The sequence below is a fragment of the Sorangiineae bacterium MSr12523 genome, from assembly GCA_037157775.1.
Lineage (GTDB): Bacteria > Myxococcota_A > Polyangia > Polyangiales > Polyangiaceae > Pendulispora > Pendulispora brunnea.
Map to the genome: position 1 here is coordinate 4,554,657 of CP089982.1, position 115,343 is coordinate 4,669,999.

102 protein-coding genes (2 of these 102 cut by a window edge) are annotated in these 115,343 nt (G+C 64.5%); 56 read left to right on the forward strand and 46 right to left on the reverse strand.

Features of this window, described 5'->3' with window-relative positions; all coding sequences use genetic code 11:
• From LZC95_17930 to LZC95_17960, 7 genes are all read left to right on the forward strand, one after another.
• Positions 1 to 62, forward strand: the 3' end of a protein-coding gene (locus LZC95_17930) for a hypothetical protein (GenBank protein WXA98699.1). It extends 208 nt beyond the left edge of the window; the window shows 62 of its 270 coding nt (coding positions 209-270); the start codon falls outside the window, past its left edge; it ends in the stop codon at positions 60 to 62.
• Positions 63 to 70: 8 nt separating this feature from the next.
• Positions 71 to 655, forward strand: coding sequence for a hypothetical protein (locus tag LZC95_17935; protein ID WXA98700.1), 585 nt, complete (start codon positions 71 to 73; stop codon positions 653 to 655).
• 106 nt (positions 656 to 761) lie between these two features.
• A complete protein-coding gene (locus tag LZC95_17940) occupies positions 762 to 2,186 on the forward strand; it encodes an AgmX/PglI C-terminal domain-containing protein (GenBank protein ID WXA98701.1) in 1,425 nt (474 codons plus the stop codon).
• 514 nt (positions 2,187 to 2,700) lie between these two features.
• Entirely contained in the window at positions 2,701 to 3,357 is a 657-nt protein-coding gene (locus LZC95_17945) for a hypothetical protein (GenBank protein ID WXA98702.1), read from the forward strand.
• 206 nt (positions 3,358 to 3,563) lie between these two features.
• Positions 3,564 to 4,964 carry a hypothetical protein gene (locus tag LZC95_17950; protein ID WXA98703.1) on the forward strand — a complete coding sequence of 467 codons (1,401 nt, stop codon included), beginning with the start codon at positions 3,564 to 3,566 and terminating at the stop codon, positions 4,962 to 4,964.
• Between the two features lie 77 nt (positions 4,965 to 5,041).
• A complete protein-coding gene (locus LZC95_17955) occupies positions 5,042 to 5,623 on the forward strand; it encodes a polysaccharide biosynthesis/export family protein (protein ID WXA98704.1) in 582 nt (193 codons plus the stop codon).
• A 48-nt stretch (positions 5,624 to 5,671) separates the two neighbouring features.
• Positions 5,672 to 6,703, forward strand: coding sequence for an asparaginase (locus LZC95_17960; GenBank protein WXA98705.1), 1,032 nt, complete (start codon positions 5,672 to 5,674; stop codon positions 6,701 to 6,703).
• Here LZC95_17960 and LZC95_17965 read toward each other — a convergent pair.
• Together LZC95_17965 and LZC95_17970 are read right to left on the reverse strand one after the other, a co-directional pair.
• Positions 6,657 to 7,439 (reverse strand): enoyl-CoA hydratase-related protein, encoded by a 783-nt coding sequence (locus LZC95_17965; GenBank protein WXA98706.1) that lies wholly within the window; start codon positions 7,437 to 7,439, stop codon positions 6,657 to 6,659. The genes LZC95_17960 and LZC95_17965 overlap by 47 nt on opposite strands.
• Before the next feature lie 60 nt (positions 7,440 to 7,499).
• The gene (locus tag LZC95_17970; GenBank protein ID WXA98707.1) at positions 7,500 to 8,573 is read right to left on the reverse strand and encodes an AI-2E family transporter; all 1,074 of its coding nucleotides are present in this window, start codon (positions 8,571 to 8,573) and stop codon (positions 7,500 to 7,502) included.
• Positions 8,574 to 8,717: 144 nt separating this feature from the next.
• Between LZC95_17970 and mazG the strand changes: the two genes are divergently transcribed.
• From mazG to LZC95_17985, 3 genes are read left to right on the forward strand one after another with little or no spacing between them, the layout of a single operon-like run.
• Positions 8,718 to 9,494, forward strand: coding sequence for a nucleoside triphosphate pyrophosphohydrolase (gene mazG, locus LZC95_17975; protein ID WXA98708.1), 777 nt, complete (start codon positions 8,718 to 8,720; stop codon positions 9,492 to 9,494).
• Positions 9,491 to 10,672, forward strand: coding sequence for a 23S rRNA (adenine(2503)-C(2))-methyltransferase RlmN (rlmN, locus tag LZC95_17980; GenBank protein ID WXA98709.1), 1,182 nt, complete (start codon positions 9,491 to 9,493; stop codon positions 10,670 to 10,672). The genes mazG and rlmN overlap by 4 nt, the downstream gene beginning before the upstream one ends.
• A gap of 22 nt (positions 10,673 to 10,694) precedes the next feature.
• Positions 10,695 to 11,693: a prolipoprotein diacylglyceryl transferase gene (locus LZC95_17985; GenBank protein WXA98710.1), complete on the forward strand. Its 999-nt coding sequence runs from the start codon at positions 10,695 to 10,697 to the stop codon at positions 11,691 to 11,693.
• Positions 11,694 to 11,836: 143 nt separating this feature from the next.
• On the opposite strand, the gene LZC95_17990 is transcribed toward LZC95_17985, so the two are convergent.
• Positions 11,837 to 12,145 carry a hypothetical protein gene (locus tag LZC95_17990; GenBank protein ID WXA98711.1) on the reverse strand — a complete coding sequence of 103 codons (309 nt, stop codon included), beginning with the start codon at positions 12,143 to 12,145 and terminating at the stop codon, positions 11,837 to 11,839.
• A gap of 4 nt (positions 12,146 to 12,149) precedes the next feature.
• Between LZC95_17990 and LZC95_17995 the strand changes: the two genes are divergently transcribed.
• A complete protein-coding gene (locus LZC95_17995) occupies positions 12,150 to 12,794 on the forward strand; it encodes a hypothetical protein (protein WXA98712.1) in 645 nt (214 codons plus the stop codon).
• Positions 12,795 to 12,799: 5 nt separating this feature from the next.
• Here the strand turns inward: LZC95_17995 and LZC95_18000 are convergent, their stop codons facing one another.
• The 9 genes from LZC95_18000 to LZC95_18040 form a co-directional block, all read right to left on the reverse strand.
• On the reverse strand, positions 12,800 to 13,219 hold the full coding sequence (locus tag LZC95_18000; protein ID WXA98713.1) for an acyl-CoA thioesterase: 420 nt from the start codon (positions 13,217 to 13,219) through the stop codon (positions 12,800 to 12,802).
• A complete protein-coding gene (locus LZC95_18005; GenBank protein ID WXA98714.1) occupies positions 13,206 to 13,793 on the reverse strand; it encodes a DUF3501 family protein in 588 nt (195 codons plus the stop codon). Before LZC95_18005 ends, LZC95_18000 begins: the two co-directional genes overlap by 14 nt.
• Positions 13,790 to 15,151: a hypothetical protein gene (locus tag LZC95_18010; GenBank protein ID WXA98715.1), complete on the reverse strand. Its 1,362-nt coding sequence runs from the start codon at positions 15,149 to 15,151 to the stop codon at positions 13,790 to 13,792. The genes LZC95_18005 and LZC95_18010 overlap by 4 nt, the downstream gene beginning before the upstream one ends.
• A 153-nt stretch (positions 15,152 to 15,304) precedes the next feature.
• A complete protein-coding gene (locus LZC95_18015) occupies positions 15,305 to 15,727 on the reverse strand; it encodes a rubrerythrin family protein (protein WXA98716.1) in 423 nt (140 codons plus the stop codon).
• 30 nt (positions 15,728 to 15,757) lie between these two features.
• Positions 15,758 to 16,255: a transcriptional repressor gene (locus tag LZC95_18020; protein ID WXA98717.1), complete on the reverse strand. Its 498-nt coding sequence runs from the start codon at positions 16,253 to 16,255 to the stop codon at positions 15,758 to 15,760.
• A 519-nt stretch (positions 16,256 to 16,774) separates the two neighbouring features.
• A complete protein-coding gene (locus tag LZC95_18025) occupies positions 16,775 to 17,824 on the reverse strand; it encodes a hypothetical protein (GenBank protein ID WXB00373.1) in 1,050 nt (349 codons plus the stop codon).
• A 31-nt stretch (positions 17,825 to 17,855) separates the two neighbouring features.
• Positions 17,856 to 19,085, reverse strand: coding sequence for a hypothetical protein (locus LZC95_18030; GenBank protein WXB00374.1), 1,230 nt, complete (start codon positions 19,083 to 19,085; stop codon positions 17,856 to 17,858).
• Positions 19,086 to 19,194: 109 nt separating this feature from the next.
• Complete coding sequence (locus LZC95_18035) at positions 19,195 to 20,193, reverse strand: hypothetical protein (GenBank protein ID WXA98718.1); 999 nt, start codon at positions 20,191 to 20,193, stop codon at positions 19,195 to 19,197.
• A 177-nt stretch (positions 20,194 to 20,370) separates the two neighbouring features.
• On the reverse strand, positions 20,371 to 22,242 hold the full coding sequence (locus LZC95_18040; GenBank protein WXA98719.1) for a fatty acyl-AMP ligase: 1,872 nt from the start codon (positions 22,240 to 22,242) through the stop codon (positions 20,371 to 20,373).
• An 86-nt stretch (positions 22,243 to 22,328) separates the two neighbouring features.
• Between LZC95_18040 and LZC95_18045 the strand changes: the two genes are divergently transcribed.
• The gene (locus LZC95_18045; GenBank protein ID WXA98720.1) at positions 22,329 to 22,592 is read left to right on the forward strand and encodes a hypothetical protein; all 264 of its coding nucleotides are present in this window, start codon (positions 22,329 to 22,331) and stop codon (positions 22,590 to 22,592) included.
• A gap of 47 nt (positions 22,593 to 22,639) precedes the next feature.
• Positions 22,640 to 23,560: an RluA family pseudouridine synthase gene (locus tag LZC95_18050; GenBank protein ID WXA98721.1), complete on the forward strand. Its 921-nt coding sequence runs from the start codon at positions 22,640 to 22,642 to the stop codon at positions 23,558 to 23,560.
• Between the two features lie 15 nt (positions 23,561 to 23,575).
• On the opposite strand, the gene LZC95_18055 is transcribed toward LZC95_18050, so the two are convergent.
• Entirely contained in the window at positions 23,576 to 23,962 is a 387-nt protein-coding gene (locus LZC95_18055) for a YciI family protein (protein WXA98722.1), read from the reverse strand.
• 89 nt (positions 23,963 to 24,051) lie between these two features.
• Here LZC95_18055 and LZC95_18060 point away from each other — a divergent pair, with 89 nt between their 5' ends.
• Positions 24,052 to 25,008 (forward strand): hypothetical protein, encoded by a 957-nt coding sequence (locus LZC95_18060; protein WXA98723.1) that lies wholly within the window; start codon positions 24,052 to 24,054, stop codon positions 25,006 to 25,008.
• On the opposite strand, the gene LZC95_18065 is transcribed toward LZC95_18060, so the two are convergent.
• Positions 25,005 to 25,997: a flippase-like domain-containing protein gene (locus tag LZC95_18065; protein WXB00350.1), complete on the reverse strand. Its 993-nt coding sequence runs from the start codon at positions 25,995 to 25,997 to the stop codon at positions 25,005 to 25,007. The two genes, LZC95_18060 and LZC95_18065, sit on opposite strands and share 4 nt — an antisense overlap.
• The gene (locus LZC95_18070; protein ID WXA98724.1) at positions 25,997 to 26,284 is read right to left on the reverse strand and encodes a hypothetical protein; all 288 of its coding nucleotides are present in this window, start codon (positions 26,282 to 26,284) and stop codon (positions 25,997 to 25,999) included. Before LZC95_18070 ends, LZC95_18065 begins: the two co-directional genes overlap by 1 nt.
• Before the next feature lie 196 nt (positions 26,285 to 26,480).
• Between LZC95_18070 and LZC95_18075 the strand changes: the two genes are divergently transcribed.
• From LZC95_18075 to LZC95_18085, 3 genes are all read left to right on the forward strand, one after another.
• Positions 26,481 to 27,452, forward strand: a complete 972-nt coding sequence (locus LZC95_18075) for an AAA family ATPase (protein WXA98725.1) — start codon at positions 26,481 to 26,483, stop codon at positions 27,450 to 27,452.
• Complete coding sequence (locus LZC95_18080) at positions 27,427 to 28,824, forward strand: flavohemoglobin expression-modulating QEGLA motif protein (GenBank protein WXA98726.1); 1,398 nt, start codon at positions 27,427 to 27,429, stop codon at positions 28,822 to 28,824. The genes LZC95_18075 and LZC95_18080 overlap by 26 nt, the downstream gene beginning before the upstream one ends.
• Positions 28,825 to 28,891: 67 nt before the next feature.
• Positions 28,892 to 29,470, forward strand: a complete 579-nt coding sequence (locus LZC95_18085) for a Uma2 family endonuclease (GenBank protein WXA98727.1) — start codon at positions 28,892 to 28,894, stop codon at positions 29,468 to 29,470.
• On the opposite strand, the gene LZC95_18090 is transcribed toward LZC95_18085, so the two are convergent.
• From LZC95_18090 to LZC95_18100, 3 genes are all read right to left on the reverse strand, one after another.
• Complete coding sequence (locus LZC95_18090) at positions 29,467 to 31,005, reverse strand: hypothetical protein (GenBank protein WXA98728.1); 1,539 nt, start codon at positions 31,003 to 31,005, stop codon at positions 29,467 to 29,469. The genes LZC95_18085 and LZC95_18090 overlap by 4 nt on opposite strands.
• Positions 31,006 to 31,128: 123 nt before the next feature.
• Positions 31,129 to 32,988 (reverse strand): DEAD/DEAH box helicase, encoded by a 1,860-nt coding sequence (locus LZC95_18095; protein ID WXA98729.1) that lies wholly within the window; start codon positions 32,986 to 32,988, stop codon positions 31,129 to 31,131.
• A 28-nt stretch (positions 32,989 to 33,016) separates the two neighbouring features.
• Positions 33,017 to 33,517, reverse strand: a complete 501-nt coding sequence (locus LZC95_18100; protein WXA98730.1) for a hypothetical protein — start codon at positions 33,515 to 33,517, stop codon at positions 33,017 to 33,019.
• A gap of 51 nt (positions 33,518 to 33,568) precedes the next feature.
• On the opposite strand from LZC95_18100, the gene LZC95_18105 reads away from it, so the two are divergent.
• The 4 genes from LZC95_18105 to LZC95_18120 all read left to right on the forward strand — a co-directional run bounded on the left by LZC95_18105 (position 33,569) and on the right by LZC95_18120 (position 37,135).
• A complete protein-coding gene (locus LZC95_18105; GenBank protein WXA98731.1) occupies positions 33,569 to 34,012 on the forward strand; it encodes an SDR family NAD(P)-dependent oxidoreductase in 444 nt (147 codons plus the stop codon).
• 50 nt (positions 34,013 to 34,062) lie between these two features.
• The gene (locus LZC95_18110; GenBank protein ID WXA98732.1) at positions 34,063 to 35,106 is read left to right on the forward strand and encodes a polyprenyl synthetase family protein; all 1,044 of its coding nucleotides are present in this window, start codon (positions 34,063 to 34,065) and stop codon (positions 35,104 to 35,106) included.
• Between the two features lie 14 nt (positions 35,107 to 35,120).
• Positions 35,121 to 35,705: an ArsR family transcriptional regulator gene (locus tag LZC95_18115; protein ID WXA98733.1), complete on the forward strand. Its 585-nt coding sequence runs from the start codon at positions 35,121 to 35,123 to the stop codon at positions 35,703 to 35,705.
• 116 nt (positions 35,706 to 35,821) lie between these two features.
• Positions 35,822 to 37,135 carry a hypothetical protein gene (locus LZC95_18120; GenBank protein WXA98734.1) on the forward strand — a complete coding sequence of 438 codons (1,314 nt, stop codon included), beginning with the start codon at positions 35,822 to 35,824 and terminating at the stop codon, positions 37,133 to 37,135.
• Between the two features lie 18 nt (positions 37,136 to 37,153).
• Here LZC95_18120 and LZC95_18125 read toward each other — a convergent pair whose 3' ends face one another.
• The 3 genes from LZC95_18125 to LZC95_18135 all read right to left on the reverse strand — a co-directional run bounded on the left by LZC95_18125 (position 37,154) and on the right by LZC95_18135 (position 41,067).
• Positions 37,154 to 38,026: a formylglycine-generating enzyme family protein gene (locus tag LZC95_18125; protein WXA98735.1), complete on the reverse strand. Its 873-nt coding sequence runs from the start codon at positions 38,024 to 38,026 to the stop codon at positions 37,154 to 37,156.
• Positions 38,027 to 38,036: 10 nt separating this feature from the next.
• A complete protein-coding gene (locus tag LZC95_18130) occupies positions 38,037 to 39,056 on the reverse strand; it encodes a tetratricopeptide repeat protein (protein WXA98736.1) in 1,020 nt (339 codons plus the stop codon).
• A gap of 178 nt (positions 39,057 to 39,234) precedes the next feature.
• Positions 39,235 to 41,067, reverse strand: coding sequence for a L,D-transpeptidase (locus LZC95_18135; GenBank protein ID WXA98737.1), 1,833 nt, complete (start codon positions 41,065 to 41,067; stop codon positions 39,235 to 39,237).
• Between LZC95_18135 and LZC95_18140 the strand changes: the two genes are divergently transcribed.
• Both LZC95_18140 and LZC95_18145 read left to right on the forward strand, forming a co-directional pair.
• Positions 41,066 to 41,251 carry a hypothetical protein gene (locus LZC95_18140; GenBank protein ID WXA98738.1) on the forward strand — a complete coding sequence of 62 codons (186 nt, stop codon included), beginning with the start codon at positions 41,066 to 41,068 and terminating at the stop codon, positions 41,249 to 41,251. The two genes, LZC95_18135 and LZC95_18140, sit on opposite strands and share 2 nt — an antisense overlap.
• A 48-nt stretch (positions 41,252 to 41,299) precedes the next feature.
• Complete coding sequence (locus LZC95_18145; protein WXA98739.1) at positions 41,300 to 42,790, forward strand: hypothetical protein; 1,491 nt, start codon at positions 41,300 to 41,302, stop codon at positions 42,788 to 42,790.
• Positions 42,791 to 42,914: 124 nt separating this feature from the next.
• On the opposite strand, the gene LZC95_18150 is transcribed toward LZC95_18145, so the two are convergent.
• Both LZC95_18150 and LZC95_18155 read right to left on the reverse strand, forming a co-directional pair.
• Positions 42,915 to 43,577 (reverse strand): response regulator, encoded by a 663-nt coding sequence (locus tag LZC95_18150; protein ID WXA98740.1) that lies wholly within the window; start codon positions 43,575 to 43,577, stop codon positions 42,915 to 42,917.
• A complete protein-coding gene (locus tag LZC95_18155) occupies positions 43,574 to 44,878 on the reverse strand; it encodes an ATP-binding protein (GenBank protein ID WXA98741.1) in 1,305 nt (434 codons plus the stop codon). The genes LZC95_18150 and LZC95_18155 overlap by 4 nt, the downstream gene beginning before the upstream one ends.
• Positions 44,879 to 45,046: 168 nt before the next feature.
• Between LZC95_18155 and LZC95_18160 the strand changes: the two genes are divergently transcribed.
• The 6 genes from LZC95_18160 (at position 45,047) to LZC95_18185 (ending at position 49,936) form a co-directional block, all read left to right on the forward strand.
• Entirely contained in the window at positions 45,047 to 45,862 is an 816-nt protein-coding gene (locus LZC95_18160; GenBank protein ID WXA98742.1) for an ABC transporter ATP-binding protein, read from the forward strand.
• A gap of 10 nt (positions 45,863 to 45,872) precedes the next feature.
• Complete coding sequence (locus tag LZC95_18165) at positions 45,873 to 46,655, forward strand: ABC transporter permease (protein WXA98743.1); 783 nt, start codon at positions 45,873 to 45,875, stop codon at positions 46,653 to 46,655.
• A gap of 24 nt (positions 46,656 to 46,679) precedes the next feature.
• Positions 46,680 to 47,681, forward strand: a complete 1,002-nt coding sequence (locus LZC95_18170) for an ABC transporter substrate-binding protein (protein ID WXA98744.1) — start codon at positions 46,680 to 46,682, stop codon at positions 47,679 to 47,681.
• Positions 47,678 to 49,039 (forward strand): hypothetical protein, encoded by a 1,362-nt coding sequence (locus tag LZC95_18175; GenBank protein WXA98745.1) that lies wholly within the window; start codon positions 47,678 to 47,680, stop codon positions 49,037 to 49,039. Before LZC95_18170 ends, LZC95_18175 begins: the two co-directional genes overlap by 4 nt.
• 159 nt (positions 49,040 to 49,198) lie before the next feature.
• Entirely contained in the window at positions 49,199 to 49,444 is a 246-nt protein-coding gene (locus LZC95_18180) for a hypothetical protein (GenBank protein WXA98746.1), read from the forward strand.
• A gap of 174 nt (positions 49,445 to 49,618) precedes the next feature.
• Entirely contained in the window at positions 49,619 to 49,936 is a 318-nt protein-coding gene (locus tag LZC95_18185) for an FKBP-type peptidyl-prolyl cis-trans isomerase (protein WXB00351.1), read from the forward strand.
• Here the strand turns inward: LZC95_18185 and LZC95_18190 are convergent.
• Positions 49,920 to 51,695: a PrsW family intramembrane metalloprotease gene (locus LZC95_18190; protein ID WXA98747.1), complete on the reverse strand. Its 1,776-nt coding sequence runs from the start codon at positions 51,693 to 51,695 to the stop codon at positions 49,920 to 49,922. The two genes, LZC95_18185 and LZC95_18190, sit on opposite strands and share 17 nt — an antisense overlap.
• On the opposite strand from LZC95_18190, the gene LZC95_18195 reads away from it, so the two are divergent.
• Positions 51,694 to 51,861, forward strand: coding sequence for a hypothetical protein (locus LZC95_18195; GenBank protein ID WXA98748.1), 168 nt, complete (start codon positions 51,694 to 51,696; stop codon positions 51,859 to 51,861). The two genes, LZC95_18190 and LZC95_18195, sit on opposite strands and share 2 nt — an antisense overlap.
• 114 nt (positions 51,862 to 51,975) lie before the next feature.
• Here the strand turns inward: LZC95_18195 and LZC95_18200 are convergent, their stop codons facing one another.
• From LZC95_18200 to LZC95_18210, 3 genes are all read right to left on the reverse strand, one after another.
• On the reverse strand, positions 51,976 to 53,508 hold the full coding sequence (locus LZC95_18200) for a mechanosensitive ion channel family protein (GenBank protein ID WXA98749.1): 1,533 nt from the start codon (positions 53,506 to 53,508) through the stop codon (positions 51,976 to 51,978).
• A 14-nt stretch (positions 53,509 to 53,522) separates the two neighbouring features.
• Positions 53,523 to 56,441, reverse strand: a complete 2,919-nt coding sequence (locus LZC95_18205; protein ID WXA98750.1) for a 2-oxoglutarate dehydrogenase E1 component — start codon at positions 56,439 to 56,441, stop codon at positions 53,523 to 53,525.
• Positions 56,442 to 56,502: 61 nt separating this feature from the next.
• Entirely contained in the window at positions 56,503 to 58,203 is a 1,701-nt protein-coding gene (locus LZC95_18210; protein ID WXA98751.1) for a hypothetical protein, read from the reverse strand.
• Positions 58,204 to 58,266: 63 nt separating this feature from the next.
• Between LZC95_18210 and thiS the strand changes: the two genes are divergently transcribed.
• Entirely contained in the window at positions 58,267 to 58,467 is a 201-nt protein-coding gene (gene thiS / locus LZC95_18215) for a sulfur carrier protein ThiS (GenBank protein ID WXA98752.1), read from the forward strand.
• 31 nt (positions 58,468 to 58,498) lie between these two features.
• Here the strand turns inward: thiS and LZC95_18220 are convergent, their stop codons facing one another.
• The 3 genes from LZC95_18220 to LZC95_18230 are packed head-to-tail and all read right to left on the reverse strand — an operon-like array spanning position 58,499 to position 62,867.
• Entirely contained in the window at positions 58,499 to 59,260 is a 762-nt protein-coding gene (locus tag LZC95_18220; GenBank protein WXA98753.1) for a 1-acyl-sn-glycerol-3-phosphate acyltransferase, read from the reverse strand.
• Positions 59,261 to 59,262: 2 nt separating this feature from the next.
• Positions 59,263 to 60,456: a phospholipase D-like domain-containing protein gene (locus LZC95_18225; protein WXA98754.1), complete on the reverse strand. Its 1,194-nt coding sequence runs from the start codon at positions 60,454 to 60,456 to the stop codon at positions 59,263 to 59,265.
• Positions 60,453 to 62,867 (reverse strand): hypothetical protein, encoded by a 2,415-nt coding sequence (locus LZC95_18230; protein WXA98755.1) that lies wholly within the window; start codon positions 62,865 to 62,867, stop codon positions 60,453 to 60,455. The genes LZC95_18225 and LZC95_18230 overlap by 4 nt, the downstream gene beginning before the upstream one ends.
• A gap of 352 nt (positions 62,868 to 63,219) precedes the next feature.
• On the opposite strand from LZC95_18230, the gene LZC95_18235 reads away from it, so the two are divergent.
• Together LZC95_18235 and LZC95_18240 are read left to right on the forward strand one after the other, a co-directional pair.
• Positions 63,220 to 63,819, forward strand: coding sequence for a sigma-70 family RNA polymerase sigma factor (locus tag LZC95_18235; GenBank protein ID WXA98756.1), 600 nt, complete (start codon positions 63,220 to 63,222; stop codon positions 63,817 to 63,819).
• Between the two features lie 102 nt (positions 63,820 to 63,921).
• A complete protein-coding gene (locus LZC95_18240) occupies positions 63,922 to 64,647 on the forward strand; it encodes a hypothetical protein (protein ID WXA98757.1) in 726 nt (241 codons plus the stop codon).
• On the opposite strand, the gene LZC95_18245 is transcribed toward LZC95_18240, so the two are convergent.
• Positions 64,598 to 65,152, reverse strand: coding sequence for a hypothetical protein (locus LZC95_18245; protein ID WXA98758.1), 555 nt, complete (start codon positions 65,150 to 65,152; stop codon positions 64,598 to 64,600). The genes LZC95_18240 and LZC95_18245 overlap by 50 nt on opposite strands.
• 111 nt (positions 65,153 to 65,263) lie before the next feature.
• On the opposite strand from LZC95_18245, the gene LZC95_18250 reads away from it, so the two are divergent.
• A complete protein-coding gene (locus LZC95_18250) occupies positions 65,264 to 65,755 on the forward strand; it encodes a septal ring lytic transglycosylase RlpA family protein (protein ID WXA98759.1) in 492 nt (163 codons plus the stop codon).
• Between the two features lie 3 nt (positions 65,756 to 65,758).
• Here LZC95_18250 and LZC95_18255 read toward each other — a convergent pair whose 3' ends face one another.
• Positions 65,759 to 66,289 carry a gamma carbonic anhydrase family protein gene (locus tag LZC95_18255; protein WXA98760.1) on the reverse strand — a complete coding sequence of 177 codons (531 nt, stop codon included), beginning with the start codon at positions 66,287 to 66,289 and terminating at the stop codon, positions 65,759 to 65,761.
• 204 nt (positions 66,290 to 66,493) lie between these two features.
• On the reverse strand, positions 66,494 to 67,966 hold the full coding sequence (miaB, locus tag LZC95_18260) for a tRNA (N6-isopentenyl adenosine(37)-C2)-methylthiotransferase MiaB (GenBank protein ID WXA98761.1): 1,473 nt from the start codon (positions 67,964 to 67,966) through the stop codon (positions 66,494 to 66,496).
• Between the two features lie 38 nt (positions 67,967 to 68,004).
• Between miaB and LZC95_18265 the strand changes: the two genes are divergently transcribed.
• From LZC95_18265 to LZC95_18280, 4 genes are all read left to right on the forward strand, one after another.
• Positions 68,005 to 69,840, forward strand: a complete 1,836-nt coding sequence (locus LZC95_18265) for a long-chain fatty acid--CoA ligase (protein WXA98762.1) — start codon at positions 68,005 to 68,007, stop codon at positions 69,838 to 69,840.
• Between the two features lie 58 nt (positions 69,841 to 69,898).
• Positions 69,899 to 71,047: a histidine kinase gene (locus tag LZC95_18270; protein WXA98763.1), complete on the forward strand. Its 1,149-nt coding sequence runs from the start codon at positions 69,899 to 69,901 to the stop codon at positions 71,045 to 71,047.
• A gap of 9 nt (positions 71,048 to 71,056) precedes the next feature.
• Positions 71,057 to 71,887: a response regulator gene (locus tag LZC95_18275; protein WXA98764.1), complete on the forward strand. Its 831-nt coding sequence runs from the start codon at positions 71,057 to 71,059 to the stop codon at positions 71,885 to 71,887.
• Between the two features lie 97 nt (positions 71,888 to 71,984).
• Positions 71,985 to 72,323, forward strand: coding sequence for a hypothetical protein (locus tag LZC95_18280; GenBank protein ID WXA98765.1), 339 nt, complete (start codon positions 71,985 to 71,987; stop codon positions 72,321 to 72,323).
• Between the two features lie 4 nt (positions 72,324 to 72,327).
• Here the strand turns inward: LZC95_18280 and LZC95_18285 are convergent, their stop codons facing one another.
• On the reverse strand, positions 72,328 to 72,933 hold the full coding sequence (locus LZC95_18285) for a hypothetical protein (GenBank protein ID WXA98766.1): 606 nt from the start codon (positions 72,931 to 72,933) through the stop codon (positions 72,328 to 72,330).
• Positions 72,934 to 73,115: 182 nt separating this feature from the next.
• Here LZC95_18285 and LZC95_18290 point away from each other — a divergent pair, with 182 nt between their 5' ends.
• From LZC95_18290 to LZC95_18300, 3 genes are read left to right on the forward strand one after another with little or no spacing between them, the layout of a single operon-like run.
• Positions 73,116 to 73,934 carry a carbon-nitrogen hydrolase family protein gene (locus LZC95_18290; protein ID WXA98767.1) on the forward strand — a complete coding sequence of 273 codons (819 nt, stop codon included), beginning with the start codon at positions 73,116 to 73,118 and terminating at the stop codon, positions 73,932 to 73,934.
• Positions 73,934 to 75,055, forward strand: coding sequence for a DegT/DnrJ/EryC1/StrS family aminotransferase (locus LZC95_18295; protein WXA98768.1), 1,122 nt, complete (start codon positions 73,934 to 73,936; stop codon positions 75,053 to 75,055). The genes LZC95_18290 and LZC95_18295 overlap by 1 nt, the downstream gene beginning before the upstream one ends.
• Before the next feature lie 28 nt (positions 75,056 to 75,083).
• The gene (locus LZC95_18300) at positions 75,084 to 75,608 is read left to right on the forward strand and encodes a hypothetical protein (protein ID WXA98769.1); all 525 of its coding nucleotides are present in this window, start codon (positions 75,084 to 75,086) and stop codon (positions 75,606 to 75,608) included.
• 1 nt (position 75,609) lies between these two features.
• Here the strand turns inward: LZC95_18300 and LZC95_18305 are convergent, their stop codons facing one another.
• The 4 genes from LZC95_18305 to LZC95_18320 form a co-directional block, all read right to left on the reverse strand.
• A complete protein-coding gene (locus LZC95_18305) occupies positions 75,610 to 76,713 on the reverse strand; it encodes a tetratricopeptide repeat protein (GenBank protein ID WXA98770.1) in 1,104 nt (367 codons plus the stop codon).
• Positions 76,710 to 77,054 (reverse strand): hypothetical protein, encoded by a 345-nt coding sequence (locus LZC95_18310; protein WXA98771.1) that lies wholly within the window; start codon positions 77,052 to 77,054, stop codon positions 76,710 to 76,712. The genes LZC95_18305 and LZC95_18310 overlap by 4 nt, the downstream gene beginning before the upstream one ends.
• Positions 77,055 to 77,177: 123 nt before the next feature.
• Positions 77,178 to 77,858, reverse strand: a complete 681-nt coding sequence (locus LZC95_18315) for a metallophosphatase family protein (protein ID WXA98772.1) — start codon at positions 77,856 to 77,858, stop codon at positions 77,178 to 77,180.
• A gap of 225 nt (positions 77,859 to 78,083) precedes the next feature.
• Positions 78,084 to 78,323, reverse strand: a complete 240-nt coding sequence (locus tag LZC95_18320) for a hypothetical protein (GenBank protein ID WXA98773.1) — start codon at positions 78,321 to 78,323, stop codon at positions 78,084 to 78,086.
• 274 nt (positions 78,324 to 78,597) lie between these two features.
• Between LZC95_18320 and LZC95_18325 the strand changes: the two genes are divergently transcribed.
• Genes LZC95_18325 through LZC95_18340 form a run of 4 tightly spaced genes read left to right on the forward strand, consistent with a single transcriptional unit; the run spans position 78,598 to position 84,949 of the window.
• Entirely contained in the window at positions 78,598 to 80,238 is a 1,641-nt protein-coding gene (locus LZC95_18325; GenBank protein WXA98774.1) for a protein kinase, read from the forward strand.
• A gap of 2 nt (positions 80,239 to 80,240) precedes the next feature.
• The gene (locus LZC95_18330) at positions 80,241 to 82,997 is read left to right on the forward strand and encodes a VCBS repeat-containing protein (protein ID WXA98775.1); all 2,757 of its coding nucleotides are present in this window, start codon (positions 80,241 to 80,243) and stop codon (positions 82,995 to 82,997) included.
• A complete protein-coding gene (locus LZC95_18335; protein WXA98776.1) occupies positions 82,994 to 84,265 on the forward strand; it encodes a PEGA domain-containing protein in 1,272 nt (423 codons plus the stop codon). Before LZC95_18330 ends, LZC95_18335 begins: the two co-directional genes overlap by 4 nt.
• A 6-nt stretch (positions 84,266 to 84,271) precedes the next feature.
• The gene (locus LZC95_18340) at positions 84,272 to 84,949 is read left to right on the forward strand and encodes a 4'-phosphopantetheinyl transferase superfamily protein (protein ID WXA98777.1); all 678 of its coding nucleotides are present in this window, start codon (positions 84,272 to 84,274) and stop codon (positions 84,947 to 84,949) included.
• On the opposite strand, the gene LZC95_18345 is transcribed toward LZC95_18340, so the two are convergent.
• Entirely contained in the window at positions 84,946 to 85,713 is a 768-nt protein-coding gene (locus LZC95_18345; GenBank protein WXA98778.1) for an enoyl-CoA hydratase/isomerase family protein, read from the reverse strand. The genes LZC95_18340 and LZC95_18345 overlap by 4 nt on opposite strands.
• A gap of 13 nt (positions 85,714 to 85,726) precedes the next feature.
• Positions 85,727 to 86,698 carry a RimK family alpha-L-glutamate ligase gene (locus LZC95_18350; GenBank protein ID WXA98779.1) on the reverse strand — a complete coding sequence of 324 codons (972 nt, stop codon included), beginning with the start codon at positions 86,696 to 86,698 and terminating at the stop codon, positions 85,727 to 85,729.
• A 629-nt stretch (positions 86,699 to 87,327) separates the two neighbouring features.
• Here LZC95_18350 and LZC95_18355 point away from each other — a divergent pair.
• From LZC95_18355 to LZC95_18365, 3 genes are read left to right on the forward strand one after another with little or no spacing between them, the layout of a single operon-like run.
• On the forward strand, positions 87,328 to 88,254 hold the full coding sequence (locus tag LZC95_18355) for a hypothetical protein (protein WXA98780.1): 927 nt from the start codon (positions 87,328 to 87,330) through the stop codon (positions 88,252 to 88,254).
• Between the two features lie 23 nt (positions 88,255 to 88,277).
• Positions 88,278 to 89,483, forward strand: a complete 1,206-nt coding sequence (locus LZC95_18360) for an aspartate kinase (protein ID WXA98781.1) — start codon at positions 88,278 to 88,280, stop codon at positions 89,481 to 89,483.
• Between the two features lie 6 nt (positions 89,484 to 89,489).
• A complete protein-coding gene (locus LZC95_18365; GenBank protein ID WXA98782.1) occupies positions 89,490 to 90,191 on the forward strand; it encodes a glutathione S-transferase N-terminal domain-containing protein in 702 nt (233 codons plus the stop codon).
• Between the two features lie 3 nt (positions 90,192 to 90,194).
• Here LZC95_18365 and LZC95_18370 read toward each other — a convergent pair whose 3' ends face one another.
• Positions 90,195 to 90,866 (reverse strand): tetratricopeptide repeat protein, encoded by a 672-nt coding sequence (locus tag LZC95_18370; GenBank protein ID WXA98783.1) that lies wholly within the window; start codon positions 90,864 to 90,866, stop codon positions 90,195 to 90,197.
• 155 nt (positions 90,867 to 91,021) lie between these two features.
• Here LZC95_18370 and LZC95_18375 point away from each other — a divergent pair, with 155 nt between their 5' ends.
• From LZC95_18375 to LZC95_18395, 5 genes are all read left to right on the forward strand, one after another.
• Positions 91,022 to 94,051 (forward strand): TonB-dependent receptor, encoded by a 3,030-nt coding sequence (locus LZC95_18375; GenBank protein WXA98784.1) that lies wholly within the window; start codon positions 91,022 to 91,024, stop codon positions 94,049 to 94,051.
• 447 nt (positions 94,052 to 94,498) lie between these two features.
• Positions 94,499 to 97,690 (forward strand): TonB-dependent receptor, encoded by a 3,192-nt coding sequence (locus LZC95_18380; GenBank protein WXA98785.1) that lies wholly within the window; start codon positions 94,499 to 94,501, stop codon positions 97,688 to 97,690.
• Positions 97,691 to 97,793: 103 nt separating this feature from the next.
• Positions 97,794 to 100,958: a TonB-dependent receptor gene (locus tag LZC95_18385; protein ID WXA98786.1), complete on the forward strand. Its 3,165-nt coding sequence runs from the start codon at positions 97,794 to 97,796 to the stop codon at positions 100,956 to 100,958.
• Between the two features lie 356 nt (positions 100,959 to 101,314).
• Entirely contained in the window at positions 101,315 to 101,572 is a 258-nt protein-coding gene (locus LZC95_18390) for a hypothetical protein (protein WXA98787.1), read from the forward strand.
• Between the two features lie 957 nt (positions 101,573 to 102,529).
• Positions 102,530 to 102,697, forward strand: coding sequence for a hypothetical protein (locus LZC95_18395; protein WXA98788.1), 168 nt, complete (start codon positions 102,530 to 102,532; stop codon positions 102,695 to 102,697).
• Between the two features lie 438 nt (positions 102,698 to 103,135).
• Here LZC95_18395 and LZC95_18400 read toward each other — a convergent pair whose 3' ends face one another.
• The 5 genes from LZC95_18400 to LZC95_18420 all read right to left on the reverse strand — a co-directional run bounded on the left by LZC95_18400 (position 103,136) and on the right by LZC95_18420 (position 111,926).
• A complete protein-coding gene (locus LZC95_18400) occupies positions 103,136 to 103,390 on the reverse strand; it encodes a hypothetical protein (GenBank protein ID WXA98789.1) in 255 nt (84 codons plus the stop codon).
• 802 nt (positions 103,391 to 104,192) lie between these two features.
• Positions 104,193 to 105,827 (reverse strand): TauD/TfdA family dioxygenase, encoded by a 1,635-nt coding sequence (locus tag LZC95_18405; protein WXA98790.1) that lies wholly within the window; start codon positions 105,825 to 105,827, stop codon positions 104,193 to 104,195.
• An 845-nt stretch (positions 105,828 to 106,672) separates the two neighbouring features.
• Positions 106,673 to 109,555: a penicillin acylase family protein gene (locus tag LZC95_18410; GenBank protein WXA98791.1), complete on the reverse strand. Its 2,883-nt coding sequence runs from the start codon at positions 109,553 to 109,555 to the stop codon at positions 106,673 to 106,675.
• A 58-nt stretch (positions 109,556 to 109,613) separates the two neighbouring features.
• Positions 109,614 to 110,894, reverse strand: a complete 1,281-nt coding sequence (locus LZC95_18415) for a glycosyltransferase (GenBank protein ID WXA98792.1) — start codon at positions 110,892 to 110,894, stop codon at positions 109,614 to 109,616.
• A gap of 114 nt (positions 110,895 to 111,008) precedes the next feature.
• Positions 111,009 to 111,926, reverse strand: coding sequence for a helix-turn-helix transcriptional regulator (locus LZC95_18420; protein ID WXA98793.1), 918 nt, complete (start codon positions 111,924 to 111,926; stop codon positions 111,009 to 111,011).
• Positions 111,927 to 112,494: 568 nt separating this feature from the next.
• Here LZC95_18420 and LZC95_18425 point away from each other — a divergent pair.
• The 3 genes from LZC95_18425 to LZC95_18435 all read left to right on the forward strand — a co-directional run.
• A complete protein-coding gene (locus tag LZC95_18425; protein ID WXB00352.1) occupies positions 112,495 to 113,361 on the forward strand; it encodes an alpha/beta fold hydrolase in 867 nt (288 codons plus the stop codon).
• Positions 113,358 to 114,947, forward strand: coding sequence for an MBL fold metallo-hydrolase (locus LZC95_18430; GenBank protein ID WXA98794.1), 1,590 nt, complete (start codon positions 113,358 to 113,360; stop codon positions 114,945 to 114,947). The genes LZC95_18425 and LZC95_18430 overlap by 4 nt, the downstream gene beginning before the upstream one ends.
• A gap of 191 nt (positions 114,948 to 115,138) precedes the next feature.
• Positions 115,139 to 115,343, forward strand: the start of a protein-coding gene (locus LZC95_18435) for a non-ribosomal peptide synthase/polyketide synthase (protein ID WXA98795.1). It continues 47,852 nt past the right edge of the window; 205 of the gene's 48,057 nt are visible here — the first part of the coding sequence; it begins with the start codon at positions 115,139 to 115,141; the stop codon falls past the right edge of the window.

Sequence of the window (115,343 nt, forward strand, 5' to 3'; positions counted from 1 at the left end):
CCGAGCTCCGGCAGCCCTTCCTCGATCGCATCGAGCAGGCGACGCTCAAAGAGCCCTTCTAAGGACCGCATTGATTTTCGTCGTACTGGCCAGCCTGGCCGTCGTACTGACGTGCATCGGGGCGAGTTTTCGAAGGTTGTACTTTGCAACGACACCGACGGCGCTGGCTCCAGCGCCGCTGGTGAAGGCGCTCACGGGCCCGAAGGGAAGGGCGGCTTACGCAGACGTGTGCGCCGCCATCGTGGCGACACCCGATGCCGATTGGGAGCGCGATGTCGTGGAAGCGCTGGCGCAGCCTCCGGGCTTGCGTGCGGCGCTGATCAACGAGCAACTGAGCGAGCTCGATTGGCGACTGCAGCGCTGGATACGCGTTCCGCGCGTGTGCGCGAGCATCTCGAGCAGCGCGGGCTTTCTGCTCGCGGCCATGGCCTTGCGCATCGGACTTGCGGGCATCGAGAACCTGGCCGACGTCGACGTGGGCGAGCGCCTCAACGCCGCGGCGCTCGATGCGCTGGGCATCGCAGCCCTCGGCATGTGGGGAACGGTGACATGCATCTCGATTCAAATGCAGGCCCGACGCGTCGTGAAGTCGCGCCTCGAGGCCACCGACAAATGGATCGAGCGCCTCGAGGCGCTACAGCCGGGCCATTCCTAATCGGGATCCTTTTCGGAACCGTGGAATTCGGCTACCGTTCCAGCGGATGAAACTTTTGGCCTAGACAAGCCGTCCAAACAGCCACGGGAAGGAAGAGGCCGAGCGAATGTCGCAGACGCACCAAGGATCGGGGGCAGGGCCAGGGCAGCAACCGGGACAGAATCGCCCCGGGCAGATGACCGCCGTCATGCGCGCGGTCGCGCAGCAGGCTGGGCCGAAGGTCCTGCGGATCGGTCTCGTACAAGGTGGGCGGGTCATCGAGGAGCGCATCATCAAGCAGCGCACCAGCGTGACCATCGGCACCAGCGAGAAGTCGATGTTCGTCATCCCCTCGCAAGCCGTGCCTGCGCAGTTCAAGCTCTTCGAGCTGATCGGCACCGAGTACCACCTGAATTTCCTCGACGGCATGAAGGGCCGCGTCGCGCTCCAAACCGGCATCAGCGACATCGAGGGCCTTCGCGGGCAAGCCCGTCGCGTGGGCAACGCCTACCAAGTCCGCCTCACCGAAGAGGCGCGCGGCAAAATCGTGGTCGGCGAAACCACGTTCCTCTTCCAGTTCGTCGCGCCGCCGCCGCCCCAACCGCGTCCGCAGCTTCCGCTGTCCGTCAAAGGTGGGCTGGCCAGCCAGATCGATTGGGATCTGACGATCATTGCGGCGTTCAGCTTTCTGCTGCACTTCGGCTTGATCGGCGCCATGTACTCGGACTGGATGGATCCTCCGGTCAACGAGGACTTCAACATCCAGGGCCTGGTCGATCTGTCGAAGAACCTTCCCCCCGTGCAAACGGAAACGCCGACCGACGCCACCCCGAGCCCCTCGGCCACGGCATCGGCGAGCCAGCCGTCGGAGGGAAAGAAGGCTTCGTCCGGCGGCAAGGCCGGTGGCGGCTCCGTGAGCGATCGGCAAGCCGCCGCGCTTTCGCAGCAGGCCGAGGCGATGCAGATGCAGATGCTCGCGGCCTTCGGTGGCAATTCCGCCGTGCAGGGCGCGTTGAATCGAAGCGACATTCCTCCGCAAGACTTGAGCGGCGTGGCCAAATCCGGCGCGGGCGTCTCGAACACGGGCGGCGATCTCCGACTCGGTTCGGGCGGTGGCGGCGTGGTTCAACCCGGTAAAGCCGGCGGCGGCCTCGCAGGCATCGGCAACACGGGCGGTGGCGGCACCGGATCGGGCGCCGGCAAAGAGACGGCGGTCAAAGGCCCGACCGGCGACGCGCAAATCGGCTCGACCACCGCGTCGGTCCCGGTTTCCAACGCCGAACGCGTGGTCGCAGGCCTTCGTCCCAAGTTCCGCGCTTGCTACAACAAGGGTCTCGCCAGCGATCCCGGCATGGCCGGCGCCGTCACCATCGTCACCAAGGTCGCCCCGAACGGCGAGGTCAGCGCCGCAGACGCTTCCAACGTCTCCGGTCTCTCGTCCGACGTCGTGGCCTGCATCCAACGCGCGGTCCGCAACGCGCAGTTCGACGCCCCCGGCGGAAGTGGTTCGACGATCAACATCCCGGTCAAGTTCGTCCAGCAAGGCAAATAGCCCTCAATCGAACCGCCAAGACGCCAAGAGCGCCAAGAAGGATGGATTTGTGCTGAAGCGCGTAAAAGCCGCGCTTTCGCAAAACCTCCCAACCTTGGCGTCCTTGGCGTCTTGGCGGTTCGCTGCTCCGGCTGTGTCCAACGCAGCCGTAGAGAAACCCCGTTCAGTATCTCTGTGGGCTTATGAATGGGCAGATGCCGGGACGCATCGAACCTCCCGTTACTCAAATCCCGCTTGAAAAGGGGAGATACAGGTTCATTGCCAGGTTTAGTTTTTGCCCGGATGAGTCACGTCGGGTGGTTGACACCCCTAGGGGCCATCGATAGAGTCCGCGAATAACTCGCTCCAGCACACTGCGGCAAGCAGCAGCACTGAAGTTAAGCGTTAGCGTGCGAGAGCTTTGCGGTACCCCCCCTGGCATCACTTCCAGACCATGAGGGTTGGAATGCTAGTCCGCTCGCCGTCTCGTTCAGCATCCACTTCAGCATCCGCGTCCAAGACCAAGGGCACCGTCGTGAAGACCCTCGCGGGCTTTGCATTGATTGCGCTGGTCGCCGGACCTGCCGGTGCGCAGACGGGTGCACCGCCACAGCTGCCGCCCCCCTCCGGAACAGGAACGCCGGCGACGACGAACCCTCGACCCTCCGATGCCATTCAACCGGGCGCAGGTGCGGCCGCGGGTGTACAGGCCGATGCCCAGGTTGGCTTCGGCCGTCGCGTCCAGCTGACGCCGCAAGAAGAGGTGGTCGAGGCGGACCGGTCGCTTTCCCGCATGGAAGGCGCGGCCATGGGCATCCGCAAGCAGTTGGAGCAGGCCCGTCAGCAGAGGGACGTGGTGAAGACCCTTTGCTTGAATGACAAACTTTCCCAGACCGACGTGGCGATTCGCTCGGCGCGGGATCGCTCGACCGCCCTCAAGATGGCGGCCCAGCGCAACGACGTGGAGTTGGCCAACCACGAGTTCACGATTCTCACGGTGCTTCGTCAACGCACCGAGCAGCTCACCGCCGAGGCCAATCAGTGCATCGGCGAAGAGTCGGCGTTCATCGGCGACACGCAGACGACGATGCTCGTCGATCCGAACCTCCCGGTGGAAGACACGACGGCCTTCCCACCGCTCGATCCGATCGCGATCTCCGAACCGCCCAAGTGCACCTCGTGCAGTAGGTAGGGCAGTAGTTAGGCCCGTCGGCCGCGTCCTGGCTTGGCCATGGACGACAATCAGATTCTCGCTCCCTCTCTCCAAATCTGGTACCGGCTCGTTTACGCGAGTCGGCCGCTATCCCTCCTCTCTTTTCTTCGCGCGATTTCCTAATGACCACAGCATACCCGGCACGCTCGTCACGACGACGCACCCTTTCGTGTATCGCTGCTCTGGTGGGGCTTGTTGCACCGTTGTGCGTGCCGCAGAAGGCCAATGCGCAAGAGTGGCTAAAGGATCGTCGCTACCAAGAAGGAATCGGCGTCCGCACGGGCGACTTCGAGCTGCACCCCGGCATTGCGGCGGAAATTGGTTACGACTCCAACTGGTTTCTGCGCTCGCACAAAGTCGATGGGACCCACATCGCCAACGGCGATCCGAATGCTCCGATCCAGGACGGCGCCCTTCTCCGCATCACCCCGTCGATCACCTTCTCGACGTTGGGCACCCAACGCAGGGCGGGGGACAGCGAGAACGCTGGAAAGCCGGTCGTGCAGTTCCGCGGCGGCCTTTCGGCAACGTACCGCGAGTTCTTCGGACCGCAGCGTCTGCGCGACCAGCGCAACGTGAGCGCGACTGCGAATATGCGGTTGGACATTCTGCCCGATCGGCCGCTTGGTTTCGGCATCGAAGGCCTCTACACGCGCACGATCCAGCCGAATACCACGGGTGATCCCGACCAGTCGTTCAATCGCAACGACATCGAGGGCAGGGCGGAAATCGTCACCGTCCCGGGCGGCGGCACGCTCGATTGGCGCTTTGGGTACGGGCTGCACGCCACGCTGTTCGAGAACAGCGCCGCGGTTCCGTACAACAACATCACGCACGAAGCGTACACGAAAGGCCGCTGGAAGTTCCGTCCGCGCACGGCGTTCCTCTATGACGGCAGCGCGCGTTTCCGGAATTACATGGGCGACGCCGACCGTGCGACGGTGCGCTTGTTCGACTCGACGCCCGTGCGCGCGCGACTCGGTATCAATGGCCTGGTCACCTCGCGCTTTGCATTCCTCGGCATGGTGGGTTGGGGCGCGAGCTTCAATCGCCCGGCCAATATTCCGCAGGTCAAACAGTACAACAGCGTGATCGGCCAGGCCGAGCTCAAGTTCTTTTTGAGCGCGGCGCCGGGCGATGCAGACCAGGGTGTCTCGCTGTTGCTTTCCTCGATTGCGGTCGGGTACACGCGCGATTTCCAGGCGAGCTACCTCGGTTCGCACTACGGGAGCGATCGCGGTTACGCCAAAGTGCAATACATGTTTGCCGGCCGCGTGCTGCTTTCGCTCGAGGGCGGCGTGGCGGCCCTTTCGTATCCCGATTTGTTTTACCCGTTGGGTTCGCCGCAGGAAAACCAGCTGGCCCAGGCGGGTTGGACCGACATTCGCGCCGACGCTACTTTGTTTGCTGAATATCGATTTAGTAACTCGTTCGGCCTGAATACGACGTTCATTTACACCACTAACATCAGCGACACGCGGTTGCCGATTGCCGCGATTCCCTCGGCCGGCGGGACGACTGGCGATCTCTACGATTTGAATTACCGGCGCTTTCAGGCCTTCCTCGGCGTACGCTGGTTCCTGTAAAACGGCAGGTACGCGGTTCCGCGGCGGGGCCAGGATAAGCAGGCAGCACCCAAGTGAAAATTCGATTTGTATCTCTGATGATCGCGACCGCCCTGTTCGCAGCATCCATTGGATGCTCGGGCGGTCATCCCCCCAGGCCCAACATCCCGGCGCCGGTGCAGAACTCTCAGCTCGGCCCGGGCGACAAGATGGAAATCTTCGTCGTGGGCGAGAAGGACCTGCCCAAGGACTACATGGTCAACCCGGATGGGACCTTGGACTTTCCCTACGTGGAGCACCTGAAGGTCCTCGGCTTGGAGCCGCAGCAGGTGGCCGTCCTCATTCGGGAAAGGCTGGTGCAGGGCAAGATCCTGAGCGATCCGCAGGTGATCCTCACCGTGAAGGACTACGCGTCCAAGCGGGTGAGCATCATCGGCCAAGTGCAGAAGCCGGGGAGCATCATGTGGATCCCGGGCATGCAGTTGGTCCACGACGCCATCTCGCAGGTGGGCGGCTTTACCTCGATCGCCGACAGCAATCACGTGCTGCTCACGCGCCAGGTCGGCCGCGACCAAAGCAAGACGTACGTCATCAGCGCAGACGCCATTGCCGAGGGGGTTCAGCAGGACATTCCTCTGCAGGCGGGCGACACCATCAAAGTCGACCAGCGGATCTTCTGACCGCCCCGTGATCACGTGACCGCGCGAACGTCGACTCCACGTAAAGCATTGCCGCGGGTCCTCCTTCTCATCACGGGGGGAACCATCTTGATGCGCGGCAAGCCGGTGCTGGAGCCCGACAAGGCGGCCGCGCGCGATCTCTTGGCGGAGGTGCCGGCGCTGGGGCGCATCGCGCGCATCGATACACGCGTGCTCTTCCTCATGGATTCCGGCGATTTTCAGCCGGAAAACTGGGTGGCCATCGCGCGGGCGGTGCACGAGGCGCTTCGCTCGAACAAGTACGCGGGCATCGTCGTGGTGCACGGCACCGACACGATGGCCTACACGGCAAGCGCGCTGGCGCTTTTGCTCGGGCCCATCGATCGCCCGGTGATCCTTACCGGCTCGCAGCGGCCGCTCGCGGAGCTGCGCACCGACGCGCGCGAGAACCTGATCAACGCGACCTTGGCTGCGACCTTGCCGGTGCCCGAGGTGGCCATCGCCTTTGCCTCGCGCGTGCTGCGCGGTGCGCGAAGCATCAAGCGCGATGCGTGGGCGCTGGAGGCCTTCGACTCGCCGAATTGTCCGCCGCTGGCGACCATGGGCGTCGGGGTCGACGTCCTCGGTCACGTGCGGAAGAAGGGCCGCACGGCGGCGACCTTCGATCCGCGCATCGAATCGCGCGTGCTCGCCGTGCGCGTGTTTCCCGGGCTCGACCCGGGGCTGCTCCAGGGCGCCCTGCGCGCGGGCGTGCGCGGGTTGGTGCTCGAGGCATACGGCACGGGGAACCTGCCCCACCGCGGCGCATCGCTCATTCCCGCGCTGGAAGAGGCCCGTGCGCGCAAGGCGCCCGTCGTCGTGGTGAGCCAATGCCCGCGCGGCGCGGTGGACATTGCCCGGTACGCGGGCGGGGCGCAGGCGTCGGACGCCGGCGCCATTTCCGGTGGCGACATGACCGTGGAGTGCGCCCTGGCCAAGCTGATGATCGGCCTCGGGCGCTTCGGGGCAGGCGAGCGCTTGCAGCGTTACCTGGCGACGGACACCGTGGGCGAGATCACTTCCCCTGGAAAGCCGGCTCGCGCTTCTGCACGAAAGACATGATGCCCTCCATGGCATCGGCGCTGCGCAGAAGGCGCAGCTGACCCTCGCGCTCGCGGCGCAACGCATCTTCGATGGATCCGAGGCTCGCGTAGAGCGCGCGGCGGATCTCGCGGTAGGCGAGGGGAGGGCCCTGCTCGATCTGGCGGGCGACCGCGAACGTGGCCTCGCGCAGCTCGTTGCTGGCCACGACGCGCGCCACGACACCGAGCGAGAGCAGCTCGGGCCCCATGATCTTCTCCGCGAGGAGAATCATCTGCATCGCCCGCGCGGTGCCCACGAGGCGCGGCAGGAAAAAGGTGCCACCGCCATCGGGCATCAACCCGATTTTGACGAACTTCTCCTGGACGTAGGCCTCCGGCGTGGCCACACGCAAATCGCACACGAGCGCGAGATCGGCCCCGAAGCCCACGGCACACCCATCGAGCATCGCAATCGACGGCTTCTCGCACTCGACGATGGCCTTGATGACCGAGTGGTACTCATCGAGGTACGTCTCGAGGTTGTCGAGCAAGTTCGGGTCGGCCATCAGGTTCTTGCGCAGATCGGCCCCGGCGCAGAAGTGCTGGCCCGCACCCGTAAGCACCACGCAACGAAGCTCCGGATCGCGGTTGGCTTTGATGAACGCGTCGCGCACACCGCGAATGACCTCGCGGGTGAGCGCGTTGCGCGCCTCGGGCCGGTTGATGGTGACGAGACTCGTGCGACCGATGCGCTCGACCGTGACTTCGCTGCTCATGGAACAATATTTAGTACACGAACGATTTCTATGCAAAAGAATACCGGACGATTCGCTGCGTCAGGCCTGCGAATAGAAGTCCGACGTGAGGTAAACCCGCACCACGCGCTGGATGAGGATCTTCACCACCGCGCCCAGCGGAACGGCGAGCAAGACGCCCAAAAACCCGAACAGGGAGGCGGCGGCCATCATGGTGATGAGCACCTCCAAGGGCGCGAGGCCCACCGACCGTCCGACGATGCGCGGTGTGATCAGCAAGCCATCGAGCAGCTGCACCCCGCCCATCACGGCGAGCACACCGAGGAGGCGCCCCGGCCCGTGCCAATCGAGGGTGGCCATGGCCAGGGCGATGAACAGACCGGTGAAGAAGCCGATGTACGGAACGAAGGCCAACATGCCGGTCATGACGCCGATGGCCACGGCCAAGCGGATGTCCACGATGCGAAGGCCGGTGGCATAGAGCGCCGCGAGGACGAAGTTGACCGTGAGCTGCCCGCGCACGTAGCCGCCGAGGGTGCGGTGGATCTGGTTGGCCACGTCGGTGACCGGCGCAATCCAGCGGCGCGGAATGAGCTGTCCGGTGCGGGCGACGATGCGGTCGAAGTCGATGAGCAAGTACAGCGCGAACACCGGCACGATGAGCGCGCTGAGGACGACGGCGACGTAGCTGAGGGTGCCAAACAGGGCGAGGGCGAGCGCGCTCAGCAGGCCGGGACCCTGTTTTTCGAGCCGTTCGCCCAAGGTGTGACCGAGCTCACCGAGCGAATGCGGCACCTTCAGCTTGAACGTGTTCCACAGCCACGGCTCGAGTCGGTTCTCCAGCCCCTCGAACTGGGAGGGCAGATCCCGCGCGGCGGCGCGCAATTCGTCGAGAAAAAGCGGGATGGCGTACACCAGCACCAGGATGACCAGCGCAAAAATGCCAATCATCACCAGCATGGCGCCCAGCGTGCGCGGCACCTTGAGTTCCTCGAGCCGGTCCACGAAGGGATCCAGCGCGTAGGCCAGGAGAAACGCGAAAAACAGCGGGACGATGACACCGCGAAGCAGGTAGGCCACCCCGGCGGCCAGGAGCACGCCCAGGAGGATCCAGGTTCGACGCCAGGTGAGGTATCGATGAGCCCGCGATTCCATCGGTCCAAAAGACCGTATCCTTCGCGCGTGTGCTAGAGCAACCGCCGCGACCCGATGCCGCCCCGATTCGACGAAAACGCACCCAGGCCCGTTCCCCCGCTTCCGGATCAAGACGGAGGTACGCTCCCGCGCCTCGTTGCGGTCATGCAGCGCCTCCTTGGACCGGATGGTTGCCCGTGGGATCGCGAGCAGTCGTTCGAAACGCTGCGCCGCTACGTCTTGGAAGAGGCGTGCGAGGTCATCGATGCCATCGACGGGAAAGATCGCCATCAGCTGCGCGAAGAGCTGGGCGACCTGGCGCTGCAAATCGTGTTTCAGGCGGAGCTTGCGCGCAGCGAAGGCGCCTTTGCCATCGACGACGTGATTGCGGCCATCGTCGACAAGCTGGTGCACCGCCATCCGCACGTGTTCGGCGACGTGAAGGCGGAGGACGCCAAAGAGGTTTTGGCCAACTGGGAAAAGATCAAGGCCGAGGAAAAGAAGGGCCGCCCCATCCTGGCCGGCGTACCGCGAAGCTTGCCCGCGCTGACGCGGGCGCAGCGCATTGGCGAGAAGGTCTCGCGCGTTGGCTTCGATTGGGACGATGCCAAGGGCTCGCGCGCCAAGGTGAGCGAGGAAATCGGTGAGCTGGAACGCGCCATCGCCAGCGGCGAAAAAGCGGCCATCGAGGAGGAGTTCGGCGACGTGCTCTTCGCGCTGGTGAACTTGGCGCGGCACATCGACGTCGACGCCGAGTCGGCCCTGCGCGCGACGATCGACAAGTTCACGCGCCGTTTCGGGCACGTGGAGCGGCGCGTTCAAGAGCAGCATGGCGGCTGGGGCGATCCGCGCTCGAACGGTAGCCAAGCCAATCTGCCCCTGGCGACCTTGGACGTTTACTGGGAAGAGGCGAAGGCCGCCGAAGCGAAAGTCGAAAAATGATTGCGAAGTCGTCCGAAATCCCGCCCGTGGCGCGCACCCCCGAAGAATGGGGCGATGCCGTGCGCAAGATGGGAGGCCGCGCCTACCACGGGAAGCAGATCTTCCGCTGGATCCAGGCCCGTGGTGTGCTCGACCCGAGCCAGATGAGCGATCTGCCGAGCAGCATGCGCCAGGCCCTCGCCGAGGGCGGTGTCGGCCCGGTGGTATCGATTGCCGAGGAGCGGCGGTCGGCCGACAACACGCGCAAGATCCTGGTGAAGCTGCGCGACGGTGCGACGGTGGAAACGGTGCTCATCCCCAACGTGACCGCGGGAAAGAGCTCGCTGCCCGATCCGACGCGTCCTGCAGGCGATGTTCTGGAAGACGCCGACGCGGCGGCCGCGGTGGAGGACGAGGACGAGGCCGTGGACAACGTCGCACGCGTAACCCAGTGCATTTCGACGCAGGTCGGCTGCGCGATGGGCTGCGTCTTCTGCGCGAGCGGGCAGGCGGGGCTCAAACGGCATTTGGGGCCTGATGAAATCGTCGCGCAGGTGCTGCTCGGCAAGAGCCGGCTCGATCCGGGCGAGCAGCTCCGCAACGTCGTGTTCATGGGCATGGGCGAGCCGCTCCACAACTACGACGCGACGGTGCGCACGCTGAAGCTGCTCACGCATCCCGATGGCATCTCGCTGTCGTCGCGGCGGGTGACGGTGTCGACCAGCGGGCTGGTGCCCGAGATCGAGCGCCTCGGGCAGGACTTCTCCGGCAACATCGGCCTCGCGGTGAGCTTGCACGCGGCCGACGACGAGACGCGTTCGCGCCTTCTGCCGATCAACAAGAAGTACCCGCTCGCCAAATTGATGGGCGCCTTGCGCGCCTACCCGCTCCCGAGCCGGCGGCGCATCACCATCGAGTACACGTTGGTGGCCGGGCGCAACGACAACGCCGAGGAGGCGAAGAAGCTCAGCAAGCTGCTTCGTGGCCTGCCGGTCAAAATCAATTTGATCCCGATGAATCCGATTGCCGATTCGGCGCTCGGGCCGCCGGACCTCTCGAGCGTGCTCGCCTTCCAACAAGTGCTCTGCGACGACGGCTACTCGTGCTTCATTCGTCGCCGCCGCGGAGACGACGTCAGCGCGGCCTGCGGACAGCTCGCCCTCGCCGGTGCGAAACGAAAGATACGCCTCGTCAGTTGAGGTCTAGGTCAGGTCCCCCTTCATGCTCCCCTACATCAACGTTTCGGACATCACGATCCCGATACCCGGTACCGGTTTGACCATCCCGCTGCATCCGTTCGGGCTCTTGGTCGCCACGGGCGTTCTCATCGGCACGGCCCTCGCGACGCGGCGTGCGCGTCAGCGCGGGCTCGACTTGGACAAGCTCAATTCGTTCATCACGTGGATGCTCGTCGCCGGCTTCATGGGCGGCCACATGCTGGACGAGATTTTTTACCACCCGACGGAGATTGCCAAATTCGAAAATGGGCACTTCGAATGGGTGCGGCCCTGGTCCCTCCTTTTGCTCTGGGAGGGATTGAGCTCGTTCGGTGGCTTCATCGGAGGCCTCATCGGCGTTTTGCTCTGGAAATATTACGAGCTGAAACCGAAGTTCAACGTCGGGCCGTTTTCCGTCGTCTGGTTCACGCGGCGTCCCGAAGTGCAGCCGGTGCTGCCGTTCTGCGATTTGATCCTCTCGGTGTTTCCCGTGGCGTGGATCTTCGGCCGCGGCGGTTGCAGCGTGGTGCACGATCACCCGGGCGCGCGTGCGACGGCGGATGCGCTCTTTGCGGTGGGGTATCCGTTCCCCGACTCGAACCTGCATCCGCGCGTGGACGAGTTCATCAAACTGATTCACGGCGCCTATCCGCGCTACGATTTGGGGCTGCTCGAGTGGATGTTCACCGTGGTTCTCGCGCTGGCCTTCGCGCTCACGTGGCGTCGGAAGCTGCCCACGGGCACGTACGTCGTGGCGACCGCCTTCGCCTATGCGCCCGTGCGCTTTGCCATGGACTACTTGCGCATCGCCGACGAGCGCGGTGCCGATCCGCGCTACGGCGGATTGACGCCAGCTCAGTGGTCTTGCATCGGTCTTTTCCTGTTTGGCGCTTGGCTGCTCACCCGCGTGCGCGCGATGCACGCGAGGGGTGTGGATCCGATGGACCGCGTGCTGGCGGCGCCCGAGCAGGACGCACCTTTGCCGGAGAAACAGCCGGCTTAGGCGTAAATCCTCGGGGAAATAAAGGATGGGTTCGCTTTGGCGCCCGAATGTGCGGCGTTTCATGCCATGCGCCGGGCGCGTGAAATCGTCTCACAACTCTGGCGCATTCCGTGCTGATACGGCACCCTCGGTAGGGTGAATGATCAAGGTCGATCGCCTCGTCCCGCGAGCTCTCCGCCTCCGCGCCCGGCGCCCGTGAAAGCGGCGAATACCATCGGGAAGGCCCCCGCCAAGCCCGTCACGCCCCCCGCGAACCCGGACCGTGCAAGCGGTGGTGGGCATAGCCCCTCTGCGTCGGGACCCTTGGCCAGGCGTGCTACCACGTTGGTCTCGCGTCCGCCGCCGCCGCCCGCACCGGGTGCCACTGCCGCGACGCCTGCACCGCCGTCTGCGAGTTCGCCCGGGCCCGCACCGGAAGGCGGCGGGTCGAACAAGAGCAATCTGGTCGTCACGGGGGTGATCTCCAAAGGCGAGTCTTCGCCGCCCGACGAGACGATCCCGCAGCGCAACGCCACGGCACCGACCCCGCCGACGGCACCGCTTGCCCCGCAGATAGGAACGGCCGCGCAAGCGGGATCGGGCACGTCGTCCTCGTCGCCGTCGAATCCGGACGACACCGGGCGAGGGCGCATCATCGCCACGCCGGCCCCCAGCTCGACGCCGCTCGATCGCTACTCGCAGACGCACATCCCCATCGAGGTGCGCGAACGCATCCGCGCGATCGTTCGCGAGGTCGTCGAGGAATCGATGCAGCCGCTCGTTCGCTGGCAGAAAGACGTGGAGACGCGCCTTTCGCGCGTGTCGGTCGGCGGTGTGCCGCCCTCCTCGGGCAACGCTTCCTACAACGGCGGTCCCTCTTCGGTGGCGTCCCCCATCGTCGTGGACCGGGCGTCCTTCAACGATCCTTTCGTGCCGGTGTCCGCCCCGGCCGCGCGCTCCTCGAATCTCGACGTCGTGCCCAGCCCGGGAGGCCCCGTCGACGTGCCGCTGGAGTTGGACGGTGGCCGTCGCAAGCGCTCCGTCATTTGGATCATCGCCACCGTGGTGCTCTTGCTGCTCGTCGGCTTCCTCTCGGCGATGGCCACGAGTCAGTTGCGATAGGGCCGTTAGGGGGCGCTCGCGGCAGAAAGCCGAACCAGCAGCGCCCGCATGTCACTGGGGATGGGGACGGCGCGCATGGCGTCGAGATCCGTCGTGACCACGACGTGCTTCACCTCGGCCACGGGAAGGCCATCCGCGGCGCGCGTGATGGTGTACCCCAGCGAGAAGGACCGGCTGCCCACGTGCAGAAGCTTCACCTCGAGGCGCGCGACGTCGCCGTAGCGGAGCGGGGCGCGGTAGTCGGCCTCCACGTGCACCGTAGGCAAGCCGATGCGGCGTTCCATGACCAGACGCACGTAGCCGCCCTCGAGCGGCTCGAAGAGCGCGGCCATGGCATCGTGGCAATAGTTCAGAAAGATGGGGAAAAAGACGATGCCGGCTGCGTCGACTTCTTCGAAGCGCACCGCCCTGTCATAGGTGAGCATGCGACTCGAGATCCTCGGCCAAGCTCTTTTTCGCCGCCTCGGGGAGCTCGACGCTGGCGCGGTAGCTCGCATGGTCCACGATCAACTCGACCTTGGCACCGGAGCGGAACGCCGAGACGCCCTTCTCGGAAAGCGGGAACTTCAGGTACAGCACCGCGGACGCGCGATCGGGCAGGATGCGCTCGGGATCCCACGTCGCATGGAACCGCTGGCCATCGACCACGAGTGCGATGTGCTGCTCGATGCCCTTGGCCTCGGGCAAAAAGGCTTCGCGCGTGGTGCGGTCGTCGATCTCGATCATCACGGTGGCGGACAACTCGTTGTCGCCGGGCAGGAGCTGGTTGTACGTGGCAATCTCGTGTTCGATGGCCGCTTCGCGGGTGATGCGCTCGGTGCGGAGCATCTCTTGAATCTGCAAGAGCACCGTGTCGCGGTTCTCGAACACCGCGCTCGCGTACGGGCCGAGGTTGACGCGGCGGAGCTTTTTCTCGCCGATGACGCGCGCGCGAAAGTGGGGACGGATGGCCTCGTAATCGCCGAGGCTCAAAATCTCGTTGCGGACTATGGGTTTCATCGGGTGGCCTCCTCCGTCGTACGCGAAGATGCCTCGGATGCACGCGAAATCGCGACGCCGTAGGCGCTGGCGAGCGCTTCGACGGGGTGGATCGCTTGCACACCGTTTTCCTTCTGGATTCGGCGCGCGGCGAGCTGGCAATCCGATACGACCAACTCGGCCTCGGCCGCCTCGATGCCGCGAACGAGCTTCTGCGCGTACTTGCGCCCTTCCTCGTAGTTCTGGGCCTTCATGCCCCAGGTGCCATCGACCGCCGAGCATTGCTCCACGAGCTCGACCTCCGTGTCCTGCACCAGATTGAGCACGCGCATCGCCGGATAGCCGATCTTCTGCGCGCGCAAATGGCAAGGCGCGTGGTAGGCGATCTTGCCCAGCGGCTTGGTGAATTCCTTGTTCAACTTCTTCTCGCGCCGCAGCTTGTCGAAGAAGCCCATCAAGTCGTAGACGTTGGCGGCCACCTCGCGCGCCTCGGGGGTGCCGAGCAGCTCCGGGTACTCGTTCTTGACGGTCATCGTGCACGTGGGCTGTGCACCCACGATGGCGTATCCCTCTTTCAACGCGCGGTGCAGGGAGGCCACGTTGAATCGCGCCTTGGCCTTCGCGCTCTCCAAATCGCCGCCGTCGAGGCTGGGCATTCCGCAGCACTGTTGCTCGGGGCGGAACACCGAATAGCCATTCTTCTCCAGCGCGCGCACCGCGTTCGCGGGCACGGTGGGGAAGTAGAAATCGCCGAGGCACGTCGAAAAGAGGGCGACTTTGCCCGCCGTTCCAGCCCCGGGCAGCGGCTCGTGGTGCTGCAGCCACTTCGCGAACGGCTCACTGGCATACGGCGGTACGGGAAACTCGCTGGAGATGCCCGCCACCCGCTCGATGGACTTGCGAACGAGCCGATTGGCATTCACGAAGTTCACCAGCGGCGCCGCGAACCCGGCCACCATGCTGCCGATGACGCCCGGCTCACCGAGCGCGGTCTCTTGCAGCGATATGCCTTTGCGGCGCGAACGCTGCGCCTTCTCGCGCATCAAGATGCGCGGAACATCGACCAGCCATTCGTGCCCTTCGTCCGGCGTGTACGGGCACTTGATGTAGCAAATCTTACATTGCCAGCAGTGATCGGTGACGCTGGTGAAGTCGTCCGATCCGAGCCGCTCGGCACCCACCGCACCTGCCTCGATGTCGCGGTCCACGCGCGCGAACATGTCGGGGAAGGAGCCGCAGTAGTTCACGCACATGCGGCAGTTGTGGCAAATCTCGATGACGCGACGAAGTTCACCTTCGAGATCGCGCGCGTCCCAGTAGCGCTCCTCGTTCGGGTTGAACTCGGGTTTCTCGGTCGGGCGAGGGTCGATCTTGCTCATGCTCGTGCGCCACCATAGTCGACAACGCTGCGTCTTACCCCCTCGCGCACCCCAATCCCGTACACGTACACGTTCCCTTTCCCGCTCCCGAAAAGAGACGGGAACGGGAACGGGAACGTGTACGTGTACGGGCAGGGGGACGTTCGGGTCGATTTATCCGAGAACTTCGAGCATCTTCGTGAAGCGGCCCGCGTGGCTCTTCTCAGCCTTGGCGAGCGTCTCGAACCACTCGGCGATGTCGTCGAAGCCCTCTTCGCGCGCGGTCTTCGCCATGCCCGGGTACATGGTCTCGTACTCGTGCGTCTCGCCGGCGATGGCGCTCTTGAGGTTCTTCTCCGTGTTGCCGAAGGGGAGGCCGGTCGCGGGATCGCCCACCGACTTGAGGTAGTCGAGGTGGCCGTGCGCGTGGCCGGTTTCACCGTCGGCGGTCTCCTTGAAGTTGCCCGCGATCTCCGGGTAACCCTCGACGTCCGCGACCTTTGCGAAATAAAGGTAGCGGCGGTTTGCTTGCGACTCGCCCGCGAAGGCTTCCTTCAGATTGCCGAGCGTCTTGGTTCCTGCAAGTGACTTGCCCATGGCTCCCTTTCTCCTTTTCTTCGCTGCTGCTCAGGCGCGTGCTTTTCGGGCGCACGCACCGCAAATTCCGCGGTAGACCTGCTCCACCGCGCGAACGTGAAAGCCGTCCGCACGCTCGCGGACCGATTGCGCAGCCGCATCGCTCGGGGTCAGCGTTTCGGCCGGGATATCGACGATGACACCGCACGTGTCGCACACGGCGTGGTGGTGCGGCATGCGGTTCGGATCGAACCGGGCGGCGTGCCCGTCGAGCCGCAAGGTGCCGGCGAGGTTGGCCGCCGTGAGCGCGTCCAGCGTGTTGTAGACGGTGGCGAAACTCATCGTCGGAAACTCACGATGGAGCCGATCGAAGAGTTCCTGCGCCGTGGGGTGGCTGGGATCGCAGGCGAATTGCTCGACGATGGCGCGCCGCTGCGGCGTGAGCTTCAAGCCGAGGGTCCGCAAATCGCTCATCATCTGCGCGATGCGCTCTTCCCGCGGCGGTTCGCCGGCAGAAGAGGGTTGGTCGCCTGCTTCCTTGGACTTCATTCGCCAGCACGGAAGCGTAATGAGAAAGATTCTAAATTGCAAACGGAGGGCGCACGTATCCTGTGGGTCGGTAGCTCAGGGAACAGTTCAGCTAAGCGCGCCAAAACAATGCGAAAATGAGCGAGCTCAGAGCAACGAGCACCGCGCCCGCATAGACCTCCGTCGAGAGGTGCCGGGAGAGGTACAGCACCCCGGCACCGGGAAAGACCGCAATGGAGAACATGCCGAGACCGGCCCGAACGGTGTCGGCAAGGTGATGCTTGTGGAGAAGGGGAAGCGGTCGAGCGAAGTCGGAGGTCGAATCGAGTAGGCGATCATGGGGCTCTTTCCCGACGAGGAGCGACCCAAACGGGAGCTGTCGAATCGGCCTCCGGCTACGCCGGACCACATACGGCATCGAGGCATCATCCGCGTGTGAGGTGAAAATGAAATCAACTTTCATTTTCAAATCATGAATGCCCCAACTCCGAGACCGTGTCAACGGCTTTCAAAGCTGAAGAACGAAAAGCCGCGGCTGGGTCAGTGCTCCATGGCGGCCGGTGGATCCGATGCGATGGACGGCAGCGGTGCGCCCTCGGGCAGGTGAAGGACGATGCGGCCGATGGCACCGCCGCCCCCGCCGCTCGCCGATCCGCCCTTGCCGCCCGGTTGCGGAGGCTGGGCGCCCGTGCCGCCAGCGCCTCCTGGGCCGCCCACTTGATTCAGCTCGGGGGCGTGCCCTCCGCGTCCACCGGAGCCGCCCACCGCGACCAGTTTGGCGCCGCATCCTGCCGTGATGCTGGGAGCGTCGAGCACGATCGTGCCTCCGCTCCCACCGCCTCCGCCCCCACCCGGATAATTCACGTGCGGCGTGTATCCGTCCCGGCCGTTCCAGCCATTCTCACCGTGGGCATCGACGGTGCCTGAAAGGGCGAGCTCGTGGCACGCCACGAGTTGGATCGCGCCCCCGGCATAGCCTCCAAGGCCGTCCCATTGGCTGTTCCCGTAGCCTCCCGTGGATCCGGTCACGACTGGCGTTCCGCTCGTCGGCCCGAAGGCGATTCCGCCCGTGCCGCCGGCGGAATCGCCGCCGGACGCGCCGGCGCCGATATGCCCCGCACCTCCGGATCCTGCGCCGTCACCTTGCGCCGGTCCGCCGACACCCCGGGGGTCGCCGCCACTGGCGATGGCGTTGACGCTGCCGCCGCTGGGGATGGCGAAGGTATTCGTGGCGACGATGGCCAGCACGCGCGTGGCGTCGCCCCACGACGTTAGCTTGCCGGCGATGGTCACGTTGGCGAACTTGCGAACGCAGATGGACGGCAAGCCATCGGGCTGCGAGATGAGTGCATCGCATGTCGGGGAGGGGTCGAGCGAGGCGGATTCGCCGGCCGCGACGTTGAAGTCCGTGCTGCCGGGAATATCGCAAATGTCAGCGGGAAGGTTCGCCGGCGTCCATGCCGCAGGTGCCTCGTTCGCACGCCCCTCCGTCAGCGAGGTGTCGATGCGCGGCGGATTGCCGTCCTGAGAGGAACACGCGAGAAGGACTGCACCAGCTCCAAAGTACGCAAGACCAAGGCGAAGCATCACGAGAAGGCTCCTTGTATTGTGCAATTGAAAATCAATGTGTGGCGATGACGCCGATGGACGCGGGCGGATCGGACGCGATGTCGGGGACCGATGCGTCGGCGGGCACGTTGACGATGATGCGGCCCACCGAGCCTCCGCCTCCGCCGCCGGCGTAGTTCCGCGAGTCCCCGGCACCGCCCTCGCCGGGAGGTGACGCGCCGGTTCCGCCGGCGCCGCCCGCTGCGCCGGCCCCACCGTACGGAGGTGTGACGCGCCAGGTATCGCCCCCATTTCCACCGGCACCGCCCACCGCGCGCAGGCTTGCGCCCGACGTCGTGATGCGTGCGGCCTCGATAACGAGGGTGCCGCCGCTCCCGCCGCCGCCCCCGCCCGCGGCAGCCTCGTACGGGCTCGGGTGCGGGTACTCGTGCGGAGGCTCGATGAAGTTATCGCCCTTACCGCCCGGGGCTCCGCTCACGCTGATGCTGCCCGCGAGATGGAGAGCTCCGCACGATACGAGCTGCACGGCGCCGCCCCCTCGACCGGGCGCCCCGCCTTTCGCGGGTGCGTAGCTTCCGTCGCTTCCGGACGCTCCGGGGGCGCCGGACACCAATGCCGCTCCCGTGGTGGGCCCGTACGCTATGCCGCTGCAGTGGTTGGGCATGTCCGGCATGCACGAACCTGTGCCGCCACCGAGTGTGACGTGGCCCGCCCCACCACCACCGCTCGACAAGGGCCCCATGTAGCCGGTGCCGCGCCGATCCGGTGCCGCGGGAGCTTCTTGCGCGGAACCGCCGCCGCTGCCGTCGATGATTCCGCCCGCGGCCAGGGTGAAGCCATCCGTTGCCACGATGGCCATCGCCGGCGAACCGGGCGCGCTTGCGCGGAGACTCAAGGTGCCTTCGACGGAGACGCTCGCGTACTTGCGCACGCAGATCGACGGCAAGCCTTCGCCTTGCGGCACCAGCGCATCACACGCCCCGCTGGGGTCGAGCAACATCGTCGTTCCGGCCGGGACGACGAGGGCATCCGTGCCCGGAACATCGCAAATATCCGACGGCAAGTTCGACGGAGTCACCCGAGAGGCTGGTCGAGCGTCCGGCGTTGCGGCACAGTCGTTTCCCGCATCGGTCGCCGGGGACGCGTCACCTCCCGCGTCGACGCGCGGTGTCGGATCTTCGCCTTCTCGGATGGGCGTCGGGTCGTTTCCGACCGAGCTCGAAGCCGAAGAGCACGCGATGAGTGCACCGCACACCAACCACGAGCCGTAACGTACGTTCATGACCAGTCACCTCGAAAGAAGGGTTCTCTCGGGGATTGGCCCGGCCTTCGCGGATCCGTCAGTGGGGATCCGCGAAAACCCAAATTCGAAAATGTTGCGAGCGATCGACCTAGTGCGTGCCGATGACGCCGATGAACGCGGGCGGATCGGATGCGAGGGCAGGGACGGTGGTGCCTCGAGGTACGTTGATCACGATGCGGCCGGCGGCACCGCCCCCGCCACCACCGGTCGAGAAGCCGGGAGGCATGATGCCGTCCGTCGGCGGGCGCGTGCCGTTGCCGCCAAGGCCGCACCCGCACGGGTCGACACCCAGTTCCGCGCATCCGCCGTTGCCGCCCGTGGCAACGAGGCGACCGTTGCCGCTGTTCGTGACGCGCGCGGCCTCGACGACGATGGTTCCGGCGCTCGCGCCGCCGGTGGCGCCGCCCGGAAACGGTGGGCGGGTGATGCCGGGCGCTCCGATCATGCCCTCCACCGAGATTTGGCCTGATAGGTCCAAGGTGCCGCACGAGACGACTTGCACGGCGCCCCCTCCGCGCCCTGTGGAGCTCGAGCCCGGAACGAGGGCAGCGCCCGTGGTCGGACCGAAGGCGGCGCCTCCTGCGGTACCTCCGCCGCCTCCGCCTCCCGGGGTGACGTGTCCGCCACCCCCGCCGCCGTTCCACGATGAGGGAGCCGGCGGCTGGCCCTGCGGCTGCGGCGCATTGGCTCCGTCCTCGCCATGGATGAAGCCGCGCAGCTGCATGGATCGCGTGGCCACCAAGGCGAGAGCACGAGCACCCTTCAACGTGACCACGCCGTCGATGGTCACGTTTGCAAACTTGCGCACGCAAATCGTGGGAAGGCCGTCGGCCTGAGGAACCAGTGCGTCGCACGCGGCGTCGGTGTCGAGAACGACGGCATCGCCACCGGCGGGGACGTTGAAGTTACCCTTGCCGGGCGTGTCGCAGGTGTTCGCGGGCAGGTTCGATGGGGTCAATCGCGCGCCCAGCGTTTGCTCTGCGCGCTGCAGTGCGGTGTCGTCTTGCTCCGAGCCATCATCCTGCGACGAACACGCCGCGAGCACGCACAGTCCCAACCACGAAATACGACGCACAACCTGGGTCATCGGCACCTCCAACAGGGTCTTTGTTGGAGATTGGGCCGAGGTCCGAGGATCCGTCATCGCGTCGCGAAATCGGATTTATCGCGTCAAATGCCCGCCGATGGTGCCAACCCCTTGCGCTCCCATCCATGCAGAGTCGTCGCGGTCCTTCAGTGCGTGCCGACGATAGAAAAGTTGCCTCTATTCTTCGCGCTTGCGGCGGCCGCCCAGCACGGCCAGCTTGAAGTAGCTCAGTTGACTCCGCGCGGCGTGCTTCGCCAGCTCGAGGCGGCTGCCTTCGCGCTTCGTCGGGGCTTGGTCGGTGAGCTCGCCCGCTTCGTACAGCGTGCGCGTCTTGGCGCGTTGCAATTTTCCGCTCGACGTCTTGGGCAAGGTGCCCGCCGGTAGGGCGACCACGTCGTCGATGGTCAGGCCCAGCCCGTCCTGCACGGACTTGCGGATCTCTTTGGAGATGCGTTGCGTCTGGGCCATGTCATGTGCGTCCTGCGTCTCGAAGGCGATGACCACGCGCTCGCGATCGGCCTCGATGCCGCTCGGATGCCGCGAGCCGAATGCGATGACACTGCCCTTGCGCACGCCGGGCACCTGGCTCGCTTCCCACTCCATGTCCTGTGGGTAGTAATTGCGGCCGTTGACGATGACGACCTCCTTGATGCGCCCGCAGATATAAAGCTCGTTGTCGTGCAAGAAGCCGAGATCGCCCGTGCGCAAGAATGGCCCGGCGAAGGCTTCGCGGGTGCGCTCCACGTCCTCCCAGTAGCCGTGCATCACACTGGGGCCCGAGATGCGGATCTCTCCCACCTTGCGTTCCTCGAGCGGATGTTCGCTCGTCACGTCGTCCGGATCGAAGATGCGGATCTGGTGCTCGGGGAAGGCGCGTCCGCACGAGACGAGGCGGACCACAGTGTCGGGGTTGTCCAATCCGGAGCGCGGCGGGATGTCGTCCGCCAGCTTGACCACGCCCTCGGACCAGAGCGTGGGCCCATCGAGCGCCAGGACCTTGGGCCCCTGATCGAGGTTGCTGAAGGCGATGGCCAGCGACGATTCGGCCATGCCGTAGGAAGGCACGAAGGCGCTCTTCTTGAAGCCCACGCCGGCGTAGGTCGAGGCGAAGGTCTCCAACGTCTCCGGCCGGATCGGCTCGGCGCCGCAACCCGCCACGCGCCAGCTCGAAAGGTCGATGCCCTCGAGGTCCTTCTCGCGGATGCGTTTGAGACACAGCGCGTACGCGAAGTTGGGCGCGTAGGCGATGGTGCCCTTGTGCCGCGTGATGGTCTGGAACCACGTGATGGGCCGCTTCAAAAAGAGCAGGGGCGACAGGTACACCGTCGGTACGCGGTAGTAGAGCGGCGCGATGACGAAGCCGATGAGGCCCATGTCATGGTAGAGCGGCAGCCACGACACGCCGACGTCACCTTCGCGCGCGGCAAGGCCGTCGTCCATGATGCAGGCGAGGTTTGCGGCCAGATTGGCGTGGGTGAGGCTGACGCCCTTGGGGCGGGAGGTGGAGCCGCTGGTGAACTGAAGAAAGGCAATGTCGTCCAGCGTAATTTTCTCGGGACGCAGCGCCTCCATGGACTCACGGATGGCCTCCACGGCCACCACCTGCTCGAGGGCAGGGCAGGCCGACTGCACCGTGCCGAGCAACCGCTTGATCTTCGCCGGCGTGATGAGCGCACGCGCACCGCTTTTTTCCACGATGTGGCGCGTGTTGTCGAGGTAGGTCTGCAGCTGCCCCGGGCCGAGCGGCGGGTAGATGGGGACGGGGATGATGCCGGCCACGATGGCCCCGAAGAAACAGAGGACGAAGTCTTCGTTCGCCGGCAAAATCAGGGCAACGCGGTCCCCTTTGCGCAGGCCGAGGGCCTGCAGGGCCCCGCCGTAACGGGCGGAGGCGCGCTCGATGGCGGTGAAGGAGAAGGACGCCTCACTCGTCTCGGTGACGCCCCGTGTGCCGGGGACGCCGCTCTCGGGGACGAAGCGAAACCCGCGCGTGGGGGCGGTTTTCGCGGCATCTTCGATGGCTTGGGCGATCGTGCGAGCGTTTGCCATATCTTCCTCGGTGCTTACCACGAAAAGATGCCAGAGGACTCGCCAGGCTTTGACAAAGACCGACGGGTCCCGCGATAATTTGCCCCATGCCGCTCATCGAGACCGAGGAAGCCGCCCGACGCCTGGCGCGCGCCATTGCCAGCGATTTATCGCTCTACAACGAAGACAAGATCGTCAACGGCATCACCAACGACAACCTGTTCGATGCTCTTTCGGAGGAGATCGAAGAGGGGCGTGCGCTCTTCAAGCGCCGCGTTTCGCCCGAGCTTTACCCGCGCAATTTCTACGATCGCGCGCTCGTTGACATTTTGGTGAAGGCCAAGGGGCACATCAAATCCAAGGTTTGGTAGAGGCTACCCAAACGATCACGCTCGTCGCGCCACGCGAGGCGTCCGGTGTGCGGCTCGACCGGTTTCTCGCAGGCGCGCTGGCGTCGCATCCGGCGGCGCCTTCCCGCGCGGAGCTGCAGCGCTGGATCGAGGCGGGCCACGTCACGGTGGACGGTGCCCCGGCGCGCGCTGCGGCGAAGCTGCGTCCGGGGCAGGCGGTGCAGGTGCGCCCTGCGCCACCGGAAACGAGCACCGCAACGCCCGATGCCGGCGTCGTGTTCGACGTGCTCTACCAGGACGATGACCTGGTGGTGATCGACAAGCCCGCGGGCCTGGTGGTGCATCCGGCACGGGGGCATGAGACGGGCACGCTGGTGAACGGCCTGCTCGCGCGCGGGCTGGTGGAGCGCATCGGCGACGAGCACGACGACGATCCGCGCTATGCGCGCCCGGGCATCGTGCACCGCATCGACAAGGGCACGAGCGGCATCCTCGTGGTGGCGCGCCACCCACGGGCGCGTGAGGCGCTCAAGCTGCAGTTTCAGGCGCACAGCATTTTGCGCGAGTACGAGGCCATCGCGGTGGGCGACGTGCGCTCGCAGACCTTTGCGACCTTGCACGGCCGGCATCCGACGGATCGCATGCGCTACACGAGCAAGGTCCAAACAGGAAAGCACGCCGTGACCCATGTGCGCGCGCTGGAGCGCCTGCGCAACGGGCTCGCGACGCACGTGGTGTGTTCGCTCGAGACGGGGCGCACGCATCAGATCCGCGTGCACCTTTCCGAATCGGGGCACCCCATCGTGGGCGATCCGGTCTACGGCCGCACCCCGCGCGATCCCGACTTGCGCGATGCATCGGCGCGCCTCGGGCATCAGGCGCTGCACGCGCGCATTCTGGGCTTCGTGCACCCTACGACGGGCGACTCGATGCGCTTCGAGTCGCCGCCGCCGCCCGACTTTCTCACCGCGCTGCAGTCGCTTCGCTAGCTCGGCTCGTGCCAGCTACGGCGCCATCATTTGCGCGAAGTCCTCCGGGCCGAAGATCTGCCGGAGCTCGGTTTCGCCGTTCCATCCGGGCCAGTATTGCCGGTGCAGATCCATGAAGCGCCGCGTCCACATGACGGCTTCCTCGAGCGTGGGCACCTCGTAAATCGCGTAGCCGCCCACCACCTCTTTGGCTTCGCTGAAGGGGCCGTCGATGACCTCGACCTGGCCTTTGTCGAGCCGCACGCGCACGCCGCCCTTGGCGGTGGGGGCAAGGCCACCCGATTCGATCATCACGAAGCCAGCCTTTGCGCCCTCTTCGGTGAGCCGGTCGATCGCTGCGATCAGCTCGGGCGGGGGCATTCGGTTCGTCTCGCAGCCTTTGACCATCGCCATGAATCGCATGGGGAAAATCTCCTTCTTCTCGGGCGTCGAACGGGGAGGGCCCGGATCGACAGCTTGGGTTCGAAAAAAAGGGGAGGTATCGTACAGCCTTGCTTTCCCGGGGTTGCCTGGTCGCCTTTTGCGCTTCGGCTGCCTTTGCGGGCGCGGCTTGCAACGCCTTGCTCGACAACGGTGAGGCCACCTACGTCGGCGCCGATGCTGCGCTCGACGTGGCTACCTTCGAGGATGCAGCCGGAGGGAGCGACTCGGGCATCTTCGCCGGCAAGAACGGTTCGACCTGCATCTACAGCGCGTACAACTGCCAGCTGCGCGCGGATGCCGGCGAGGACATCGTTCGCACGGCGGGGCGTGACGACGATTGGGGCATCGATTCGGGCGCCGTGATCCGCGATGGCAACGGCGACGTCCTCGCGTTGGTCGCCGTGCCCGATGCAGGCGGCGTTCCGCGCGTGCCCTTCCAATATGGACAGCGGCGCGAGCTTCCCGATGCGGGGATGCATGCCTTGGCCGCGAAGACCTCCAACGACAGCCCCGGTTGGATTGCGCTGAGCGATATCCTCGGGCTCAACAGCTTCAAGGATCGCATGGGGCCCATCGTGATCGCGCAGAGCGAGGGGCTCGCTCGGATGGCGTGTTACCGGATCCTCGACCGCACCGAGCCCGATCTCGAGGGCGCGAAGTTCGTCTACGACGCCGCCGACAAAGATCCGTCGGGCGCCGACTACCTTCCGGCGGTGCGCGCCAACGGCAAGCGCTCCGCGAGCCTCGCATTCAACGTGCCCGGCTCGATGATGCGCGGCACGATCATCGACCATTTTCCGTCGGGCACACGCTTTCAGCGGCTCAACATCGCGAGCACCTTCGGCGGCCAGCACGTCGATGCACCGCTCTGGATCAAGGATGCCGAAGGGCGTTACCGGACCTTGCACGATCGGCAGGCCTTGCCCTTCGTCTATGGGTACGTTCTCACGTCGGCGGGCGAGAGGCGCACGGGCTGGATGGCCTACGCCGCCCTCGGCCCGGTGAACAACCAGCCCTGCGACTAACCCTTGGCGAAAAGGCCCGGGTGGCGTCGCTTGAGCGCGCTCAGGGCGACGAAGCCCACGAGCACCGCAAACCAAAGCGTGGCAAACCGCACCAGGAGCATCGCGGCGGTGCTGGTGCCCTCGCTGACGTTGCCGAGCTCCATCATCTGCCGCTGCAGTGCGCCCTCGGTCACGCCAAGGCCGCCCGGGACGGGGATGATGGCGCCGGCGAGCGTGCTGGTCGCATAGAAGAAGGTGCAGAGCAGCACGCTGGTCGACTGGCCGAAGCCCTGCAGCACGACCCAGAGTGAGAGGCACTCGAAGGACCACGCGACGATGGACAGCAAGGTCGGGATCACCAGGTTTCGCGCGGCCACCAACGTGGCCAGGCTTTCGTACGCGTCGCGCAGCTTGGGGCCCATTTTGCCGACTTTGCCGGGCATGCGCTCGACCACGCCGATGATGCCCAGCGACGTGCGCCGCGAGCCGACCACGATGAGCAGCGCGAGCACGAGCACGGCGCCGATGCTCGCCCAGAGCATCCCGCCGGAAAATCCGATGGAGCCCAAGGTGATGAGCACGATGATGCCGATGAGATCCGTCACGCGTTCGGCGATGACGATGGGCGCCGTTCGTGCAACGGGCACGCCGTGCGTCTCATGGAGCACGAGCGACTTGAACACCTCGCCCACCTTGCCGGGCGAGATGGTCAGAATGAACCCGGAGAGAAACGTGAGGAAGCTATCCAGCTTGGCGACCCCGCGGATGTCGAGGCGCGCGAGGTAGAATTCCCACTTGAGAAAGCGCGTGACGTAGTTCGCAAAGGCGAACAGGCACGCTGCGAAAAAGGTCGAATAAGCGTAAGTCTGAAGCGAGCCTGCGATCTTGCCGATGCCCGTGTAGACGGCGAAGGCGCCGTAGGCGGCCACGCCGAGCAGAACGACCAAGAGAATGCGGCGAACCGGTACACCTGGCCGCGATTCGATCGGGCCGGCGGAATCCAAAGGCATCACGTCGATGTGCTCCGAGTGCGGCGGAAGCGCACGATGCCCCTGCGCCAGAGCGCGTAGACGACGGCGACCACCACGATGACTCCCCCGACGGCATAAAAGAAAGAAGGGGAGGCCTCCCAAACGCCGCGCGCCAGCCCGGGCTCGGGCCTGCGGACGATCGCCGTGGGGGTCTCGGGAGCGTGGCCAGCGCCGGCCTCTGCCGAGGGGGATTGGAAAAACGTGGAAAGCGCGACCACGGGGCCGATGTACACGTCCCCGAGGGGACGAGCAAATGGTAGCGTCATGTCAATCGTGAGAGAGGTTGACGAAGAATCGACGGACAGAGCGAGCTCTTCCGGTTCGGTTGGGTCCGGAAATGGCCAAAATGGGGCGAGGACATCGGGCAGTTTGCCTTCGCCCTCCCATGCTTTAGACGACGTTGCGCTGCTGGAAAAAGCGGCTCAAGCGAGCGCGCACCTGAAGCGAGCCGTTGGCGAACGCGTGGTTGGCCAGGAGGACGTCATCGACCTGATGCTCGTGGCGCTCCTGGCTCGCGGTCACGCGCTGCTGGTCGGTGTGCCCGGCTTGGCGAAGACCCTTTTGGTGGCGTCGCTGGCCGAGGCGCTCGATCTGAGCTTCGGACGCGTGCAGTTTACACCCGATTTGCTTCCCGCCGACATCACCGGCACCGACGTGCTGCAGGAGGAGGAAGACGGCACGGGGCAGCTTCGAAGGCGGGTGCGCTTTCTTCCGGGGCCCATCTTTTGCCACTTGGTGCTGGCCGATGAGATCAACCGCACCCCACCGAAGACACAGGCGGCGCTTCTTCAGGCGATGCAGGAGCGCCGGGTGACCGTCGGTACGAAGACGCACGTGCTGCCGGATCCGTTTCAGGTGTTCGCGACGCGCAACCCCATCGAGCAGGAGGGCACGTATCCGTTGCCCGAGGCGCAGCTCGATCGGTTCCTGCTCGAGATTCACATCGACTACCCGTCCGAGGGCGAGGAGCGCGAGATCGCGCGCAAGACGACCAGCGCCGAAATCGGCTCGGTGCCGCGCGTGCTGCTCGCCGACGACGTGCGTGCGCTGCAGTCGCTGGTGCCGCGGATTCCCGTGACCGACGAGGCGGTGGAGTTGGCCGTGGCGCTGGGCCGGGCGACGCGTCCGGTGAAGTCGGACGGGAGCAAGCTCAAAGGCGCGGCGGGAGTACCCGAGGTGGCCGAGTTCGTGCGCTTCGGCGCCGGGCCGCGCGGCTCGCAGGCGCTGGTGCTCGCGGCCAAGGCACGCGCGGCGCTGCGTGGCGAGGCTGCGGCCGACGTGGAGGACGTGCGGGCGCTCATCGTGCCGGTGCTGCGCCATCGGCTGGTTCTGAGCTACCGCGCCGAGGCGGACGGCATCCGCGACGTCGATGTGTTGGAGCGCGTGGCGGCGCACGTAGCGAGGAGGCATGGAACCGAAGTCGCGCCGCGGTAAAGCGGTCGATGAGGAGCCCAGCGAGCCGCCGCCGCAGGTCGAGCCGCAGTATCCTTCGATTCCGCCGCCGCCCCCCTCGGGGCCGTGGCGGAGCTACAAGGAGATCGTGGCGCAGCTCGCGGGGCGCATCGTGGAGGCGCAAAAGCCCATCCGCGTGCTGCAAGCGGTGCGTTGGGACAACGCCATCGAGGAGCAGTTCCTCAAGAACCGGGGCAGGGAGCTGCCCAAGGTCGATGCGGCGTATTACGCGAGCGTGGAGCTCGGGTTCGACCCGCGGCAGAAGTCCGAGGAGTTCGAGGCGATTGCGCGCGACATCGACGGGGAGCTCGGGGAGTCCGACGCCATCGGTCAGATCATGTCCGCCACCGCCCTCGAGTACCGCGATGTCGTGCGCATGCTCGCCGCGCGCGGGACGCCGCACTTCTACGCGTACTCGCGGAAGCTTTACGGCTCGCCCAAGGACCGATTCCCCGACGGCAAGTCGACGGTGCGCGATCTCGGGCACGTGCTCTACGGGATCCTCACCAAGTCGGACGAGACGTTCCTCGGCGCGACGGCGGAGCGCACGCTCACGTCGGCGGAGTGCGCGGCGGAGTTGAACGAGCGCTTCGCGCGCTACTTCGCCGACACGGAAGTGCGGGTGCAGGCGGACGACACCATTTTGGCGGATGCGGCCGCGGGCAACGATTACGTGAAGGTCCGCACGGGCGCGCTGTTTTCGCCCCGCGACATCGACATCCTCGAGGTGCACGAGGGATGGGTGCATGTTGCAACTTCGTTGAATGGCCAGCAGCAGCCGGTGGCGCGTTGGCTTTCCAAAGGTCCGCCGCGGACCACCTCGGTGCAGGAGGGGCTGGCGGCCATCCTCGAGATTTTCACCTTCCGCGCGTACCCGCGGCGGGCGCGCCGGCTGAATGACCGGGTGCTCGCCGTGGACAAGGCGGAGGACGGCGCCAACTTCATCGAGGTCTTCGAGTGGTTTCGCACCGAGGGCTACGAAGAAGAAGAATGCTTCAACAACACGCGGCGCATCTTCCGCGGCGGCGTGATGGAGGGCGGCGCTCCGTTCACCAAGGATGCTTGCTACTGCAAGGGCATCGTTCTGAACTACGCCTTCATCCGCAGCGCGATTCAGCACAATCGCGCGGATTTGATTCCGTTCCTCTTCGTCGGCAAAGTCGCCCACGAAGATGTCCCGGTTCTCGCCCGCCGCGTGGCCGATGGCGTCATCAAGCCTCCGCGTTATCTACCGTCGATGTTCCGCGACTTGAACGGCCTCGCCATCTGGATGGCCTACTCGACGTTCTTCAGCCAACTGGGCGGCGAATCCATCGCCGACCACTACGCCCGCCTCTTCGCCCGCACCGGTTGAGCTTTTGCGTTCAGCGAACCGCAATGTTGCGTTCCACCAAACGCAATGTAGCTATAGTTGAAGGGTCATGAGCAGTGCTGCGCTCGATCTTCGTGAAATTCCGCTGGAGCGTCAGCGGCGACTGCGTCGTGTTGAGTACGAGCAACTCGTCGAACTTGGCGTTTTCAAGGATGAGCGTGTTGAATTGCTCTACGGTGTCGTCGTCAAGATGAGTCCGATTGGCCCGCCTCACAACAATGCGGTGGCTCGACTCAACGAGCTGCTTGTTCTCGCCCTGGTAGGGCGGGGGGTTGAGCTGCGGCCTCAGAGTTCGTTCGCTGCCAGCGATGACTCGGAACCTGAACCTGACTTCACCCTCGTGCCGCGTGGCGACTACCGCACGGCCCATCCAGCGCAGGCCTACCTCGTGATCGAAGTGGCTCAAAGTTCCCTGAAGGACGATCGTGCGGTCAAAGCACGTCTCTACGCCGAGGCAGGAGTACCCGAGTACTGGATCGTCAACCTGGTCGATCAGGTTGTCGAGGTGCATCGAAAACCCGCGTCTGGGCGATACGAGAGCATCACCATCGTCCGAGCCGGGGAATCACTCGATATCGAGCAATTCCCCGACGTTCGCATTTCCGTCGACGCGATCCTAGGTCGTTAGTACGTCGTCGTCAGGCTATCCATCTTCGAGTTGGACGGCCACGAGAGGCGGCGGATGGCCGAGTCGATGCACGAGGCGACGCCGGAGTTGGGCGGGTTGGGGTAGACGCTGACGCCGACGGCGCGGCCATTCTTGATGGCCACTTTGACGGTGACCGTCATGTCCGATGGGGCGCCGCACCCGCTGACGAATTTGGCGTTCTTCAAGGGGCCGGTGAGTTGCGCGTCGGTCAAATCAGGCTCGGTCTTGGCCGCGCCAATGGCCACTTCTTGCACGTTGCTCGCGAGCGCGGCCTCGTAGCTCATACCGCCGCCCGAGTGGCCACCCCCGCCGCCGCCACCGCCGCCCGTGCCCGGAGCCTGCGGGCGCTTTTCCCCCTTCACGCCACCTTGCAGATTGTAATCGATGGCATTGGGATCATCGCTGAGCACCACGTCGTCTTTTCGCGAGCCCACCTTTTGATAAAGAAAGATGCCCGCGACGATGGCCACGGCCAACACCGCGCTGACGCTGATGACGATCTTCGCCGCGCCGGCGTTCTTCTCTTTGAGCTCGACCTGCGCAACGGCGCGCTTCTCCGCCACGATTTCGCGCTTCAATCCCGCTTGCTCGGCGAAGGGCGCGAACTCGGGCCATTCGCCGATGGCGTGTTCTTGCCCACTGATTTCATCACGCAAAATGTGCGAGTGGATGAACGTGTTGCTGGCAATCTGCTGCAGCAACTCCACAGCCGAGAACGGACCGTGGTCCATGCGGTCCTTGCTCACCACGTAGCGCGGACGCGGATCGGATTCGAGCTGCTGCTTGAGCATGGCCAAGCGCATCGTCGGATCGTCGCCGGTGGCGTACGCCGGTGGCGGCGCGGCGGCGGCCGGCGGCGGCATGGGGGAAATCTCCGACGGAGGCAGCATCGAAAGGCGGATGTCGACGTCGAAGCCCTCCGTGTGATCGAGGCGCGATTCGTCGGCGTCCGGCGGATGCATGCAGCGCATCGGTGCCAGATGGTGCATCGCGCTTGCGAGCGCGCCCAGATCGGCCGGGCGATGCGACGGATCGCCGACCAGCGCTTTTGCGAGCAAAATTTCGAACGCGTCGGGGATGTTGGCAATGACCGAGGCAGGCCGCCGCATGGCCGGGCCTACGGAGTGGCCCACCACCGACTCGTACAGAATGGCGCCGATCGAAAAGACGCTCGCGCGCGCATCGCCCGGTTGCAGGCTGTGTTGCTGCTCGGGCGCCAGGCATGCGCGATCGCGCGGATCGGCCGGGACCCCGGCGAGCTGCGGCTCGAGGCGCGCAAGGCCATCGTGTCCGGCGACGATGCACGAGGGATGGACGAACCATCGCTCCCCGCGCTCGTGGCGTTGTTTCAAATCGAGGGCGAGGGGAACCGCGATGGCGATTGCCTCCTCGAGCGAGAGAGCCTGCCCTTGAGAGCGGCGCGACTCGAGAAGACCTCGGAGCGACTGTCCGGGTCGTAGTGCAGATGGAGATGGGTACGCGCCCTGAGGAAACGACGCGGGCGAGGCAGACATAGTCATAAAGATTACGGCAATGTGAGGTGATCGCTCAACGGGAGCCGGCTTATTTCGTAGCGAACCACGTCCGCGTAACGCCCGCGCTTACGTCGTTGTTGCATGTGCTGCAATGAAGAGAAGTCAGGCGCCGCGTTCGCGCGCAGGCTCTGCCACGATGCTGCGACCGCCGACGACCTGACCGGCGAGCGCCGCGACCGATTTGTCGAGCCACTCGCGCCGTACGCTCACGAAACTAATGCGATCGCGCACATGGATGGGCCCGACGTCTTTCTGAGATAGCCCCGCGCCCTCGAAGAGCATGCGGTGAAAGTCGAGCGGCCCCACACCATCGCGCCGGCCCACGTTCACGAAGATGCGCGCGAACTCCTCGCTGGTCCCATTTTCGCTAGGCTCCGGCAAAGGCGTGGGAGGAGGCGGATGCTCCGAGACCGTCTGCGTAGCCGGTTCCACACGCGGATCGGTCACGGTGTAGCGCGCAACCTCGACGTCGTCTCGCACGGGCGAAGATGTGCCGTGTCGCCGAAATTCGGATCGACCGGCGCGACCGCCGCCGCCCGCCCGACGCGATGCCAGCGATGCCGCAGGCGGTGCCGCGGGTTCGACCTTCGTAGGATTTTTCGCGCGGCGTGCCTCGGCCGCATCCTGCCGCGGATTCTCACCGGCCTCTTCGCGCGCGCCGAGATGCGCACGGAGCAGGCCCGCGACGATGGGCTCGACGTCGACATGCGTGAGAAGCCTTCGCGCGAGCGCGAGATCGTCCGGGTGCGCCTGGGCCTTGCCGAAAGCCTCGGCGAACATCGTGATGAGATCGTGCTCGGAGCGCGTCTTGAGCTCCGCCGCCGAGGGCAGCTGCTTCTCGATGGGGCGAATCTTGTACGTCAGCCGAAGGATGTACAGTGCACCGATATTCTTCGGCCCCACCAACGAGATGGCCGTGCCCGTTCTTCCCGCGCGGCCCGTGCGGCCGGTGCGGTGCACGTACTGCTCCGCGCTCTCGGGAAAGTCGGCATTGATGACGTGCGTGAGGTGCGAAATGTCGATGCCCCGCGCAGCCACGTCCGTCGCGACGAGGAAGCGCAGCTTCCCCTCGCGTGTATTCTGCATGATGCGCTCGCGCTCGCGCTGCTCGAGGTCTCCATTGAGCCACTCGGCGTCGTAGCCCTGGTTCTTCAGCGTCTCGGCCACGCGCTCCGTCTCGTCGCGCGTGTTGCAGAAGATGATCGCGCTCTCGGGGTTTTCCACCTCGAGAATGCGCACGAGCTCTTTGCGCTTGTCGTTCTGCCCGACCAAGTACACGAAGTGGTGGATCTCGAGGGCGCCCACCTGGTCGCTCGAGAGCGTGACGAACTCGGGATCGCGCAGTTGGTTGACCGCGAGGCGCTCGATGTCCGGCGGGATGGTGGCGCTGAAGAACAGGCCCTGCCGTTCACGCGGCAGGAGCTCGACGATGGCGTGCAGCTCCTTGGCGAAGCCCATGGAGAGCATCTCGTCGGCCTCGTCGAGCACGAAGATGCGGATATGGTTCGGGTCGAGCGTGCCCCTGCGCAGGTGATCCAGCACGCGCCCGGGCGTGCCGGCCACGACTTGTGCGCCGGCGGCGAGCTCGTCGATCTGTTTGCCCATCGGGGCGCCGCCGTAGATGGCGGTGACCTTCGTGCCGCGGAATTGGCCGAGGTGCGTGATCTCGCGGGCGACCTGCAGGGCCAACTCGCGCGTGGGCGTGAGAATGAGCGCCTGCACGTGGGGATGACCGCGTCGCACCAGTTGGTCGACGATGGGCAGGCCGAAGGCCGCCGTTTTGCCGGTGCCGGTGCGGGCCTGCACCACCAGACTGCGCCCGCGCGAGGCCGGCTCGAACACGGCGCGCTGCACCGGCGTGGGATGCACGTAACCCAGGGCATCGACCGCACGCCGCACGTCGGCGCTCAGGGGCAGGACGTCGAACGTGGGAGGGGGAGGCGTTTGAGCTTCTTCGGACACGGGGACCTTGTATCGCTTTTTCCAGCGGTCAGTGCGGTAAATAGGCGTTGACGCTGCGCCTCAAAGGGTCGATCTCGACCATTTGCCGGCGCACGAACCCTTCCTGGGCCAATTTGAGGCGCAGGAGCGCTGCGAAAGCCTCTTGGCCGTGCGGGTGGCTCGCGCACGTGCGCTCGATGGCCGCCTCGCCCGTCCACTCAGGCTCCAGATTTTTCCGAAAGCCGGCCACCACGGCCTCTTCGGTGCGGGCTGACGCACCGTCGGGCCCGACCGAGTGTGCGAAGCCTCGCTCCAGGGCCGCCGAAAGCTGCGCGATTCCATCCGCGCAGGCCTGCCCCTCCACCGCGGCTTCGGGGCGCCCGCTGCTGGGCAGTGGCTCGATCCCCATGCCGAAGACGCCGATCATGAGCTGGTAGGTGCTCGAGAGGATGAAGGCCGTCGCAAGCCCGAGAAAGCTGCCGTAGACAAGCCGCGAGGCGAGCTTCTGTCGCGGCGTTCGCTGGGGCCTTTCGCTCGGTTCGTCGCTCACGCGCGGCACTTTACCAGTCTTCCCTCGCGCGCCTGTTGTAAAGCGAACCTCGTGTCATCGATCACGGCAGTTGCACCCGTCGCATTGGTCTTGGGTATCGAAGAGGGCACTTGGGCAAGCGGCGGCTTTTCCCGCACGATGGCCCTCACGCTGTCGGCGCATGGCGTCGCCGTCGTCGTCGTGGGCAAGGAGGAGCGCCCCCTCGGCGAGGCCGTCGGTGAAGTCGTCTACAGTGGAGGCCGCGGCCGGCACTTCGTGGGCGATCCCCGCGCACGCGAGGACCTCGAGGCGGCGATCGAGAAGGCTCGAAGCGCGTTTGGTCGTCTCGACCTGGTGGTGGCGGTCGCCGGGGAGGCCAACGCCGAGGTGATGGGCGCCCTGGGACCTGCCCTGGCATCCCGGTCCATCGCCTGCGAGGCCGTCTTCCTCCGAGGCGGTACGGACGAGGTGGATGTCGAAGCGAGGGCGAAGAAGCTCGCCGATGGCTTGACCTAAGGTTCGGCTACCACTACTTTCAAAATGTTTTGAAACTTTAGAGAGACCCCATGAACTCCGTCACGCTGTTGCAGGAGACGGCGATCCCCGAGCGTGTGGGCACCCGCGCGGCCCAGCGGATTGCCGATGTCGCGTCACTTTTCGCCGAGGACATGACGTTCGTCGACGAGGAGCTGTCGCGCGCCGTCCGTACCGGCCTCACCCCGGCCACGGATTCCGCCGCACACCTTTTGGAGGCGGGCGGTAAGAGGGTGCGGCCGCTCACCGTTCTTCTCGCCGCCTCGTGCTTCGGGGCGGCCCCGACGCAGGCCGTTCGCGAGCTGGCGGTGGTGGCCGAGCTGGTGCACCTGGCCACCTTGCTCCACGACGACGTCATCGACGACGGCATGGAGCGGCGAGGGCACTCGACCGCCCGCCGGGTTTGGGGCAACGCCGTCAGTGTGCTTGCCGGCGACCTGTTGCTCACGCATGCGCTCGAGCGCACCAGCGCAGCCGTTCGGCATGGCGGCGACGCATCGGCCCTCATCGATTTGATCACCACGCTCCGCCGGCTGGTCGATGGGGAGGTGGTGCAGCTCCGCTCGCGCTCGCGCCTCGATCTGGAGGAGGCTACGTACTTCCGGGTGGTGCGCGACAAGACGGCGTCCCTCTTTGCATGGGCAGCGCGGGTCGGCGCCCGCTCGGGCGGTGCATCCGAGGCGGCGGCGCAGTCGTTCGGCGTTTTTGGCGAACACGTTGGGATTGCGTTTCAATTGGTCGACGACTGCCTCGACTATGCGGGCGATCCCGAGCTCACGGGCAAGACGCTGCTCATCGACTTGCACGAGGGAAAGGTCACCCTGCCGCTCATCCGCGCCGTGTCGGCCGGCTTCGGCCGCGCGGAAGACGTCGAACGCGCGAAGACCGGCGACGATGCCGCGTGCCTTCGCCTCGCTCAGGCCGTGCGCAGCAGCGGGGCATGCGAGGCCGTCCGAGAAATTGCGCGGGATCATACGAACCGCGCCCTTGCCGCCCTGCACGGTGCCTCGCCCGAGGGCACCTCGCGTGAGCTTCTGGCGGCCGTCGCACGGGAGCTGACGGGCCGCACCAAGTGACGCCGGGAATCAAGATGGAAACACGGGGGCTGAGCAAAGAGACGCGCGCGTTGTGGGCGAATGAAATCGCCGTCAGCAACGTGGTGGGGCGCCTCATCGAGTTCTGGGGCTTCAAACGGAACATGGGCCGCGTCTGGGCAGTGTTGTATCTATCGCCTGACCCGCTCAGCGCCGAGGACCTGCGACAACTCCTCAAGCTCTCGAGCGGGGCGGTCAGCATGACCCTGAGTGAGCTCTCGCGATGGGGTGTCGTCCGCAAGGTCTGGGTGCAGGGTGAGCGAAGAGACTTCTATGCGGCGGAGGTGCAGCTTTGGCGGATGATCTCCCGCGTGTTCAACGAACGCGAAAAGGGGGAGATCACGATGGCCATCGACGCCTTCGAGGAGGCGCTCGCCATGCTGGACACGATTCAACTGGGGCGCGACGCGGACGCGAAGACACGGGCCCGGGTGGAGCTGCAACGCACGCGCATCGGCCAACTCCTCGAGCTGGCGCGCCTCGGGCAGCGACTGCTCGACGTCTTTCTCTCGACGGCGAAGATCGATGCCGAGCCGCTCGTGCGCTTTCTGCTCGGCACCCGCAACGAGCCGCGTTCTTAGCCCTCGTCGGCGGGCTGCTGTTCGCACGGCCGGCGGGCGCGGCCGATGCGCCGCCGCTGCAGAACAACGATTACGTCATCGAGTTTCACCAGGGGCCGCTCATCGCGCCCATCCGCGTGACGGGGCTCGCAGGCGCCTACACGGGTTATGCGGAAGGCGTCGAGGGCACGGCCTCCAATGCCGCCGCGCCCGCGGTGCGTGAGCCGTTCAGCCACAAGTGGTTCGACTACGACCTTTCGGCGAGCTTTTCCTTCCCGGGCACCTTCTCCGGCACCGACTTCGACAACCGAGGGCGCCGAAACATCTCGGGCACGTCGACCTTCGGGGACTTTCTCTACCTCAACCTCGGTTTGCAGCTTCAATTCGGCGAACTCGGCCTCGCCATCACCGACGATCTGCAGCAGTTCAATCTCACGCCGGCCACGGCGGACGATCCCGGGCTCACCTTGCAAACGAGCCGCTGGCACGCGCTCGCGGCGTACGGTTTCCTAGGCAACCAATTGGTGCTCGGGGCGGGAGCGCGCATCGTCGCTCTGCAGATCTCGCAAACGGGGCAGTTCGTGCCCGGCCGCACGCTGTTCAACATGGTGGGCGCCTCGCCCGAGGCGGGCATGCTCTACAAGCCGGACGGCGCCGTGTGGCGGTTCGGGGCCACCTTGCGGGCGCCGGTCATTGCGCGTTCGCTGGGAGAGTCGTCCACCACCGTCGACCCGTCCACCGGCGTGGAGCGCGCGGGCAAGTTCATCCTGCCCGAGAAGATCGTACAACCTTGGGAGGCCGAAATCGGCGTCTCCCTGCAGGCCGGCCCGCGGCCGCTGAATCCGCGCTGGCTCAATCCGCACATCGAGGAAGCTCCCGTGCGCGCCCGCATCGAGCGCGCGCGTGCGGAACGCGATCGCGAGCACCAGGCCAAATTGGCCGCCGCACCGCCCGGGCGACGGAACACCTTGGAGATTGCGTTCGCCGAGCAGGAACGCTCGCTCCGCATGATCGAGGACATGCGCCTCAAGGCCGAGTCCGACAGGCTCCTCGCGCAGCGCCGCGCGCGCTATGCGAACTGGCCGCGCGAGAAAATCCTCATCGTTGCGAGTTTTCTTTTCACTGGGGCGTCCGACAACACCATCGACGTCGCAAGCTTCCTCGATCAAAAGCTGGAGCCCTTCGGACGAACCGTCACGGTGATGCCCCGCTTCGGCATCGAGGCCGAACCCGTCCACGACCGCGTGCGCGCGCGCATCGGCAGCTACGTCGAGCCTTCACGCTTCCCCAACGGGAGCGTGCGGCAACACCTGACGTGCGGCGCCGACATCAAGCTCTTTCCATTCGACGCGTGGGGCCTCATTGGCGCGACGACGTGGCGAATCAGTTTCGCCGTCGACCTCGCACCCCGCTACGCCAACTGGGGCGTGGGCATCGGCGCCTGGCATTGATCTGGGCGAGCGCCGCGATCAATCCGCGCAGCAGCGGAAGCCGACGTCGGCGTAGCGGCTCGTGCGCGGATCGCCCGCGGACGAGTAGGGGATGCCGCACGCGAAGCGGTCGCGCTGGGGCTCGCGGAAGTCCCACGAGGAGCCGCCGCGGGTAAGGCAGTTGCCGCTGGCGTTGCAGGCGTCCTCCCATTCGCCCGCGTTGCCGCTCATGTCGAAGATGCCCTCGAAGCCTCCGACGCACCCGGGAAACGACTTCACGGGCGCGATTTCGACCACGCCCTCTGCACCGTCGTTGCACGCCGAGGTGTCGAAGGCAGCGCCGTACGCATAGGCGCGTGCGCCGCCGTGCGAGCAGGCGAACATCCACTGGCTCTGCGCCGGATCGCCCGGCGTTGCGGCCGGGGCGTGGCCGCCGCCCACGCGCCCGCAGAGTCGCTTGTTCGCCCAGGCGCAGTAGGCGAAGGCGTCGCACCAGTCGACGTAGGTCACCGGGCTGTCCCCGGCCACGCCGCCGGGGACGGGGCTGCCGTCTTCGAGCTGCGGCGCGTAATTCGTATTGAACGCGCACTCGGGCGGCTGTCCGCTCGTGTCGCCGTTTTTCGCCTGCACGAAGAGCCGGTATTGGTCGATCGTCACCTCGGTCGCATCGATGCAAAAAGAAACACCCGCTCCGTTGCCCACGCGCACGGACGGGGGGCCTTGCGTTCCGGGACACGCCGCCGCACCTCCTTCGAGGCCCGGTCCGGACCCATCCTGGCCGCCGTCCTTCGGCGGCGCGCTTCCTTGCGAGAGAGCTCCGGCGTCGAAGGCGAGGGAACACGCCGCCGCGGCCAAAATGAGAAGAGCGCCCGCGGAAATACCGAAGGCGCCCATCCAGGTGACTCGAGCCACGTGCTTCAGTCTAGTTCAATTGGTGCTTGGGCGGGGGCTCGTCCGATTCCAGGAAAACGGACGTGATTTCGCGTTCGAGGGCGCGGGAAAGCTCGTCCTCGATGGCGTCGAGCGAGCCGGCGGCGCGCTCCACGTTGCGCTGGTACACGAAAATGCGGACGGAGCGCCCGGTGTCAACGCCATTGGCGCCATCTGGGCTGCTCGATGGCGGCAGGCGGTCCAGGATCATGATCGCCCGCGGATCGACGCCGTCGACCACGAGCTCCGCACCCGGCACATCGACCACGTACACCTCCGCCTCGCGGACGTAGCGGCCGAGAAGCGCGTCGAGCTTCTCGATGACCGACCGCACCATGCGCCCGAAGGCCTCCGGCGACGGCGACCAGGGCGGGGCAGCCCGCACGGCATCGAGCATGCGCGCGCGAAGAAACGACTCGGTGGCGCCGCGTTGGTCGCCCCGCTCGTCCCGAACGAGGCCCAAGTAATACTGTGCATCGGGCGACGAAGGATCCCGGCGGACGGCTTCCTCGATGAGCGGGGCGGCCTTGTCGATCTGGCCAATCTCGTAATACGCCCGCCCGATGAGGAAAACGTAGCTGGGGTGTTCGAACGGTCCTTCGGGAATGATCGCCATGGCTTTGGCTGCCTCCTCGGTCTTTCCTTTGCCCATGAGTGCGTCCACCTTCAGGAGCACGCAGTCGGCAATCTCCTCGGGCGTTTCTGCGTATTCGAGCGCGTCTTCGCACATGGCGATCGCCTCGTCCCACTCGCCCATGGGATAGGTGAGAATCTCTGCAGCGTTGAGCATCGCCTCCAGGTACGTTTCGTCCAGAGCAATGGCTTGCTTGTAGTGGTCGAGCGCGTCGTCGCAGTCACCTGCCAACGCCGCGCTAAAGCCCAAAAGGTTGTGGACTTCAGGTGACTGCGGGTCGAGCTCCAAGGCGCGACGCGCGCACGCGATGGCGCCGGTAGCATCCCCCTTTTGAGCCAAATCCCATCCGCGATCGAGGTGGGCCGAGAGTTGATTCACAACACGCAACTTTTCTCACTCGCGAAGGGCCGTCAAGTCGACTGATGCGCGAACCCGCTCGGGCCGGCACATCGCGACGCGTCCGGTCGCCCTCGGCGGAGCCCCGTCGGGCCTCCTCCGGCGCGGGACGGCGACCGACTTTCGCCATCGCCGGCCCGAAAGGTCCCGCTTCTCGGGCTTACTCCTCGCGGACCACCACCCGCGTTCCAGGCCGTTCCTGCGTGCTCATGACCCCGTGCCACCCTTCCGGGAGGGGGGGATCCGTCCACTGGAAAATGGCGCGCGCATCCAAGGGAGAAAGGTTCACGCAGCCATGGCTGCGCTCCCGGCCGAAGTTCGAGTGCCAGAAGGCTCCGTGGAGGGCGATGCTGCCGTTGAAGTACATGATCCAGGGCACGTCCTCGATCGAGTAGGGCCCATCGCTCGCGACATCGCCATCCATGGTCGCCGCAATGTGCTTTTCACGGATGCGGAACGAGCCCGGCTTGGTCTCGTGGTTCTTTTCCTTGATGGGATCTTTCTTCCCCGTGGAAGCGACCGTGACATAAACCGGCTGGGCGCCCTGATAGAGGACCACGGTCTGCGTCTTCAGGTTGACGTCGATCCATTTTTCGTTCGGGCCCAGGTCCTTCGGCGGCGTGGTGGCCTTGGCAACTTGGCCGTCGGCGTTGCGCATCCACCAGCCCTCCTCGGTCTCCCAGTAGCCGAAACCACCGATGCTGACGCTCTTGCCGGTCAGCCCCACGGCGGTGAAGCGGGGGAGGGCCTCGCCGCGGACGGCGCGCTTGTTTCCCTCGGGCAACGTCCATTTGTGGCCACGCCACAGGATGAATCCGACGGGAAGCTTCGTGGGAAGTGGCACCACCTGCGGCGCACCCGCCTCGCCGGCACCGGCGTCGCCGTTGGGCGGGTTGCCCGAGATCGTTGGGATGCCGGGCGGCATGTCTTGCAGCCACACACCGTGAAAATCCGTGAGCAGGCGCTGCACGACCACGCGCTCGAACGGCACGACATTGCCGCCGGTGGTCTTCCACCACTTCGAGTGGTTCTCGGGGTGCTCTTCCTGCTTGTCGAGCGCCAGGAAGAAGCCGCGCACCATGCGCCGCACCACCGGCCCGCCTTCTTCGCCCCGAAGCTCATCAAGGGTGATCTGCGGTTTCCCACCGTCGAAACTTTGCATGTACCACGGCGTGGACGCGTCCACCTCGCTGGTGGAGCTGGTCGAGCTGGTCGAGACCCCGGTGCCGACGCCGAGCGGGTCGTTGGGGTTGACCCCTGGCGGCGCCGCAGTCGCAAAGATGCTTCGTGCGACCCCTGCATCGAGGTCCACCGTAGCCGTCTCTTGGAGCGGGCGCGGTGCGACCTTTTTTCCAGAGAGCCAAGGCTCGTATTCGAGCCGCTCTTCGCGCGACGGGATGTTGCGGTAGAGCGGCATCCCGTGCGTCAGGTTGTAGCCGTAGTCGTAGGGCAGTGGCGCATTCATGTACGGCATATGCGGAGCCAGCTTGATCGTCGGATGATTCAGCTCCAACGTGGCGTACCGTCCGCAGACGAACCCGCCTTGAACGAGCTCGTACCAGCCGTCGGTGCAGTTCGATTTCCGGTGCGCCTCGGGAATGACCGGTACTTTGGAACCCTTCCGCAGGTACCCGATGCGAACCACCTTCTCCCGAGCCGGATCCTTGATGCGCGAACCCTCCGGGATGGGCCATTCCATGTCGCTCATGATGGGCGTCTGCATGAACAGCGCACCAATCAGCGGGCCATCCCAGGCCGCATCGGCGACCTCTTTCGTCGTAGGCTGCGAAGCGTCTTGCCCGCTCGGCGCGTTGCTCGCGACCGGCGCAGGCGAAGGTGCCGCGCCCGCATCGGGCTGGTTCGGTGCGGGAGACGAGTCTTGGCTGCATCCCCCCAGAGAAACTGCAGAGACGGCGCCCGATGCGATGGCTGCGCTGACCGCAGAGACGGTCAGAACGGCGGCTCTCGATAGGATTCGGCGAGAAAAATGCATGAACGAACGCGAGGAAAAATGCTGGGGTGTTGCAGAGGCTACGGCGCTGCTGCCTCTAGTACCGCTGCTTGGTGCTGTCGATCCACTTCTTGGGCTTGGGCTGCTGCTTGCAAGGCGACCCATCAGCCCGATGTTCGGCCTCAGGTTAACGACGAACAAGAACTATGCCGCGTGCAACTCGTGAAAAAAGCGAGTCCTGGCGAAAGCCCTGTGGGAAAAAGAGGAAATAGGCGTGGGTGAGGAGACGCGTTCCCCGCAGGCGGAGCGGTCCATCGTGGCGGGCGCGGCGGATGGCGCACCCACCGCACCGCACGCTACGATGCGCCGGCACCCTCACCGGCATTCGAAAAAGCGGACAGGGCCGGAGAAATTTTGGAACCCGCGCGGTGTTCGCAATGCCTTCGCGGTGACGTTCGTCGCGTCGATTGCGCTGCACTACGCCTTGGGACCATGGTCGCTGTTGCCGGAGCAAAAGCTCGATTTCGTGGATACCGAAGGCGAGCTCTCCATTCCCGTCGACCTGATCGAGGATCAGCCGCCCGAGCCTCCGGCGCCCGAGCCGCCACCGCCACCCGAGGAGACCCCTGGCGGTGGTGTCGCGGCCAAGCCAACATCGGCCAGCAGTAAGGAGGACGCCGGAACGAAGGACGCAGGGGCGGATGCTGCCGACGCGGGCGCCGATGCGGCGGACGACGCCGGTCACGATGCGGAAGCTGACGACGGAGGAAAAGACGACGGCGGCGCCGTGGCCATGGCCGATGCGGGCGCGCTCACCGATGCCGCGGTGGCCGATCGCGGGGATGCGGGCGGGGAGAACAAGTCGCGCGATCCGTCGGCGCTGGTCGCGGCTGCGAGCGATGTGCAGGCGGGGCCGCCGTTGGTGCGGCTCTTCGTGAACATGGAAGAGATCCGCAAGAACCCCGTGGGCGTGCAAATGGGGCCGCTCTTGTCGGCCATTCCACAGTGGGACGATTTCATGTCGGGCACGCAGGTGGATCCGGTGCGCGACACGGATTGGGTCTACATCACGGGGCCATCGCTCTTGCGCACCGAGAGGGACGTCATCCTGGTGCACTATTCGGCGAGCGACAAACTCGTCGACAAGGCCATCGACACCGTGTCGAAGAAGTACGCGAGCGGCGGTGTGTACGATGCGGGCGTGCCGGGCGTGAAGGCGGCGCTGGGCCATGCCGATCGCGCGCAGCGCGTGTTTTTGCGCCCGCAGTCGCGCGTTCTCGCGGTGGTGCCGCCGGACTACGCGAACACGGCGGCGAAGACGCTGGTGAAGGCGAAGGTCGCCACGCACGCCCGCCCGGGCGAAGCGATGCGTCTGACCTTGCAGACGCCGCATCGGCCGATGCCGTTCATTCCGCAGTCCATCTCGGAGATGCGTCTCTGGGTCGTGCCCCGCGCCGACGGCGGCGCCGAGGTGTACGGGGAAGGGGACACGCCCGATCCGGCTTCCGCCGCCGCCGCCGCCGAGGCTTTGCGGAAAGTGGTGCGCGCGCAGAACTCGATTGCCGTGCGCCTCATCACGCAGAACCTGCTCGGCACCGTCGACATCATCGACCAGGGTTCGATGGTGCGCCTCCACGGCCCCGTCACGCGGGAGCAGCTCGATGCGCTGCTCGGCCTGATCGCCGGCCAGCTCGGCGTGACGTTGCCATCGGACCCTGCGCGCCCGCCGCCGACGTCACCTCCGCGCAGCCAGAGCAAGCACTAAGAGAAGAAGAAACCGCCAGTGCGCCAAAAGAGAATCGCCAGGATCGCTAGGGAACCAGCAGTAAACCCTGATTTTTGTTTATTGCTGGCGGTCTTGGCGCCTTGGCGGTTTTCTTCTTCCAGATTTAGCGCCGGTCCCATTCGTATTGGTGCTCGGGGCGGCCCGTGGCGCCGTAGCGGAGGGTCATGCGCACGGTGCCTTCTTGGGCCAGGGCGGCGAGGTAGCGTTGCACCGTCGCGCGGGCGATGCCGAGATCCGTTGCCAGTTCGGCCGCGGAGCGCGGGCCGTCGGCGGCGCGGAGTGCATCGCCCACGAGCTTCGCGGTGACGGGGGATTGGCCTTTGGCGGCGGGCGGGCGATCGCCCTCGTGCAGCAGGCGGAAGGCGCGGTCGATGTCCTCCTGCGACAGCGTTTTCGTCGGCACGGCCAAATGCGCCCGGTACTGCGCGTACGCCGTGAGTCGTTCGTGCAGCTGCTCCGCCGTGAACGGCTTGATGACGTAGTTCAACGCGCCCGCGGCAAAGGCGGCGCGCACCGATTCGGCGTCCGACGCGGCCGTGAGAAGGATCGCGTCCGCCTCGAGCTCGCGCAAAAGCGCGATGCCGGAACCATCGGGCAAATACGAATCGAGCAGCACCAGATCGGGCGAAAGCTCACGGGCCAGCTGCCGCGCCTCCGCTGCGCTGCGGGCCGTTCCCACGACGTTGAACCCCGGCACGCGCTCGGCGAAGGCCGCGTTCACCTGGGCGACGCGGAAGTCGTCCTCCACGACCAGCACGCGGATCATGCGAGCACCTCGGGCAGGCGCGCCACGAACACCGCGCCATGCTCGCCGCCGCCGGGATCGGTCAGCCGCACGTCGCCGCCAAGACTGCGCGCCGCTTGCCGCGTCAGTGCGAGCCCCAGTCCCCGGCCATCGCCCTCGCGCGTGGAGACGCCCTCGAGAAAGATGGACTCGCGCAAGCCATCGGGCACGCCGTCGCCGCTGTCGATCACCGAGACGTGCAACGTCGTGCCGTCGGCGAGGAGATCGATCTCCACACGGGCGGGTCGCCGGCTCCCGAGTTTGGCCGCCTCCAGCGCATTGTCGACGAGGTTGCCCACCACCGTGGTGACCGCCACCGGCGCGATCACCTTGGTCGTGATCCATGTCGTCTCCGCGACCTCCAGCGAGACACCCTTTTCCTGCGCCGCCAGAGTCTTCGCCGAGAGAAACGCATGCAGGCAGGGATCGCGCAGCGCCTCGTCCGGAATGGTCAACGTGCCCGGCTTCAACATGGGCGTGCCCGACAGCGCCTGCACGTACTCCATGGCCTCTTGGTGGTGCTGCATCTGCAACAGGCCCGAGAGCGCATGCAGCCGATTGGCAAACTCGTGCCGCTGCGCGCGCAGCGCGCCCTCGAGGCGGTGGATCGAGTCCAGCTCGCGCAGCGCCTCGCGCTGTTGCACGAGCTCCGCGAGCTCGTGGGGCTCCAGGCCGAAGGTGCGCTGCTTCAGCAGCCGCGCCAGCAGCGCCGATCCCGCGACGCCGAGCAAAAGGGCCGCGACGGCCAACGGTGCGGCCACGAGCAGCAGCGACCAGAGTCGGTCGTAGATGCCGTCGGCGTTGAATCCGACGCTGACCTCCCCCACGATCGCGCCCGTGTGGTCGAACAGCGGCACCTTGCCGCGGGCCGACAAGCCCAAGGTGCCGTGTTGCAGGTTGATCACCTTCTTGCCGCCGACCACCTCGGTGTGGTCGGTGCTGACGCGCTGCCCGAGTTTTTCCGGCGTGGGGTGCGCGTAGCGAATGCCCTCGCGATCCGTGACGACGACGAAGGCGGCGCCCGTGGCGATGCGAACGGCCTCCGCGCGGGCCTGCACGATATGCTCGGGATCGGCGTTCGCCACGGCATCGCCGACCACCGTGTCGGTCGACACACTTTCCGCGACCGCCAGGGCGCGCCGCTGGTACTGCTCGATCAAGCTGTCGCTGAGGATCCACGCCGTCAGCACGAAGCCCACCGCCACCACCAAGGTCACGAGCCCGATCTGAAGCAGCAACATCTGCCGGGTGAAGGGCATGCGCGCCGGCACCATTGCTCGCATGGCCTCGAATGTACCCCTCGCGCCCCGCGCGAGCAAAACGCGCAAAACACGAACAACGGCCAATACGCGAGCAATCTCGACAAGGGTTCGCGCGGCACGCGATGCCGGTTACACGTGGGAAGACGCGCAACAGTACGGAAACGGCGTCGACATGTAGGAGTCTTTCCGATGACCGACAAGCCTGCAGATCCCCTGATTGAAATCCGCGGTGCCACCAAGCGATTCCGAAGTGCCGGCGGCGTCCACACCGCGGTGCGCGATCTCACCATGACGGTGGGACGCGGAGAGTTCGTCGCGGTGGCCGGGCCCACGGGCTGCGGAAAATCGACCACGCTGTCGCTCGTGTCGGGCCTGGAGCTCGCGACGGAGGGCGAGACGCGGGTGCGCGGGCAGCTGGTGAACGGCATCCCCGCCGGCGTCGGCTACATGTTCCAAAACGACGCCATCCTGCCCTGGCGCACGGTGCTCGACAACGTGGCCATGGGCCCGCGCTACCGTGGCGCGAGCAAGGCCGAGGCGCGCGATCGGGCGAGGGCGTGGGTCGAAAAGGTAGGCCTCGCGGGCTTCGAGAGCTACTACCCGCACCAGCTCTCCGGCGGCATGCGCAAGCGCGTGGCCTTGGCGCAAACCTTGGTGAACGAGCCATCCATTTTGCTCATGGACGAGCCCTTCAGCGCGCTCGACGTGCAAACGCGCGCGCTCATGCAAGACGAACTTTTGCGCCTTTGGTCGGGCACCGGCGCGGCCGTGATTTTCGTCACCCACGATCTCGAGGAGGCCATCGTGCTGGCCGATCGCGTGGTGGTCATGACCTGTAGTCCCGCCACCGTGAAGGGCTCCTTCACCGTGCCGCTCGAGCGCCCGCGCCACGTGGAGGAGATCCGCCTCACCACCGAGTTCCTGGAGATCTACAAGGAGATCTGGGAGTCGCTGCGCCAGGAAGTCGACAAGACCCGCGAGCGAGGTGCCCGCCGTGTCGCGTGATGCTCGAACGATGAAAATCTGGGCGCTGCGCCTGCTCCTGGTGGCGGCATGGCTGGTCAGCTGGGAGCTCACGGCGACGTATTGGATCGACCCGTTCTTCTACTCCAAGCCGTCCCTCGTCTGGCAGAAGCTCGTCGAGTGGTTCGTCATGGGCACGAGCCAGGGAACCATCTGGGAGCAGATCGTCGTCACGCTCGAAGAAGCCGTCTTCGGTTTCGTATTGGGCGCATCGGCGGGTGTGCTCTTGGGGATTCTGCTCGGGCAAAAGCCGGTGCTCGCGGACATCTTCGCGCCGTTCATCAAGGCAGCGAACGCGGTTCCGCGCATCGTGCTCGCATCGCTGTTCGTCATCTGGTTCGGCCTCATCGGGCAAACCTCGAAGATTGCGACGGCCTTCGTTCTGGTCTTCTTCGCCGTCTTCTTCAACGCCTTCCAGGGCGCGCGCGAGGTGGACAAAAACCTGGTCAACAATGCGCGGATTCTCGGGGCGAGCCCCTTTCAAATCCTGACGACCATCGTCGTTCCCAGCGCCACGTCATGGATCCTGGCATCGCTCCACTCGGCCTTTGGCTTCGCACTGATTGGTGCGGTGGTCGGCGAGGTCGTGGGCGCCGACAAGGGCCTCGGCCTTTTGATCAATCGCTCGCAGGGCAATTTCGATTCGGCGGGCATTTATGCCGGCATGATCGTGGTCACGGTGCTCGCGTTGGTGGCCGAATGGGTCCTGACGGCATTGGAGAAGCGGCTGTTGAAGTGGCGCCCGCCGTCGGCGAACACGGATGCACAGGTGTGAGCCATGAGACTCGGTACATGCATAATGCTCTCCCTGGCATTGCTGGCCACCGGCTGCCGCGATTCACGCCGTGGCGGGGACAAAGGCCCATTGACCATCATTGTCGGCGGCATCGACAAGGTGATTTATCTGCCTGCGAAGCTCAGTGAACAATTGGGCTATTTCAAAGAGGAGGGCCTCGAGGTCCGGCTCCTCTCCGAGCAGGCCGGCGCGACCGCGGAAATTTCGCTCATCGCCGGCGATGCGCAAGGCGTCGTTGGCTTTTACGACCACACGATCGACCTGCAAACCAAGGGAAAATGCATCACCAGCGTGGTGCAGATGGCCAACATCCCCGGCGAGGTGGAGGTCGTCGCCACCGCCAAGGCGGAGTCGATCAAGAGCCCCGCGGACTTCAAAGGAAAGAAACTGGGGTTCACCAGCCCCGGTTCGTCCACCGATTTTCTGACGCAGTATTTGGCATTGCGCCACGGCGTGCCGACGTCGCAATACACGGGGGTGAAGGCGGGGGCGGGGTCCACCTTCATTGCCGCGCTCGATCAGGGCAGCATCGATGCGGGCATGACCACCGATCCGACGGTGGCGCAACTCTTGAGTACCGGCAAGGCCAAGGTGATGCTGGACATGCGCACCGACGAGGGCACCCGGGCCGCGCTGGGCGGGCTCTATCCGGCGAGCGCGTTGTACATGAATTGCGAATACGTGGCGCTGCACAAGCTGGTGGTGCAAAAGCTGGCCAATGCATTGGTAAAGGGATTGCGCTTCATTCGCGATCACGCGGCGGAGGAAATCGCCGCGAAGATGCCCGCGGACTTCGGCGGCGGAAACCCCGCGATTTACGTCAAAGCAATCCACGATAGCAAATCGATGTTCAATGCCGACGGGCGCATGTCCAAAGAGGGCGCACAGAACGTGCTCGAGGTGTTGAGCCACTGTTCGCCCTCCGTCCGAGGCAAACGGAATTACATCGATCTGGGCAAGACGTACACGACCGAATTCGTCGACAAAGCGGGGGCGGCGCCATGAAGCTGTACCTCTTGTCATACATGATGTGTGTACTCATGTTCATTGCAGGAACGAGCGTGGCACAGCCTCCCGGGCGGGCACCGGAGTTCGTGCGGTCGCCGTACACCGTCACCATTGGCAATCCCGACTCCAATTGGCGAATCACGCCCTACGGCCAAGTGGAGCTCCGTCTCCACCACGATTCCACGCGCAGCTATGCGGACTCCATCGGCGGCGCGGTGCTCGTGCACGACGACAGCCTCGGGAGCAAACGCGGGCGCATGCAGTTCAGCGCGCGCGGAAGCCGCATTGGCTTCAAAATGGAGGCGCCCACGTACCGCGGCATCCGGCCATTGGCGCTGGTCGAGGGCGATTTCGAGGGGAATCAGCCGTCGGACGTCTCCGAGGCATCGTTCTACAACAATGCGACGTTTCGCTTGCGCCACGCGTACATCAAGCTGCTCTCGGATCCCATCGACGTCCTCGCCGGGCAGACGTGGGGGCTTTTCGGACACCAGCCCTTTTTCTTTCCTAGCTCCTCGCAGTCGCTGTTCTATTTGCCCATTCCGAATGCGGTGCTCGTGCGCACGATGCAAGTGCGCATTTCGCACGCGTTCAAATCGAAGCTCGTCGACGTCGAGTTGGCCGCCGCCGTGGTGCGGCCTCCGCAGCGCGATGCGGCGCTACCGGAGGGGCAGGCGGGCGTGCGCGTGCGCTTCAATCGCATTCGCGGCGTTCCTTCCTGCGACGCGGGCACCGATGGGACGCCCACCGACGCGTTGACCATCGGCTTTTCGGGCCTGGTGCGCGCCTTCAGCGTGGACGAGCCCTCTGCCCGGCCCAACGCCACGCGCGAGGCCACGGGGTGGGGCGCGTCCATCGATGCGCTGGTGCCGATCATCCCGGTGAAGAGCGTGGAGAATCGCGGCAATGCCCTGACATTCACCGGGTCGTTCGTGCACGGCCGCGGCATTGCCGATCAGACGCGCACCCAGGCCGGGGCGACATTTCCTCCGCTCCCGGGCTACACGCCCAACGTGGACAATGGCCTCGTGACCTACGACGCCAACGGCAACCTGCGCACCATCGATTGGCGCACGTTCGTGGTCACCTTGCAATATTACCTGCCGCCCACCGGCCGACTCTTTCTCGCGACGAACTACACGCAGGCGCAGTCGAGCAACGTGGCCAGTTTGACCGACTCGAGCCAAGCGGCCCGCGTGTACAAGCTTGCGCGCTACTTCGATGCCAACGTTTTCTTCGACGTGACGCCCGCCCTGCGCGTGGGGCTCTCGTACCACCTCACCGTGCAGCGATTCGTCGACGAGGCGACGGCGCGCAACCACCGCTGGATGCTGAGCGCGTACTATTTCTTCTAAGCCGCGCCATCAGCGTCGATGCGTGCGGATGCGGGCGTTTGTAAGAGCCTGGAATTTCCCGCACGGACGCTTGCAGAGCCTGCGGCTCAAGCCATATTATGGCATCCGAAAATACCGTTATCACTGACATCCGATGTTCGGGGTGGCGTAAGCGGAACGATGAGTCGAAGGCTGTTCGAGGAAATTGTGACCCGCACCGGGCTGGCGCCGATCATTGGCCCGGGCACCGTCCAGCGCGCCTTGCACGCCGTGGGGATCACGTCGCCCGAGCACGCGCAGACCCACGATTACCTGCGGGCATTGCCGGAGCTTCGCGTTCGCATGGCCATCTACCTCGACCCGGCCGCGGTCGAGCAGCGGCTGCGTCAGATCGAAGCGCATTTGAAGCATGTTTCGGGCGCTTAAGGACACATGCTAGAAGCCTGGACCGCCATGAGACTCTTGCGATGCGTGTTGCCGGCGGCGTTGGCCGCCGCGGTTTCGATGTCGTTGCCCGCGTGTTCGAAGAAGGTGGACGAGCCCGAGAAATCGAGCTTCAAGCCGTCGGCTGCCCCGCCCGAACCGCCTGCGCCCACCAAGCTGGAAATCGTCGACGAGGTCGTGGGCACCGGCCGCGAGGCGAAGTCCGGGGACAAGGTCAAGGTGCACTACACGGGCACGTTGATGAACGGGAAGAAGTTCGACAGCTCGCGCGACCGCGGCGATCCCTTCGAGTTCAAGCTGGGCGCCGGCAGCGTCATCAAAGGCTGGGACCAAGGCGTCGTGGGCATGAAGATCGGCGGCAAGCGAAAGCTGACCATCCCGTACGACTTGGCCTACGGCGAAGCGGGGCACCCGCCGGACATCCCGGCAAAAGCGGCCTTGAAGTTCGACGTCGAGCTCATTGCGATCGAATGAAGGACGACAGGCAGGCGGCGAGGGTCGTCGTGGCATCGTCGCTTCCGGGGCCGATGCGCAACGGGCCCTTGGACGAATGGACGACGATCTCGTACGCCTCGCCGACGACGCCCAAAGAGAGTGGCGCGCGGTAGCGGTCGAAGCTGCGGATCTCGTCCCACGAGCGGCTCGCCCCGCCGAAGGTGACGCCGTGTTCGTCGACCACGGCCTCGAGCGGCAAGGTCGCCACGAGGCCGTGCGCCGCCACCGCGAACAGAATGAGAAGGCCGGTGCCCGCCGTCAGAAAGGCGAGGTTCACGCTCTGGCTGCGCGCGTCGAAGTAGAGGCCCAAGGCGACGATGGCCACCGCCACCAGGTGGAGCGAAATCGCCCACACGGCGAAAATCTTCCGCGAGCCCAGCGCAAACGAGAGCCGCCGTGATGACTCGGGCACCTCGCCGCCCGGCACGATCACGCCGCGGCGGAGCGCACGCCGCAGGAGCACGACGAACAGCGTCGTGAGGACGAGGTGCAGCAGCAAGGTCGCGTACTCGAGGCGGTGCACCGAGAGGAACGTGTCGTACGCCCCGTGCAAAAGGGCTGCGAGCAGCACGAACTTCAGCGTGCTCGTGCGGGGTGCCACGAGCTTGCGCCCGAGCGCGTAACCCCAGATGGCGCCGAAGAACATGTGCGCCGGAAGGCTGGTGAAGGCGCGCAGCACCACGAGCCCCGTGGCGAGCCGCCCCAGGGCGAAATAGCGAATGTTCTCCACCGCGGCGAACCCCAGCGACGACGCCACGGCGTAGACGATGCCGTCGACCGGCTCGTCGAACTCGCGCCGGTGCCGCGCGAACGACCACACGCCGAGCCATTTGGAGCCTTCCTCGGTGAGCCCGACCACGGCGGTGAAGACGAGCAGGGCCAGCGGCGCAGCCACGAGCTGGCCGCCGAAGGTCATGGTCGTGGGGTGCAGATAGGGACTTAGATGGATAAGTCCATATTGAAGCACCCCCGCGAGAAGGGCGCTCACGCCGCCCAGCGCGAAGGTGACGCCGACGAGCCACCCCGGCTCGGGGCGCGCACGATCGAAGCGGCGCACGAACGAGAGCCACCCGACGGAGAGCAGGATTGGCAGCACGAGCCCCAAGAGGCCAACGCCCCAGCGCGGTGGAACCTCCCGGGTCGCAACTTGCGTGAGCCCGGGCAGGGGCGGGCTGCTCAGGAGCATGCGCGCACGGTCGGCGCGCGCGTAGGAATCGAGGTCGTCGCCGAACGAGACGGTGAACGAAGGGGCATTCTCGATCCGCTGCGTCGCGAGAGTCTTGCCCGCGAGTACGATGGCCAACGGCTCCTTCGGCGGCACGCGCATCGTCACCGTGGTGAAGATCGTCAGATCGTGCCCGTGGCGCGACGTCTCCACGCGTGCGATCCGGTGTGCGAAGTCGACCAGCGGCGGCTCGAGTGGCTTTCCCTCCTCGTCGATGCGGTGCAGGGTCACGCCCCCGCGCCAACGCAGATAGGTGTCGGCCGTCTCGGCGAAATCGCGGTCCACCGTGACGCGGATCTCGCCGTCCTTTTCGCGAACATCGGCCGCGACCCGTGCCGCTCCGAGCCGGGCCCGCACCCGCGCGACGGTATCCGTCGTGGCGGCCGGCGCCGTGTAAACGAGCTCCACGTCGTTGGTCTGCGCGAGCTGAAGCTCCCCGCAGCCGGCGCAGAAAAGACAAAGCATCCACGCAGTGGAAAGCCAAAGTAACCAGCGGTAGGGTGCGTGATTCATGTCAGCCGATCCCCGCCCGCTTCTCTACGTGGCAGCGTTCGTCATAACGGCGCTTGCCGTCTGGGTCATCTCCATTCTTGCGCGGAAGGGCGAACCTTGGGCACGGCCTCGCGTCGCCGCCGCCCCGGTCCCCGCGGCGGAGCAAAAGCCGCCAGTCGAGAGCTAGAAGATTCACAGGGAGACGGGGAGGCGGGGAGTTTTTGAGGTTTTCCAGTTGGCGCCATGTGCCAAATGGAAATCCCAAAAAATCTCCCCGCCTCCCCGTCTCCCTGTGAATCTCTCACTCCGAAAGACCGAAGAAGTCGCGGATTTTGCTCAGAATGCGCTGTTGCTCCCGGGCTTCGCGTTCACGTTTGGTCGCGTGATCGAGCCCCTCGCGAGAGGCTCCGAGCGCCACGCGCCGGCGCGCCATGGTTTGACTCATGCCCTCGGCGACCTCGGGTCGCTTCTGCAGAATGTCCTCGAAGGCGCCCCGATCGAGTCGGTAGCACTCCACGTCGGTGACGGCGACGATGTCGGCCGTGCGCATTTCGCCGGTCATCAGGGCCATCTCGCCGAAGAAGTCCGGCCCGTCGACGGTGGCCACCGCGTGCGAGACGCCATCCGCGTGCGTGCGGATTTCCACGCGCCCCTGCGTGACGAGGTAGAGCCAATGGGCCGTGTTGCCCTGCCGCGTGATCGTCTCGCCCGCGGCATAAGGTGTAAAATGCAAGCGATCGGCGACGGCGCTTTGCTCCTCCTCGGTGAGCCCGTGAAAGAGCTCCATCGCCCGAACCGCATCGAGCCTCCGTGAGCGGGCCCGCGCGGTTTTCTCCACGGCGTTGTCTTCGGTCGTGAGAAAGACCGTCTGCGCCGGCCGCGCCAGAGGGATGGCGTTGCGGCGCAACGCCGCATGGATGCGCGCGCGCACCTGCGAGGCGGTGCTCTCGTCGGCGCCCAGATCGGTGAGCCAGTAGCGTGCCGAGTAGTACGCGAAGCTATCGCCCCCAGGCCGCGCCAGGTCGACGCAGACGACGGACGGCTTCGGGCTCGCCGCCACGTCCGGAATGGGGGTCGCGGTGATGGCCTCCTCCACGACCCGCATCACCCGCTGCGGGGGAAAGCGAAAATCGACGTGGAAGAACACCGAGACGCGCCGCTGGAGCGGCTCGTTCTCGCGCTTGCCGAGGATCGTGATGTTCTGCGCGAGCAGGGACGCATTGGGCACGATGATCGTGTCCCACTCCTTCGTCTCCAGCACGGTGTGTCGCCAGCGGATCTCTTTGACCTGCCCCGAGCGCCCGTTCTCGAGCGTGATCGCGTCGCCCACGTGGATCGAGCCATCGAGCTGCAGCGCGACGCCGCCCAAAATGTTGCCCAGGGTGGCCTGCAGCGAAAGCGCGACCACGGCGCTCACGAGCGCCGAGGCGCCCAGCACCGAGGCCGGATCCATCCCCGCCTCGTGCGCCACGCCGATGGTCGTCACCACGTAGGCGATGCCCAGGATGATGTCCGACGTGATGCTGACCAGGTCGACCTTCATCCGCGGCAGGAGAAAGTCGAAAACGACGAACCCGGCGAGCGCCACCATGGTGAACGCTTCGAACAGGTCGGCGCCGATCTGAAAACGCGGGCCCCACGTGGTGAAGCCCGCTTTGGTCAGCAGGACGGCGATGCCGTAGAGAAGGACGAAAACCCCGTACAGCGCCAAGGTGCGCCGCATGAGCTTTCGCGACTGCGGCGCAAACCGGTTGACGATGTACGCGACGAGGACGACGACCGCGCCAATCGGCACGAACGACCAGCTCTCGAGGAGCTCAGGGAGCCCGCCCATGCCTCAAGTGCAGATCAGCCGAACGCCGCGTCCATGAGCATGCGCTGCTCGAGGTCGTGGCTTGCCTTGCTGCCGGTGGCCGGGCTTGCGCTCTCGACGCGCGACACCAACGAGAGCGGGAGTCGGTCGGTGATGAATTCGCGCAGGCGCGCATTCAGGAAGTACCACGGCCCCATGTTCCGCGGCTCCTCCTGCACCCAGACGAGCGGCGTGCCGTCGGGGTAGGGGGCAAGGGCTTCCTTCAGCGTGACGTTGAGCGGGTAAAGCTGCTCGAGGCGCACGATGGCCACGTCGTCGCGCTTCAGATCGCGGCGCGTCTTGAGCAAGTCGTAATAGACCTTGCCCGTGCAGAGGAGCACGCGCTTCGTCTGCTTCGGGTCGACCGAGGCATCCGGGATGACCCGCTGGAACGAGCCCGTTGCCAGCTCGTCCACCGTGGAAATCGCCTCCGGGTGACGCAAGAGGCTCTTCGGGGTGAAGACGACCAGCGGCTTGCGCCACGGACGTAGCACCTGGCGGCGCAGCACGTGGAAGACCTGCGCCGGCGTGGTCAGGTTGCAGACCTGAATGTTGTCCTCGGCCGCCGCCTGGAGGAAGCGCTCGATGCGCCCGCTGGAGTGCTCCGGCCCCTGGCCTTCGTAGCCGTGGGGGAGGAAGAGCACGAGGCCCGACAAGCGGTTCCACTTGTCCTCCGCCGACACGATGAACTGGTCGATGATGACCTGCGCACCGTTCATGAAGTCGCCGAACTGCGCCTCCCAGATCACCAGGCCGTCGGGGCAGTCGAGGCTGTAGCCGTACTCGAAGCCGAGCACCGCCGCCTCGGACAGCGGGCTATCGAGCACCTCGAACCGGCCCGGCCCCGCGTTGGCGAGCGGCACGAAGGGCGCGCCCGTCTGCGTATCGTAAAGCACCGCGTGGCGGTGGCTGAAGGTGCCGCGGCGGCAGTCCTGGCCGCTCAAGCGAACGCGGTGACCCTGCTCGAGCAAGGTCGCGTAGGCCAAGGTCTCCGCCGTCTCCCACTGCACCGTGTTCTGCGTGCGCGCGCGATCGCGGCGCGCCTTGATGAGGGCGTGCGCTTTCGCGTTGGGGGTGAAGTCGTGCGGAACCTTCGTGAGGCGATCCAAAATGTCGAGAAGGTGGTTCTTTTCGACGTGCGTGGGCACCTCGGGAACGAGGACGTCCGGCCCGCCGTAGTACGGCGTCCAGAGGCCTTCCATCGCGCTCGGCAGCGTGTGGTAGTCGCCCTTGCGCGCTTCGACCAAGGCGTCGTCGAGGCGCTGCTTGCTGGCGCGCTCGATGTCGTCGGCCTGCTGCCGCGTGATGCGATGGGTCTCCAAAAGCCGCTGCACGTACACCTCGCGGACCGTCGGCTTCTTGTCGATCAGCGCGTACATGATGGGCTGCGTGAAACGCGGCTCGTCGCCTTCGTTGTGGCCCAGTTTGCGGTAACAGTAGACGTCGATCACGACGTCCTTCTGGAAGCGCTGGCGGTATTCCATGGCCAAACGCGTGACCTGGATGACCGCCTCCGGATCCTCACCGTTCACGTGGAAGACCGGGGTCTTCATCATACGGGTGATGTCCGTGCAGTAACGCGTCGAACGTGAATCCTTCGGCAGCGTCGTGAAGCCGATCTGGTTGTTCACGACGACGTGGACGGTGCCCTCGGTGGAGTAGCCTTCGAGGCCCGCGAGGTTCAACGTTTCGGGAACGACGCCTTGGCCCATGAAGGAGGCGTCGCCGTGGATGAGGAGCGGCAGGACGTGCTTGCGCTTCGCGCGATCTTGCTTGGCGCGCACGCGGCCTTCGACGACCGGATTCACGAACTCGAGGTGGCTCGGGTTGAAGGCGAGCGAGAGGTGCACCGTTGCGCCCGACGAGGTGACGCGGTCCGTGGAGTAGCCGAGGTGGTACTTCACGTCGCCGCCGCCGAGGAAGCGCTCGGGCTTCTTGTCGTCGAACGCGGCGAAGAGCTCGCGCACGTCCTTCTCCATGATGTTCGCGAGCACGTTGAGGCGGCCGCGGTGCGCCATGCCGAGAACGATCTCGCCGACGCCGTGCGTTCCCGCCTCGTCGACCAACATGGCCAAGAGGGCAATCACGCTTTCGGCGCCCTCGACCGAGAAGCGGCGTGCACCGAGGTAGTTCTTCGCGATGAAGTTCTCGAAGACCTCCGCATCCGTCAGCTTGGTCAGGATGCGCACGACCTGCTTGTGATCGAGCGCGGCGCGGTTGCGCGTCGACTCCATGCGGTGCTCGAGCCAGTCGCGCATCTCCGGCTCTTCGATGTGCGTGTACTCCACGCCAATCGAGCCGCAGTACGTCTCGCTCATGTGCGCGACGATCTGGCGAAGCGTGGTGCGCTCGGGCAAACCGGAGATGCCGCCGGTGGCGAACGTGTTCTCCAGATCTTGCGGCGCGAGATCGAAGTTTTCCAGATCGAGCTCGGGCGAGGCGGCGGGCGGCGCTCCGGCGACCGTGGGATCGATGCTGGGATCTTTCACCAGCGGATCGACCCGCGCGAACAAGTGTCCGCGCGAGCGGTACATGTTCACGAGCTGATAGACTCGACCTTGGACGGCCACCGCATTGACGAGTTGTTCCTCGGCGCGGCTGATTGTAAGCGGGGGCGGCACGTACGAAGCGCGCGCGCTGCCATTGAGCCCTGCGGACGCCGCTGCACCGTTACCGTTCTTCACGGCCGTCGGCGGCGCACCACCGGGCGCGGCCCCACCAGCACTGGAAGCCCCGGAGACCACAGCAGGCGAGACCGTCGCAATGGGCGCAATGGATGCACCGTTTCCATTCGAGGCCCCATTCAGGGACTCGAAAAACTTGCGCCATTTAGCGTCTACAGCCTGCGGGTTCTGTTGGAATTTTGCGTGAAGCTCCTCAACAAGACCTGCATTGATTCCGAACTCGTCGAACATTCGGCGGCTACGATACTCCATCTTCGCGGGTGTGCCGCAAAGACTAACCGTAAAAAACCGGTTACTTGTTCGTCAGCCAGGCGAACAGATCCGCGGACGGGTCGAGCGCGACGAGAAGGGCGTCGACGGAAATGGCCGTTACGGTCGTACCGTGGGGAGCGACGTGAACCCCATCGGGATCACGCCACACGACGACCCGCACCGCCTGAGAAGGCTTTTGCACCGGACCGCGTGCCGCAATGCGGCTTTCATTGGTGTACGACGGGCGCGAAGCGCGCGGTTCTTGCTCCAGATTGGGCCGCGAACCACGCGGCTGCGTATCGGCGGCAGCGACCGTTTCGTCCGGCGAAGCGGCGAGAACCTCTTCGCTGTAAGCCGGCGTACCAATACGGGTTTTCGTCGCGTCGTCAAACGAGAAATTGGGCAGTTCGTTTCCGGCAACGGCCTCCGTCGGCCACGATTCGATGTCCTCGGGCGAGCCGAAGTTCGTATTTCGGAGAATGTTCTCGATGGCTTGCGACGATGCCGGCGGCGACGTCAGGTGGCTGTCGCTCTCGACCGCCGGCGGGGCCGCGGTGGGCGTCTCCATCACCTGGCTCGTATCGGGCCTAGCCCCGGGCGCCACGAAGGTGATGCTCTCGGGCCCCGACGGGTACACTTGCGTGGACGCAAAGCTGACGTCCTCCTGGCTCGAGATCGATGAGGTGGACGAGTCGTCCCAGGCCCCGGCCGGGCGCGTGGTGCGCTGGCCTTCGCGACCGGCCAGATTCTGCGACACGATGACTTGAGACACCTCGGAGCTCGCATCCATCTGCGGCGGCGGGGCAGCCGGCGTGTCGTGCTTGCTCGCGAGCGGAAACGGCTCCGCGCTGATCGGCTGCGTGGTGCTGGTCGTCCCCGACGAGGGGCGATCGGGCAGGCTTTCTTGGCGCGGGCTGGAACCGGGAATCGCCGAGACGGAGACGAGGTTCTTCGACGAAATCGCCTCGATGACCGCGGGAGCCTCGACCCGCGGCGGCGGAGGCGGCGGCGTGGGGGCCCGCGCCGGCGCCGGCGGCGGCTTCGAAGGAACGCGCGGTGATTGCGAGGCCCGCGGCGGCAGCGGCGGCGGTGTCGCATCGGAGATGCGCGGACGGGGTCCGAGAAGACCCAGGCTGGGATGCTTGGGGCGCGCCGACTTGCCCGCCGCATTGTTCAAGAGCGCCGCCCCGGTGGCCGAGCGCGGTGGTGTGGGGAGCGTCTTCGGCGGAGCTGGAGACGCGCCCGACGGGGTCGAGGTCCGCGTCGATCCCGACGACGCCGTGGGCGGTGCTGGCGACCGCTCCTGCGGTGCCGATGGACGCAGCGCGCGCGGGGAGGGGGCTGGCGGCGGAAGCGGAACAGCGGGGCGCACCGGCTGCTGAGAAGGGGGCGGCGCCGGCGGGACGAGCGGGCTCAGACGCACGGTGGCCTTTGGAAACGTGCCTCCGCCGCCTTGAGGTGTGGGCGGCGGACGGACCGAGGAACCGATTTCCCAGCCGAGTTCGTCGATGCGGGTCGTCAGATCGGCGGCGGCCTTTGCCAAGGCGAGCGCGCGATCGTCGGCCTCGGCCTCGCTTGCGGCTTCGGCCGCGCGACGGAGCCACTTGAGTGCGTCCGTGTGCTCACCGCGATCCCACGTGGTTTTCGCGGTTGAAAGTGCCCACGATACGTCTTCATGATCATCGGCGAGGGGGGCCGGAATCGGATTTTCGCGGGCCTCGACCTTCGATTCGTCAGCCATGTCGGCGTGTCCTCGGTGAGCGCAGCTTGCGCTGTCGGTCCACTCGTCGGAAAAAGGTCACCCATGCACGTTATCATCAATGGAGAAGGGCGCGACATTCCGGAAGGTCTCACCGTGCGGGGCCTGCTGGCCCACCTGGATCTGGCCGGCGGACCCGTGGCTGTGGAAATCAACCGCGAAATCGTGCCTCGGGCCGATCATGAGCACCATCCCGTCTCCCCGGGCGACGCGATTGAAATCGTGCACTTCGTGGGTGGCGGGTGAGAAAATCAGGATTTAGCGCAAGAATGAAGCCTTAAACCAGGGTTCGCGCCTTCTTGACGAGGGCCTGGACGGCTTCGTGGGCGCGGGCGGGGAGGGTGGCCGCGCCCCCGTCGTCGGTGGGAAGAGGCTTCCCGATGCACACGGTGACGCGTGTGGGCGGTGCGCCGGACATCCTCTCGAGGTGGGCCCCGAAGCTCTCGCCCACGAACGCAGCCTCCGAGCCCGCTTCGTAGGCGATGCCCACGGGCAACACGGGCACGCCCGCGCGGATGGCCGCGACGAAGCCTCCCCGCAAGAACGGACGCACGTCATCGTCCGGAAACGTGGTTCCCTCGGGAAACACGGAGACGATGTCCCCCTCGGTCAGGCGCGCGGCCATGGCGCGGATCACGCGCGCACCGCTTTGCTTGTTCGTGCGCTCCACGAACAAGGTGCCCACCTTGCGGGCGGCGGTGCCGATGATGGGCCACCGCGAAAGATCGGCCCGCGAGACCACGCAGCCGCCGAAGGTCGACAGCATGAGCGCGATGTCGATGGTGGAGCGGTGGTTGGCCACGACGAGGTAACCGCCCTGACGGGTGGGCACGTCCCCCACGATGTTCGGGTGGACGGAAAAGAGCTTCAACAAGGCCCGCGACCAGCGCCCCGTCCAGCGGTCGCGCAGATCTTTGTGCTCGCTCTTGCCCACGCCGACGAGCATCGCGTCGCGGGCCACGTAAAGGGGAAGGTACGTCGCCGTGATGAGACCAAAACCGGCCACGCGAATCGGTTTTCGTACGAAGTTCAGTTTCATGATCACCAGAGTTTCCGCATCGCGAATGCCACCCACTCCATGCCCCGACGCAGCGTACCGCGCTGGCGCCACGTGGCCAGGTCGATGGGAAGCGCCCGAGCGAGATCGTGTTCGTACCAATGGCGAACGTGCCGCGCGAAGGCGGCGTCCTCCACGGCCAGGTTGACCTCGAGGTTCTTGCGCCAAGAGCGTTCGTCGAGGTTGTAGCTGCCAATCGTGGCGAAGCTCTCGTCCACGATGGCAACTTTGGAATGCAGGATGGGGCCGGGTAGCGCGTACACCTCGACGCCGTGCCGCAGCAGTTGCTCGAACATCGCCTCGACGGCGAACTGCACGATGGGTACGTCGCCGCGCGCGGGCACCAGCACGCGAATGCGCACACCGCGCGAGGCCGCGCGGAACATGGCGCGGCGCACGCCGCCGTCGGGCACGAAGTACGAATTGGCGATATCCACCGATTGGCGCGCGTTGGCGATGCGCACGACGTACTCGCGACGGATGCTGCGCCGGCGCCGCCAATTGTTGGCGAGCACCCAGACGGGGCGCGACCGGCGTCGCGGAAAGGGCGGAACGTCGCGGGGGCGCAGGGTGCGGGTGATGCGGCGCCAGGTCTCGTAAAAAAGCGAGCGAAACTCTTCGACACATGGGCCCTCGACGGCGACGGCGTCATCGCGCCAGCCTTCGCCGCCCTGCTCGAGGGGAAGCCAGGGATCGCTCAGGTTGATGCCGCCGGTGAAGGCCACGGTGTCGTCGGCGACGAGGAGCTTGCGATGATCGCGTTGCTCGACCCGGTCGAGCTGAAAGCTTTGCGCCAGTGGAAAGAGCGAATGGTATTCGTGGACCTCACCGCCGGCGCTGCGCAACGGTTGCCACCAGGACTCGGTGATGCCCAGGCTTCCGACGGCGTCGTAGATGACCTTGACCTTGACCCCGGCGCGGGCGCGGCTCACCAACGCATCGCGGAAACGCTCGCCGCAGGAATCGGCGCCGATCCAGTACATCTCGAGAAGCACTTCGTTCTGCGCCTGGCGGATGGCCTCCAGCATCACGGGAAACGTCTGCGCGCCGTCGCGGAGGAGCCGCACGCGGTCGGCACCCACGTGGAACCAGGGTTGGTCGGCCTCCGTGGGGGCATGCGGGCCGGCTTCTTCTTCTTCAGGCTCGGCGTCGGACTCGAACGAAGGCGGGGGGCTCACGGAGTCGCTTTCGGTGCGCGGGGAGGTCGGGCGGCCGCGATGACCAGTGCGTCATCGCGAAGGGTGGTTGCAGCAAAGGAGCGTAGCGCGTCGAGCGGCGGCGGCGCATCTCGATCGTGCGTCGGAGCGTCCCGGAAAAGCGCCAGCAGGCGCCCATGTGGTTCGAGGAGAGCCCGTTGCTCGGCGCGCGCGCGTGCGGCCGCGGCCCGCTGCCGATCCGCCTCGTCGAGGCCGCGCTGGCGCAGCCGATCCAGCAGCGCGCGCGTTTGCGCCACCGCCCCATCGAGCGCCCCGTCGGCGGATGCGATGCGGACGACCAGCGCCGAGCCCCGCGCGGGGCCGACGACGGTTGCGCTCCACGAACGCGCCAGGCCGGGGCCCCCCAGGGCGCGCGCAAGGAGGCCATCTTCGCCGTCCAGGGCCAGCGCGAAAAAGCGTGCAAGCTGCACGGACTTCTCGTCGCCGCGCGGGAGCGGGAGCGCCAGCCACGCTTGACCCGCTTGCTCGGGCGAGCCCGTGGGATCGAGCCAATACGTGCCTGGGCGGGGCGGCGGTGGCTCGCTCGGTGTGGGGCAGGCGCGCGCCTCGCCCGAAGCGCGGCGCGGCACCCAGCGATCCACGGCGCGTGCAGCCGCCGCGCCTTGTGCGGGGCTCTCGTTGGCGAGAACCGCGACCCGCAGCGGCCCTGCGCGAAGGCCCGTGGCGCGCGTTCCAAATGCGCCGTCCGAGGCGCGCGCCAGCGCCACGGGGCTTCCCGTGGGCGAGAACCACGAAGGCCGCCCTGGTACGATGCCGCTCGAGAGCGCGACCAGCGCGCGCGCGGGAACGTTGTCCCCGACGGTAAGGAGCGACGCGCGCACTTGGGAGATCGCGTCCCGTTCGGGCCCTTCGGCAAACGCGCGCGCGGCCGTGTCAGCGATGCGCCGGGCCTGCGCGAGCGGCGTCTCGCCGGGGAGCGCGGGTCCGTGGGCCAAAAGCCCGATGGCGTCGGCGGAGGCCCACGGCGCGATTTCGAGGGAAGTTCCCGCATGATCGCGTGCTCTTTCGGCCGCGAGCATCGCAAACCCGGCGCCGAGGCCCGAGTCCGACTCCACCTCGGGCACCGTTCCGCAGGGCGATGCCAGGAGCAACCACAGGTCCGATTGGCCGCGCTCCACGCGAATGCGGGGCTCCACCACGGGATCTTTCCACGCCGCGAGCGCGCGATCGACTTCGGTGCGCACGGCCTCGGCGCTCGGCATCGCCGTCGCATCGCGCGAGCCTGCGAAGCCGACGGCGACGAGCATGCGCGGCTCTTTCGCCGCGGGCGCCGCGCGCTGATAGAGCGTCCACCATGCTCCGCGTTCGGCCGCTTCCCGCGGATCGCCCGCGCGCCGGGCAAGCGCCAACGGCTGCGCAGAGTCGTCCGTGTCGGCCAGCTCGGCGAGCACCTCTTGCCGGACCAGCGCGATGGCCGTGGCGAGGCGCGCAGTCGGATTGGGCCCGAGATCGCGCGCATCCAAGGTCACCGTAAGGCAGCCTCCCTGTGCGTGCGCCGTGGCGGTGACGTCGCGCACCGTCGCGCCGGACTCCGTCGCCTCCAGCCGCGAGGCGAGGGGACCCCGCGGATCGCCCAGGCTCGGCGCAATGGCGGCCGCGCGCGTCGCATCGCCCGTGCGAAAGGCCAGAATGGCGCGCGCTTCGGCGACGCCTTCGCTGCGCGCGTCGTACACCACGGGCGGCGGCGCCTCCTCCGGCCAACCAGAGACCGGCAGTTGCGCGGCCCGCGGCCACGCCGGCAAGCCATTGAGCGCTGCGATGACGTCGTTGGTCGCACGCGGGATGCCCGCGACCGACAGCGCCACGCGGCCCAGGCCATGCGCCGCGCGCCGCCAGGCCTCCACGTCGGCGAGGGTGGGCTCCGCGGGGGCGGGGATCGCGCCAAACGGCTCCCCCCGGCAGCGCGCCACCTCGGCGAGCCCGGGATCGTGCAGCGGCTTGTTGGCCAGCGCGCGAAGCTTCTTGACCACCGCGGGCATCTCCGCCGCGGTCACCGGCGCGAGCAGCGCACGCTGCACCGCCGTGACCTGCTCCGAGGGTCGCTCGCCCAAAAGCCCTCGCACGCGGTAGCCCTCCCAGGCCGGCGTCACCACCGCCGCAGGCCAACGCGGGGCAAGCCGCGCTTGCGTCAGCGCCGCCAGTGCCACCGCCGCCTGCGCGCCGCGTTCCGCCGCGACCCCGTAGGTCCACACCGCCACCGCGAGCCCGGCGCCGGGATCGCCGTCACGAACGATGGCCGCCACCGGCGGGCGATCCCCGGCTACGCCGCCCGCTTTCGGAACTGCGGGAGGCGGCTCGGCCGCACCACCGCATGCCGCCACCGCGGTCAGACAGAGGATCCAAGGAACGAGACGACGAGAAACTCCATCCACAGCGGAACCGTTATCATCAAAATCGGCCCACCCCTCAACTTGCTGGCGCCTGCCCAAAAAAGGACATCCATCGAGGGGTGAAACACTTGGTCCCGAGCGTAACAACTTCCGTAACGTTTCTCCCGAGTGTTACGCCCGAGGCCGACTGTTACGCGTAACACTTGCTTTGGACGGGCCCGTCGGGGGCCAAAATCTCCGTATTTCTCGATGATTGTTGCCCTTTTTGAGGCTGGCACGCGCGCTGCATTGCACGACGCCGACCGGTCGCACGGCGCGCCGGAACTTGGAGGGCCGTCGAGAGATGATGATGCAAGGGCGAGATGCTTATCGAGAGGATGCAAATGCGTGTCGAATGGCGTGCGGCAAACAGGACCGCGAGCTGGTCGACGCGATGCTGCGCAACGAGGCGCAGGCGTGGACCGAGTTTCAGAGCCGTTACGATCGTTTGATTCACCGCTGCATCACCAAGGTCACCCGCCGCTTCCCCTCGATGGTGTCGGGCGACGATGTGTTCGAGATTCAGGCCCAGCTTTTCTTATCCCTTCTTGCGAACGAGATGCACAAGCTTCGGACGTTCGACCCGGAGCGCGGCAATCGCTTTTCGAGCTGGCTTGGCTTGCTTGCCATTCACTGTGCTTACGATCACTTGCGCAGCCTGCGCCGGGAGCCGAACAAGGCATCGCTGGCCGAGGCCACGGACTTGGCCTGTCAGCTCCCCGATCCCTTCGAGTGCGTCGCCGAGCGGCAGCGCGCCGCGATGGCCGCCGAAATGCTCGATGGCTTCAGCGAAAAGGACCGCGCATTCGCCACGCTGTACTTCGACGAGGAGCTCGAGCCGAACGAGATTGCCGCGCGCATGAACATCAGCGTCAAAACCGTTTACTCGAAGAAGCATAAAATTCAGTCCCGCCTCGAATCGGCTCTTTCCACGGCGGTCGAACACGCCGCTTGAGGGGGCCGCACACGGTGGTATAAGCCTGGCACCGTGGCGTTCTCTTCATCTCGTACCGGTTTATTCTTGTTTGCGGCCTCTCTCGTATGCGCCATGTGCGGCGTGGCCTGTTCGTCCGAAGACGGAGACCCGCCGAGCCATCGAGAGCCCGACCCGCTGGGTGCCGGAAAGCGCATTCGCGAAGTCGTGAATCCGTCGCTGAAGTTTCGAGGCGACGTGACGGTCACGGGGGCCGAGGTCATCTACATCGATACTTTCGACGAGACGAAGGACGGCAAGAGCCGCGGCACGATTTACGTGCAGGATGTCGGCTCGCAGAATCCGTACTCCGGTATTTCGCTGTATTCGCCATCGTTCATTCCATCGAGCCTGCGGGTTTCCCCGGGCGACGTGCTCGATTTGCGCGGGCCCTACGTCGAGGAGGCGCGCATTGGCGGGGCCATTTTCGACGAAGGGGAATTCTTGCCCCAGCTCTCCAAGCCCATCGCGACCTTCCGCTACGAGACGCCGCTGCCGGCGCCGGTGGAGATCGTCGATGTGAACGATTTGAACGACTACACCAAGGGCCGCAAGTGGCTGAACATGCTCGTCACGATCAAGAACGTGACGATGACGGACAATCCGTATCTCAATAAGTCAGGCCGGCGCAGCGTGCACTTTACGTCGGATACGACCCTCAACGGCGTGACCATCACCAACGAGTTTTACGACCTGCAGGACGCCGAGGTCGCGAAGGACACGAAGTTCGCTTCGGTCACGGGCGTCGTGACGTGGTTCTTCAATTACCACGTCGTTCCGCGTTCCCCCGACGACCTCGTGAGGCCCTAGCCGCCATCGCGGTTTGCGAGTGGCGCACCTCTTCTTCTTCGAGCAAGCCTTTGGCGCGCACGAACGCGGCCACCTTTTGCATCGGCACGCGCGCCGGGCAGCGTCGTTCGAGCTCCGCGAGGCGCTCCTCGGGAACAGCCGCGAACGAGCGCATGGCCGCGTCGAAGTCCGGCATGCTGCGCGACGAGGCGAGCATCAGATCCATCGTGCCAGCATAGACGCCGGCCGATCTGGCCACGCGTAGGCCCTCGCCGAGATCGCACAAACCGCACGCGATGCATCCGCTCAAGATGGGCAAGGTGCGCCGCTCCTCCGGTGTGAGCGGGGGAAGCCGATCGAGCGCGTAGCTCTCTTGAAAGGCGCGAAGCCCGCGTCGCTTGCCTGTCAGCGGTGCGAAGAGCGACTCGAACAGCGTGGCGAGTAGACACGTGGCCAAGAGCCAGATGGCGTGAAGGCGCTCCAAGTCCCCGAATGTGCTCGCGCTTGGCTCGAAGCGCAACGTCACAATTCAGTCCGTTGTTTCAGTTCGGTGGGGGCGCTGCCGCCGTCCTCGCAAAAGGACGACGCGAGACGGGTGCATTCCATTGAAGGATGCCGTACCTGTTGGAATAGCGTCATGCCTCCGCCCCCTTTGCTCGCCCAGGTCGCTTACCTCTTTGCGCTTGCGACTTCCCTCGGTTCCATCTCCGGTTGCGGCGGTGGCCACGGCTCCGAGCGCGCCTTCAACGCGCCGGGCACCACGCAAATCGAGACCGCGAGCAACGATTACTCGTTCATCGATCGCAGCCGGCAGCAGCCCGGCAAGCCGGACGAAGTGGGAATCGCGAGCTGGTACGGCAAAAAGTTCCAAGGCAAGAAGACCGCGAGCGGCGAGCGGTACGATGCGCGGGCCATGACGGCGGCGCATCGCAAGCTGCCCTTCGGCACATGGGTCGAGGTGCGCCGCGTCGATACGGGATCGACCGTCCGCGTGCGCATCACCGATCGGGGCCCCTTCGACGACTCGCACAAGATCATCGACCTATCGCGCGCTGCGGCGGAGAAAATCGGGTTGGTCCAAATTGGAGCGACCCGCGTCGAACTGCGCATCGTGCGCGGGCCGGAATAGATCCTACCCTTCGACCAGCTTGAGGCTCGTCCCGAACCGTCGCGCGTACTCCACGTAATGCTGCGCCGAGGCCGAGATCCAGAGCAGATCGTTCTCGGTTACCTCCCGCACGACCTTCGCCGGTCGCCCCAGGACGAAGGAGCGCGCTGGGATGACCGTGCCCGGTGTCACGAGGGAGCCTGCCGCAATGAAGCAATCGTCCCCGATCGTCGCGTTATCGAGCACGATGCTTCCCATGCCCACCAGCACCCGGTTGCCGATGGTGCAACCGTGCAGCAGAGCCAAATGGCCGATGGTGACATCGCCGCCGACGACGGTGTTGTTCTGACCTCCCGTCACGTGGATCACCGCGTTGTCCTGCACATTGGTGCGCGCGCCGATGCGGATCGAGCCCACGTCGCCGCGCAAAACGGCTCCAAACCACACGCTGGCCTGCGTCTCGAGTTGGACGTCGCCGATGACCGTAGCTTGGGGGCTGACGTACGCGCCTTCCCGGAGGATGGGGCGCGTCCCGTCGTATTCGTAGAGGGGCATTTCTCTTTTCGTCCTGCTTCAGTTTTGTCGGCCGAATCACTCACGCACGATGTCGCATCGTACGAAGTAGCAAGGGCACGGGAGGCCGCGAAGGAAGGGAGGCCGCCCAGAGAGCCCGCGAAGATTATCCTCGCGCGCTCACCCGCATCGTAAGGAGGGACGATGCGGGTGGGCGCGATTATTTATTGGGGTTTTCACGGCGATTTACTGCGAAATAAGGGGCAGCGACCGCACTTGCCGCACGACGGTCGCGCGTGCGGGTTGCTGGGATTCGCCGGAGGATGAAGCAGGAAGACCGAGTGCGGCCAGCGCACCATCTTCCGGGCGACCCGAGAGCGAATGCTTGTTCGCACGCACGATCTCCACGGGAATGGTGTGTCCAATCCACGCCGGCGAACCGCCTTCGAGGTGCACGATTTCGTTGCGCTCGGTTCGTCCTTGCAGGAGCAAGCCATTCGCTTGCTTGTCGCTCTTGCTCTCTCCTTCGACGAGAACCTTCGCTCGCGTTCCCGCGAGCTTCGCCAGGTGCGCTTGCCCTTGGGCTTCGACCACCTCGAACAGCCGAGCAAGTCGCTCTTTCTTCAGCTCTTCGGGCACGTCATCGATGAGCTTCAGCGCAGGCGTGTTCGGACGCGGTGAAAACTTGAACGCGAAGGCGGCCACGAATCCCACCTCGCGCACCAACGTGAGGGTGCTCTCGAAGTCCTCGTCCGTCTCGCCCGGGAAGCCGACGATGATGTCCGTCGACAAGGTCATGTCCGTCCGAGCGCGACGAAGCCGCTCCGCTCGCTCGATGTATTCTGCACGCTTGTAGCGGCGGATCATCCGCTTCAAGATGCGGTCGCTTCCCGATTGCACGGGCAAGTGCACGTGGTGGGCGAGCACATCCAGCTCCGCGTGCGCGCGGGCCAACGACTCGGTCGCGTGCCGCGGGTGAGGGCTCGTGTAGCGCAAGCGAAGAAGCCCCGGCACCTCGGCCGCAATCATCCGCAAGAGCCACGGGAACTGCGACTCGTCCGGATCGTCGCTCTCGGGCGGCGGCAGCTCGGGATCGCGAAAGCTGTCCACGGTCTGACCGAGAAGGATGACTTCCCGGGTGCCCGCATCGACCAACCGGGCAATCTCCTCGACGATCTGGCGCGCAGGGCGGTAGCGCTCCGGCCCACGCGTGTAGGGCACGATGCAGAACGAGCAGCGCTCGTCGCAGCCCTTCATCGTGGTGACGTAGCTGCTGACCGGAGTCTCGCGTCCGTGTGGAACGGCAGCTAAAAACTGCGGCGCATCGATGTCGAAGATGGTGCGCGCGGTGGGCGGCGAGCCCGCGAATTGCGCCTCCACCAAGGCCGGAAGCTCGTGCAGGTTGTCCGGGCCGATGACCAAATCCAGGTGGCGGATGCGCGAAAGAAGCTTCTCGCCCTCCTGCTGGGCCACGCAGCCGGCCACGCAAAGCACGACATGGGGCTTTTCCCGCTTGAGCGGCAAGAGCTTGCCCACCTCACTACGGACCTTCTGTTCGGCCTTGTCGCGCACACTGCACGTGTTGAAAATGACCAGATCCGCCTCTTCGAGCGGGCCCGGCTCCCAGCCGAAGGCCTGAAGGGATTCCTCCATCCGCTCCGAATCGTGGACGTTCATCTGGCAGCCGAACGTCTTGAGGCAATAGCGACGAGCCATCATTTGAAAGCCAGGCCGTTTAGCATACTCTTCGTAGGGATATGGGCGAGCCGGCACATTTTGACACCCTGGTCGATATCTATAACCGCAGCATCGAGAAGTTCGCCGATCGCGAGCTCTTCGGAACGAAGAAAGAGGGGGTTTGGCACTGGATTACGTACCGTGAGTTCGGCAAGCAGGTCGACGGGTTTCGCGGCGGGCTCGCCGGCCTCGGCCTGACGCGGGGCGACGCCGTCGCCATCATCTCCGACAACCGCGTGGAATGGGCCGTCTCGGCGTACGCCTGTTTCGGCCTCGGTGTCGCACTCGTACCCATGTACGAGGCGCAGCTCGAAAAGGACTGGGAGTTCATCGTCCGCGATTGCGGCGCCAAGGCGCTCGTCGTCTCCAAAAAGGACATTCTCCAAAAGGCGAAGAAGCTCCTGGAGGTGATTCCGACGCTCCAGCACATCATCGTCATGGAGGGCGAGAGCGAGGGGCACACGATCCATTCGTTCCGCGCGCTCACGGAGGCGGGGGAGAAGAAGCCGGTGCCGGTCATCCAGCCGGAGAAGAAAGACGTCGCCTGTTACATCTACACGAGCGGCACCACCGGCGTTCCCAAGGGCGTCATCCTGAGCCACAACAACATCGCCTCCAACGTCGAGGGCGCTCACAAAGCCTTCCCGATGGCGTCGGAGGATCGCTCGCTCTCGTTCTTGCCGTGGGCGCATTCGTTCGGGCAGACGGTGGAGTTGCACGCGCTGTTTTCCAATGGCGCATCGATGGGGCTCGCCGAGTCGATCAGCAAGATCCTCGACAACTTGGCCGAGGTGAAGCCCACGCTGCTCTTCAGCGTGCCGCGCATTTTCAATCGGCTTTACATGGCCGTGCAAAAGCAGATTTCCGAGAAGCCCGCCGTGGTGCAGGCCATGGTCAAGGGCGCGCTTCGTGCGGCGGCCAAGCAGCGCGTGGGCGAGAAGCCGTCGTTTGGCGAGGGCATCATGCTCAGCCTCGCGAACAAGGTGGTCTTCTCCAAGGTGCGCGCGAAGTTCGGCGGGCGCCTGAAGTACGCGTTCTCCGGCGGTGCGGCCATCTCGCGCGAGGTGGCGGAGTTCATCGACGGTATCGGCGTCATGGTCTACGAGGGCTATGGCCTCACCGAAACGAGCCCCATCGCCACGGCGAACTGCCCCTTGTCGGGCCGAAAGATCGGTTCGGTGGGCAAGGCTTTCCCCGGCGTGCGCATCGTCATCGACCCGTCCAGCGGCAAGAAGACCGAATCGGGCCGCGACGAAGGCGAAATCATCGTTTACGGGCCCAACGTGATGCAGGGCTACCACAATCGGCCCGAGGAAAACGCGGCGGTCTTCACCTCCGACGGCGGCTTCCGCACCGGCGACATGGGCTACGTCGACGCCGACGGCTTCCTGTACATCACTGGCCGCATCAAGGAGCAGTACAAGCTCGAGAACGGCAAGTACGTCGTGCCGACGCCGCTCGAGGAAGAGATCAAGCTCTCGCCGTACGTGGCCAACGTCATGGTGTACGGGGACAATCGTCCGCACAACGTCGCGTTGGTGGTGGCCAATTTGGACGCGATCAAGGGCTGGGCGGAGAAGGAAGGCCACTCGCTTCCGGCCGCGGTGCTCGAGGATCCCAAGGTGCGGGACCTTCTCGCGAAGGAAATCGAGAAGTACTCGGAGAAGTTCAAGGGCTTCGAGTCGGTGCAGGACTTCGCGCTCATCGACAGCGATTTCACGACGGAAAACGGCATGCTCACCCCGAGCCTGAAGCTCAAACGCCGCAGCGTGCTCGAGAAATACGGCCCGCTTCTCGACGCGCTCTACAAGAAAAAGGCCGAGGCCAAGGCCCAGCGCGCCCGCGCCACGGTCTAACGGCTAGTAGGTGGGGCGTAGCGCACGGACCCGCGCCGGGCTATGAAAGAGCGGAAGCATGCAAAGCCATAGCCGGGCGCGTTCGGGCTGGATCGTCTTCGCGGCGTGGACGGCCGTGGGGATCGTGTCCGCGGTCGAGACGTACTTCTACTGCAACGAGTTCAAGGGCATGCGGGTCTCGCTCGCCGCATGCTTCGTGGGCCGCGTGTTGCCCTGGTACATGTGGGCGCTGTCCACGCCACTCATTTTGCGCCTCACCGCGGGCGAGCGCACGGCCTCGTGGCCGAAGTGGCGCCTGGTGCTGGCCCACACGCTGCTCTTCCTGGGAACGTGCCTCGCGTTCTCGTTGGTCTACCCGGTGGTGGACGTGTGGACGAAGCTCGCGATGGGCGGAAATCTCACCTACGGGCAGCGCGTCCTGCGCTCGCTCATCGGGTGGGTGTCCGCCTTCGTCTTCGCCTACGGCATCGTCCTCTTCGCCGGCGCCACGATGAGCGCGAACCAACGCAAGCGCGAGAGCGAGCGGCGCGAGGCCGCCCTGGCCACGGAACTGGTGCGCGCGCAGCTTTCCGCGCTGAAGTCGCAGCTGCAGCCGCACTTTCTCTTCAATGCGCTGAACACCGCGGTCGCCTTCGTGCGGCAGGGTGACGTGAAGACCGCCGAGCGCACCTTGCTTCTGCTGAGCGACATGCTGCGCGATGTGCTGCGCCAGGTCGACTCGACGGACGTGACCGTCCGCGAAGAAGTGCAAATGTTGAAGCGGTACCTGGAGATCCAGGAGCTTCGCTTCGCCGATCGCCTGCGTGTCACCTGGACCATCGAGCCGCAGGTGATGGAGGCGCGCGTGCCGCTCTTGCTCTTGCAGCCCGTGGTGGAGAACGCCGTTCGCCACGGCATTGCGCGCCGCGCGTCGGCGGGCATGCTCGAGATCCGCGTCCGCCGCGAGGCCGAGCAACTCGTCCTCGAGGTGCGCGACGACGGCCCTGGGCCGCCCGAGGGCTTCGTGCTGTGCGCCTGCCCGGGGCTCGGGTTGCGCAACATCCGCGAGCGCTTGGAGCAGCATTACGGCGGCCAGGCGGAGTTCCGCCTGGAGCGGGTCGAGGCGGGTGGCACCTTGGCGAGCATCTCCTTGCCGTTCCACACCGAGCACGATTCGGGGACGAAGCGCGTGGCGGCGCCGCAGGTGGCCGAGCACGTTGCCGCGTAATCGCCATCCATGACGAATCCAGCGCCCCAGCAGCTCCGCGTGCTGATCGTCGACGACGAACCGCCCGCGCGCGCGGGCCTTCGGCACCTCTTGGCGCGGCATCCCGACGTGGAGATCTGCGGCGAATGCCGCAACGGCGCCGAGGCCATCGAGGCCATTCGCCGCGATCCGCCCGGGTTGGTCGTGCTCGACGTGCAGATGCCCGAGTACGATGGCTTCGATGTGGTGCGCCAGGTGGGCCCGTCGCTCATGCCCCCGGTCCTGTTCCTCACCGCCTTCGACCAATTCGCGCTGAAGGCCTTCGAGATCCACGCGGTCGATTACGTGCTCAAGCCGTGCAGCCAGGAGCGCTTCGACGAGGCGTTGGCGCGCGCACGCCAGCGCATTCGCCAGAGCGAGCTCGCGGCCATCGGCCAGCGCCTCGCGCATCTGCTGCAAGATTTGGAAGCGAAGCCCGGGGCAACCGAGCCGGTGCGCCCCAGCGCCGTGCCGCCCGAGACTCCGTTCGCCGAGCGCTTCGCGATTCGGCTGGGCAACCGCTCCTCCATCGTGGAGGTGCGCGACATCGATTGGATCGAGGCCGACGACTACTGCTGCAGCATCCACGTCGGCGCCGAGACGCACGTCATGCGCGAGAGCTTGCGCGCGTTGGAAGGACGCCTCAACCCCCTGGAATTCGTGCGGATCCATCGCTCGGCCATCGTGAACGTGCGGCGCATCCGCGAGGTGCACGGCACGGCCGGTGGCGAGGCCGTGGTGGTGCTTCACACGGGGATCCAGATCCCCGTGAGCCGCCGCAAGCGCGCGGAGCTCGAGCGGCGCATTGGCCGTCCGCGGTAGGCTGACGGTCGCTCGGACGCCAGTCCCTGCACGCTGGAGACCGCTGGCTGCAGTTCGAAGGCGCAGCGCGGCATGGCCGGCTAGCTTCAACGGTGCCATGGCCAGATGGATCATTGTTTTACTCCTGGGGATCGGCGTGGTGACCGGCTTCGGCCTCGTCTCGGCCACGCAAGTCAAGGTGGCAACGTTCCACTCGCTCGGACAAAAGACCGACGAGGCGCGCGCCGCCGTCTACATGAAGGTGCAATTCCAGCCTTGGGGCACCGATCATGCGTACGCGAAGTTCGCCGGCTCGATGCGGGTGGGCGCCGCCAGCGGCGTGCGCTGGGCCGTTCGCGCGGCCACGCCCGGCAAGACGCACCGCTGGTCCAGCTGGTCCACGGACATGCCGCAGCACGAAAGCCTCGTCGGCTCCCTCGACGACGCGTGCTCCTGAGTCGCTAGAAATCCTCGTGCTTCAGGATCGCTTGCGCGGTCGTGCGGCAGTCGTCCTGGATTGTGACCGTGTGGCCCCCGGCAGCCAGCGGCTTCGCCAGCTCGAGCTGCGCGCTGGGATCGCTGGCCAGGCTGACGTCGCTGTCGGGCCCGGCAACGAGTGAGCCCTGGATCCACGACGAGAGGGGCACGTCGTCGATGAGGATCTCGTGCGCGACGATGACCTCGATCTTCGCCGTGGCGTACGGCATTGTCCAATCGGCCAAAATGGGCAGCTCGTTCAGCACGGCCTTGGCGCCCGGCGGAAGGTAAATCGCGCGGAAGCCCCCCGCGCCCGCAGCATGCACCGCGATCACCCGCCCGCGGCCCGCCAGGCGAACGGCCTCGAGCCGCTCGACGGTTCCACGTCCGGGCGCCGGGAGCTGCCGCCCCTCCCGCGGAAAGGTCTCCGGGAAGACGAGCCAGCGCGGGCCGCCCGCCGGGTTCGTCACGCGCATGTCGAAGCCGTACACCGCCCGAGGCCGGCCCTCGCCGCGGATGCCCACCGAATCGAGCCTGCCCACCGCATCGCGGCACTGCGTTGGACCGCGCGCGCGTCCACTTGTTGCCATAGCAACGGATTTCCGCCCGCCGCCGACATTTTCCACGCATCCCGTGACGGCGCCGAAGAGGCCGACCAGGAAAAGCGCGCATCCAAACATGAACCACCCGAGAGCCACCCGTTGAGGGTACATCGATCATCGCGGTACGCGTTTGACTCGTCACGCGGTACGCTTACGTTTCTCCCACGCCCATGAGCCAATCCCTCGTTGCAGCAGTCGTACAGCTCTCCAGCCAGGCCGACGTGAGTCAAAACCTCCAACGGGCCGAAAAGCTCATCGAGGAGGCGAGTGCTGCGGGTGCCAAGCTCGTCGCCTTGCCCGAGAATTTCGCGTTCATGGGCGATCAAGATCAGAAACGCGCCATCGCCGAACCGGTGGAAGGGACGGGCCCGATCCTGACCTTCGTGCGCGACACGGCGAAGCGCCTCGGCATTCACCTCGTGGCAGGCGGCTTTCCGGAGCGCAGCGAGGATGCGAGGCGCCCGTTCAACACGTCGCTGCTGGCCGGTCCCGAGGGAGACATCCTCGCGGTGTACCGCAAGATCCATTTGTTCGACGTCGATCTCCCCGACGGCACGCGCCTGCAAGAAAGCGCCGCCACGTCGGCGGGGGAGGAGCGCGTGGTCGCCTCCGTCGGGCCGGCCATGCTCGGCATGACGGTTTGCTACGATCTGCGCTTTCCCGAGCTATTCCGCGCCCTCACGCGCCGCGGCGCGCGCATCGTCACCGTGCCGGCCGCCTTCACCGTTCCCACAGGCAAAGACCATTGGCACGTGCTGCTTCGCGCCCGCGCCATCGAAGACCAGGTCTTCGTGCTGGCGCCGGCGCAGACGGGAAAGCATCCGCTCGGCCGTCAGAGCTACGGCAAGAGCCTCATCGTCGATCCGTGGGGCGACGTGCTCGCGCAAGCCGGGGAGGGGGAGGGCATCGCCCTCGCGCGACTGGACTTCGCGTACCAAGATCGCGTGCGCTCGTCGCTCCCGTGCCTCGATCACGTGCGTCTTCTGTGATGCGGATACCGCTCATCGATTTGCGCGCCCAGCACGCGGCCATCGCCGACGAGCTGATGGCCGCCGTGGCAAAGGTCGTTGCGGAGCAGTCGTTCATCTTGGGGGCACGGGTGGCCGCATTCGAGCAACGGCTCGCGGAATACGTGGGCGTGCGGCACGCGGTGGGGGTGGCTTCGTGCACCGATGCCCTGCGGCTGGCGTTGGTCGCATTGGGGATCGGTCCGGGCGATGCGGTCATCACCACGCCGTTCACCTTCGTCGCGAGCGCCGAGGCCATCGTGCGCGCGGGCGCGACGCCGGTGTTCGTCGACGTCGATGCCGATTCGGTGCATCTGTCGCCCGAGCGCGTGGCCGAGTGCATCCGCGAATGGCGCGGCCCCGAGCGGCTGCGCGCCATCTTGGTCGTGCACCTTTTCGGCGCGTGCGCCGACTCGAAAGGGCTGCTCGAGCTTGCGCGCACGCACGGCCTTTTTCTCGTGGAGGACGCCGCGCAGGCCCTCGGTGCGGTGCGCGATGGCGCCGCCGCGGGGGCGGTGGGGCATGCCTCGGCGTTCAGCTTTTTTCCGGCGAAGACACTGGGAGCGTGGGGCGACGGCGGCGCCCTCGTCACCGCCGACGATGCCATCGCCGCGCGCGTTCGGCGGCTGCGCCAGCACGGCGTCGAGGGCGGGCGCGTGATGGAAATCGGCGAAAATAGCCGCCTCGATGCGCTCCACGCGGCCGTGCTCGAGGTGAAGCTTCGCCACCTGGAGGCGTGGATTGCCGCGCGAAGGCAGGGGGCCCGTCGCTACCGCGAGCTTTTGGACGGCGTTCCGGGCGTCTCTTTTTTCGACGCGCTCGACGAGGGTGGCACGCACAATCCGTACGTGGTGCGCATCGCCGAGGGGCGCGATCGCGTTCTCATGTCGCTGCGCGCGCAAGGCATCGACGCGCGGGCCTATTACGACCGGCCCATCCCCGACGAACCGGCGTTCGCCTCGGTGCGGCACCACCGTGCGGCCATTCCGGAGGCGGAAAAGCGCTCGCGGGACGCTTTGGCCTTGCCCCTATGCGCCAACTTGAGCACGACGGCGCAGCAAGAGGTGGTCGACGCCTTGCGAAGCGCGATGGCGGGGAGATAAGTCGCCCGCTGGCGTAGATTGGAGTCGCATGCGGCGTTTCCGTCGGACTCTCCGTGCTTCGCTCTTGGCGGTGCCGTTCATCCTCTTTGCGGGATTTTCGTTCGCGGTCCGCCACTACGAAGGCCTTTCGTTCCTGCTCGACCAGTACGATTTCGGAGGGCTCCCTCAGGAGGAGCGTGCCGCGCAAGTCCGGCAGGCGGGCCAGATGGCGATCGAACGGATCGCGCAAGAGGAAGGCATGACCGCCGACGAGGTTCGTGAGCGCCTGGCGGAGAACACGGCGTACGAGGCTGCCCGCCGGGCGCCGGTGGAAACGCGTGCGGCCCTGGAAACCCTTGCGCACGAGGCGACTTCGCGGAAGAGCACGCCCGTCGCGGTGGCCGCGTATGCCCTGGTCCGCGCGCTCGAGCGCCACGATTGCGGAGCGGCCGCCGTTGCTCTGGCAGACCTGGACGCAAAAGTCGCCTCGGTGGAAGGCGGTCGAGACGTGCTCTCTCAGCGCACCGAGCGCGTCCACCGGGGCATGGCCCTGATCTGCACCGGCGATCTCTAGTCTACAGATGCTGCCGTGCGATGTCGGCCCAGGTGCCCTGCGGCTCGAGCTCCAGGTAGCGCTTCCAATGGACCCGGGCGCGGGCGCGCTCGCCGAGTTGCTCGAGCGCCATGGCCAGGTTGAAATGTGCATCGCTGAAGCGCGTGTCGCGTAGCAACGCCTTCTCGAACGAGGCCACCGCATTTTCGGCATGACCCCGCTCGAGCATCACGTAGCCCAAGTTGTAGTGCGCCTCCGGCTGCGACGGATCGATGGAGAGCGCGTGCTGGTACAGCTCCTCCGCGCCTTGGTCGTCCCCGCGGCGAAATCGGATGTTCCCCAGGTTCGTGTAGGCGATGGATAGCTCCGGATCGAGCTCGATGGCCCGGCTGTACAAAGCCTCGGCCTCGTCGTACGTCGCGGGATCTTCGTCGAGCGTGCTCGCCTTGACGTAAAGATCGTACGCCGTCCGCGCCCGGGTTGCGGCCGACTCGGGGCGAAGCACGCGCACGACGTCGTCGCGGAGTCCGCCAACCTGGAAATCCAGCACCATCTGGCCCGTGACCGGCTCGAAGGCGCCATCCTGCGCGCGCACGACGACTTTGCGACCGTCGCTCACGATGCGCAGCTCTTGAAGCGGGCGCGTAACCTTGGGGAGCGTCTGCTTCAGCGCATCGATGGCGCGGGCCATCTCCCGCGGCTTCACCTCTTTCGAAAGCAGCAGAGTCGCCCGCAGGGCAATCAAGTCCTGGAACGTGTACGCCCGGCGACCGTTGCGCGTGCCGGACGGCGAGACGATCTGCGCTTTGTCGAGGGTGCGCAGCCGGCCCTCGCTCAGATTGAGCAGGCGCGCCACCTCCTTGGCCGAAAAAAGATCCGTCACCGGCTCGACCGGGGAGGCGTCCGTCTCCCTCCTGGACGGAGCGCCCGCGCTGCGGGCGGGGGCTCCCACGCCCGTTCGGGACGCCTCGAGCTTGTCGGGATCGACCCGACCGCCACCGGCGCCAAAGTTCACGCGAATGACGTTGGCGAAAGCATCGCGCTTTCGCTTCTTTCGCCGTTCGGCCTTTCCTTGGCTGGTGCTTTCGTTCGTCGAATCCGTCATGGGACCGCTATCGACGCTCATGACGGAGCGTCGCCGCGCATCCTGCCTCGACGGCGCTCTTCGATCAACGGTGCCTGAATGTCGATGTCGATTCGAAGGCCTCGCTCATCCGGCTCGATCCGCAGCTCGCACGAAGCACGACCGAGCGGTGCAGCGGCGCGAATGGCCGCTTCCCGCTTGGCAATGCGCAGCGCCCGCACGCGAACATGGGGATCGCGCGCCGCCACCTCGGCAAAAAGCGCGCGTTCTTCGGATTTTTCGAAGGGAACCGTCACGATCAAGCTGGTGGAGCCGTACCAAACGGCCCCGTCGTTCTCCACACGCGCCGCCCCCTCACTGATGACATCGGCCGAGGTCAGCAAATCGCGAAATCGTCCATCGGAAGCACGAACAAAGGAAGTCTGCCGCGTCCGGAGAAGCCGTTCTCCGCGCGTTTTGGCCAACGAAGGCCCCGGTCTGGCTGTCACGATGCGGATCGTGCCGGGTTACGGCATCGCCGACAACTTTTCTTCCACGGGCTCCCGGTCGAGGGGGACGACGATGGATTCCACCGTGATTCCGGACGGGGTCGATTCGATCCAGGTGGCATTCGCAAACGCGCCTCCCGCGCTCCGGGGAGCCTCCCCCACGCTTCCAACGTTGATGACGCGGACACCGGAGATGGTTCGGTCGAACGGGACGTGGCTCATGCCGCAGACCACGACGTCGGCCGGGTCGTCGCCGAGCAGGGCGTCGATTTCCTCGTCGCTCATGTCGTGCGAGAGCGCTTCCGACGCGTCGACCGGGGACCCGTGGACGAGAAGGAGCTCGCCGCCGTCCTCCAGGGGAAGGCGCACGTGGGTGGGCAGGCGCTTGATGCGTTCCAAAATGAGATCACCCAGCTCCGCACGCGACGAGCGCATGCGCTCGATCATGCGCCGCTCGTGATCGTTGCTGGGGCGGAGATCTTTCGGATCCAGTGTGGCGATCGCGCGGTCGGTTACGCCTTGCACCAGCACGGCGCCTGCGCTGGTGAGACGGCGCCACGTTTCGAGCGGTGCCGGCCCTGGAAAAACGACGTCGCCCGCGACGAGCAACTTGTGAAAGGAACGGCGCTCCGCGGTCGCCAATACGGCGGCGAGGGCGTCGACGTGACCCTGGATGTCCGAGATGCAGAGGAGAATCATCGTGCTCTCAAGAAGCTTAGTCGGCAGGATGCCATTTCGCGAGGTGATCCTAGGTCACACACTATCAGCTGGGAGAGGAGCGTCGAGCTTCAGCGCCGTGGGCGCACGAACGACGCGACGCACCAGTGCCGTGCCCCCACGATGCCTCGGCATGTGCCGCTGCTGCCCTGGCTTTTTCCGCTGCACCGATAGCAAAACCGACGAGCAGCGGGAAGGCCGATCCGTTCACGAAGCGATGCCGCTGCGGCGACTCGCTCGATCGAGCGGCCCGTTCGCTTCACGCACGTGAAGCACGCGCTCGTCGGAGCTGGTCGGTGCGCGCAGCGGCGCAGCCTTCACCGATGCCACGCAGAGCGGATTGCAATAGCCGAAGAGCACCCGCGGCGCGGCACGTCCGTGCGGGCGTGGCTCGCCGCCTCCGCGATACGCGGTTGCCTTGGTTCCGTTTCGAAAAAAAATCGACATGCGATTTGAGCAGGCTCCGCCTTTCCTCCTGAAAGGATTCACGCCGCACGGTCTCATCGAGAGCGCATCGCACGCGCTGCATCGCGAACGCGCGGGGCACGCGGTTGACGGAACGCGCAGGTGCGCGCGCAAGTGCGCGGACGATTCCTCGTTTTGTCGTGAACCCAAACGGCATTTCGGGCGTAGTATTGCCCATAAGTATTGCATGGCGACATGTCCTACTTGTCGTACGCAGTATCCGGAGGGGTCGATCACCTGCGCAAAAGACGGTGAGATGCTTCTGCCAGACGCTGCATTTGCAGGGCTCGATCGCGAGCTCCCTCCCGGCTTTTTGGTCGGCGAATACCGCATCGAAGGAAAGATCGGCGAGGGAGGGTTCGGCTCGGTTTATCGTGCCGTGCACCCACTCATTGGCAAAGCGGCGGCGATCAAAATTCTCAGTCGTCAATATTCGTCCAACCCCGTGGTCGTGGCCCGCTTCATTGCCGAGGCTCGCGCGGTAAATCAAATTCGGCATCGGAACATCATCGACATCTTCTCCTTCGGCGCCCTCGACGATGGGCGGCAGTACCTCGTCATGGAGCTCTTGGAGGGGAAGCCCCTGGATCGCTATCTGCAGGAAGACAAAGGCCGGCTCACACCCGAAGAAGCCATTCCCATTTTGCGTGGGATTGCGCGCGCGCTCGATGCCGCGCACGCCTCGGGCATTTTGCATCGCGACTTGAAGCCGGAAAATATTTTCCTATCGTTCGACGAAGACGGAGAGCCTTTTCCGAAATTGCTCGATTTCGGAATAGCGAAATTGGTGGGAGGGGGCAAAGGCTCCGATCCTTCCTCCCCTGGCAGTGCACATGCAGCAAGAACGCGCACGGGCACGCCCATGGGGACTCCCTATTACATGTCGCCGGAGCAATGCCGCGGAAAGGATGTCGATCATCGCACCGATATCTATTCCTTCGGCGTGCTGGCGCATGAACTGCTCACGGGCGACATTCCCTTTCGCGGCGAGGACGTGGTCGAGCTCTTGATGAAGCAAACCACGGTGGAACCGCCGCCGATGTCCTCGGTATGCGCGGCCGTTCCTCGCATCCTCGATGCGCCCGTGTTGAAGATGCTGGCCAAAGACCCCGCGGCGAGGCCGCCCTCCGCCGGCGCGGCGGTCGAAGCGTTGGCGGTGGCCGCCAAGGACGCGGGCTTCCGTGTGACCCCGCTGGCGAGCGGGCCGTTGCTGCCGCCGGTCGTGTCGGGGGTCTCGGTCCTGAGCGGACCGAGGCTGACGCCGCGCACCGATACGCTGGAATCGGCGGAGACATTGGACGACGGGCGAACGCCGACGCTGGCGAGGCCGAGCCCGGGGCCGCACACGTTCGGTGCGGCCGCGGCCGATGTGCGCTCGAGCCTCCCGCATCGCCCCAATCGACGTGCGCTGATGGGATTGGCCGGCGTCGCTGCCGTGGCGTTGATCGGTATTGGCTTGGTGGCCTCGGGTGTGGTCGGCCGCACCAAAACGCCGCTGGCAGAAATCGCGCAGGTCCCGGTCGCTGCGTCGGCCGCTCCCGCGACAGTGCCGGAGCCAACGCAGGAGGTCGCGCGTGCCTCGGATGCGGCGCTGCCCGACTGGGCGAAGGACGTGGCCATCACCGTGGAGTCCACGCCCGCCAATGCGACCATTTGGAAGGACGGCACGAAGATCGGCGATGCGCCCGGTCCCATTTCGCTGCCGCGCGCGCAGGGAACGATCAAACTGACGATCAAAGCCGAGGGGCACAAACCCTCGGAAATCTCGGTCGATACGACGAAGGATGCGACCTTCGTGGTCGCACTCCCGAAGATCGTCCGCTCGACGCACGTGGCCCCCAAGACGACCGCCAGCGGTACACGCAGCGAGATTCCGACCGACATCAACGAGAAATAGAAATGAAGATGCTTCGACTCGGTACGGTGTTCGTCCTCGGGGCGGTGTGCCTCGCGTCCTGCCAAACGCTGCCCGATACGGGCACGTGCGGCAACGGCGTCGTCGAGGTGCAACTCGGGGAGGTCTGCGACGGTACATCGACCTTGGCCGGAACGGTGTGCAACGCGCAGTGCAAATACTCGTGCTCGCGCGATACCGATGCTGCGGACGGGGTAGGGAAGTGCCCCGGTGGATATTACTGCGGCGAGGATTCCGTTTGCCGCGCGCCCTCCGGCCAATTCGCGCGCGATGACAGCGCATCCTTCTCCTCCGACGCGGACCGGATCGACGTCGCCGACGTCGACGACGATGGCTGGCTCGATCTCATTGCCTCCTCCACCGGGTTTACGCGCGTCCACTTTTACAATGGCGCCAAGTTCAACGAGGTCACGCTCATCCCCAATGGCGGTTCGAGCGCGCCCATCGTCGCATCCCTCACGAGCGACGCCCGCACGGATTTGCTCTTTCCTTCGAGCCAAATCTCCGTCTGGCAAGGCCTCTCCGAGCGCACCCTGGAGCCGATTCAGTATCCGAGCCTCGTCCTCGCGGAAGGGCTCGATCGCCAAGACGGTGCGAAAGTCGCAGCGGCGGACACCCACGCCGTCATCGCGGGCGATCCGTCGCCGGGGGACGAGACGTACGTCTTCCGTCCGAGCCCCAACGGAGGCTCCGAGATCGACCTTCAGCGCGGCCTCGCGAGGACCTCCGTGCAGAAGCTGCGTGGCCCCGCCGATCAAATCGCCGGTACCGTAGGCGTCGGGGACGTCGACGGGGACAAATGCCCCGACATGGTTTTCGGCTTCTTGCGAAAGGCCATTGGTAGCGGCACGCCCGGGATCGACCTGTTTTTCCCATGCAAGGCCATCCCGGGAGGCGTTCTGCCCCCCGAGCCTCTTCCTGCCACCGAGCCGGCCATCCGCTTTCCGGGCGTGCCCTCTCGACCGTCGGCTCGTTACGTCGTCGGCGACAAAGGGGTGCTGCTGCTCGACTTCGACGGAGACGGGAAACTCGACGTTCTGGTTCACGCCGAAGTGGACACGGACAACGCCTCCGATCGGGTTTCGTCCGCGGCCATTCTCTTGGCCTACGGCGTCGGGGATGGTCGCTTTCAATCGACGCCCGCCCACGACAACGTCACTGGAGACGGTTTCGCGACCATCCTGGACGTTGCGGCCCTGGGTTTTCCAAAGGTGCGTGGTGCCATCGTCTTTCCTCTGGCCGCGGAGCAGCTTACCGATCGAGGAGCGAACCCGGACAAGCTCGCGGACTTCGTCTTTCCCGAGCAGATTCTGTTGCGCACGAAGGGTTTCCAAGATGCTGGTACCGCCAAGCCCATCGTGATCCCGGCGCCCGAAGGCATCATCTGGCAGCAGGCTGAAGTCGGAAATTTCAACGCGGATTCGTTCCCCGACATCCTCGCCGGCTCCGACAGCGGGTTCGACTTCTACTCGGCGACCGAGGATCCCATCGTGATGACGCCGTTCCCCTTTTCGGTGCCGAACGGCGCCAGGAACTTCGCCGTCGGAGATTTCGACGGCGACCGGGCGAAGGACATCGCGTTCTCCAGTTTGAACCAGCTGTTCATCGCCTTCGGCACCCAAAGCGGGCCGACGGCACCCACGAGCATGGGGCGGTTTCCCTCCATCGAGCAAGTCGTGGCCGGCTCGTTGGACGTGCCGGGTGAGATCCGCAATGGTCTGGACGATCTCGCGGTCATCGGAAGGGATACGGGCGAGTCGAACGCGCCCTTCCTCGCGCTCCTCTCCGGGTCGATCTCGCGAAAGCTGGTGGCGCCCTTGCTCCTTCACATGGAAGGGAACCGCGATGCCGTCGCCGAATCCTTCATGGCCGCTGCGGGGCTTTTCGACCGGACGAGCCCGGGACTGGACATTGCCGCGATTGGAGCGCCGCTCGTGCCGGGTGATGTATTCACGCTCTGGAACATTCCTCTCACGGGCGATGCCCGCGTGATCACGAACAGCATCTCGCAGCGAGGGTTCAATTTGAACGCGCTGGGGAACACCATCGCGGACACGCTCGATTGGAATTTCGCCGCCACCGCGGCCATGGATCTCGACGCGCCCGCGGGGGCCGATGCGCTGGACGAGCTGATCGTGGCCGTGCCTCCCAAAGCCGAATTCGGGAGCGAGCAAGAAGACATCACTCGGGGCGGTGCACTGATCGTGGGCCGGCTCGGGAATGGCACGTGGACCACGCAATCGCTGGCCGTGCTCGGCGGAGGCACGGGGACGGCCAAGGCGCGCTTCAAATGGAAGCTGCGCGTGACCGACGTGGACGACGACAAGGTGAAGGACCTGGTCGCTCTGTATTTCCAGGACGGGGCCCCACGCCTGCGGGTGTTCTTCAACGACCGCACCGGCAACCTGGGCGAGCCTCTCACCGTGGACGTGCCAGGGCAACGCATCGTCGACTGCGCGTGGCTGCGCGCCGACGAGCTCTCCACCGACGAGAACAAGAAGGACCTGGTGGTGCTGACCATCGACGACCAGCTTCGCTATGGGCTGTTCCTCATCAAGAGCGACAAGACGAAGCGAGGGTTCCTGCCCGCGCAACCCGTGCCCGGGTTGGACATGCGCGCGGAGACGAACCGCGAATTCCGCGCGAGCGTCGCCGCCGGAGACGTGACCGCCGACGGCGTGGACGACATCGTGGTTTCCGCCGGCAATACCGTGACCCTTTTCCGCGGGAGGCAGCGATGAAGCCCCGGTTTCTCGTCGTCTGTCTATCCCTTGCCCTCGGAGCGGGCAGCCTCGTTGCCCATGAAGCGCGGGCAGCCGAAGCCAGCGCAGAGGAGCAGGAGCGCGCGAAGATGCTCTTTTCCTCGGGCGCGCAGGCCTATGCGGCGGGGCAATTCTCGGCGGCGATTCAGGCCTTCACCGAGGCGAATCGCATCTTGCCGCGGCCGGCGATCGTCTATTCACTGGCGCAAGCGCATCGACGGCAATACTTCATCGCGCGAAAGCCGGAGAGCCTGCGCGCGGCCGTGGCGAACTTCCGCGCGTACATCGAGCAGGTCCCCGATGGTGGGCGGCGCGCCGATGCGGCGCAGGCGCTTTCGGAGCTGGAACCGATGCTGGTGCACCTCGCGCCCGAGCCGCTGCCGGCCGGACCAAAGGAGGCGCAGGAGCCGCCCAAGGAGCCGCCCCGGCTCATGATCACCACGCAGCCGAGCGGCGCCTCGTTCACCATCGACGGTCGCGACCGGCGGCAGGCCCCGTATGCGGCGGAGGTCACGCCGGGCAAGCACCGCGTGCGCGTCACCCTGGACGGGTACTTCGACGAAGAGCGCGAGGTGCTCGCGGTCGATCGCACCTTGGTGCCCGTTCCCGTCGAGTTGCGGCCGCGGCCGGCGCACTTGGTCATCCATGCGCCCTCGGGTTGCGACGTCTGGCTCGATGGGCGGGTCGTCGGCACGGCGCCCTTGCTCGGCGCGATCGAGCTGTCCTCGGGCGAGCACCTCATCTCCGTCACGAAGAACGGCTACAAGGCGTATTCGCAGGAGATCGACTTTCGCCACGACGAACGCCGCACCCTCGACGTGCACCTCGAGGCCACGGGGCAGCGCATCGTGGCACGTTCGCTCCTCATCAGCGGTGGGGCGCTGGTGGTGGCGGGCGGTGTCTTCTCGTTCCTCGCTTTGAACCGCGAGCAGGCGGCGCAGGACGTGTCGGAGGCGCAGACCCGGCGCCCCGCGACGCCGAGCGACCAGACCGACTACCAAGATGCCCGCGACGCGCGCGATCGCTGGCGGACGGGCGCCATTCTGGCGTTCTCCGTCGGTGGTGCCGCGCTCGCTACCGGGCTCGTGTTTTACGCTTTCGATCGGCCGACGGTGATCGCACCCCGCGGCCGTCCGGAGCAAGAGCGCAGGCCCCGGCCCGCGAACCCCCTGGAGCCGGTGGAGATGTCCCTCGCACCGTTCGTGGGTCCGAGCTTCGGCGGCGCGACCATTTCCGGTAAGTTCTAGTCAATCGTGCGCAACCCACCGCTCTTTCCCGCCTTCGTCTCGCAGCACAGCGTCACCTTCGACAAAGATGCCTCGGATCTCGGGGCGCAGTTTCCCGGCATCGTGCTCCCGGATTCGCTTTCGCGCGCCGTGCCCAAGCGAAAGGCGGAGTTTCTCGCCGGTCGCTTCTGCGTGCGCGAGGTCCTGCGCCGCATTGCTCCGCAGCACGCGGAAGTGCCTGTCGGCACGGGTAAAAACCGCGAGCCGCTTTGGCCCGAGGGCATCGTGGGCGCCATCACGCACACCCTGGACTTCGCGTCGGTGGCCATCGCCCACGCCCGCGATGCCCGTGGCATCGGCCTCGACGCCGAGCGCCCGATGACCGACGAGAACGCCGAGAAGCTGCTCGACAAGATTGCCAGCCCCCAGGAAATCGCGGAGATGAAGCGAAAGACGGGCTGGGGCACCGGCGTCGCCCTCACGGTGACCTTTTCGGCCAAGGAGTCGGTCTTCAAGTGCCTGTACCCGCAGGTGCAGCGCTATTTCGATTTTTCCGATGCGTGGATCGAGATCCTCGACGGCGAGCGCTTCTCGGCGCGTCTTCTCTCCACGCTCACGCCGACGCTGACCGCGGGCCGCACCTTCGAGGGCCGCTTCGAGCACAACGACGTCTCGGTGTGCACCGGCATGGTGGTGACGGACTAGGGGACGCTGAACTTCGGCGGGCGGCGTTCGAAATAAGCTTCCACCGCGTCGGTGTGTTCCGGCGAGGTCCACGTGGCGACCAAGCGGCTGCGCTCTTCGTCGCGGAACGCCGCGGGATTCATGCGCGCGGTGTGGAGCAGCGCTTTCATGCCGGCCACGGCAGGGCGCGCGCCCTGGGCGATGTCGCGCGCCCAGGCGAAGGCCATCGCCACCGAGGTGCCGTTGTCGCAAACGGCGTCGACCAGCCCGATGCGACCCGCTTCCTCCGCGCCGATTTCCTGCCCCGTGAAAAGCAGGCGCGCCGCACCGCTGGAGCCCACGGCGGCCTGCAGGCGCGCGGCGCCACCCCATGCGGTCGTCACGGCCATGCGCACCTGCCTGAACGAGAAGAGCGCGCGTTGCTCGGCGATGCGAAGGTCGCACCCCAGCGCGAGCTCCGCGCCCCCGCCGAATGCGACACCTGGGATCGCCGCGATCACGGGGATGGGCAAGCCCGCCATGCGGGCGCACAAATCTTCGCCGAGCTGCCCGAGCTGGTCGGCGCCCTCGCGGGTGGTGACGCCGCGTAGCTCGCGCAGATCGCCACCCGAGCAAAATGCGTCGCCCTCGCCCGTGAGGATGGCCGCGCGGAGCGTCTCGTCGCGACCCGCCTCATCGATGGCGTCCGAAAGCAGCCGCAAGGTGGCTCGGTTGACGGAATTGCGCGATTCGGGTCGGGCGATGGTCCAGAGGACGGTGCTACCGTGACGCTCGATTTTCAGCATGGTCGCGATTCCGTCACCCGCCGTTCGCAAAGTGAACGGGCTGCCGGATGCGGCGGTTGCGCCGTTCTTGCTCGAGCACCAGATCCTTCTTCGCGTTGCGCTTGCTTTTCCGCATCACGAACCGCTCGGCGTGCAAAATAATGGCGCCGGCGACGTCGACACCGCTCGTACGCTCGATGCCCTCGAGGCCGGGGGAGCTGTTGATCTCCAGGATTTTCGGCCCGTCGCGCCCCTCGAGCATGTCGACGCCCGCGACCTCGAGCCCCATCACGCGAACCGCGGAAATGGCCGCCTGGCAGTAGCGCCGGTCCAGGTTCACGCGCACGCCGAGCCCGCCACGGTGCAGATTCGAGCGAAATTCGCCTTGCTTGGCCTGCCGGCGCATGGCGGCGACGACCCGCTGGCCGACGACGATGGCGCGGTAATCACGCCCTTTCGACTCGGCGATGTACTCCTGCAAAATGATGTCTTGGCCCATCGCCCAGAGCGTTTCCAGCAGCGACGTGACCGCCTGGGGCGTCTCCGCGATCATGGTGCCGATGCCTTGGGCGCCCTGCTGCAGTTTCACGATGGCTGGAGCGCCGCCGATGAACTTCAACGCGAGGTCGACCGAGTCCGGCGTTTTCGCGCAAACGGTGCGGGGCACGTCGATATCCTTGCGCGTGAGGAGCTGCATCGCGCGGAGCTTGTCGCGCGAGCGTGCGATGGCCACGGCCGTGTTGAGCACGGGCACACCCATCATGTCGAACTGCCGAACCACGGCGAGCCCGTAGTTGGTGATCGACGCGCCAATGCGCGGAATCACCAGATCGGCGCGGGGAACGGGGCGATCCCCGAGAAACATCGACGGCCGGCGGCGCGATACCACGATGTGAAAATCCAGTGGATCGGCGACCGTCACTTCGTGCCCGCGGGAGCGGGCTGCGAGAACCAGCCGGCTCGTCGAGTACAGCGTGGCGTTGCGAGAGAGCACGAGAAAGCGCATCGGCGACCGGGAAGGTACGTAGGTCGCGCGGGTCGCGCAATGCCGATGCTCAAACTTGGAGACGGTTGCGACCTCCCCGTAAAAAACTAGCGGGAAAACTAGGAGAAATCCCCGCTAATTCGGGCAGCCTTCAGCGGCTGATCGCAACGGTCTCGGCTTGATGAGGGGCGGACGCGGCGCGGTCGCCGCTCCGGTCTCGAGGTTGAGAGTAAAACTGGAGGAAGGCGATCACTGCGAGCGCCACCACTCGAATGACAACGTGTTGTCGGTGGCTCATGTCCAAGTGCAATGCACTACGCATGCCGCCGTCAGATTCACCCTCGCGACCGGTGAAATTCTTCCCATGCAAGGTCGCGGGCTGTCGTTTTCCCGGTCGTCGTGTAGGCAGCCCCCAACCCGTCGCGACAGCCGGGTCAGGGACGACACGGCCGCCGTGCGGCTCGTGCCACACAGTCCCCTGTGACGGCGGGACACATTTGTGTGGGGGGACCTTGGGACGAGGGCGACCGGTGGCGTGATCTTCCGCGGTCGGGATCGTCCCTTTTTTCGGGCCCGCTGGGGCCGTCAAGCCTTCGTTCCGTCACCTTCGCCTTGCTGGCCTTCGCGCAAGGCCGTAGGACATTCGTGACATGCGTCAGGTGCAGCCGCAGATGGAACGGACGACGACGGACGAAGATCTGGACGAGCTGCCGCCGATGGACGGCGATGCCGACGAGCCTTCCGAACCGGAGGTCGAGAGCCTGGACGATGACGACGAGCTCGCATCGGAAGCGCAGGACGCCGTGGATCCGTTCGACGACTCGACGGGGGAAGGGGAGCCGGTCGAGGAGCTGGTGGAGGAAGAGCGATCGTGGCTCGCCGATGCGGAACCGGCCGAGGGCATCGAGCTCGGGGCCTACGACTTCGACTCGGAGCTGAACGAGTTGCCCCCGCAGAACGGCAGCGCCATCGGCGACGACGAAGAACCGGGCGTGGACGGCGAAGATTTCGGCATCGAGGATGGCGGCGGGCCGGTGCTGCTCGATGGCGGCGAAGAGGGCCCCAGCGGGCCGGATGAAGAGCTTCGCGAGGCCGATCTGCCCGCCCTCGACGCCGACGAAGAAGGCGATCTCGACGATGCGCTGCTCGACGAGGTGGCGCTGGAGGACGATGCGCCGCTTCCCTGGGATCCCAGTCCGTGGGAGCGCGTTCCCGTCGATCATGAGCAGCCGTCGTTCGTGGCCGCGGAGCAAGACCCGGATGTGCAAGAAAAGACGCTCGCGACCTTGGGCCTCACCAAGAAAGCGCGGGATTTGCGGGTGACCGCGGATGCGGTTGCGAACGGGGATCGGTTGGTGGCGCTGGTCTCCCGCATTGCGGGCCGTGCGTGGCTCGTGCGCGTGCCCGGCAAAACGGGAGAGGCGGAGGCCCGCATCGTGGCCGAGGTCGGAGGTGCGGCGTTCGGGGACGACCCCGAGATCCTCGCCATCTCCTGGGACGACGCCCGGGGTGTGGCCTGGGTGAGCGGTCTTTTTGGCCTGCTGGCGTTTCAACCCGCCGCGCGTCACCTGACTTAAAACCTGTAGAGTAAGCCGGACACATGTCGATCATCGTTCAGAAGTACGGCGGGTCTTCCGTCGCGGACGTCGCGAAAATCGGGCAGGTGGCGGACAAGGTCGTCGCCGCAAAATCGGCAGGGCACGATGTGGTCGTCGTCGTCAGCGCCATGGGCAAGACGACGGACGAGCTTCTGGCATTGGCTCGAACCGTGCGCCCGCCGGATGACTCGGTGTTCGATCCTCCGCGGCGTGAGCTCGACATGCTGGTCTCCACGGGCGAACGCGTCTCCATGGCGCTGCTCTCGATTGCGATCCACGCCCGCGGCATGGATGCGGTGAGCTTCACCGGAAGCCAATGCGGCATCATGACGAACGACCGGCACTTCGATGCGCGCATCATCGAAGTGCGCCCGCACCGCATCGAGGACGAGTTGGCGCGCGGCCGCATCGTCATCGTGGCCGGCTACCAGGGCATGAGCTACAAGCGCGAGATCACCACCTTGGGCCGCGGAGGTTCGGACACCACCGCGGTTGCGCTGGCGGCTGCGCTCGGGGCGGAGCGCTGCGAGATCTACAGCGACGTGGATGGCGTCTACTCGGCCGATCCGCGGGTGGTGACGGAGCCGAAGCACCTGCCCGAGATCGATCTGGCCACGTTGCAGCAGATGGCCGAGAGCGGCGCCAAGGTGCTCAATGCCCAAGCCGTCGAATGGGCCCGCCGCGCGAAGATTGCTATTTACGCGCGAAAGACGACCGATCCGCACTTTTGGACGATGCGCGCGCTCGCGCAGGGCGTGCGCGAGACGGTGGCGCACGAGGAGGGCACGACGCGCGTGCGCGCCGTGGTGGGGCTCGATCGCGTGGTGACGGCGCGCTCCGATGACACCCTGCGGAACTTCGCCGACCTGGTGGGCAAAATGCTTCTGCCGGCGGTCGATTTGGCATGGACCAAGAAGGGCGCGACCGCGGTGATTCCGCTGCTCAACGTGCCCGATTGGGATCGCGCGCGGAAAAAGCTGGTCGCGTCGGGGGTCGAAATCGATTCGGGCCACGCATTGGTCAGCATCGTGGGCGCCGATCTCGGTACGGCCGCGCTGCCTCGGTTCATGGATGCCTTGGAGTCGGTGAAGACGACACCACACACGCTCGTTGCCGCGCCGCTGCGCATCAGTGCGACCATTCCCGGAGGGGCGCTCGGCCCAGCACAACGCGCATTGCACGCGGCGTTCGTCGACCCTACGGCATAGGGCACCATGATCGACCTCCACTATTGGCCAACGCCCAATGGCCACAAGATCACGATGTTTCTCGAGGAAACCGGTGTTCCTTACCGCCTCGTGGCGGTGAACATCGGCACGGGGGATCAGTTCAAGCCCGAGTTTCTGAAGATCGCGCCGAACAACCGCATGCCGGCCATCGTCGATCACGAACCGCTGCAAGGCGGTGCGCCGATCAGCATCTTCGAATCGGGCGCCATCCTCCTGTATTTGGCGGAGAAGACCGGCCGCTTCCTACCCAAGGACATCCGCGGGCGCGTCGACGTGCTGCAGTGGCTCTTTTGGCAGGTGGGCGGTCTCGGTCCCATGGCGGGGCAGAACCATCACTTCGTGCAATATGCGCCCGAGAAACTGCAGTACGCCATGGATCGCTACGTCAATGAGACGAATCGACTTTATGGTGTGTTGAACAAGCGCCTCGCCGATCACGAGTTCATCGCGGGCGAATACTCCATCGCCGACATGGCGAGCTACCCGTGGATCGTGCCTCACGAGAAGCAGCAGCAGAACCTCGACGACTTCCCGCACTTGAAGCGTTGGTTCCATGCCATCAAGCAGCGTCCCGCCACCGCGCGCGCGTATGAAAAGGGCAAGACCGTGCGCCCCGAAGTTCCGCCGGCGATGACCGAGGCCGAGCGAAAAGTGCTCTTCGGCCAGACCGCCGCCAACGTGAAGTAGCTCTCAGCCGCCGCGTCGCGCAATGCGCGCGATCGTCGTGCGCATTTGCGCCGGTGCCGGCGGCGCGGTCACCGGATCCATCGGGTGGACCATGATCTGAAGCGCGCGGATCATGGTCTTTGCCTCGGTGGCGAGCGCGTTGTCCTCGCGGGTGGAGGCGAGAATGTAAAGGCGCCGCCACACGGCCAGTTGCGCCAGCAACCGTCCATCTTCGCCATACCAACGTGCGAGCTCGCGGAGGGCGCGCGGATTGTCCTCTTTGCTGGCGTAAGCCTCCAGATCCACCGCGGCCTCCGGGCTCTTGCCAATGGTGCGGCGTGCCCGCGCGCGCCCGAGCAGGGCCGCGTGCAAGTCCGGCACGTGTTCCAGACTCATCGAGTAGACGCGTTCGGCTTCGCGCGCATCACCGAGACGTAAACGCAGTGCGGCGAGGCCGAGGTACGCATCGCGACACGTCGGATCGATGCCCAGCGCTTCCGTGTAGAGCCGCAGCGCTTTTTGCTCTTCGGCCGCCGCCTCCTGGGCCTGTGCTTCGCGCACCAATTCTTCGGCCGCGGACGTGATCGACGTTCCGTGATCCGCGTGCGCTTGCGAAGCGAAGATCGAACACGCCAACGCGATGCACAGGGCCATCGTCAATCGAGTAACGCGGTGCACCTGTCTCACGTGGGTCACGCGATCAGTGTAGCGCCTCTCTCCGCATTCCCAATCTTTCACCAAGTTATGTTGTCTCGGTATCCAGCCGCGTGGCTAGTGCGAACTGGACACATGAGATCGCGATCAGCCAAAAGGATACTCGGAGCCATTCACGCCCGTACGCGGATCCCGCGTTGGGTTCTTTCCGTCGGAGCAAGGTCGTCGACGCTTCCACGAAGAAGGGGGTCAAGGACGCGGTCGTCACCGTCACGTCCCCGGCGCTGCAGGGCGAGCAGATCGTCACGACGGACAACACCGGCACGTACCGCATTCCGTCGCTCCCGCCTGGCGTCTACACGCTGAACCTCGACAAAGAGGGATTCCGAGCGTACCAGCGGGCGGACATTCAGCTTCGCGCGGATGCAACGATCCGTCTCGACGCCGATCTGCTCCCCGAAGGCTTGAAGGCCGAAGAGGTGGTCATCGTTGCGCACTCGCCCACCGTCGACATCGGCTCGACGACCAGCGGCGCCAACATCAACAGCGACTTCACCTCCCGCATTCCGGTGACCAATCCGGGCGCACGCGGTGGTGCGCAGCGCAGCTTCGAGTCCGTGGCCGAGGCCACGCCGGGCGCGAGCGCCGACCTTTACGGTACGTCGATCAATGGAACGACGTCGCCGGAGAACTCGTACGTCATCGACGGCTTGCGCACGAACAGCTCGAAGTACGGCGTCAATGGTTCTCCATTGTCCATCGAGTTCGTCAAAGAGGTGAACGTCCTCTCCAGCGGGTACATGCCCGAGTACGGTCGCTCCACCGGCGGTATCCTCAACGTCGTCACCAAGTCGGGCTCCAACGAGTACCACGGCTCGGTGTGGGCGAACTGGACGCCTGGCGCGCTCGAGGGCGCGCGCAAGTATCCCTTCTTTGCGGGTACCTCCATTCAGACGCGCCGTTCGCTGGGCAATGTCTACGACGTGGGTTTCGATCAGAGCGGCCCGATCCTCAAAGACAAGCTTTGGTACTACGTGGGATTCGGTGTCTCCCGCGCGATTTACAACTTGGATCGCAGCATTTACCAGTACACCCCGGACGCGACGACGGGCTCGCCGACCAATCCGATGGAAATCCCGGGTACGACGCAGCAGTTCAAGGCGACGTCGACCTCGTATCAGCTCTTTGCCAAGCTCGATTATGCCATCAATCAGAACAACAAATTGGCACTCAGCTTCGCGGCCACGCCGACGTTCTCCGGCGGGGGAGGGGACTACTCGGTCGACCCGCAGACGGGGCACGTCGAGGGCGCGGTCACCGAATTGAACCTTGCGGGTGAATACGGTGCTCTGGCGCATACCCGCAATTCCGGAGCGTATGACACCATTTTGAAATGGACATCGCAGTTCGACAACAAGTCGAAGACGGTCGAGACCACCGTGGGATGGCACCACGAGAACGGTGGCTCGCTCGCCGCGGACGGATTCCCGATCGGCAGCGGCTTCGGGTACGGCTCGCTTCCGGGGGTCTCGTACACGAGGAACCCCGCCCTGCACGGCCTGGAAGACTTCGAGAATGCACCGGCCGGGTGCACGCGGTTGCCGTTTGGCACGTCCACGCGTCCCACGTGCCCGTTGCAGACGTACCGCGCCGGTGGCCCCGGTTTCCAGGACGACCAGGTGCTCGACACCTATTCGGCCAAGAGCGTACTCACCATCCTCGCGCAGGCGGCGGGTCACCACGTCATCAAGGCTGGCGCGGAGTTCGAGTTATCCTCGTCGTGGCATAGCCGCGGCTATTCGGGCGGTCGCTTCCTGCAGGAGTCGTCGGGCGGTGGCGTGTACAGCGTTACGGCGGGATACGGGTACCTGCAGGCGCCGGACACCCCGGTGCCCCTCGATCGGCTCGTCACCCGGTCGAACTCGTTCAACATCGGCGGCTTCGTTCAGGACAGCTGGTCGATCATGGACAAGATCACACTCAACGTGGGTCTCCGCTACGACAACCAGTTCATGTACGGCACCGACGGGAAGTTGTTCATGAACTTCCCGAACCAGCTTTCGCCGCGTATCGGTTTGATCTTCGACCCGACCCAGACCGGCCGCTCGAAAATCTACGCGAGCTACGCGAAGTTCTACGAGAGCATGCCGCTGAACATCCTCGACCGCGGAACGGGCGAGTCGTCGGTTCTGGCGGGCATCAGCTCGAGTTCGTGCAATCCGCGCGATCCGTCGCAGGCGAGCGGCGTATGCCGCACGCCGGTCGACAATGGGGCTACGGGGCAGGGCATCCCCGATCGCAAGTATTCGCCGTACGCCGGCGGAAAGACGGTCATCGATCCGGATCTCAGCCCGCAATCGATGAGCGAATTCTCGGGCGGCGCCGAGTACGAGGTCATCAAGAATGGGCGCTTCGGCGTCGGCTACACGCGGCGGTGGATGAACAACATCGTCGAGGACATGAGCAACGACGAGGGGGCGACCTTCTTCATCGGCAACCCCGGCAAGGGCATCGCCAGCGGCTTCCCCGAGGCCAAGCGCAACTACGACGCCGGTACGTTCTACTTCATGAAGAACTTCGCCGATCAGTGGCTCGCGCAAGTGAGCTACACGCTCTCCTGGCTGCGCGGAAACATTGCCGGTCTGTACAAAGCGGAGACGGGGCAGCTCGATCCGAACTCGAACTCGACGTTCGACCTCAAGTCGCTGCTCATCAACCAGAATGGCGACTTGCCGGGTGACCACCGACACGCGATCAAGGTCTACTTGGCCAAGGACGTCACCGTCACCAAGCAGTCGACGGCGCAACTCGGTGCATCGTTCAACGCGCAGTCGGGTGGCCCCACGAATTACCTCGGCGCCCACAACCTCTACGGCCCGGACGAGGTTTACATCCTGCCGCGAGGGAGCGGTGAGCGACTGCCGTGGAACGCCAACGTGGGTACCCATGTCGGCTACGGCTGGAAGTTCGAAAATGGCATGTCGCTCGGCGTGACCATGGACATTTTCAACCTGCTCAACTTCCAGGGCGCGCTGAGCACCGATCAGCGCTACACGCGCAGCCGCGTTTCGCCGATCGAAGGCGGCAGCACGGCGGATCTGGGCAAACTGCAGGCTGCGCCTGGATTCCCCGCCTATACCGACGCGCAGAAGAATCCCAACTTCGGTAATGCGAATCTGTATCAGGAGCCCCGCCAATTCCGCTTTGGCATTCGAGGGAGCTTCTAGTTCGATATACGTCTTACACTGGCGCGTTTTGCTCGCTGGTGTAGGACGACACGTCGACCAAGCGGCCACAAAAGTCCGGTGCGTAAGTCCGCACCGGACTTTTTCATTTCTTTCGTCGTGTTTCCGTGACCTTCGGTCACGGACGTGTCGCGAGAGTCGAGTAGGGCACAAGACTACCTTGGCTCCGCGAGTGCGTCAGAAGCCTAGCGCTTACTGATGCAAAATTACATCATCGAGCGATTTTCGTAGGTTATGAGGGGGGTTAGTTACCTAACGCCCCACCTGCGCACCGCATCATGCGTCGAAGCCCCCGAATTTATTCCGCGCCCCGCTAGTTTTTCTTGCCGAACGCACCCGTTACGTGGTGATTGCGGGCTGGACTCATTTCACGAGACGCACCCGACCGGCCCAGTGGCCGCGGCGGGAGCACGGGATCAAGGGAGCACGATGAGACTGCGAGCTTTTCGACCCAATTTGGCTCTTTCCGTCGCCGCGATGGCCGCGACGATCGTCGTGGTCGCGCCTGCGCAAGCGCAGCAGGGTGCGGCGGTACTTACCGGTAAGGTCGTTGATGCTGCTTCGAAGAAAGGAGTTGTGGATGTCGTCGTCACCGTGACGTCACCCGCTCTCCAGGGCGAGCAGATCGTCACCACCGACAAGACTGGGACCTACCGGATTCCGTCCCTCGCACCAGGTGTTTATACCTTACACCTCGATAAAGAGGGTTATCGGGCCTATCAGCGCGATCAGATTCAGCTGCGTGCAGACGCAACCATTCGCCTGGATGCCGACCTGCTGCCGGAAGGCTTGAAAGCCGAAGAGGTGGTCATCGTCGCCCACGCACCGACGGTCGACGTCGGGTCCACCGCAGGTGGCGCCAACATCAATAGCGACTTCACCTCGCGTATTCCGATTACGAACCCCGGTGCACGCGGTGGTGCACAGCGTAGCTTCGAGTCGATCGCGGAAGCCGCTCCGGGCGCGACCGCGGACCTTTACGGTACGTCGATCAACGGCACCACGTCGCCGGAGAACTCGTACGTCATCGACGGTCTGCGTTCGAATAGCTCGAAATACGGAACCAACGGCTCACCGTTGTCCGTCGAATTCGTGAAAGAGGTCAACGTTCTCTCCAGCGGTTACATGCCGGAGTACGGGCGTTCCACCGGCGGTATCCTCAACGTCGTCACCAAGTCGGGTTCGAACGAGTACCACGGCTCGGTCTGGGCGAACTGGACGCCGGGCGCGCTCGAGGGCGGGCGCAAGTATCCGTACTTCTCGGGCACCTCGATTCAGACGCGCCGCACGCTCGGCAACGTGTGGGATGTAGGCTTCGACCAGAGCGGTCCGATCATGAAGGACAAGCTTTGGTACTACGTGGGCTTCGGTGTCTCACGCGGCGAGTACAAGCTTTCGCGCAGCGTCGAGCAGACGTTCTATGATGACAAGACCGGAGACCCCACTGGCACGGCGTACCTTCCCGGATCGAGCCAAGAGTTCAAGGCCGTATCGACGTCGTATCAGTTGTTCGGCAAACTCGATTACCGCATCAATCAGGACAACAAACTCGCACTGACCTTCGCTGGCACGCCGACGTCGTCGGGTGGTGGTGGTGATTACTCGGTCGATCCGCAGACGGGCACCGTCGAGGGCAGCGTCACGTCCGAGTACAATCTTGCGGGTACGTACGGCGCGAGGGCGACGCAGAAGCGTTCGGGCGCCTACGACACGATTTTGAAGTGGACGTCGGAGTTTGACAACAAGTCGAAGAACCTCGAGACGACGCTCGGCTGGCACCACGAGCTGGGCGGCACGTTGCCCCCCGACGGATTCAACGTGGGCAGCGGCCTCGGTCTGGCCAATCAGCCGGCCATCACGTGGCGGCGGAACAATCCCAATCTCCACGGGCTCCAGGATTTCGAGAACGTGGCCGGATGCACGAACGTCCCATACGGGGACCCCGATGCGAACGGAGTTCGGAAGACCAAGCCAAGCTGCCCTCTCCTCCAGTACAACACCGGTGGTGCGCTCTTCATCGATCAGCAGGTCCTCGATAGCCTGACCGCGAAGAGCGTTCTGACCATTCTGGCGCAGGGGCTCGGTCACCACGTCATCAAGGGCGGAGTCGAGTTCGAGTGGGCATCGTCGTGGAGCAGCCGCGGCTACACGGGAACGCGCTCGCTTCGCGAGGGAACGACCGGAACCAGCTTCACCTCGAACCGCGGCTATGGCTACATGAGTGGCCCGGATCACCCGAACCCGATTGACCGGCTCGTCACGCGCTCGAACAACATCAATATCGGTGGGTTCGTGCAGGACAGCTGGCAGATCCTGGACAAGATTACGTTGAACGCCGGCGTGCGCTTCGATAATCAGTTCATCTACGGGCAGGACGGGAAGCTCTTCATGGCCTTCGCGGGCATGATTTCGCCGCGTATCGGCGTCATCTTCGATCCGACGCAGAACGGCCGCTCCAAGCTGTTCGCGAGCTACTCGAAGTTCTACGAGAGCGTTCCGCTCAATATCGCAGACCGCGGAACTGGCGAGTCGCAGCTCAATTACAACGTGACGAGGGGCAATTGCCCGGCCGGCGACATCCAAGCGGCGATTTCGGCTCCAGGATGCCGCGATGGTCGCACGTTCGGTGCAGCGGGTGTTCCTCACGGTGGTGCAGGTGGCGCGCTCGCGGGCGTGGGTACGCCTGATCGCAAGTACTTCCCGGCCGGCGGCGGCAAGACCCTCATCGATCCGGATATCAGCCCGCAGTCGATGAGCGAATTCAGCGCCGGCGGCGAGTACGAAGTCATCAAGAATGGCCGCTTCGGTCTCAGTTACGTGCGCCGCTGGATGAACAACGTCGTCGAGGACATGAGCAACGACGAAGGCGCCACGTACTTCATCGGCAATCCGGGCAAAGGCATCGCTTCGACATTCCCCGAGGCGGAGCGCAATTACGACGGCGGTACCGTCTACTTCATGAAGACGTTCGCCGACCAGTGGCTCGCGCAAGTGAGCTACACGCTCTCTTGGTTGCGCGGAAACATCGCCGGTCTGTACAAGCCGGACACCGGCCAGCTCGACCCGAACTCCAACGCGTCGTTCGACTTGCGCTCGCTGATGGTGAATCAGTCGGGTGACCTGCCCGGCGACAGCCGTCACCAGATCAAGGTGTACGCGGCGAAGGATATCAACGTCACCAAGGAATCGATCGTGCAGGTGGGTGGCTCCTTCTCGGCGCGTTCGGGCGGACCGACCAACTTCCTTGGTTCGCACCCCCTTTACGGCGCCGACGAGACGTTCATCCTTCCGCGTGGTTCCGGCGATCGGCTTCCCTGGAATGCCAATGTCGGCACCCACCTCGGGTACAATTACCGATTCGAGAATGGCATGACCATCGGCCTCACGATGGACATCTTCAACTTGCTCAACTTCCAGGGCGAACTCGCTCGAAGTGAGCGCTACACGGCTTCCGACGTTCTCCCGATTGCCAATGGAACGAAGGGCGACCTCGCGAACGGTATCAAGACGCCGACCGGCGCGCCGTTCGATCCGAAGACGGAACTATATCCGAACTTCGGAAACGCGACTCGCTACCAAGAGCCCCGGCAATTCCGTTTCGGTATCCGAGGCACCTTTTGACGATAGCGCCGCGCGCCACCACGCGGCCCTGTAGTTGACCAGGCCCGCACCCGTCCGTTCTGGAGGGGTGCGGGTGTCTTTCTTTTGCGCGTAAGGGATTCCGATGAAACTGCGATCTTTCCGACGTCATCTTCCTCAGTTCACCGCCCTTGCCGCGTTGACTGCCACCGTCGTGGTGGTGGCGCCGGCACGAGCGCAGCAGGGCGCGGCCGTCCTCACCGGCAAAGTCGTCGATGCCTCCAGCAAGAAGGGCGTCGTGGACGTCGTCGTGACGGTGACGTCGCCGGCCCTTCAAGGCGAGCAAATCGTCACCACGGACAAAACGGGTACGTACCGTATCCCGTCGCTTCCGCCGGGTGTTTACACGCTGCACCTGGATAAAGAAGGATTCCGCGCTTACGAGCGCAAAGAGATTCAGCTCCGCGCCGACGCGACCATCCGCCTCGACGCCGATCTTCTGCCGGAGGGCCTCCAGGCCGACGTGGTCGTCATTACGGCCCATACGCCCACCGTCGACGTCGGGTCGACCACGACGGGGTCGAACATCGACGCCGAATTCGCATCACGCGTTCCCGTGACCAATCCGGGTGCCCGCGGCGGTGCACAGCGTACCTTCGAATCGGTGGCCGAGGCCGCGCCAGGCGCCACCGCGGATCGCTACGGCACGTCGATCATGGGTACGACGTCGCCGGAGAACTCGTACGTCATCGACGGCATGCGCACGAACAGCTCGCGCTACGGCTTGAACGGCTCGCCGCTGTCGATCGAGTTCGTCAAAGAGGTGAACGTGCTCTCCGGCGGGTACATGCCGGAGTACGGAAAGGCGACCGGCGGTATCCTCAACGTCGTCACCAAGTCGGGTTCGAACGAGTACCACGGCAACGTGTGGGCGAACTGGACCCCGGGAGCACTCGAAGGCGCACGCAAGTATCCGTTCTTCCAGGGCACGACCTTCCAGACGCGCCGCTCGTTGGGCAACGTGTACGACGTGGGCTTCGACCAGAGCGGTCCGATCGTCAAGGACAAGCTTTGGTACTACGTGGGTTTCGGCGTTTCGCGCGCAATCTACAATTTGGATCGCAGCCTCTATCAATACAGCGGCATCAATCCGACGACCGGAGCCGTCGATCCGTTTTCGGGGTCGGAAGTTCCCGGGACCTCGCAGCAGTACAAGGCGACGGCGACCTCGTATCAGATTTTCGCGAAACTCGATTATCGCATCAATCAAGATAACAAACTTGCATTGAGCTTTGCGGCGACGCCCACGACGTCGGGCGGAGGCGGGGATTTTTCGGTCAGCCCCAGCTCCGGCCAGGTCGAGGGCGCTGTGCAAGAGCTCAACATCGATGGCACCTACAGCCGACTCGCGCACACGCGGCGTTCGGGCGCCTACGACACGATTTTGAAGTGGACGTCGGAGTTCGACAACAAGTCGAAGAACATCGAGACCATCATCGGATGGCACCACGAGGTGGGTGGCCAGCTGCCTGCGGACGGATTCAACGTCGCGAGTGGCCTTGGGTATTCGGCGATTCCATCCGCCACGATGCGGCGCAATCCCCTTTATCACGACGCGTCGGAGTTCGAGCGCGTGCCGGCAGGGGCATGCGGATACACGACGCTTGCCGACGGTAGGCGCCAACAAGCCAATTGCCCCGTCGTGCAGTATCGCGGCGGCGGACCGGGCTTCATCGATCAGCAGGTCCTCGATAGCTATGCCCTCAAGAGCGTGCTCACCGTGCTCGCGCAAGGCGCTGGCCACCACGTCATCAAGGCGGGTGCGGAGCTCGAATTGGCGACGTCGTGGGCGAGCCGCGGCAGCACCGGTGGACGCACCTTCACGGAGTCGACCAACGGACGTCGCTTCGATACGGGCGGCAGCTACGGCTATCTGACGGCGCCGGATACCCCCGTTCTTTGGGACCGCTTGGTGACCCGTTCCCACTCGTTCAGCGTCGGCGGCTTCATTCAAGACAGCTGGTCGATCATGGACAAGGTGACGCTGAACGTCGGTGTTCGTTACGACAATCAGTTCTTGTTCAGCACCGACGGGAAGCTTTTCATGAGCCTTCCCAACCAGATTTCGCCACGCGTGGGCCTCATCTACGACCCGTTCCAGAACGGCCGCTCGAAGCTGTTCGTCAGCTATGCCAAGTTCTATCAGAGCGTGCCGCTGAACCTGATGGATCGCGGCGTCGAGCCTCGAGCGGAGAAATCGCTCGATACCCCCTCGCAATGCAATGCGCTCGACCCGGGGTCCGCCACGGGCCCGTGCATGAACAACACGAAGGTGTGGCCGGCCGTCGGCGGCCGTCAGGGTGGCTCCAACATCCCCGACCGCAACTACTTCCCATACGGCGGCGGCAAGACCATCGTCGACCCGGATCTCAGCCCGCAATCGATGAGCGAGTTGAGCGGTGGTGGCGAGTACGAAATCGTCAAGAATGGCCGTTTCGGTATGTCCTACGTGCGCCGCTGGATGAACAACGTCATCGAGGACATGAGCAACGACGAGGCGGCGACGTTCTTCATCGGCAACCCGGGGAAGGGGATTGCCTCGGGCTTCCCCGAGGCCGAGCGCAACTACGACGCCGGCACCGTGTACTTCATGAAGACGTTCGCCGACAGCTGGCTCGCGCAAGTGAGCTACACCCTGTCGTGGCTTCGCGGAAACATCGCCGGCCTCTACAAGCCGGACACCGGCCAGCTCGACCCGAACGCGAACTCCACGTTCGACCTGAAGTCGATTCTGACCAACCAGACAGGTGACCTGCCCGGCGATCGTCGGCACGCGATCAAGGTGTACGGCGCCAAGGACTTCCAGATTACGAAGGAGTCTCACTTGGACATCGGCGGCTCGGTGCAGGTGCGCTCGGGCGGCCCCACGAACGTGCTCGGCGCACACCCGCTCTACGGCGCCGACGAGGTCTACATCCTTCCGCGCGGTACGGGCGAGCGCCTGCCCTGGAACGCCAATTTCGGCACACACGTGGGCTACGGCTGGAAGTTCGAGAATGGGATGGCGCTGCAGTTTACGTGCGACATCTTCAACCTGCTGAACCTCCAGGGCGCCCTGAGCACGGACGAGCGCTACACCCGCAACGAGGTCTATGCCGTGCCGGGCGGCTCCAAGGCCGACCTTCCGAGCAACGTGAAGCAGGTCGCCGGCGGTGCCCTGCAATCGGGCTCGGTGAACCCGAACTTCGGGAACGCCAACCTGTACCAAGAGCCACGGCAGTTCCGTTTCGGCATCCGCGGCAGCTTCTAAAAGGAACAAACGCAAGGCGGGGTATGTCACACGCGACATGCCCCCGCGTTGTGTAAGGTAGAAATATGGCCTCGAAACTCGCGTTTCGAGGCCATATATATTTGGGGATCCACGCTTACTGGGGAGGCATCTCACTTGCTGGGTTGGCAGCCGTGAACGAATCAAGGCAGAAGTCGCGACCGACGCCGTCGCGACCAACGGGGCAAGCCGGCGACGAGCGGCCGGCGTTAACGTCGCAGGTCCGTCAGCGCACCGCCTCGCGCGATAGCGCACCGCCCGAACCGCGTCAGTCGAGTCAATCTGTGCCAGTAGCCCCAAAACCACGACAAGACGACCCGCCGCCGCGCGCCGAACCGGTGGACGCGCAGTCGCCGCTGCAGTTGCGCTTGCGCTTGCGCTTGCGCTTGCCTTATTTCGGCCTCGCGTTCGTCGGTGGGATACTCGGCGGCGCCATTGGTGGAGGAGCGATGCTCCTGGAGACGCACATCGCCACCTCGGACGGCGCCCCCTGGATCAGGGTGATCGCCATCCTCTCGGTCGCCTTCGGCGCCGTAGCCGTCCTCCTCACGGGGCTATGGCTGATTCACCGCGCCCTGCACCGCCCTGCGGACTAAGCATCCGCACGGCAGACCGTGCCGCGGCGAGAGAGAGCGAGACGAGCTCAATCTCCAGGTATCCGTGCAGCAGAACGCGTCGTGAGGGGCGGCGTACCAGGCTCAAACTCGGGGTGCGTGTGGAAGACAGCGAAGAAGCCGGAATGGAAAAAGCGGACTGCAAGCTGGAAGGCGAGCGGCGAGAGCGACCGATTATGCAAAGAAGCAAGGATGGAATCCGCGGATGCGGATGTGGAAAGAGCGGAGAGCAAGTCTGCTGAGGCAGAAAAGGATTCGGCGAAGTAATACCTTCGGAAGGGCCTTCCGCAGCAAGATGCCTCTGGAGAAGGCGGGGGCGCAATGCTCAGCAGCACTACGCCCCAACGGCACGTCGACGTGATTCTTAGCTCGGGCCGAGTTCTTCGGACGCAAAAAGGGGGCCGCCCTGCTGCGCTTCGCGGGGTGCTCGGCGTGCCGGAAAAGAGTTCATGTTTCCCGAGCATATGTATCCCTCCTGCGAAGGATGCCAGTTCGCAGGATCATGGGGCCAGGGAGACGGAAGCGAACAACCATGCGCAGGATGCCGCGGATCGGACTCAAAGTCCGTGGATTGAAAATCGTGTCCCGAACATGACGCGTCAGAGAATTTTCGCAGGGGCATGGGGCTGTCGACGATCGCACAAACCGCTCAGATTTAGGGCAAATTGCATAAGACAGCCAAATTCCTTCACCCCGAGGTGCTCGGGCCGATTTGTTGGGAGAGGCAAGCCGTTGTGCGTAAGAGATCGTCCAAAAAAGAAGGCCCGGGTCTGACCACCCGAGCCTTCGAGAGCGGTCGCAAAACGGGCGCCGCCACAGAGTAACCCCGTTATCATTCACGCGCCCGTCTGCGTCCAGAAAGGCGCCGATGTTTCATGAGCGCGGAAGTAGGACGGCTGTTCGGGTGCGAGCTTTTCGGCCGAATCATACGGGCTTGCCGTGGCTGCGATCATGGCCGGCGGTATTGCGGGCGAGTACGCAGCGCTCATCGCCGCCGTGAGCCGCTGCGCCGGGCGGGCGCCATCTATCAGCGCAGCCGTCGTGGGGCGACTCTGCATTCGCATCGTGCGCAGCGATACCGAGACCGCCGGCGGGCCAATCGGATGATATAAAAGCAGTGCACGTTGGTGTTCTTTTTCTTGCCTTCAACGGCAAGCCTTTCAAGAAATCGTGCAAACGCTTCGGGCCTCATCTCCACACGTGACGCTCCTTCGGTGCGTGGCGGTGGGACGAATACCGAGCGATCCAAACGCTTGTACAAGATCGCATATCCGCTGCGGTCATAGAATAGCACTTTACACCGGTCGGTGCCCTTGTTGAGGAAAACGAAGAGGGCGCCACCGCGTGGGTCCTCGCCGAAACGCTCGCGGACAATCCCCGCGAGGCGGTCGAAACTGACGCGAAGATCCACGCGATCGACGCCCACGAAGATCCGAACGTGCGTGGAGAACATCAATTCTCCTCCAGCAGGCTTAATTAGTAGGTCGCGAAGCGCCGCGGGGCTGCCGCATGTTTGCTTCCGGAGAACCTCGATCGAACGAAGAATCACCTCGACGTCCCGATGGGTTGGGGCGTAGAGCTGCTCAACAACGTCACCGCTTTCTCAATGGGCATCTTGGCCGCAAAGGATCCATCCGATGGGATGACCTCGACGAATCCTTTTCCGGATTCAGCGGCTTTGGTTTCAGCTGCAATCCGCTTTTCCCACCATATGAGTGTCAGTGGATTCCAGTCGTGCCTTTTGGCATAATCAGGCGCGCTCTCCACGCTCGCCTTCCAGCCCGCGATCCGCTTTCCCATTCTGGTTTCTTTGCTCGCTTCAGCATGCACACGGAGTTTGCGGATAGTCTGCTATGGAGTCACGACGTGGTCTGCTGCATGGATACGTACTTGTCGCTCTTCTTCGTCGAAACCCCACGCGACCATCTTGCCTCGCGGCCAATAGGCTCGAACATCGGCCTCCGTACCGACGATCCCGGTGACCACGCCATCTTCACCGCACGCACACACGACCACGCGACGTGCTTGTGGAATGCCACGAATTCCACGACCGCATGCGAGCCGCAGGTCCTTTGACGACTTCGCACTCCGCCGATGCATCGAACCGCGCTACGCCCCCAGCCATCGAACGGGCGCGACGTCGCCGGTTGTACAATCTCGCGCGTGAACGCTCCCCTCCGGCGTCCCGCGGCGCTCACGTTTTCATCGCCCGGCGCCGGGAGGTGCCCAATATCCGTTACCCGACTCGCCATGGCCCCACCCAACCACGATTCGACCCTCAGGTCACGCACCCGCTGAGCATACCCTGCGCCCTGGCGCAAGATCCCGCTTACGCGCTGCTGGATGGCTTACCAAGCAACTGCGCCATCACGCCAGCTACAGCATTGCTGCCAGCGACGTATACCCCTCAGTCGCTGGTGCGGTCAGATGGTCGAGGCCGCGCCCCTGTCAATATAGCCAATTCTGAAATCTCAACAACGAACGGCAAAAGAGGCGTACTCCATGCGTCAAGTGCATCGCCCTGGCTAAACTCCGTCGCTTGTTCGCACAGAAACATCTCGTCGTTGACTAAGACCGGCAAAGACTACGTAGTAATTGTGCATTACCGAACGGCTACTTCATCACGCATCACGATATCAACAAGGCGCGGCTGTGTAGTCGGCAATGCAAATGTATCGGGTGCTGCGACCCGTCGAGCATCCACACGGTCGGTCATAGTGACCAGGACGCGGCGGGGCCCCTCGAAGGATTCTCGCCCATGGCTTGTCAGCATATTGTCGATCAACATGAGATCACCTCGCTCCCAAGGTACGGAGCTCATTTCGGCGTCGTAAGCAGAACGAAGTTCTTGATACTCCGATATTGTAATTGCGCTGCCATTGCCGAAAAAGGTATGATACGGCGCCCCTTCTAAACCTACCACGCGTGTTATTAATTGACGACGCGCCTCGGCTTGATTGTATATATTAAAAAACGTGCCGTGATTGAACCACACGCGTTCTTTTGTAATCGGATGTTCCAGTGACGCCCACCTTCGATAAGTAGCAACCAGGCGGTCGTTATCGAGTTGTCCCCATTCGGCACGCATTGAGTTTTTCATAAAATAGGTTTCTAAATCAGACTTCGACGAAAGGCCAAACGCAGCGCTCCAGGAGAAACCAATTCGCTTGTGATAGCCGAATGCGCGACGGTACAAGAAGCCCTCGTCCTCCAACCGTGTCCGCAATCCGATGGGTATTCTTCTGTACACTCGACGAACGTCGCAGAGCGGCGTCGCGCCACCGGCAGTGGCTCGGACTTCACAGCAGAACATTAAATAAAGTGGCCAACTCATTACATGCGAATTTTCATTGTGTTGATAAATTGATTCAGTATTAGGGTAAGTTGTCGAAGTGGCGACATTCCCCTCCACGGTCTCTCGAGGCGTGGATGCTTCTCGGTACTTGACCCACGCGTCGGGCGAAAAAGCCGCTGTGGCTTTCTCCAGGAGCCGCGCGCTGGAGACGTCGAAGTTGCGAAAGAGTACTGCACCATGGACGTTCAAAAGGGCCCTCACCTCCGTCCGGTATTCGGCGAGCATTTGACATAACCAATCCGGTCCGGGGCTCGCGCCGCGCGGACCGAAGACGACCGGGCACCGACCGCTGCTCAACTGGATTAGCTCAGGAATTAGCATGTGGAGATTCTTTGTTAGTGTGATCAATAATGTTTTTGCGCAATAATGACATGATGTTGTTATGTGGTTAGTTCCAAAAAAAGCACACGAGCAACGAGCCTGTGGCCGCGCTTGACGGCCTCGATGCTCGGGGCGGTCGTCAAGTGCGTCTTTTTCCGTACCGCCCGGACCCAGGAGCACGATATTGCGCGGGGTCGGAATGCCGCTGCATCGAGCCATACCTTCAACCCGGACGCGTCCAGACCATGCGACCACCGCCAATCGAATTGAGATAGCATCTTCTGCGCGGGTAGGCGCGCGGATCGCATGCGATGCATGATCCGCGTGCTCGGCGCGGATCGACGAGTTCAGCATCGAGCAAGGCCGCAGGTATTGCAAAGGCGACCAACCCTCGGCCAGCCATTGGTGCGCCAGTGTTTCGCACTCCGGTGCGACTGTGGGCAGTTTGAGCACGCGAGACTGAGCGCGCACGACGGACAGCCCGCGCTCACGCGCCACTTCTCGAATCCGAACCCCTTCGGCCACCACGCCATGGGCACCACCCCCAGACGACGAGGCCATCGCTCACCCCCTATCCATCCTCCCGTTCTTCCGGGAGTGTCCCGTATCGAGGACCGCGTCGAGCAATTTTTCACCGCGCCCGCGCCGCCCGAGCCGCGACAGTGAGCAGTGCAGCGAAGGCGCAGGGGGACAGAAGAGCGAAGCCGGTCAGCGCCTGGATGGACCTTTGGCTTGGGCACGGGAGCCACTGGGTAGCTCGCTGTCGTCGAGCTTGGGGTTGGAGTCGGGGTCGGTAAGACCCACCGTCGACGACGATAGCGAAAGCGGCGTTCTTCAATCGACCGACAGCGCTTTGAGCAAGCAAGACATGATCGAATATGCAGATCCATTCGGCGGTGTCTCGATTGCGCGTGATAATCATCGACGCGCGACCGGTGCGCTCGAGAAAGAGTTGATAGATCCTTTGCTCTCTTCATTTGCTCATCGGCTCGAGATCGAAGTCGTCGAGGGATGAGATTACCGGCCGTGGTGAGGGCGGTCACCTACGCCTAGCGGGTATCGAGGCGACTCTGTCAGAGACCGAGAGCGCTGGCGAGAAATCTCGCCAATGCCGATAGGGACCAAGAACTACCATGTGGGCTTCGAGAAATCGGCGGCTCGTAAGCTTGGCGAGCAGGGGCTTGTCGAGTGACTTTCGAGGTTCTTGTCGAGCACCTCGAGGCGCATACCCCGGTCGAGGCCGCCCTCTTGCGTGCGTTCACGCGGTTGCGAAATTGTACGCTTCGTACGACGATATTCACGACTGCTCGAAGTAGGTCAAGTGTACGAGTGTATCGTAGTTCCGTTCGGGGCCAGCCATGCGGGCCGCAGGCTTGTCAGATCTCCTCAGGAAGTCGAGTTCGGCTTCACATTGACCGCGGTGTGGGAATCAGCACAATCCGTGACTCACTTACGTGAATCATCTCGTCGATTGTGAACGGGACCAAGTGAGCGCGATTCGTCCGCCAGTACTCCGTTTCGTCACGAAAGTGGTGGTTGCTCGGATCCATCGAATTGCCCGTAGGAAAAGCATTCCATGCACGCGGCCCTGCGGGATCAAGATCAATCACGAAGCGTTGCGCTGGGCCGCTCCTGTACATGAAATAGGGATCGGGTTCCACTGTTGCGAGGTTATATTCCGCAGCATCGACACAGAACTCGTCACCGTCACGGGGAAATCCGCTCGAAAAAAGCCGATCGTTCCGCGCCGGGATCGACGTACCAATCGGAGCGGCTATCGACGACATCGTCACGGTATGATACGCGCCCCACCTTCGTTGGCGCTCGTCGCTACCGGCCTTCTGGTCCAGCCAAATGATAGAATCAAGAAGTGCTTGCACGATGCGATCGTCACGCGTTTCAACCACATCGGTCGTTTGAATGTCATCCCATACAATGGAATCTCTCCGAACAGGATCGTAGGTAGCCAGGCCCCTCGGATCGTCGAGTAGTAGATGCACGATTGCTTTCAATAGAGCGTCGTGTCCGAGATTCACGGATGCCGCGACAGCCTCGTCGCGGAGCGTGCGAATAATCACATTGCGTAACCAAAGATTGAATATCAAGGTTGCTTGAGAGGCTCGTCCTGCGATTGCTTCCGGAATCACGCCAGCGGTAGGCGACGGCTCACCTGTTGCGAGGTCGATACCTGCCGAGGCACGATAATCTGCATCCGCTCCCCATGTCTCTAGCAATGTGCGAACCTCTGCAATGCGTACCGGATCGTACGCGGGCTCCTTCAAGACGTGCGAGAGACTTGAATTTGAATCGGGGTGCGCGTACTCTTCCTGCGCGCGATTAAGCACCGTAAGTAATACGGGAACGAGATTTGCGCCTAGGGCTGACCGCACGTCAGCCTGGATGGCGGATAGATCTTCCGGTCCCAGTGGACGATTCGCGGAAGTTATTCGCGCACGAATGCGCGATGCGCGATAGCCAACATCAAAGCCGCAGCCCCAGTACATCGGAGTTCCGTTGGGTAGCGATGCGTTCGATGGATCGTTGTCGGCGAGATCGCCAGTCGGATCGTTGTTGGCGGAAATAATGTGGGACGATGCGGGGTTCTTAGCGGCCGGAACGTACTCGGCAGGTAGCATGCCAGTCCACTCAGCACTCCCATCACCGGGTAGCACCAGGCACGGCAAGGTCCCCGTGTAGCTGCTAGGATTCCAAGAAAACGCCTCCCTTTTCCGAATAGGAATATGCGATGAGCTCGTCCAAGCAATATTGCCAGAGGTGTCAGCAAGGACCCAATTTTGCGCACCTGCAGCGTACGAGGCAAGCGCGTTGACGCCCTCGTCCGTTGTCCTAGCGTGAGCAAGGCCGAAGAGTGCCGCCAGTTCGAGCGTCGGAGCCGATCCGGTCCAGCGTACACTCAGCGCGGGCCCTGGCGATGGCTCGATCACGCGATGCCCCTCGATCACGGGGACTATTGGACCGTGATGCGGCACAATTTTCACGTGGTAGACCAGTGGAGCGGAGCCTCGCACCTCGATGACTTCGTCGATGCTCTGAAAAGGAACCTTGGACGTGCCGAATACGACACCCTGACCATCAGCGCTCACGGTCTCAGAATACGCATCACTGACATCGTATCCAGTGACCGTTGCACCCCAGGCAACCATTCCGTTGTGACCGAGGATCACGCCAGGTATGCCAGGCATTGCCGCACCACTCAGGCGCATCGCGGCGTCGCTCCCCATTCCAACCGTGATCGATACGGGCCACAGTCCCCCCGGAGAGGTGAGGGCCAGATGAGGGTCGCTCGCGAGCAAAGCGTGGTTGGTAGCGCTGGCAATGCCCGAGATCGCCCACGCATTAGAGCCGAAGCCTGCGGGAGCCCACTGGTTTCGAATTGAATCGAGCACATCGCGAAAGCCAACGGTTCGATTCGCGACGATCGAGGCTGCTTTCGGCGCCGTACGTTTGCCTTTAAGTGAAGGACTCGATGCGATGGCGCTCGGTTGGGGGCGCGGGGAAAGGGCGGGGCGCTCGGCAATGGGATCCAGTGGGGCGAACCACCAAAGATCCCGCTCAATTCCCGTGCGCGCCCGAAGAGCCTGGTCTTTAGCCGATGCATGGAACGTAGCCTTGAGATTGTCTAGCACGACCTGATTGCCGATATCGACGTCAGCATCATAAGAAAGCAGAAATGTTTGAAGTCGTGCTACTGCGAGAGAGTCTACCGCGCTCCAATCCGTGAACGCTTCAATGGGAAGCATGCTCCATGATTCGGGCAGCATCGCGCGTCCCTCGCGAATGTCGCGAAATGCATTTGTCACGCCCTCGGCATATCCTTCAAGTGCAGCGCGTACTTCTCCGGGGCCGATGAGAGCATTCTGTGCGCGGGCAATCCTCGCTAAACCGATTTGACGAAACGCAATATCGCTGTCAATGGTATTTGGCGAAATGTCCCCGAAAATTTGCGCCATGCGTCCTTCCGCGGTGCGCCGCAACAGCTCGAGCTGACCGGCACGATCGCGTGCAATCATGTATCCCTCCGCTCGCATCGCGTCCGCAAGGGTAGTCGCATAGATGTGAGGGCGACCGTAAGTATCGCGTACAACGTCTGTTGGAGCGTCGAGCCTCGGGAAAGGCAGTCGATCGTGGACTTGAATGCCGGGCCGGTCGCCCAGTGGCCCGAACACTGCTGGTTCGAGCGAATCCGTTGGCCCAGAGCAGGCAATACCGAGTGAGACAAGGATAGCTAACGTGCCTACAAGTCGGACAAGCTTGTCGTCATCTGCCATGTGCTGCTTCCTTTCGGGGTCAGGCGGGCTCTCAGGGAACCTTCGACAAAGGCGCTGGTCAGGTGCGCAGATAATCGCTCAGCGGAGAAACGGACAATTTCTTTAGATAGGACTGCGCGGCCTCCACCGATTTCGAGGCTCGAGCCTCCCAAATGCTCGCATCCGAGATCAACGGCTGCAGTGCCGTACACCACGGGTCGACCCTCACCGGCGCTTGGATCGCTCTTGGCGCTCCGGTCCAGGTCCGGACGAATCGAAGGGGAGTGACCTCGATGCAATCGTTCACGCCCAGCCGATACTCGGGTAGACCGCCGTCATTACTGACGATCACCGGTACACCACGCAGCATCGCGTCAAGCACAATCATTGCGCCGCTCTCACCGCATATGGAAGGAACAACGAGTACGCTGGTATCTGACAACGCCTCGTCAAGATCTTCCCTGGATGGTGATATTTCCACGTTGGGAAGCGACCGCAACCCGGAATATACTCCCATATACGTCTTGATTGCACGAAATCTAGTGTCGGGAAATGATTTTGCAAGGGCCTCAAAAATCTTAGCGCCTTTGGCGACGCAAGGATTCACCATAGTAACCGCGCCATCGAATCGTCCTACGCGCCGGAAAGGCGGAGCCCCATAGGATACCGGCGGCTGGTAGACCGAGGACAACCCCGCATAATTATGGACATATTTTTGCATGAATACCGACGCGCAAATAATTTTCGGAATTCGCCGGTAGACTGAAGTGGAGGAGGAAAGGAACCATTCTTTCGAGCTTGCGGGTCCGAAAGGGAGCAATAGAGTGGATGCTATGCTGAGTGCCAGCTTTCCGCGGGCCAGCGTTAGAGCGAATCGAAGGTTACCTGCGCCGTTCTCCCAAACCACCCAGTCGGGGTTCCAATCTTGTACGCGTTGCCTGACGAGCGCGCCGAATCTTTTGCGTATAAGAAGCAAGCGCCGGATCTGCTCGAATACACCACCGCGCCCCTGGCGGAGCTCGACGATCGGCAGGTCGTCGGTAAAGTCTACACTGATCGGCGGCATAGCACTGCCATCCTGGATTGTTGAGCAAAGCCGCCCCCATTGGGAGTGGTCTGAGCCGTCGACTGGGACAGGGGCGGGGATGGAGATCACTTTGCACTCGTGACCCGCCGCCGCCATCGCGACAATTAATCCGCGGAACGACTTGATGCCACCCTCGTTGTTTCCGAAAGCATGAAGTCCTGGATTGGCGAATAGTAGTCGCAGTGGGCGGGATTTAATTGCCCTGGCTTCTATGGATCTTGAGTTGTCGTATTCTGTGACGTTATTATATTGACTCGCCTGAGGTGACGCCATGTGTTTCTCCTAATGATGTGGCAATTTGGATGCTTTGAAGCGACGAATGAGGGTTCAGTGAGTATCGCGCGATAAGGAACCGAGAGCACCCGTCCGTATCGCTCACTCTCGAGGTTAATACGGGAATTGCCGCACCATCTCCGCGCGGTTAGATACCTCAAGCTTCGTATACACGCGACGTACGTAAGTTCGAATTGTGTTCTCGCTTAGCCCAAGAATCGCGGCGATGTTTACGACGCTGTAACCTGCAACGAGATGCCGCGCGATCTCTCGCTCGCGGCGGGAAAGATTGCCGGTAGTTCCCTGTTTGCTTTGACCAATAGATTCTCGCTTCCCCGCGCGCGTGCTTGGGTAGACTACGTGAATGGGCTTAGGGTCCCCAAAGGCGCTGTGCACCGTCGTTGAGCGAAGTGCAGCTATCTCCTCCTCGAGCGCGTCGTGCACGAGCCTCGTTTGTGTGATAGCCACGATGAAAGGAATGAGCAGTTCGAGTTTACCTACATCGGCTTGCGTGAAGGCGGGCTCGTCTTCGCGGCGTTCGAGACCGCACACTCCATGGAGCGCCGTGCCATCATGCAGCCACATCGAGATAGCTCGTACAAACCGATTAGGTAAAGAGTTGACTAAAAAATATGACGAGCTGCTGCGGTAGAGTTCCGGATGAAAGTGGATGTGAGCCTTCCGCATAAGGGCGACATCGACTGCTATCCCAAGTGCTTCGCTTAGCGTAGCGCTGCTCGGGATTGTCGGCCTCAATTCGCTGCCGTCCACGACTCGCGTCGAGCGAGGGGAGACAGTCCCGGCGATGCCGCTGAGAAGAAGGAAGGCGCCGGCAGATGGTACTAACGTCCGCAATGCCTCCAGCATGTGCCCTGAAAAATCCCGCCTCACGCAACATTCAACAATTCGAAGTCGCACCTCATCGATGGTGGTCGGGGACGTCAGCATCATCATGCTCCATAGTGGATGTTTGTTGCTGTCGGTGGCTATGTCCTCAAATTGGTCGACCAACGAGAACGCCGGGTTGCGCACTTCTTCTAAGAACGCGCTCCTAATCGGTCGCGACGTCGCGAACCTCTGCTCTCCTGCTACGGACGGGTAGCAGAATCCAAAGCAAATTCGACCCTCAACGGACACTTTCGGTCGACTTGAAGTGTTCGGGCGTCGTAGCGCGAGTCAGCGAACGCAACGCGACCAGGTTTGATCGAAATTCGGACACCCGTAACAGACTTATTGCACTAATGAGTCTGGTCGATAGCGGTCGGCGAGGTGATTCCTTCACGTCCGCGATGGCCCGTTCTTCTGCCCGACCGATCTATCGTGTCAATCCCAAATTAGCCAGCGTGAGCGACGAACGACGATCCAGCTGTTCGCCCCGGCCGTGATTTAGTTGCGTGAATTCGACGGACGTTCGCTCTTTTGTTGTAGGTGCACGAGGGGAGGGGAGCTGCATGGTGTTAAGTCCGTGGGTTGCATCACGAGTGCGAACAACGGTTGTCACTACTTATGGTGATGGCCGAGCTGCGCGTCCTCGAATACTCGTAAGCTTCGGTTATTCATGACTCACCCTCTTGAGACGTACTTGGCAAAAGAAGTCAAAATGACGCTAGGTAGAGAATCTGGTCATCGAAGTGACAGCACCCGCGCCAACCTGCGGGCTGCGACGAAGGTCGAAGCTCGCAGTGACAGGATTACGCCGGCTACTACCATTTCCGCCGCGGCGACGGGCGCCGCGGGCTATGAGCGGTGGTTTCTGTCAACACGACGGAACCCTGACGCAAAAGTTCGCCTGTTTTGCTTCCCCTACGCGGGCGGAAGTCCATGGGTGTATCGCGACTGGTCGACCCTGGCGGGTCGCGATCTTGAGGTTTTCACAATGTGCCTTCCTGGAAGGGCGTCGAGGCAGCACGAGCGACCAATTGTGGACATGAGAGCGCTCGTTGCGGCGCTATGCGAGGCCATGCGAGATGGGCTCGAGAAGACGTATGCCTTCTTTGGCCATAGCCTAGGCGCGCTTGTTGCGTTTGAGCTCGCCTTTGAGCTTCAGCGCATCGGCGCGCCACCGCCTCGACGTCTGTTCGTCTCCGGATGCGCCGCGCCCGCGTATGAGCGCACCAACCGAGAAATGCACAGGCTATCGGACGCGGGGTTGGTTGAGGCTATCCGGGACCTGAATGGTACGCCGGCGGCGATCCTCGATGACCCGGAAATGCTCGCGTTGCTGTTGCCGGTAATGCGCGCGGACGTTGAGCTTGCTGCGAGCTACTACGGAAGCACGGAAAGGCTGGTCAGTCCCATTACGGCGCTGTTCGGCGCAACTGACATGGGGGTACCGTACGAAGCCGTAGCCCGATGGCAGGTGCATACATCGGCCGAACTTCGCGTGCACTCGTTCCACGGGGGACACTTCTTTATACAACCATGTGCGGCGGACGTAGTGTCGGTCGTGCTACGGGAGGTTTTATGACCAATAATGCATCGTCTGCTATGTATTTGAGAGAGAACGTTGTCATCGAACCTTTGGTGAACAGCTGGTACGCGTCGTCCTTCGTGATTCCACCGGTCACGGCGGCACTATACGTAGCTAATCATCATATCAAGGTCATGCAATCGTTCGTTGCAACGCCATCTATCCATGTAGAAGCTGTAAAGGCACCGGGTATGCTAGGCGGCCCGTTCATCAATCATCCCGCAACTCGTGCAGGAGAAATCGCCGAACTGCTAGAGACGACGCGCCGGAGGCAGGTACATCTTCTGGAGCTTGCCGTCGCTGTAAAGGCTCTAAATGACATGTTAGCAATGGAGGCAACTGGTACTCCGTTGGAGCCGCTGTACGCGAAGGTGCCCGCCATTCTTCGCGGGTACGTAGAGCTGGTGTACGACCTTCATCACCGGCCGTACTTTCGCTGCTTTGAGGCGCTTCTGTACGAGAGTTCACTATATCGTACATCCAATCAGACGATAGCGATCTCCGTATGCAAAAGCGACTCGCGCGCATTTGCACTCAGTACGCCGCGACTGCGCGGAGATGAGGTATTGGTTGCAGAGCTTCCGTTTGCAAGTCCGATCGTTGACGAATTGTCCAAAGCACGCCTATCGCCGACATCGACAGAGTACTTTGTCGATGCATTGCAAATAGATCGAAATGCGCTCTCTCAATATTTTACGGAAGAGCCGCCAATTCGGCGAGTCCAGGAAATTCTCGAAGGGGTGCGGGTCCGGTACCTTGGCCACGCCTGCATTCTCGCAGAGTCGCGCCAGACGAGCGTACTCTTTGACCCTCTGGTTCCGCACAAGGGGGTTCCCGGTTTGGAACGAATAGGCTTCGCCGACCTTCCAGATACAATCGATTATGCGGTGATTACCCATAACCACCAAGATCACGTTCTACTAGAGACACTGTTGCAACTGCGGCACAAGATTAGGCACCTGGTTGTTCCTAGTAACAGTCCAGGAAGTTTAGCGGATCCATCACTTAAATTGATGTTTCGCAAACTCGGGTTTAGAAACGTAATTGCGCTTGATGAGATGGAGGCGCTCGAGTTCGAAGGCGGTTCGATCACAGCGTTGCCGTTTCTGGGAGAGCACGGGGATCTCGATGTTCGGTCCAAAGCTGCCCATTTGCTTCGGCTTGGAGGTAGAGCGATCTTATGCGCCGCCGATTCAAACAACTTGGAGCCTGAGCTCTACAATCATGTGCGAAATATGGTCGGACGAGTGGATACTGTATTTATAGGTATGGAATGTCAAGGGGCACCCATGAGTTGGTTGTACGGCCCGATCTTAGCAAAGCCGATCATTCGGAAGAACGATCAAGGTCGTCGATTGGACGGGTCTGACTGCGCAAAAGCTGTGGATGTTATTCAGAAACTGAGCCCATCGCGCGCATATGTTTATGCAATGGGTGCAGAACCATGGCTCCAGTTTATCACTTCTATCAATTACGACGAGCATTCAAAACCCATAGTGGAGTCAAATAAGTTTGTGGAAGAATGTCGTAAGATTGGCGTATTTGCCGAGCGTTTGTACGGGGCCCAGGTGGTCCCCGTTTGACGATGTGCCGGTAAAACAGGTGTATGTGAAAGTGCTGGTTTCGAGTTGGTTGCGACGCAACTTGCGGGGACGTCGAGTTCGTGATTCCAATGTTGGTCGCCTAATTTGTCTTTTATTCAATGTGTCTGGTCCTGATGCCGCATAGCGTGCTGTGAATTGGCTCCTGTATTTGACGAACGAGGACACTGCATATGATTGTCAAACGTGTGGATGAGTCGGCCTCTATTGTAGGTGTCATCCGCCATTGGGCGGCGAATCGGGGGGACGCACTCGCCTATCGGTTCCTCGTTACGGGGGATGTTGGTGGCACCGCCATTGAGTGGACATACGGTGAGTTGGACAGACGTGCGAGTGCCATTGCTGTACGGCTTACGAAGATGCGCGCCGCGGGAGATC

Excerpts from the sequence above, each read along its gene's own strand:
- LZC95_18110 (WXA98732.1), top strand. The coding sequence starts at position 34,063 with ATGAACTCCGTCACGCTGTTGCAGGAGACGGCGATCCCCGAGCGTGTG.
- LZC95_18210 (WXA98751.1), bottom strand. The coding sequence starts at position 58,203 with ATGGCTGACGAATCGAAGGTCGAGGCCCGCGAAAATCCGATTCCGGCC.
- LZC95_18030 (WXB00374.1), bottom strand. The coding sequence starts at position 19,085 with ATGAACGTACGTTACGGCTCGTGGTTGGTGTGCGGTGCACTCATCGCG.
- LZC95_18090 (WXA98728.1), bottom strand. The coding sequence starts at position 31,005 with ATGTCTGCCTCGCCCGCGTCGTTTCCTCAGGGCGCGTACCCATCTCCA.
- LZC95_18160 (WXA98742.1), top strand. The coding sequence starts at position 45,047 with ATGACCGACAAGCCTGCAGATCCCCTGATTGAAATCCGCGGTGCCACC.
- LZC95_18290 (WXA98767.1), top strand. The coding sequence starts at position 73,116 with ATGAGCCAATCCCTCGTTGCAGCAGTCGTACAGCTCTCCAGCCAGGCC.
- LZC95_18250 (WXA98759.1), top strand. The coding sequence starts at position 65,264 with ATGCCTCCGCCCCCTTTGCTCGCCCAGGTCGCTTACCTCTTTGCGCTT.
- LZC95_18350 (WXA98779.1), bottom strand. The coding sequence starts at position 86,698 with ATGCGCTTTCTCGTGCTCTCTCGCAACGCCACGCTGTACTCGACGAGC.
- LZC95_18190 (WXA98747.1), bottom strand. The coding sequence starts at position 51,695 with ATGAATCACGCACCCTACCGCTGGTTACTTTGGCTTTCCACTGCGTGG.
- LZC95_18040 (WXA98719.1), bottom strand. The coding sequence starts at position 22,242 with ATGGCAAACGCTCGCACGATCGCCCAAGCCATCGAAGATGCCGCGAAA.
- LZC95_18365 (WXA98782.1), top strand. The coding sequence starts at position 89,490 with ATGATCGACCTCCACTATTGGCCAACGCCCAATGGCCACAAGATCACG.
- LZC95_18205 (WXA98750.1), bottom strand. The coding sequence starts at position 56,441 with ATGTTCGACGAGTTCGGAATCAATGCAGGTCTTGTTGAGGAGCTTCAC.
- LZC95_18220 (WXA98753.1), bottom strand. The coding sequence starts at position 59,260 with ATGAAACTGAACTTCGTACGAAAACCGATTCGCGTGGCCGGTTTTGGT.
- rlmN (WXA98709.1), top strand. The coding sequence starts at position 9,491 with ATGATTGCGAAGTCGTCCGAAATCCCGCCCGTGGCGCGCACCCCCGAA.
- LZC95_18235 (WXA98756.1), top strand. The coding sequence starts at position 63,220 with ATGGCGTGCGGCAAACAGGACCGCGAGCTGGTCGACGCGATGCTGCGC.
- LZC95_18195 (WXA98748.1), top strand. The coding sequence starts at position 51,694 with ATGTCAGCCGATCCCCGCCCGCTTCTCTACGTGGCAGCGTTCGTCATA.
- LZC95_17965 (WXA98706.1), bottom strand. The coding sequence starts at position 7,439 with ATGAGCAGCGAAGTCACGGTCGAGCGCATCGGTCGCACGAGTCTCGTC.
- LZC95_18175 (WXA98745.1), top strand. The coding sequence starts at position 47,678 with ATGAAGCTGTACCTCTTGTCATACATGATGTGTGTACTCATGTTCATT.
- LZC95_18335 (WXA98776.1), top strand. The coding sequence starts at position 82,994 with ATGAAGCCCCGGTTTCTCGTCGTCTGTCTATCCCTTGCCCTCGGAGCG.
- LZC95_18400 (WXA98789.1), bottom strand. The coding sequence starts at position 103,390 with ATGGGAAAGCGGATCGCGGGCTGGAAGGCGAGCGTGGAGAGCGCGCCT.
- LZC95_18065 (WXB00350.1), bottom strand. The coding sequence starts at position 25,997 with ATGCCTTTGGATTCCGCCGGCCCGATCGAATCGCGGCCAGGTGTACCG.
- miaB (WXA98761.1), bottom strand. The coding sequence starts at position 67,966 with ATGATGGCTCGTCGCTATTGCCTCAAGACGTTCGGCTGCCAGATGAAC.
- LZC95_18385 (WXA98786.1), top strand. The coding sequence starts at position 97,794 with ATGAAACTGCGATCTTTCCGACGTCATCTTCCTCAGTTCACCGCCCTT.
- LZC95_18180 (WXA98746.1), top strand. The coding sequence starts at position 49,199 with ATGAGTCGAAGGCTGTTCGAGGAAATTGTGACCCGCACCGGGCTGGCG.
- LZC95_18155 (WXA98741.1), bottom strand. The coding sequence starts at position 44,878 with ATGCGAGCAATGGTGCCGGCGCGCATGCCCTTCACCCGGCAGATGTTG.
- LZC95_18320 (WXA98773.1), bottom strand. The coding sequence starts at position 78,323 with ATGTCGATTTTTTTTCGAAACGGAACCAAGGCAACCGCGTATCGCGGA.
- LZC95_18315 (WXA98772.1), bottom strand. The coding sequence starts at position 77,858 with ATGATTCTCCTCTGCATCTCGGACATCCAGGGTCACGTCGACGCCCTC.
- LZC95_18430 (WXA98794.1), top strand. The coding sequence starts at position 113,358 with ATGACCAATAATGCATCGTCTGCTATGTATTTGAGAGAGAACGTTGTC.
- LZC95_18045 (WXA98720.1), top strand. The coding sequence starts at position 22,329 with ATGCCGCTCATCGAGACCGAGGAAGCCGCCCGACGCCTGGCGCGCGCC.
- LZC95_18280 (WXA98765.1), top strand. The coding sequence starts at position 71,985 with ATGGCCAGATGGATCATTGTTTTACTCCTGGGGATCGGCGTGGTGACC.
- LZC95_17970 (WXA98707.1), bottom strand. The coding sequence starts at position 8,573 with ATGGAATCGCGGGCTCATCGATACCTCACCTGGCGTCGAACCTGGATC.
- LZC95_17985 (WXA98710.1), top strand. The coding sequence starts at position 10,695 with ATGCTCCCCTACATCAACGTTTCGGACATCACGATCCCGATACCCGGT.
- LZC95_18020 (WXA98717.1), bottom strand. The coding sequence starts at position 16,255 with ATGAAGTCCAAGGAAGCAGGCGACCAACCCTCTTCTGCCGGCGAACCG.
- LZC95_18410 (WXA98791.1), bottom strand. The coding sequence starts at position 109,555 with ATGGCAGATGACGACAAGCTTGTCCGACTTGTAGGCACGTTAGCTATC.
- LZC95_18255 (WXA98760.1), bottom strand. The coding sequence starts at position 66,289 with ATGCCCCTCTACGAATACGACGGGACGCGCCCCATCCTCCGGGAAGGC.
- LZC95_18355 (WXA98780.1), top strand. The coding sequence starts at position 87,328 with ATGCGTCAGGTGCAGCCGCAGATGGAACGGACGACGACGGACGAAGAT.
- LZC95_18305 (WXA98770.1), bottom strand. The coding sequence starts at position 76,713 with ATGAGCGTCGATAGCGGTCCCATGACGGATTCGACGAACGAAAGCACC.
- LZC95_18345 (WXA98778.1), bottom strand. The coding sequence starts at position 85,713 with ATGCTGAAAATCGAGCGTCACGGTAGCACCGTCCTCTGGACCATCGCC.
- LZC95_18035 (WXA98718.1), bottom strand. The coding sequence starts at position 20,193 with ATGACCCAGGTTGTGCGTCGTATTTCGTGGTTGGGACTGTGCGTGCTC.
- LZC95_18380 (WXA98785.1), top strand. The coding sequence starts at position 94,499 with ATGAGACTGCGAGCTTTTCGACCCAATTTGGCTCTTTCCGTCGCCGCG.
- thiS (WXA98752.1), top strand. The coding sequence starts at position 58,267 with ATGCACGTTATCATCAATGGAGAAGGGCGCGACATTCCGGAAGGTCTC.
- LZC95_18300 (WXA98769.1), top strand. The coding sequence starts at position 75,084 with ATGCGGCGTTTCCGTCGGACTCTCCGTGCTTCGCTCTTGGCGGTGCCG.
- LZC95_18015 (WXA98716.1), bottom strand. The coding sequence starts at position 15,727 with ATGGGCAAGTCACTTGCAGGAACCAAGACGCTCGGCAATCTGAAGGAA.
- LZC95_17955 (WXA98704.1), top strand. The coding sequence starts at position 5,042 with ATGATCGCGACCGCCCTGTTCGCAGCATCCATTGGATGCTCGGGCGGT.
- LZC95_18165 (WXA98743.1), top strand. The coding sequence starts at position 45,873 with ATGAAAATCTGGGCGCTGCGCCTGCTCCTGGTGGCGGCATGGCTGGTC.
- LZC95_18170 (WXA98744.1), top strand. The coding sequence starts at position 46,680 with ATGCTCTCCCTGGCATTGCTGGCCACCGGCTGCCGCGATTCACGCCGT.
- LZC95_18115 (WXA98733.1), top strand. The coding sequence starts at position 35,121 with ATGGAAACACGGGGGCTGAGCAAAGAGACGCGCGCGTTGTGGGCGAAT.
- LZC95_18330 (WXA98775.1), top strand. The coding sequence starts at position 80,241 with ATGAAGATGCTTCGACTCGGTACGGTGTTCGTCCTCGGGGCGGTGTGC.
- LZC95_18295 (WXA98768.1), top strand. The coding sequence starts at position 73,934 with ATGCGGATACCGCTCATCGATTTGCGCGCCCAGCACGCGGCCATCGCC.
- LZC95_18135 (WXA98737.1), bottom strand. The coding sequence starts at position 41,067 with ATGCATTTTTCTCGCCGAATCCTATCGAGAGCCGCCGTTCTGACCGTC.
- LZC95_18005 (WXA98714.1), bottom strand. The coding sequence starts at position 13,793 with ATGAAACCCATAGTCCGCAACGAGATTTTGAGCCTCGGCGATTACGAG.
- LZC95_17940 (WXA98701.1), top strand. The coding sequence starts at position 762 with ATGTCGCAGACGCACCAAGGATCGGGGGCAGGGCCAGGGCAGCAACCG.
- LZC95_18070 (WXA98724.1), bottom strand. The coding sequence starts at position 26,284 with ATGACGCTACCATTTGCTCGTCCCCTCGGGGACGTGTACATCGGCCCC.
- LZC95_18285 (WXA98766.1), bottom strand. The coding sequence starts at position 72,933 with ATGGCAACAAGTGGACGCGCGCGCGGTCCAACGCAGTGCCGCGATGCG.
- LZC95_18270 (WXA98763.1), top strand. The coding sequence starts at position 69,899 with ATGCAAAGCCATAGCCGGGCGCGTTCGGGCTGGATCGTCTTCGCGGCG.
- LZC95_18055 (WXA98722.1), bottom strand. The coding sequence starts at position 23,962 with ATGCGATTCATGGCGATGGTCAAAGGCTGCGAGACGAACCGAATGCCC.
- LZC95_18000 (WXA98713.1), bottom strand. The coding sequence starts at position 13,219 with ATGCTCACCTATGACAGGGCGGTGCGCTTCGAAGAAGTCGACGCAGCC.
- mazG (WXA98708.1), top strand. The coding sequence starts at position 8,718 with ATGCAGCGCCTCCTTGGACCGGATGGTTGCCCGTGGGATCGCGAGCAG.
- LZC95_18265 (WXA98762.1), top strand. The coding sequence starts at position 68,005 with ATGGGCGAGCCGGCACATTTTGACACCCTGGTCGATATCTATAACCGC.
- LZC95_18415 (WXA98792.1), bottom strand. The coding sequence starts at position 110,894 with ATGGCGTCACCTCAGGCGAGTCAATATAATAACGTCACAGAATACGAC.
- LZC95_18425 (WXB00352.1), top strand. The coding sequence starts at position 112,495 with ATGACGCTAGGTAGAGAATCTGGTCATCGAAGTGACAGCACCCGCGCC.
- LZC95_18200 (WXA98749.1), bottom strand. The coding sequence starts at position 53,508 with ATGGGCGGGCTCCCTGAGCTCCTCGAGAGCTGGTCGTTCGTGCCGATT.
- LZC95_18010 (WXA98715.1), bottom strand. The coding sequence starts at position 15,151 with ATGAGCAAGATCGACCCTCGCCCGACCGAGAAACCCGAGTTCAACCCG.
- LZC95_18150 (WXA98740.1), bottom strand. The coding sequence starts at position 43,577 with ATGATCCGCGTGCTGGTCGTGGAGGACGACTTCCGCGTCGCCCAGGTG.
- LZC95_18325 (WXA98774.1), top strand. The coding sequence starts at position 78,598 with ATGCTTCTGCCAGACGCTGCATTTGCAGGGCTCGATCGCGAGCTCCCT.
- LZC95_18360 (WXA98781.1), top strand. The coding sequence starts at position 88,278 with ATGTCGATCATCGTTCAGAAGTACGGCGGGTCTTCCGTCGCGGACGTC.
- LZC95_18140 (WXA98738.1), top strand. The coding sequence starts at position 41,066 with ATGAACGAACGCGAGGAAAAATGCTGGGGTGTTGCAGAGGCTACGGCG.
- LZC95_18405 (WXA98790.1), bottom strand. The coding sequence starts at position 105,827 with ATGGCCTCGTCGTCTGGGGGTGGTGCCCATGGCGTGGTGGCCGAAGGG.
- LZC95_18080 (WXA98726.1), top strand. The coding sequence starts at position 27,427 with ATGGAACCGAAGTCGCGCCGCGGTAAAGCGGTCGATGAGGAGCCCAGC.
- LZC95_18275 (WXA98764.1), top strand. The coding sequence starts at position 71,057 with ATGACGAATCCAGCGCCCCAGCAGCTCCGCGTGCTGATCGTCGACGAC.
- LZC95_18085 (WXA98727.1), top strand. The coding sequence starts at position 28,892 with ATGAGCAGTGCTGCGCTCGATCTTCGTGAAATTCCGCTGGAGCGTCAG.